Genomic DNA, 115,343 nt, shown 5'->3' on the forward strand with positions numbered 1-115,343 from the left:
TTAAAAACCATTTTCTCGGAAATGGAATCGTTTTTTCATGGTAAATCTTCAGGATTAGATCCTTTAAATAGTTATTTAAGTATTCCAATTTTAATACATTCTAAAGATAATATTGAAGCAACCGGAATTCCTTCGCAAACCAATAATGGTAAAGGAGCTGTTTTTTTATTAGATAGTGGCATTACTGGAGAAACAGCACCAATGGTGAGCATTTTTATGGAAAACATGAAGCAAGAAGGTTTTCGTAGTATGCTAAAAGATCAATTTATAAAACACACAGATGCTTGTGTAGACGACTTTTTAAAAGGAGATATCAAATCGCTTTTTAAAAATACCAAGCAACTATCTAAAGTGGTTTTAAATAATTTTAAACCAATGATACCAAACCAGTTTCACGAACTTTGGAAAAAAGGAATTGAAACCAATGAATACTACTTAAAACTTTGTGGTTCTGGTGGAGGAGGTTATATTTTAGGGTTTACAGAAAACTTTGAAAAAGCAAAACAGTCACTTAAAGAGTATAAACTAGAAGTAGTTTATAATTTCTAATAACGGTACTAGTACTTCAAATTGTTTCGCGCAATTTTTTGTAGTGTCGTATTAAAGATCTTATTCCATAAAACTATATGCTCTCCAGAAAACAAAAACATATTTTACTAAAATTTTTCAGTATGTTTTCTGTAGTGAGAGGGTACAATGTTCTCATTGTAGTAATAGCACAATATCTAACATCTGTTTACATTTTAGCGCATGATAAAACGGTTCGTGAAGTTGTTTTAGACGTAAACTTACTTATGCTAGTTTTAGCATCTGCCGCTACAATAGCAGGGGGTTACATTATTAATAATTTTTACGATTCCGAAAAAGATTTAATCAATAGGCCACAAAAATCCATGCTAGATAAATTGGTGAGTCAAAACACCAAGCTTTCCTTTTATTTTGTGCTTAATTTTCTAGCAGTTATTATGGCAAGTGCTGTTTCGTTTAAAGCCGTTTTGTTTTTTTCTATATATATATTCGCTATTTGGTTTTATTCCCATAAACTAAAAAAAACACCAATTATTGGCAATATTACTTCCGCAATTCTAACTATTACGCCATTTTTCGCCATTTTTATGTATTACAAAAATTTCGAACACGTAATTTTTGTACATGCAGCATTCCTGTTTTTAATCGTTTCTATGCGCGAATTAGTTAAAGATTTAGAAAACATAAAAGGAGATTTAGCCCTCAATTATAAAACCATACCAATAGTTTATGGCGAAAAATCTTCAAAAATAATGCTCACATTTTTAAGTGCATTCACCCTAATTCCTTCCTATTTATTAATAAATAGATACCAAATAGGTAAGATGAATTATTTCTTCTATTTAAGCACGATTCTATTAGCGGTATTTTTAGTATTACTATTTAAATCCAATACAAAAACACAATATCTAATACTACATAATATCTTAAAATTCATTATAGTTTCAGGGGTTTTTAGCATTTTGTTAATAGATGTAAACCTGCTTTTAAACAAATTAGTTTTACTATAAATTTGGGCGTTTGCTACTTCGTGAAAACTACGTAGCAACACGCTTTCGCAAGTCGCTTTTTTATATAAGTTTCTTTAAAAACATTAGTAATAAATAAATGTTTTATACGTGTTTTAAAAAATAGTAATAAAAAAAAAGAGCTCCAACAAATTGCTCAATCGTTAACGCAAGAAATTACTACCATCAAAAATAGTAACTCAACAATCGTAAATCATAATATATACTATATCTTTGCAGCATAATAAATTAAAAGATTCCCATTTCTAAGGGGGAAAATTATGAGTAAGCCAAGAGAAAATAAAAGCAAAGGAAAACCTTCAGGACGTGGTAATAATAACACACGTAACCAAAGCAATGCAAGAGGAAATGCTCCAATAAAAAATCAAGCAGCATCACAAAAGAAAAAGCAAACACCAGCACAAAAATCAGCTAATCCAGATCAAATACGTTTAAATAAATACGTAGCAAATTCTGGTATTTGTTCGCGTAGAGATGCAGATATGCACATCGCAACAGGATTAGTTTCTGTAAACGGAAAGGTCGTAACAGAAATGGGTTACAAAGTAAAACTAGAAGATGAGGTTCGTTTCGATGGAGCAAGAATAAATCCAGAAAAGAAAGCCTATGTTTTACTAAATAAACCAAAAGGTTTTGCGACAACAACAAGTGAGGGAAAAGGTCGTACAGTTATGGATTTAGTAGCAAATGCAACTAATTCTCGTATTAAGCCAATAGGTAGATTAGGTAGAAACAGTAAGGGGTTATTGTTATTTACCAATGATGATTTAGTAGCAGGTAAGTTTACCAATTCTAAAAATGGCGTACCTCGTTTATTTCAAATAGAATTAGACAAAAACTTGAGAGCAGAAGATCTTAAAAAAATTAGAGATGGCTTTAAAGTAGAAGGAAAACTAATTGAGGTAGAAGAAGTAAGTTATATCGATGGTGTGTCTAAAAAAGAAATAGGCCTTAAAATTAAAAACACAGGAAATACTATTATTCGTACCATTTTCGATTATTTAAAGTACGATGTAATAAGTGTAGATTGTGTTGCAATTGGGCATCTTACTAAAAAAGATATTCCTCGTGGTCACTGGAAACACCTAACCGAGCAGGAGTTAAATACCTTGAAAATGTTATAATATTCCACTAACTATATATTACATAAAAGTGCGTACTTACCAAGTACGCACTTTTTTTATTACTAGTTTTAAAACAAATAATAATCGGTATAGAAAAAAAATAAAAAAAAATAAAAAAAAAGTTTGTAATTCAATTTTTTGTATTTCATTTGTACTATAATTAGCTGAACAAATTGAACTCTGTTTCTATGTTCGGGCTTTTGGAAATTAGGAAGTCATATTCAAAAGCAGCTTACAGATTAAGCGACCGAATTTTAAAGCTAACTTCCGAGTATTCTTCTATAGGTGCTAGCCAGCATCAATACGCTTTTGTGCCTACTACAGAGCTAAAAATACAAGTTTGATTGAAGCATTATTATTTGTTTTAAGCAGCATTTTTGCGCTGTTTCCTATTTAAATTTTAACATTTTTAAAAATAATAATGAACACAAAATATATTGATCTAATCGATCAAACTTTCGATTTTCCACAAGAAGAATTTAAACTTGAGGATAATACATTACGCTTTCATGATATTAACCTAATGCAATTGGTTGAGCAATACGGAGCGCCTTTAAAATTTACCTATTTACCACAAATTTCTAATAATATTCAGCGTGCAAAAAAATGGTTTGCCGAAGCTATTGAAAAACATGATTATAAAGGGAATTATAACTATTGCTATTGTACTAAAAGCTCGCACTTTAAACATGTTTTAAATGAAGCTTTACAAAATGATATCCATATTGAAACCTCTTCTGCTTTTGATATTGATATTGTAGAAAGCCTTAAAAAAGAAGGGAAAATAACGAACGATACTTTTGTTATTAGTAACGGTTTTAAAAGAGCTCAATATGTTACAAATATTGCAAGATTGATAAATGACGGACATAAAAATGCCATTCCTATAATAGATAATTACGAAGAAATTGATTTGCTTTCTGAAGAAATAGAAGGTAATTTTAATGTTGGAATTCGTATTGCTTCCGAAGAAGAACCAAAATTCGAGTTCTATACTTCTCGATTAGGAATTGGATATAAAAACATTGTGCCATTTTACAAAAATCAAATTGCAGAGAACAAAAAAGTAGACCTTAAAATGTTACACTTTTTTATCAATACTGGGATTAGAGATAATGCATACTATTGGAATGAATTACAAAAATGTTTAAAAGTATATACAAGCTTAAAAAAGATTTGTCCAACGCTTGATAGCTTAAATATTGGAGGCGGATTTCCTATAAAAAACTCCCTAGCATTCGATTTTGATTATGCCTATATGGTAGATGAAATAATTAATCAAATTAAAACTACTTGCGAAGAAGAAGGAGTTGCTGTGCCTAATATTTTTACAGAATTTGGAAGCTTTACTGTTGGTGAAAGTGGCGGTGCTGTTTATGAAGTTTTATATCAAAAACAACAAAATGACCGTGAAAAATGGAACATGATTAATTCCTCTTTTATTACAACTTTACCAGACACTTGGGCAATTAATAAACGTTTTATCATGTTGCCACTAAACCGTTGGGAATCTAGTTATGAACGCGTTTTACTTGGTGGTTTAACATGTGATAGCGATGATTATTACAATAGTGAACAACATATGAATGCTATTTATTTACCAAGATATAATAAGGATAAACCATTATACATAGGCTTTTTTAACACAGGAGCTTACCAAGAAACCATTGGTGGATTTGGTGGTTTACAACACTGTTTAATTCCGTCACCAAAACATATATTAATAGATAGAGATGCAGACGGAAATATCTCTACAAAACTATTTAGTGAACAACAAAAAAGTGAAGACTTACTTAAAATTTTAGGGTATGCAAACTAAAACTTATGCAGGTATTTCGGAAGAATTTTCGAAACTTGAAACATCAAAAATCGTGTTAATACCTGTGCCTTATGATGGTACAAGTACATGGCAAAAAGGAGCAGATAAAGGTCCAGAAGCATTTTTACATGCTTCAGAAAATATGGAGCTATATGATATTGAAACAGAAACCGAAGTGTACCAACAAGGTGTATACTTAGCAGATGCTGTTACAGAAAACAGTTCGCCTGAAACAATGGTTGATGCTGTGCACCAAGCAACAAAAAAGTATATTAAAAAGAACAAGTTTGTTACCATTTTTGGAGGGGAACATTCGGTGTCTATCGGAACAGTACGTGCTTTCCATGAGATGTATCCTAATTTAACCGTTTTACAATTAGATGCGCATGCAGATTTGCGTAAAGAATATGATGGCTCTACATGTAATCACGCCTGTGCTATGTATGAAGCTAGTCAAAATACAAACTTAATCCAAGTTGGAATACGTTCAATGGATATCATGGAGAAATCTGTTATGGATGTGGATAAAACCTATTTTGCACATGAAATGGCTGTAGATGATACTTGGATGGATACAGCAGTAGATCAAATGACAGAAAATGTATTTATAACCATAGATTTAGACGCTTTCGATCCTTCCATAATGCCAAGTACTGGTACACCAGAACCTGGAGGTTTATTATGGTATGAAACACTAGAGTTTTTAAAACAAATTTTTGAAGAGAAAAACGTAGTAGGCTTCGATATTGTAGAACTTTGCCCAAATAAATTAGATAAATCATCCGATTTTCTTGCAGCAAAATTATACTATAAAATGCTAAGCTATAAGTTTCAAAATGAAGCATCAGAAGATGATTATGATAACACTTTTGACAGTTCCAACGTAAATAAAAATAACAACACTAAATTTCAAGACGAAGATGAGTACTAAAGGACCAATTTCGCAGTTTATAGAAAAACACTATTTACATTTTAATGCAGCAGCTTTAGTAGATGCAGCAAAAGGGTATGAAGCACAACTAGAAAGTGGTGCAAAAATGTTAGTTTCTCTTGCAGGTGCAATGAGTACTGCAGAACTTGGTAAGAGTTTTGCAGAAATGATTCGTCAAGATAAAGTACAAATCATTTCGTGTACTGGTGCAAACTTAGAAGAAGATATCATGAACTTAGTAGCACATTCACACTATAAACGTGTGCCTAATTATCGTGATTTAACACCGCAAGACGAATGGGATTTATTAGAAAAAGGGCTTAATAGAGTAACAGATACGTGTATTCCAGAAGAAGAAGCGTTTAGACGTTTACAAGCACATATTGTAAAGATATGGAAAGATGCTGAAGCTAAAGGGGAACGCTATTTACCTCATGAATACATGTATAAAATGCTGTTGTCAGGAGTATTAGAGCAATATTACGAGATTGATATTAAAGATTCATGGATGTATGCTGCTGCAGAAAAAAACCTACCTATTGTTTGCCCTGGTTGGGAAGACAGTACTATGGGGAATATTTTTGCAAGTTATGTGCTTAAAGGAGAATTAAAAGCAAGTACTATGAAATCTGGTATTGAATACATGACTTTTTTAGCAGATTGGTACACAGATAATTCACAAAAAGGTATTGGTTTCTTCCAAATTGGAGGAGGTATTGCTGGCGATTTTCCAATTTGTGTTGTACCAATGTTATATCAAGATATGGAAAGACCAGAAACACCATTTTGGAGTTATTTTTGTCAAATTAGTGATTCTACAACAAGTTATGGTTCGTATTCTGGAGCAGTTCCTAACGAAAAAATCACTTGGGGAAAACTAGATATCGACACCCCTAAGTTTATTATTGAAAGTGATGCAACTATTGTTGCTCCATTAATTTTTGCTTATCTGTTAGGACAATAATGGAACCAAAAAATATTGATAATATTGAGCTTAAATATCTAACTGTTGGCGATTTTGAAGAATTAAAAGAAGCAACGTTAGAATCCTATGGAGGAGTGCTTAATTCGTATTGGAAAAAACACCATATAGAAGAATTAACTTCTATGTTCCCAGAAGGACAAGTAGTTATTAAAATAGATGGCGATATTGCAGGTTGTGCATTATCGCTTATCGTAGATTATGATGCTATTGATGATGAACATACCTACGAAGACATTATTGGAGGGAAATCTTTTAAAAATCACGATCCAGAAGGCGATGTACTCTATGGTATTGATGTGTTTATTAAACCACAATATCGAGGTTTGCGTTTGGGTAGAAGATTGTATGATTATAGAAAAGAAGTTTGTGAAAACTTAAATTTAAAAGGAATTGTTTTTGGCGGAAGAATGCCAAATTTTCATAAGCACAATCATTTAACTCCGAAACAATATATTGAAAAAGTAAAGCGTAAAGAAATTCATGATCCTGTTTTAAACTTTCAAATTTCTAACGACTTTCATCCTGTTCGTGTATTAAAAGGATATCTAGAAGGAGATACGGCTTCTAATGAATATGCGGTTTTAATGGAATGGGATAATATCTATTATACCAAACCAAATAAAAAAGCTAGTACAGTAAAAACAGTAGTTAGACTAGGCCTAATACAATGGCAAATGCGCCCATATAAAGGTTTAGAAGATTTAATGGAACAAGTAGAGTATTTTATAGATAGTGTAGCTGCTTATCGATCTGATTTTGCTGTTTTTCCAGAGTTTTTTAATGCACCATTAATGGCAGAGTTTAACCATATGCATGAGCCAGATGCTATTAGAGAATTAGCAAAGTTTACAGAAGTTATTGTGCAAAAAATGCAACAGCTTTCCATATCGTATAATATCAATATTATTACTGGTAGTATGCCTGAAGTGGTAGGAGATAAACTGTATAATGTTGGTTATTTATGTAGAAGAGATGGAAGTGCAGAGCGTTACGAGAAAATTCATGTAACACCAGACGAAGCAAAGGTTTGGGGAATGCAACGTGGTCACAAATTACAAACTTTTGAAACCGATTGTGGTAAAATAGGCATTCTAATTTGTTATGATTCTGAGTTTCCAGAACTATCTCGTTTGTTAGCAGATGAAGGCATGGATATATTATTTATCCCTTTTTTAACAGACACACAGAATGGCTATTCTCGTGTACGTTTATGTGCGCAAGCAAGAGCTGTAGAGAATGAGTGTTATGTAGCTATATCAGGTAGTGTAGGTAATTTGCCTAATGTAAATAACATGGATATTCAATATGCACAATCTGCGGTATTTACACCTTGTGACTTTTCATTTCCAAGTAATGGAATTAAAGCAGAAGCAACAACAAATACCGAAATGATTTTAGTAGCAGATGTCGATTTAAGTTTGTTAAAAGAATTGCATTCTTTTGGCGCAGTAAAAAATTTAAAGGATAGACGAAAAGATTTTTACGATGTTATTAGAATTAATAACAATAAATAATATATTTAAACTTTAAAATAGTAATTATAGGATTAGATTTTCGCTCCTGTCTATATCTAGATAGGTTCACGGAAAGGAAAAAAATTTTTAAATGGCAAATAAAAAAGACAACCTAAAGCGAGTAATTGTAGATTTTAAAAAGCTAACTCCAGAGATTTTAGCATTATTGGTAGAAAAATATCCGGATGGATATGATGAAGACCAAATTATTTCATTTAGAAATATTAAAAATGAAATTGTAGAAGCCGTAGAGGTTACAACAGAAGATACTAAGTATCTTGTTAAAGTAAGCACTAAACTAGCTGTAACTATGGAGAATTATGATGAAGATGACTATGAAGATTTTGATGATAATGATCCAGAAGCAGTGCAAGAACCAGAGATTTCTGATGAGGATTTAGATTAAAATCACAAGATGATTTTTAATAAATCATAATACTCTTTAGTAATATGTAAACCATTATGCCCTGCATCTGTAATAGGATGCAGCATAATGTTTTCAGGATTTAATACCTTTAGTTTTTTGGTGTTTGTTTCTGGGTTTATTAAAAAATCTCGGGTACCATAACAAATATGGATTGGGCATTTTACTTCCTGAACAAATTGGTAAGAAGGTATGTCATATCGCATTAAAAATTTTGGGACTGGAGGAGCAATTTCTTCTGCAATTAAAGTTTTCCAAGAATAATATGGCGCATTTAGTATGAGCATTTTTGGATTGTTTTTTGACGCAACATAACTTGCCATACCGGTACCTAATGAGAATCCTAAAACAGTAATTTTATCTTCGCTATAAAGCATTTTAGTGTAGTCGTATACTTTTTGCGCATCATTAAATAGCTCATCACTATTGCTATAATTTCCATCACTTTTTCCGTAATTTCTATAATCAACAAAAAGTACATCGTAATTGTTTTCTAAAAATAAATGTGCTCGTTTCCCCCAATCATGTATCGCGCCTGCATTACCATGAAAATATAAAATAACCCCTTTAGATGCTTCGGCTTTAAAAAGAACTGCGTTTAAAAAAATGTCTTTTTCTACTTCAATATTAACTTCTTCAAAAGGTTCTGTAAATTGAAAAACATAATCTTTATCTAAATGTTTCGGATTAAAAAAGAAACGTTCCTGTTTAAAGTATAGAAAAATTAAGGAGAGCAGATATAATACTATTAAAGCAACAACGGTTCTTTTTAAACGTCTAACTATTTTTCTGAAATTAATTTTCAAGAGATTTCTTTTTTAATGTTTCATACAAAAATACAGTAAAAACTATAATATATTCTAAAGCAATAATATAAAGGTTTTCAGACTTGTCTGCTTTGTCAATATTAATGTAAGCCAAATAACTAAGTATAATAACAAAACTCCAAACTAATGGAAATTTATAATTGGTGAAAATCGATAGTATTAATAATGTCGAAATATACCAAGGATGAATAGTGGTGCTTAAAAACAAATAAAAAACAAAAGCAAATAACATCGATTGTATTAGTTGTTTGGTTGTTTTGTTTTTTTTGAAAAATGCTAGATATAACACAAAAAGCAGTATCAAAGCAGGAAGTATTTTGCCAATAATAGCAATTTCATTATAGCCTCTAAACCAATAGCCTATTTCTCGAGCGATATAATAAACACTTGCATTAAACTCGAAATTTTGAAACCATAACCCAACGGTTTGAGCATAATTATTTACAAATTCGGAAGAGTAAAAAGGTAGAAATAAGAGAAGTGTTGTAAAACCAACAATACTATAAAACCAAATTAATTTGGATATTCCTGAGTAAAGAGAAGTTCTTGTCTTGTTTTGAGTTTTTTCTACCATACTCGAAGGAATAGCTGTTTTTTGAAACCACTTAAAAAACAATGGTAAAAATAACAACGGTATTAACTTTATCGAAACGGAGCAAGCAAAAACCACTGCAGCTTGTTTCCATTTGTTAATATGTAGTAGGTATAAACTCCAAATTAAAAAGAAGAGCATCACGCCTTCAAAATGAAGGTTTCCTGTTAATTCTATAATAATAAAAGGGTTTAAAATGTACCAAAAGATATGGTGTACAGGAAGCTTTAGCTTTTCTAAAAGTTTTTTTCCAAAATATAGGGTTCCAAAATCTGCAGCAATAATTATAAGCCTTAAAACGATTGCAGAACCTAAAATGCTTTTTCCTGTAAAAATACCTGCAATTATAAAACAGAGTTGATTTAAAGGAGGATAGTTTGTAAAATGACTTCCGTTTAACATTCCCATTCCTGCATACAGTTCTTCTGCTTGTTCTATAGGTAATTCACTGTTTATTAAAAAGGATTCTGGTGTGTATAAATATGGATTAAAACCTTCTAAAATCATCCTTCCATCCCAAATAAAACGGTAAAAATCTTGAGATAGATTGGGTATGGCAAGAATAAAAACGACTCGAAATAGAAAAGCGATATAGGTTAATAGCTTGATTTTGTTTTTGTTGTGCTCTACTAATTTATAAAATAGAAAAAAAAGGGCGACGTATAGAGTTAGTAGTTTCATATAGTCGGTTCTTACCAAATTATAGGCAAAAACAAAATAAAATAGCATGCTTGATAATACCAATAATAGGTACGGTTTTTTTAACTTTAAAAAGATGTTCTGGTATCGCATGAATCAAATATAAATATTATTTGTTTGTCCGTTTTAAAGGAGATGTTAAATGCATGCTTTAAAATGAATAACACATAGTTTGTGTGCAAATAAGTCTGTGTTTTTATTTGCTCCTTACGCTATTGAAAATATTTATTTAACAGTACAATTGATAATGCTTTGTTATTTTTGTAATTAAAATTAGTAGCTATGAAAAATATATTTAATTGCGTTGTTTTTTTATTTCTTCTTGTTTCTTGTAAATCTGAAGCAGATAAAAAAACAGATATAGTTTCCGCTGAAAATGAAAAAACAAACAGTTTAGTAAATACAAGTAAACAAGCCTTTTCAGAAAAAGAAAATTTTAAAAAGTATTGGTATGCAGGAAAAGCGGAGCTTAATAGTTATGTGTTGAAACAGTCTAGATATAATGAAATTCGTACAGGGGAAGTAGTCTTGATTTTTGTAACGGAACCATTTTCTTTAAGTAAGCAAGTGAAATTAGATGCACCACAAAATGCAGGAGATGATAAGGTAACAGTGATGAAATTAAACCAAGTACGAAAGTTTAATACTGGTATTTATGACTATTCTATTGTGACTTCTACGTTTACTCCTGTAGATTATATAAATTATCCGTTAACCTTAAAAACAACAACGAGCATTCAAGAATGGTGCGGACATACCTTTACGCAATTAAATCTTGAAGGGATGCAGTATAACTTTAAACAATTCTCTTATTTTGAATCAGATGGAGATGAAGAAAGAAGTTTTAAAACGGCATGGTTAGAAGAAGATTTAATGACGCGAATTCGTATACAGGACGGACAATTGCCAGAAGGAGAAATTATGTTAATTCCATCTACCATATATAGTCGTTTTACTTATACTAAAATGCAAGCTCAAAAAGCAAAAATTAAGAGGGAAGCACTTGAAAACACTACATCTTACACGGTTGCATATTTAGATATTGATAGAACGGTTACTATACTAGTGGAAAAGGAATTTCCATATAAAATATTAGAATGGACCGAAGATAATGGCGATGGATTAGTTACTTCGGCTACTTTAAAAGCAAGCTTAAAAGAACCATATTGGGCCCAAAAAAGTTTAGAAGACGCGTCTAAAAGAGAAGCGCTTAAATTATTGCAATAAAATCGTTTTTATTTAAAATCTCTTTTTAAGAATTAACTTATATAGCAATTTATATTGCGATTCTTGGTTTTATTTATTGGATTATTAATCAGGTGTTTATACGCTAATTTATTTTACGGGTAAGCTGTAATTTAGATGGGTATAACCAATTGTAGTATTTCTACTATAATTAAACTTTTTTAATATGTATAACAAAAGAAAAAAAACCATTAATTATTTGTCTGTATTTCTAATCGTATTTTCTTTATTTTTTACCATACTAAGTTGTAATGAAGTAAAGAAAGATACTAAAGTACAGGTTGAAAAAGAAGCGCCTATTGCAATAGAAATCCCTGAATATTTTTTACTTCGTCCAGAAGTGGAGAAAGCATACGGATATTCGCATGCTGTAAAAATTGGTAATGCAATAAAAATATCAGGAGCTGTGAGTATGGATGATGAAGGAAATCCTACAGCAGTTGGTGATTTAGGACAGCAAATGAAAAACTGTTATGCTGATTTAGATAAGATTTTAAAGCATTATGGTTGCACTTTTGACGATGTAATTGTTGAAAATGTTTTTACTACTAACATGCCTTTATTTTTAGAAAACGCAGCGTATAGAAATTCTATTTATACAAAGCAATTTCCAACAGGTTCTTGGCTTGGTGTTAAAGAATTAGCCGTTCCAGAATTTATGATAGAAATTGAACTGGAAGTGCATAAATCGGAATAGTTTAAGCTAGGATACTGTTCTTATTAACAAGTGAATTTTGAACATGTAAGCTGTAGCTGCGTTAGCGATGGAACGGTTTGTTTGAGCTCCTCAAAGAGAGCGAGTAGTGAGAGCGCGACCTTTAGGTAACGCCCAATAAATTAGGCTTTAGAGGTTAGAGATTTAAAAAATACAAATCCGAAACCAATAAAAAGCATGAGGTGAAAAGGGAAAAGCCCGAAATCTCCTCCTTGGTCGCCAACTACAAAAGCGCTGTACATACCAAAAGCAAAATAGAGCATTAATATACCTTCAATAATTACATGTGCTGAAATGTTTTTCTTTAAGTATTTATTGCCTTTCCAACTATCTTTTATACTATTAATATTGAATTTTGGTGTACGTACAAAATCGCTTCGTTTACCAAAATGACCTTCTATAACAGCAATAGAATTATGCAAAGAAAAACCCATCGCTATAGAGAAAAAAGTAAAAAACAAAGCAATGTACTGTATGAAATTTTTCACGGTATTACCGTAGGTTTTTTTATACATGTACCAATAACATATAAAGAAAATAAGTGTGCTTATTACAAAGAAACTCATTACATAAAAGTAATTTTTTAAATGTGCATATTCATTTTTTATGTAAAGCATTGGTATACTTAAAATAGCAACAATTAGTACATTTAAAAACATGGTGGAGTTTAGTAAATGTAATATGCCGTGTACTTTTGTTTTGGTAGAAATATTTTTGCTTTTAAGAACATTTAATAGCATTTTTCTAAAGTTTTCTGCACCACCTTTGTTCCATCGAAACTGTTGCGATCGTGCTGCACTTATTACCACTGGTAATTCTGCTGGAGTTTCTACATCTTCTAAATATTTGAATTTCCAGTTTTTTAATTGTGCTCGGTAACTTAAATCTAAATCTTCGGTAAGGGTATCCCCTTCCCAGTTTCCAGCATCAATTATGCAGGTTTTTCGCCAAACACCAGCTGTGCCATTAAAATTAATAAAGTGGCCTTTACTGTTTCTACCAACTTGTTCTAAGGTAAAATGTGCATCTAATGCAAAAGCTTGAATTTTTGTTAATGTAGAATAGTTTCTATTTATATGTGCCCAACGGGTTTGTACCACACCAATTTGAGTGTCTTTAAAATGTGGAATGGTTTGTTTTAACCAGTTTTTATTAGGAAGGAAATCGGCATCAAAAATAGCAATAAATTCTCCTTTAGCAATTTCTAAACCTTCCTTTAGCGCTCCAGCTTTAAATCCTTTTCTATTGGTTCTACAGATGTGTTTTATATCTAAGCCACTTGCTTTAAGTTTCTCAATTTGTTGGGCTGTAGTTTCTATAGTTTCGTCGGTAGAATCATCTAAAACCTGAATTTCTAGTTTGTCTTTTGGATAATCCATTTCTGCAATATTATCTAACAAACGTTCCATAACATATAACTCGTTATAAACAGGAAGTTGAATAGTTACAAATGGAGTTTCTTTTGTGCTTTTTAAATTGAATTTTGGGGAATGGTCTTCTTTTTTTTGAGCAGCGATATAATTAAATAATAGGTTTAATTGTGCTAATGCATAAAAGAAAATTAGCAGTAAAGCAGTAGAGTATATTATGATGATGATGGTTTCTAAAATCATTTTTTAAAGCTGTATTTAAAGATCCAACCAAGTATTTTAATTCCTGCAAAAACACTTCCTTTTACGGTTCCTGAAACTTTAGAAACACCAATTCTGTTTCTGTAATGTACAGGTATTTCTACATAGGTTAACTTTTGTTTTAATGCTTTTAATTGCATTTCTACGGTCCAGCCATAGGTCTTGTCTTCCATGTTTAGCGCTAGTAATTTATTATATTTAATAGCTCTAAAAGGACCAAGGTCTGTAAACGTTGCGCCAAAAAAGAGCTTCATTAAAAAAGTAGCTAACCAATTCCCAAAAATTTGTTGCGGTGTCATAGAACCAACTTCCCGTAATTCTTTTACCCTTGCACCTACAACAAAGTCTGTATTGTTTTCTATAATTGGTTGTATGAGCTTGGATAGTTCTTGTGGGAAATCGCTATAATCTCCATCTAAGAAAACAATAATGTCTGGTTTGTGTGCTTGTTTTGCAACGTAATCCATGCCTTTTAAACAAGCATATCCATATCCTTTCTTATTTTCGGTTAAAACAATTGCTCCAGCATTTTTCGCGTTTTCTTCTGTGGCATCGGTAGAGTTGTTACTAATGACAATAATTTCGTCGACTGTTTTAGGAATGTCCTGAACCACATTCGCTATAGAATCTTGCTCATTATAAGCAGGTATTATTACTTTTATTTTGGGCATTTATTTGAGGTCACTTAGTTTATTCTCTTTTTTAAACGTTGCTATATCGGTCCACGTTTTAATTTTTTTTCCTTCGGAATATTTACTTGCTGCTATTATTTCTTCCTTATTATATAGTAAGCAATAGCCGTTTTTTAAGTTGTTTTTTAGTTGGCACTTATGATTTATTTTCTCGTTTTCATCATAAAATAACCACCAGTCTATTTTTTTTCCATTTTTAAAATGCCCTTCTTTTTCTTTAGTTCCATTCTTGGTATAGAACATCCAATATTGGGTTTCCAAGCCTAATTTAAAAGTGCCAGATTTTGATTTTTTTCCATTATTAAAATAATATTTCCAAAACCCATTTTCTTTTCCATTTATAAAAAGGCCTTCGGATTGTAAAGTGCCATTGTCAAAATAATTTTTCCAGTATTGTATTGGTTTTCCGTTTGCAAAGGTACCTTCTTTTTTTAGTTTACCATTATTGTAATAGAATTTCCAGTAATTATTAGGTATGCCTTGATTGTAATTGCCTTCTTGTTGCAGTTTTCCATTAGAGAAAAACGTTTTCCAAAAACCTGTTTCTAAATTATTTTCAAAATAGCCTTGTTTGTTTTTACTTTTGTTTTGAAAAAAATAAGCCCAAAAACCAGATCGTTTTCCGTTTAAGAAATGCCCTTGGGCTTCTAGATTTTTGTTTTTGTAATAGAATTTCCAAAAACCATTTTCTAAATCGGTTTTGAATGCACCTTCTTTTTCAATGCTTCCGTTTTGGTAATAGAATTTCCAGTATTGCGTTTTTTCTTTGTTTTCTATCCAACCTTCTGCTTTTAAATTTCCATTTTTATAATAGGTTTTCGAGTACTTTTTTTCCGCGAAAACGTTACCACTTAAAAGGATTATAAAAAGTAATAGAAGGTTTTTCATTTTAAATTTAAAAAGAAATAAAGCTAACTAGTTTTTATTTAGTAAGTCCATTAGATCTACATCGTTACCTAGTAATATCTCAGTCGGATTAATTCTTCCATCCATACTATCATTTTCTAATTTTAACACACCTCTTGGGCAAACCGCAGAACAAACCCCGCAACCAACACAGCTGGACCTTACAATGTTTTCTCCTTTTTGTGCATAGGCACGAACGTCAATTCCCATTTCACAACTGTTAGAACAGTTACCACAAGAAATACATTGTCCGCCATTGGTAGTAATTCTAAATCTTGAGAATAAACGTTGTTGAATTCCCATAATAGTTGCCATTGGACAACCCATTCTGCACCAAGCTCTATTTCCTAATATTGGGTAAAAACCTGTACCAATTACTCCAGAGAATATGGAACCAATTCCAAATCCGTAAAAAGTACGTAATGCGCTATCGAAGTTATAGGTGTTTTGGTTTATACCGAAAGAAAAATAGCTAGCGTTAATTTTTATCTGACTTAAATCGAAAAAGGAAAAGAAAATTAAAAAAGCGATGGTTAATACATAAAAACCAATAGCACCTCTAAACGCACTTTTGTTTAATTCTTTTCTTTTGAAATATAGAATTCCAGCAAGCAAAACAGTTAAGAAAACTCCAATACTAATTAAGAATACATTTTTTGTGAACCAATATTTTTCGGAATCATAACCTAAATAGGTAGAGATTACGGCAACAGTGGTTACCACAGAGAATACAAGAACAGAATTAATCATCCAACGTTCAAATTTCCATGCTTTAACTCCTTTGTCGCTTAATTGCCTAAAAGAATCTCCAGCAGTTTCTGCTAGTCCTCCACAACCACAAACCCAGGAGCAATACCATCTTTTTCCATATTTATAAGTTAAAAAAGGAGAGATAACAAAAATCATGACTACTCCTAAGATTAAGAAAAATAGTCCAACGGTTTGTGCATTTATAAATTGATCCACTCGCCATTGATCAAAGGCATAGTAGTTTAAAGGCCACATGTTTTTAAGGTCGTTGTAGGGTAAGGAGAAATCATCAGAATTTAAACGCGCCATTAATTCTGGAATTACAAATGCAAAAGCAGTTTGAAAAAACATAACCGATGCAGTACGTAATTGTTGATAGCGATTGTGTCTATATTTTAGCATAAACTTGTAACCAAAAGCTAATATTGCTACTGTGTATAAGGTACCGTAAACAAACCATTGACTAGCATTATTACCACTTAAAAGGTTACTTAAAGGATCGAAAAGTGCAATTAAACCAGTATTTGCTGCACCATCTACACCAAGGCCTAGATATTGCGGATAAAAATACAGAACAATATAAAATACCGTTAATACCACACCTAAAGCCCAACCTAAAACACCACGAGAGGAAATAGACTTAAACCAAACACCATCATTTTTTATTCCTTCTAATTTATGAAGATATGCCTCTCTAGAATATAGAATGGTACCTCCTGTAATTAAACCTAAAGAAATCGCTAAAAATACTGCTCGATTAGGAAAGTTAATATTAAACAAAGCTAACACTAGGATGCATAAACCAACTAGACCAGTGGCTAATGCTAATTTTTGTTTTGTAGTTATGTTTAAGGCGTCTGGTGTTGCCAAAGACATGCTATGATCGATCTTGTTACTCATTATTTTTAGGGATTATGCGGTTTGTAGTTTGTTTGTGTAAGCAAGGAGAATTTCTTTCTCAAAGTGCTTATAAAATTCCGGATCAAAATTAGCTTCTGCTAGATGTTGCATTACAAAATCTATATCCCGTTTTTCGGTTAGCCAACGGTCAAATACTTCATGACGCATTCTAATTCCGAAAGTATTAATACCAAGAAAGGTATTGTCTACCGTGCTATAACAAACCGTAATACATTTGGTGTCGTCTTCGTGTTTCCAATGAAAATGTGCTTCATTTTCTCTAGGTTTAGAAAATACCCAACCATAGGTTTGGTATTCAATATCTAAAAATTTTGCCGAGTTAAACCAATGTCCTGGTTTGTATTCTGTAGGGTTTCCACAAATAGTTTGTGCTAAAGCTTCTCCCATCATTCTACCTGTATACCAAACGGCTTCAATAGGTCTTCGCTCTCCAATACCACCTTCACGTTGCTCTGCGCAATCTCCAATAGCATATACATTAGGAATATTTGTTTCTAGTTTTCTGTTTACTAAAATACCCCTACCAGTTTCGATATTAGAAGTTTTTAAAAATGCTATATTCGGAGAAACTCCTGCCGTTAAGCCAACCACATTACAAGCAATTTCCTCATCGGTTTCTGCAATTACTATAGATTTAACTCTTCCGTTTTCATCCGATTTTATCTCTTTTAAATTGGTAGATAAACGCAAATCAATATGGTGGTTTTTAATGTGTCTATTAATCATAGCGCTTTCACCTTCAGGTAAAACGCCATTCCAAAAACTATTTTCTCTTACTAAAAAAGTAACTGGAATACTTCTAGAATTTAGCATTTCTGCCATTTCAATTCCTATTAAACCACCACCAACTATTACCGCTCGATTGCAAGCTTTGTTATTTGGTGCGTTTTCTTCTAAAGTATCTAAATCTTGTTTGCTATATAAGCCTTGAACACCTTTTAAGTCTTGTCCTGGCCAACCAAATTTATTAGGTTTACTTCCAGTTGCTAGTACTAAAGTGTCATATTGTAAGCTGTCTCCTTCTGTAAATTGTAGGGTTTTAGTGTCTGTATCTATAGTTTCTACAAACCCTTTTTTTAGTTCTATTTTGTTTTTTTTCCAAAATGAATTTTCATAAGGTTGTGTATGCTCAAACTTCATATGTCCCATATATATGTACATTAAAGCGGTACGAGAAAAGAAATAATCAGTTTCTCCAGAGATGATAGTGATTTTTTTATCCGAATTTTTTCGAATGTGTCTAGCTACTGTTACACCAGAAATTCCATTTCCTATAATAACTACATGTTCCATATTTAGGTTGGTTTTAAATTGTACTGAAGGTTAGGTCGAGATACAAGATAAAAACTTAATTGGTATTCCATATTTAGAATTAATATAAATTGGATTGAGATGTAAGGTTTTTCAATGCATGTAGACGTTGGTTTTTTTTATTTTTTTTGAAAGTTTTAAGAAACATTTAAGACTGAAGCAAAAGTTATTACGATTTTGAATACTGTTTTTGACTGGATTTTTTCAGCAAGACGTCTACGAATTAAATAAAATAATACTATGAAAAATACCATACTAATTGTGTTTGTTTTGCTAGGAAGTCTTTCCGCAAAAGCACAAAACTTAGAAACTTTTTTTAAACAAGCAGATAAGTTTTTGCAAGCAAATGTTGTAAATGGAAAAGTAGACTACGAATCTATTAAAAAGGATACAAAATCACTTAACGAAGTATTAGAGCTAGCAGCAAATATTACTATAAATAAAGAAGACGCTAAAAACTATCAGGCATTCTGGATAAATGCTTATAATTTATCAGTTATTAAAGGGTTAGTAACTAATTATCCTACTAAATCCCCATTAGAGGATAGCGGTTTTTTTGATAAAACAAAATACACTTTAGCAGGAGAGAAAGTAACCCTAAACACCATTGAAAACACGCTGCTAAGAGCTCCGTTTAAAGATCCTCGTTTTCATTTTGTTTTGGTGTGTGGCGCAGTTGGTTGCCCTCCATTAATTAGTAAAGCATACCTGCCAAGTACCTTAGAAAAACAATTGCAAAAGCAAACAGTGTTAGCTTTAAATGGAACTTATTTTATAAAAATAAACCCTAAAAAGAAACAAGTAGAGGGTTCTAAGATTTTAGAATGGTATAAAGAAGATTTTACTAAAAACGGAACAACTGAAATAGAATATATAAACACGATAAGAACAGAAAAAATTCCAACAGACTATACGTTAACCTACTTTGAATATGATTGGAGAATTAATAAACAGTAATGAAGTAATAAAAGAACAATAATGAAAAATATAAAAATGAAAAAAACACTAGTCTTAGCAATCGCATTAGTAATTAATTTTGCTGGTTTTTCTCAAGAAGAAGACCAAAATGAAGGAAGCAATATTCAAACTTATACACCTTCTAAATTATTAAAAAAAGGACAATGGGATATCAAGTTTTTTAATAGCCTGTATACACAAACAAAAACTACAGGTGATGGTACAGGAAAATCTTTTGATATTGATAGACAAAATTTTTTCACAAATACCACAGAGGTTTATACAGGAATAAGTAAAAATTCTAGAATAAATGTAGGTTTAATTATTCAGGTTAGAGCAAATAATTATGGAGGACAGGACGCCTTTAGTGTTTTTGATTTTGAAAACAATGGAATAGACTCTAGAAGTGGTTTAACAACTATTGCTCCTTCTATACGTGTACAACCTTTTGCTAGTGTGCCTAATTTCTCTTTTACAAGTTCTGTATACTTTGCCGTTTTTGAAGATAAAGATGTACCAGCATATTTAGATAAGAGAAGTACTTTTTGGGAAACGAAATTTTTCTATGATAAGACTTTTGGTGGTGGAGACTGGCAGATATTTACAGAAGCCGATTTTGGTTTTAATTTTGGAGAAACTACTACAGATGCCTTAGAAAGTGGCGATGCTGTTAATGTGGGGGAGCGTTTTGCTAATAATAGTTTGTTTTTGCCTGTAAGTGCATTTCTAAGTTATTTTCCATCTTCTAAATCTACATTATTTGTAAATGCCCAACAAGCCTTTTTAATGGATTTAGGAAATGAATTTGAACAAAATTATACCCAATTAGGTTTTGGTGGGAAATACCAATTAACGCAAGCATTAAACATAGAAGCCTCTTATGGTAAAATTGTAAGAGGAAATAATTTTCAAGGTTTAGGAAGCACTTTTAGTTTAGGACTTAGAGCGTTATTGTAAAATACGTTTAATAATGAATACATGCATTCTCCCGCTGTATTAGCGGGATCTTTTTCTTATATTTCATGAATAATTTGAAAGAATGAAATACTGTAAATTTTTTTTAGTTTTTCTATGCTGTGCGTTGCAATCCTGCACATCGCAAACAAAAATTAATGGCGTAAGTTTTGTTGCTTCTAGAACTGCTGTTACAGAAGAACATGTAAACCCTGTAGCCGAAATTCATGCCAATTATGCAGCAGTAATGCCTTTTGGGTTTATTAGGGATCTAAATAATCCCGAAGTTGTCTACAACACTAAAAGGCAATGGTATGGAGAAAGTAGAGTTGGTGTAGAGCAGTATGCTAAAAGCTTAGAGGCTAAAGGCATAAAAATAATGATTAAGCCTCAAATTTGGGTTTCAAGAGGACAATTTACAGGTTACATTAAAATGGAAAGCGAAGCCGATTGGCAAAAACTTGAAACATCGTATTCTAGTTTTATATTGGAATATGCCAAATTAGCGGAAGAAATCCATGCAGATATTTTTTGCATTGGCACAGAATTAGAACAATTTGTAAATCATAGACCTGAGTATTGGAATACTTTAATTATTGCTATTAAAAAGATATATAAAGGAAAACTCACTTATGCAGCCAATTGGGACGAATTTAAAAGAACCCCTTTCTGGAATGCATTAGACTATATTGGAGTAGACGCTTATTTCCCTGTTAGTGAAAGTAAAACACCAACTATAGAAGAATGCTTAGAAGGTTGGAAAACACATAAGCCAATAATTAAAGAGATTGCTGATGCTTATAATAAACCAATATTATTTACCGAATATGGATACCGAAGTGTCGATTTTGCAGGGAAAGAACCTTGGAATTCCGATAGAAGTATGGATACTGTAAATTTTGAAGCACAGAATAATACTACTAAAGCGCTGTTTGACACTTTTTGGAAAGAAGATTGGTTTGCTGGAGGTTTTTTATGGAAATGGTTTCACGATCATGAAAATGTAGGTGGCGAAAATAATAGTCAATTTACCCCTCAAAATAAACCAGTAGAAGGTATCATTAAAGCACATTTTGAATCCAATAAATGAAAATAACTTATATAGCATTTATACTTTTTTTTTCTTTGTTCTCGGCTTTTTCTTTAGCACAAGAGCAAACAGTTTTAGATGTGAAAGTACAAGGAAACAAAAAACTGAAGTCTTCATTAATAAAAAAAATATCTAAAGCACAAGCAGGTAAAGTTTTAGACTCTATGATTTTAGAGGAAGATATAAAACGCTTAAAACGTTTACCTGCAGTATCGCATGCCTATTATCAAGTTTTTCATTCTCACGATAATAGTTATAATGTGTTTTATACTATAGAAGAGAATTTTACTATTATTCCATCATTAAGTATCTACACAACTAATGATGATGAATTTGCATATCGTATTGGTTTGTATGAATTTAATACTCTAGGCCAAAACATTATTTTTGGAGGTTTTTATCAAAAAGATATATTTAGTTCTTATGGTATAAACCTTAGAGCTCCTTTTTTATTTAGTCGAGCCTTTGGTTTGGCAGTTAACCATCAAGATTTAAATACAGAAGAACCTGTTTTTTTTAATAATACTTCAGCAAATTACAAGTATAAAAATAAATCCTATGAGGTTTTAACACTTTATCAACCTAATTTTAATAATCGTTTTGAAGTAGGTCTTAACTATTTTCTTGAAGAATATAAGTATTTAAATGGAGCAACAAGCCCTTCGGTTCCACAGGGGTTTTCCGTAAAAAAGCTATTGTATAAAGGGATTTATGAATATAATAATTTAGACTATTATTACCAATATGTGTCTGGATTTAAAAGTTTGTTTAATTTTCAATATGTAACTTCTACAAGTAAAGATGTATCCAACTTTTTAATTGGATGGAATGATTTTCATTTTTATAAAAGAATAGGTAACAAAGGAAATTGGGCAAATAGATTGCGTCTTGGTTTATCTAGTAATGATAAAACACCATTTGCACCTTTTTCTGTAGATAATAATGTGAATTTAAGAGGCGTTGGTAATACGATTGATAGAGGTACAGGTGCTATTGTTGTTAATACCGAATATAGACAAACACTATTAGACAAAAATTGGTTTGCAATTCAAGGAAATGCTTTCGTCGATGCCGGTACTTGGCGAAATCCTGGTGGTGATTTAAGTGATTTTAGTAAGTCAAAAAATATTAGAGTTTTTTCTGGTATTGGTTTTAGACTAATACATAAGCGTATTTTTAATGCTATTTTTAGAATAGATTATGGTTTCGGAATTACAAAAGGAGAAACACAAGGTCTGGTTTTTGGTATCGGACAGTATTTTTAGTAATCAAAGATCCTAAAATTAAAGATTTATTAAAGTAATATTACCTGCATTTTAAAAAAGGAATACCAATATTTACTGTTCGTTATCAATTTTACAATAGAATTATTAAATGAAACATTATAGAACACTGGCAATTGGAGATATTCATGGCGGGCTAAAAGCATTAGAACAACTATTGAGTCGTATTGAAATAACGACAGATGATGCTTTTATTTTTTTAGGAGACTATGTAGATGGTTGGAGTGAGGCAGCACAAGTGATTCAGTTTCTAATAGAGTTTTCAAAACAAAATCATTGTACGTTTATAAAAGGAAACCATGATCTTTGGTGTGAACAATGGTTAGAAACAGGCAGTATTAATCAAACCTGGTTGATTCATGGAGGAAAAGAAACCATAGAGAGTTATAAAACCTTCTCTGAGACCGATAAAAAAATACATCTCCAGTTTTTTAAAAACATGCGACTTTGTATGTTGGATGATAAACAACGGCTGTTTTTACACGCAGGATTTACCTCACCACATGGTATTGGAAGAGAGATGAATAAAGCAACTTTTTATACCGATAGAACACTTTGGGAAATGGTACTAGCTATGGATAAAAGTATTACAAAGAATTCTTTATTGTATCCAAATAGGTTAAAGCATTATTTCGAAATTTATATTGGACATACTCCAACTACAAATTTTAATTTAGATGTTCCCACCAATGCTGTAAATGTTTGGAATGTAGATACTGGTGTGGCCTTTAAAGGCAAGCTTTCTGCATTAAATATTGATACTAAGGCTTATTTTCAAAGTGATCCTGTGTATACCTTATATCCTAATGAAAAAGGAAGGAATAAATAGAATGTTTTAAGCAATATGTTTTTTGTAATAGGCATATAAATCTTCTGCTGAAGCACCAAACCCTTTTTTGATATAAATCATTAAAAAGTGATATTGTAATTTCCAAACCCCATGTTTTTTATACAATCTTGCTGAGGTTCTTATTTTTTTATTTAGCACAATAAATTCCTTTTTAGCATACAGTTTGTTTATTAAAATAATGTCTTCATAAATAACATAGTTTTCACTAAAACCTCCAATACTATTAAATAAATCCTTAGTAATAAACAGACTTTGATCTCCTCCTCTACAGGCTTTCCAGTTAAACTTTGTAAACCAACTCGCCAAACGTAACCACCAATGATTGCTGTTAAATTGCATCCTGAAACAACCTGCTAGGTTGTTGTTTTTTACAGCATTAATAATGTATTGGTCAAAGTTTTTTGGCGGAAAAGAGTCTGCATGTAAAAAGTAAAGAATGTTTCCGGAAGCATGTTTTGCACCAAGATTCATTTGTTTCGCTCTTCCTTTTTCTGAAGGAATTATTTGAATGCCCGGTTGCATGTAGTCGTTACCTATTAAAGACTTCTCAACTACTTTCGAGATGCTAGTTTTAAAATTACGAACTATTTCTTGAGACCCATCTGTGCTTCCTCCATCCACAACAAGTATTTCAATATTATTTTTTCGAGAAATATTTTCATATAAATGGGATAGCAGATTTTTAATAGTATCTGATTCGTTTAATATTGGAATGAGGATAGAAATTTTATTCATTCAAATCCCAATTGTAATCTTTATAACTCTTTTTTGCGTTGGAAGAAATATTTATTTCTGTATAAGTGTTTAAGAAATCAATAAGATTCCCGTTTTGTTTAAAATCTTTAGAAAACCATTGAAAAATTTTTGAAATCTTAATAGTATTTGAAGAAATCTCGTTTCGATTATTATCTGCTAAAAAACCTTTGGTAGCCGCTGTTAATTGTGCTTCTAATTTACTTGCAGTAAAAGCTTCGTTTTGTAATTTCGGACAAGAATATGATGCGCAAACAATTGCAAAATGTATTCTTGGTTCTTCCATTTTTCGTAAAATTTGATGCTCAATTTCATCAAGATTATACCATTTATTGCCAAGTTTCCATAAGCGTTGCTCCCACGGGTCTTTAATATCTTTAATGCTCTTTACGGGATAATTTCTAATAATTAAATCTACGGTCATAGCATTGTAGGCATTTATCCAATATGCTAGTTTATCTTCTTTTGTCCATGCTTCATTTGGCATGTTGTCAGCTAAAGAATCTATGTAAATACGTAATTCGGTTGAGTTTTTTTTAAAGGATACGTAGTTTACATTACCAGTTTCGGTTACATTTTTATGTAATAATGTATTCCATGTTTCGTGGTTAAAAGTTTCTTTAATATTATGTTCTATACTGTTTGCTACTTCTAATTTAGCTGGTTGAGGTGATTCGGGTATTTCGTTTTTAATAAGTTCTTCAACTTCAACTTCAACTTCAGGTGTACCCTCTTGGGCTTTTATAGTAGTAGTTTCTTCTTTTACATTCTCGTTGTTGTTTACTACTTGTTTTGTAGAGGAACAAGAACTGATTAGAATAGCAAAAAAAATCAGACTAAAATATTTCATAGTATTTGTTTCTCTATTCGTCAAAACTTATTGAGTTACCTTACACAAGAGGTGCGTTATTTAGAAGTGTTTTTATTTATAGGATATATTTCTTGACTAATAAAATTTTTTGGAAAATTTTCGTCACCTTCAAAACCAAGTTCGATATCTCTACCATCATAAGGAATGTGGTTTGTTTTAAAAATGTAATCCCAAATACTTAATGTAATTCCGTAATTAATTCCATATGTAACCCCTTCTGGTAATTCTTTTACATGGTGCCAGATATGCATTTTAGGATTGTTAAAAACATATTTTAATACACCGTAATCCCAACCTAAATTTGCATGATTTAAATGTCCAATAGTAATCGCAAAAAAGTGAACGATTGCAACATCTTGTGCGTCAAAACCACCAATAATTGCTAGCGGAATGTATAGCATAGATTTATAGAGTACTGGCTCCATCCAATGGTAGCGTAAGTGTGCAGCAAAGCCCATTTCTTTTACAGAATGGTGTACTTTATGAAAGTTCCAAAACATGGGTATGCGATGTAGTAATCGATGCGTATTCCACTGCATAAAATCACTAACCAAAAAGAAAATAAATAAGCCTAATGCTCTTGGTAAGTTATCTACATCAAATAATTGGAAGCTAAAAATAGATAGATTAAAAGCACCTAAAATATCATCAAAAAAAGCAGCTGCTGTATTCGATAAGGCAATAAGAACAATTAGATTTAGCAAAAAGAAATTGAAAAACATGTAAAAGGTGTCTAACCAAAAATCTTTTCTAAAAACAGATTGATTTTTTCGCCATGGAAATGCAATTTCTAACCCCCAAACCACTAAAGAAATAATTATTAATCCGTAAAAATAATTGTCCCAATGGTTAATAGAAATTAGTTCATTTTTTAGGTAGTTAAAATACCCAGAATAGGAATTTTTTATGATGTCTATATATTTTTCCATGTGATGCTTCAGTCGAAAATGTAAGGTAAAAATAACATTTTTTTATTTTCGTTTTCTTTTACGTCATTTCTTAAATCAATAGAGCCATTAGAGAAATAAATAGTTTGTTCCTCTAATGGCTATTAGATAGTATTAAGATTTAATCTAAGACTATTTCTTTTATAGATTTTTTATTAATTCTTTAAATAATGTAATCATGTTTGGTTCTGCTTTTGCAGCCATGGCAATAATTTCATCAATGTTTACTGGTTTTAGGTTTTCTGGATCACATTCATCTGTTAAGACAGAGACTGCGGCAGCTTTTAAATTTAAATGATTTGCAACAATAATTTCTGGAACGGTACTCATACCAACAGCATCTGCACCAATAATTTTAAGCATTCTATATTCTGCTCTAGTTTCTAATTGCGGACCTACAACACTAACGTAAACACCTTCGTGTAGTTTTATATTATTTGCTGTTGCAATAGCTTTAAAACTTTCATTAATGTTTGCATCATAAGGAGCGCTCATGTCTGTAAAACGTTCTCCAAGTTCTGAAACTCCTTTAAACGCTAGAGGAGAGCTACCTTGAAGATTTATATGGTCTTCAATGAGCATCAACTCCCCTTTTTTAAAGTTGGTGTTTATTGCACCAGAAGCATTAGAAACTAATAAGGTTGTTATACCTAATTTTTCCATAATACGAACAGGGTAGGTGACATCTTGTAGTGAGTAACCTTCATATATATGAAAACGGCCTTGCATTACTATTACTTTTTTACCTTCTAATTCTCCATAGATAAGTTTTCCTTTGTGAAACTCTACTGTAGCTGTTGGAAAATTTGGAATATGATTATAGCTTACTTCTTTTAAAATGTTTATTTCCTTTAAAAGTTGCCCAAGTCCTGTACCAAGAATAATTCCTATTTCTGGTTTTTCAAAACCTTTTTCTTGAAGATATTCTACGGTTTCGTTTATATATTTAATCATGTGTAATTAATAGTTTTTTTAATGTGGAATTATGCTCCATATCTTCAAAAGTATCAATATCATTTAACTTTTCCAGATGGTAGGTCTTAAAATTTTGTAAATCTTTTATGGTGTTATTAAAAACCGTATCTGTTCCCCATTCTTTTGTTTCAAAAACGGAAGGTAATATTGTTTTCATTCCTAAAAGATAATATCCTCCATCTTCAGCAGGACCAATAACTGCATCGTTTTTATCTAAGGCTTTAAAAGCTTCGTTTAGGTGTTTGGGTTGTAAGTCGAATAAATCACTACCAACAATGACAATTTTTTTATATCCAGCAGCAAAACCTGCCTTAAAAGCATTTTGCATTCTAACACCTAAATCGTTTCCTTGTTGTTGGTGTTTTTGGTAGATTTTGTTATCCCAAATATCTTTTTCTCTAATGCTAACCGAGTAATACACCGCTTTGTCGCTGTCTATGTTTCTAATGGTTTTTTCGGTGTGTTCTAATAAAAAGGTGTAGATGTTTAAAGCAGATTGGTCTCCAATCGTTTTTGCTAATCGTGTTTTTACCTTACCTAATTCTGGGTTTCTAGTAAATGTAATGATTAAATTTTTGTGCATTTAGTTGCTTTACGTTTGGTTTAATTGGATTTGTTTTTTTTCTTCTTTTTTTTAGGAGTTTCTTCATAAATTTTTTCTCCTTTTTCTAGCCATTTACTCCATTCTTTATTGAAGGTGTGAATCTTTTCTGTTTCTTTTTCTTCGGAATCGATCACGCTAAAATCTTTGTTTTTCCATTCAAAAATACCTCCATATAAATTGTAGACATTAGTATATCCTGCTTCTTTTAGTTTTTCACCAACGGTTTCACTTCTAATACCTAAAGAACAATAGACCACAATTTTTTCGTCTTTATTAGGATATTGTTTTTCTACGGAAGCAATATCAAAATGATCATAACCAACAGAAACAGCATCTTTTAAATGACTTACCTCATATTCTTTTGGCTCTCTAGTATCTAATAATATAGCGTTAGTTTTTGGCATGGCGAGTTCTTCTACACTAATGTATGGAATGCCTTTGTCATTATATTGTTTTAATAAATCTTCAAGATTTTTTTGTGCTAGCATTGCTGTAGATAAAAAAGTGAAAAGAATAATTAATGTATATTTCATGTGTGTTGTTTTTTGCATTATAATGTTATCCCAAAACCTTGTAATCCACTTTCGATTGCAGGTAAAATTTCTGTGTTATCCCAAATTCCAGTAACAATAGTTCTGGCATATTCTTCTGGTAGAAAACCGTTACTCATTAATGTGTTGGTTAACTTGTAATTATAGTCGAGATTGTGATGTGTAAATTTCATTTCGCCATGTACTTCTTCTAAAATTGCATACCATACTTGTGGTGTTCCATCGTTTGCTGGCATACCAATTACACCAGGATTTAACCATAATTTATTGTTTTTTTGCTGATAAAAAGGTAAACCACAATGTCCAGCAACAATAACATCACTATTGGTTGCTTCTATTGTTCTTTGTTTGATAGACCAATCTGTAGATTTGAAGATAAATTCAGATACATTAAAATAGTCACCATGTACAACCGTTACTTTTTTATTTGCATAGTTAAAAGTGATGTGATCTGGAAAAGTAGCTAAATAATCTATAGCATTTTTACTAAGCTTACTTTGGGCAAATGGATACCATAATTTTGAAAAGCCATCACAACGTGAACCTGCAGTGAAATCACATCCACAATCTGCTTCACCTTCTGTTAATTGAATTTCTACATTTCCTAAAATGCTTTTTGCTTTCCATAGTTTTAAAAGTTGAACCGTTTCTTCAGGTTGCGCACAATAGCCAACAATGTCTCCTGTACAAATACAGTTTTCTGGTGCAATTCCTTTTTGTTCAGCAATAGCTTTAAGGGCTTCTAAAGCTTGAAGATTGCTATAAATACCACCAAAAAGTAATACTTTACCGTTTAATGTACCAATATGTTTTATTTTTTTATCCATCTAGGAACGAAATATATAAGGTTACAACTGAAAATTCCCCAAACATTAATCCAAAGTAGGTCTGCATAGCGGCCTTGAGTAAAAATTAAAGCATTAGGAAAAGCTTTAAATATTAATAATAAACCAAAAAGTATACCACAACCAATACTTAGGTAAAAGCTAATTTTTGGTACTTCATATTTCCAGAATAAGAAAATGGGTGTAAGTCCGATAACCATCGTTCCAGAAATAGTAGTTGCGGATAGTATTTCAGCATTAAAAAAGATTGGAATGGTACCCAATACCGCAATACCAACCATTGCAAATCTTCCAAAAGTTAGATTTTTGCCTAAGCCTAAATCAACCGCTAATAATTTAGAAAAAGAAGAAAAGGTAGAGTCTAATGTAGATGCAGCTGAGGTAATCATAATAAAGTTTATTACTAGTAATATTACTAAACCAAATGCTTTACCTACTTGAACAGCTGCCTGTCCTTTTATGCCTTGTGTTTTTGCATATACACCAATCAAACTAAAAAGAACAATGCATAATGCACCAAAAAAGCTAGCCCATAAAAAACTTTTCCTAGTCACTTTTGGGGAGCTAATAAAAGCTCTATCTGTTAAAACAGGATCATGAAATGGATAGCTAAAGGACTGAATAATTGCCGCAAAAAATAAATTTAAACCCAATTCAAAACTCCAAGTTCCAGAAGTTGTTATGTTTTTTGCGGTAAAGGTTTCCACCGAAAAAATAGTGTAAAGAATTATAATTAGTAATACCGAAAATAAAACCATCTGTATGACATCTGAAAAAATAGAACTGCTTAAACCACCTTTTATAGCGTAGCTAAGGGTTAGTACAGTAAATACAATTATTGCAGTATAATAACTGGTACTTCCTGTTTCCCCAAAATAAGAACCTATAACCATGGTGTTACTCCATACCTCATTAAACAATCTAATAATGATTAGAAAGGTGAATATAGCAACTGCTTTCTTGCCAAATTTACTAGTTAAAAAATCATGTATACTTGTGTAACCTCCTTTGGTTCGTAATTGGTAGATCAGTACACCTGCAACGGCAAAACTCAAGTAGTATCCTGCATACGCAACACCACCAACAAGTCCGAAATCTAAACCTAAATTAGCAGCAACGGTAATACTTTTTGCAAAAATCCAAGAGATTATTAAGCTACCTGTTAACACTAAAACGTTTGGTGACTTTTTGTTATGCGTTGCTTTAAAAAAAGCATCTGTTGTTTTTGCATACGGAGATAGTAAAAACAAGATTAAACTTGATCCTACAACTAAAAGCCATTGCCAATTTTCTGTACTCATAAATTATTTTTCCTTTTAATTTTCATTCCACCAAACCGGAAAATTAATATCATTACCATTAGTTGCTGTTGCCGCTTGGTTATAATTTTCTGCATTTAAGGCTTCTTCTTCTGCGGGATATGGCATTCTAACTGGAATTAATCCATTATTCAAACTTGCTGAAATAGCATTAAATTCAGGGAAACCTGTACGGTTATATTCTATCCATCCTTCATACCCATTAATTAGATTTGCAATCCACTTCTGTGTAATTATTTGTTGTAATGGTGTTGTCCCTACTGCATTAAAAGCTGCATTCCCTGTTAAATAGCTAGCAGGTAATTCGGTTTGCCAGTATTCAAAAGCTTGTATAATTCCAGTTTCGTATAACTCTTGTGCGTTAGCAGAAATATATCCTTTAGTTGCGGCTTCTGCTAAAATAAAATAGACTTCCCAGGACGTCATGAAATTAGCATCTAAAACCGAAGTGTCTTCTCTAAAAGCGCTTCCTCCTAAAGAATAATCTGCTAAAACAATAGAAGTAGAAGCAGCATCAATACCATTAATTAGTCCGTTAAATTGGTTAGAAGTTGCGTTTTCAAAAGGTTTGAAAAAGGTGTTTATTCTATCGTCATTTAAGTGGGATAAAATTTCTTCCATCGTTTCTGATAGTACAAAGTTATTAAAATCTCCAACGCGTAATTGTGCTAATCTAAAGCTATTAGGATCTGTATTTGTAAAATTGAAAATAGCATTTTCCGCTGTGGTTGAAATAAAAAGACCTTCGTTATACAGGTTTTGTATGTCTTCAGAAACCTCTATTTTGCTTGAAATTCTTAGTAAATATTTTAGTTTTAAACTATTTGCAAATATGATCCATGCGTTTAAATCGCCATTAAATAAAATATCTCCTTCTAACGGAATAGATAAATTATAGTTTTCAATGGCAGCAATACCTTTATCTAGATTATCTAAAATCCCTCCTTCTTCTAAGTAAATAGTTTCTTGTGTGTCATAGGTTGGAGTTACTGTTAAATCTATACCGTTAAAAGCTTCAAAATAAGGAACGTCACCAAATAAATCGGTTAAACCAGCAGCCATATATGCTTTTAAAATTAAAGCAGGGCCTTCATAAACTTGAAAGGTTGCAGTAGATCTAGATTGGTTTAAAATAATTTCATTATCTCGTAAATTGGTGTAGAAAATTGGCCAAGGATTCCCACCTAATTGTGGTGATTTTAAAGCATGTCTATCAAATAAATTAAAATCTAAAGCGGTTCTATGTTGCGATAATAAATCGCCAGCAACAAAACCTTCGTAGCTCATATTTTCTCCAAAATCGTATATTACTTGACGTAGTAATAAACTAGGTTGTACGGTGTTTGGCGCATTAGGGTTGGTGTTAGTCTCTTCAAAATCTTTGGTGCAACTTGTAGCTAAAACAAGAGTAAAAAAGCTAAATATATATAGTATGTTTTTCATGGTGTCTCTATTAAAAATTTAAACTTGCTTTTAATCCAAAACTACGGGATGTTGCATAACTCATGTCTTCTACACCACTAATAAAACCGTTTCCTTGAACTGCTAGTTGTTCTGGGTCAAAATGCGGATTTTCGGTAATAGCAAAGAGGTTTTTTCCAATTAAAGAAATACCAATGTCTCCTCCATTTTTTAATCCTAAAAAACCATCTTTTACATTAAAAGTATAGCCAATAGAAAATTGCCTTAGTTTTAAGTAGGAAGCATCATAGACATTGTTTTCTTCGTGGTTTCTGTCGTAGTACTGTCTGTAATAACTTTCTGCAGAAATAGCTACTGTGTTAGGTTGTCCAGATTGTGTAACACCTTCGGCAATAATACCTTCTTCTGGTCTATATTCGGTTTCCGCTAGTTGTCCGCCAACATTTCCTAAAGCACTAGTTCTTGATACTATTTCTCCACCTTGTCTCCAATCCAATAAAAAGCCTGCAGTCCAGTTTTTATAGCTAAAATTGTTATTCCATCCTAAAGTAAAATCGGGGTTGTAGTTTCCTAATTTTTGAAGGTTATTATCTGCAATAAAGTTTCCATTATCATCGATAATAAATTGTCCGTTGTCATTTTTCAAATACCCAGTTCCGTATATATCTCCAATTTGTCCACCTTCCTCTACTTGAAACCAAACGGTTTGATCTGCGCTATCATAAATTCGGCTGTATGCCAAAGTTAGACGACCATTTTCTTGTGGTAACTCTTCAATAGTAGCTTCGTTTTTTGCAAAATTAAAGGTGCTGTTCCATTTAAAATTAGTATTTCTAATAGGAGTAAATCCTGCAATGATTTCTATTCCCGAAGCTTTTACTTTTCCTCCATTAACCACTTGTTGTTCATAGCCTGAGGAAATAGGAATTGGTAGTGAAATAATTTGGTCTTTAGTGGTTGCATGGTAGTATGTGAAATCAAAATGAATTCTATCTTTTAAGAAGCGTAGATCTGCTCCAAATTCATAACTAGTGGTACTTTCTGGTTTTAGATTAGCATTAGGAATAAAATCTTGATTACTAAATGTAGGTTCACTATTAAAAGTGGTTTGCGAAATGAATGCGCCTGAAGTTTGATACGGATCGGTATCATTACCAACTTGAGCAATACTAGCTCTTAGCTTTGCAAAAGATACTGCTTTAGGAAGTTCGATAACATTAGATAGAATAAAACTTGCGGAAGCAGAAGGATAGAAAAAAGAAGTGCCATCTACCGAAAAAGGTGTAGCTAAAGCACTAGACCAATCGTTACGACCAGTAATATCTAAAAAAAGAAAATCTTTGTAGCCTAATTTGGCAATACCATAAAAAGAATTAATACGTTTTTCAGATGTAAACTGAAAGACTTCAATAGGAGAAGCTGCATTGTTTAAATTGAAAATTCCAGGTTGTGCTAAGCTAACCGTTTGTGATTGTTTTGTTGATTCTTTCTGGTTTAATCGGTTTCCACCAATAGATGCATCTACTTTAAAATCACCAAAGGTATTGTTGTAGTTTAGTAAAAAATCAGTATTAACTTCTCTGTAAAAGACATCATGTTCTGCGTAAGCTCCATTTTGAAAACGATTACTAGAATAGGCACGTTTTAGTATTCTTTTTTCAGAAGAATAATCCATTCCTGTTCTAACTTGTAGATTGAAATGCTCTGTGAATTCCTGCTTAATAGCAAGGTTTCCAAACACACGATCTCTATCAAAACTATTGGTGTTTTCATATAAAATAAAATACGGATTATCAAAAAACGTATAGTTAAAACTATATTGTTGTACGCCTTCTAAACCAGGTTGCCAGTAGTTTTTTAAACTGTTAATGTTTAAGCTTCGTGGTCCCCAAGCAACCAAACTATAATTTACGTTTTCACTTCCGTAACCATTAGAGGGTCTATTATCACTAGTAGCATTTGTATACGATATAGAAGTAGAAAAAGTAGTTTTTTGTGTAGGCTCAAAGTTCAGTTTTACAGCAACCGTTTGTCTGTCTAAATTCACACCGGGAATAATAGATTCGCTTCGTAAATCTGTAAAAGATAAACGATAATCACCAGTGTCAAATCCGTTAGCAATTGCAATATTATTTATGGTTGTAATTCCAGTTTGGTAAAAATCTTTTAAGTTATCTGGATTCGATTGAAACAAAGTAGGTGTAATCGCATCGCCAGAGTATAAGGCAGTATCTCCACCACGAACAATAGTTCCGTTTGCAAGTGTTACAGGGCTATTAAATTGCGGAACAAAAATACCTGCATCTAATTGTGGTCCCCAAGAATAGGTGATGTTGTCATTAATACCTCCTCCAAGACCATCTACATATTCAAACTGTCCAGAATTACCTTGTCCGTAACTATTTTGAAAGTCAGGCAATCTAAAAGCATTTTCAATAAATAGAGAAGAATTAATGCTAATACCTAGTCCTTTAGTTTTTTTACCATCTTTGGTTTTAATTACAATAACTCCGTTAGAAGCTCGTGTACCATATAAAGCAGCAGCACTTGGTCCTTTCAATACAGAAACCTCTTCAATGTCATCTGCATTTACTTCCATGGCGCCATTTCCGAAATCTATTTCTTGAAAACCAGCAGCAGCTTCGTTCGTAAAGTTAAAAACGGTATTATTATTAATAGGTATACCATCCACCACAAAAAGCGGATTGTTATTAGAAAAGGAAGATTCTCCTCTAATGGTTATTTTTGAGGATGACCCAACACCTGTTGCACCTTGAGAAACAGTTACGCCTGCTAATTTCCCTGCTAAATTATCTATAAAATTTACAGATTTCACCTCGTTAATGGCTTTGCTTTTTATAGATTGTACTACGTAACCCAATTCTTTAGTGTCTCTTTCTAACCCTAAAGCAGTAATAACTACCTCGTCTAAACTAGATGTGTCTTCTATTAAAGTCACATTAATTACCATTTGTTTATCTATTAAAATTTGTTGTGTTTTAAAACCTATAAAAGAAAAAGTTAGACTTTGTGTTTGATCTAAAATGCTAATGGAATACTGTCCGTTTTCATCCGATATAGTACCATTATTTTGGCTAGCTAAGATGTTTACGTAAGGTAATGTTTGTCCGTCTTGTGCACGAATTGTTCCAGTAATTGTAGTTTGTGCAAAGCTAAATGTACATACAAAAAGCAAAGCACATAAGTAAATGTGTTTCATTAAAAAAAGATTAGTTTCCGTGATATATTGGCTAAAAGCCTTTAGTTTTTAATAGAAACTAATAGAGGAGATCCTTTGTTAAAATAGCAATTGTTGCCTTGTAATCTATAAAAAGTGGATAGGTATATAGGTATCGCTTTCGCGGAAATACAGAGTCGTAATAATAGTGTTTTTAGTTCTTTAGAAACCGTTTTGAAGCTGTTTAAAATAATTTTCACATCGTGAAAAGAATCGATGTCTTTTAAGGTTTCTAAAATTTGGAATTCATTTTGACTAGAAACGAATAACCTTAAGGTTGCTGTTTTTAATGTAGGAGTTTGCCACGGTAGTTTTTTAAATGCTTCCGCTTTAAAGGAAGCTTTTGTTAAACCCATTAAATAAAAGCCGCCATCTTGCGAAGGACCAAATACACATTGGTTGTGAATTAGTTTTCGGTTGGCTTGCTTTAAATGTTTCGCTTTTAAATGTGGGGTATCGTTTCCTATAGAAATAATGTTAGTAAAACCTTTATCAAAAATCGCTTGAATGGCATTGCTAAATCGAGAGCCAAAGTTGGTGCCTTGTTGTTCTATTTCGGTAAAATGAAAAAAGGGTAAACCTGTTTTTTTAACTTTCTTAATCGTATCGTTTGTAAGTGTTTCAAACAATTTGCTATCTGAAAAAGATTTGCGTTTGGCATCTTCTTTTGCAGAATTAGAAAAAATTAAAATTGCAGTTTTATTAGTCATTTATACATTCCGCGAAAGCGAAAAACTTTTAGTTCTTATCTTAAGCAACAACCCCTTGACAGCTACTTCCTGCTCCAGCAGTGCAGCCATAACAATGTTGAGAAATTACAATATTTCTACCTTCCAGTAGCTCTGTTTTATATTCTGATATATGTTTAGATTTACTGTTGACAGGTAATTCTAGCATTTGGTTAAAATCACAATCAAATAAATAGCCATCCCAACTTACAGACAATGTGTTAGTACACATGACATTTGCAACAGCAGCAGGATTATAAGCTTCCACTAGAGAATACATATAATCTTCATAGTTTTCTGAAGCTATTAAAAAGTCTAAGAATCTTGCGATAGGTAAATTAGTAATCGCAAATAAGTTGTGAAACTGTATACTAAAATCTTCCATCAATGCTTTTTTGAAATCCTTTTCCATAGCAGATTGATCTCCTGGTAAAAAGGCTCCAGAAGGGTTGTATACTAGGTCTAATTTTAAATCGCTTCCTGGCATACCGTAACCAACAGCATTTAGTTCTTGTAATGCTTTTATAGACATGTCGAAAACCCCTTCACCACGTTGTTTATCGGTTTTTCCACGTGTCCAATGTGGCATAGAACTTATCACATGAATGTTATGTTTTTTGAAAAACTGAGGTAAATCGTAATATTTTTTATTTGCACGAATAATAGTTAAATTAGAACGAACAATAAAATCTTTGACACCAATCTTTGAAGCTTCTTCGACAAACCATCTAAAATTAGGGTTCATTTCTGGAGCGCCACCTGTTAAATCTAAAGTATGCGCACCAGTAGTTTTAATAACATCTAAGATTTGTTGCATGGTTTCCTGCGTCATGATTTCTTTTCGGTCTGGACCTGCATCTACATGACAATGCTCACAAACTTGGTTACACATGTAACCGACGTTAATTTGTAAAATTTCTAAAGGTTTCGCTTTTAGCGGAAACTGACTCGTTTCCGAAATTTTGTTTTTAAATGTTGGAAGTTCACCATTTGCAAAAATACCATTAGATAAAATTTCTAATTGTTTATTACTTTTCGCTAAATCACTTCCTAGCTTTTTTAGGGACTTTGTTGCCATTAATCGGGTTCTCGTGTTTGTAATTCTTACGTAAGTAAATCCGTTTGGGTTTTATTTTAACCGTCTAGTTTATTTACTTTATTCATCATTTGTACACCATGCACTAAGGTTGCTCCACTTTTTATCGCAGCACCGACATGAATGGCTTCCATCATTTCTTCTTTAGTAACACCACGTTGTAAACTGTCCTTGGTATATGCGTCAATACAATATGGACATTGTTCGGTGTGTGCTACCGCTAAGGCTATTAATGATTTTTCTCTAGCAGTTAAGGCTCCTTCTTCAAATACTTTACCATAATAGTCAAAAAACTTGTTTCCAAGTTCTTCGTTCCATTCTGTTATTTTTCCAAACTTTCTTAAATCTGCTGGATCATAGTACGTTTTTGCCATATTTATTTTTTTAAAATGTTATAAAAAATGAATATACAGTTTCTGTCGATAAGACACAGAGAACTTAACAAAAAAATAGAATTAATTAAAGTTGGTTTTTAAAAAGGCTTCTGCATTTAAAAATAATACACGATCTATTATTTCTTGTGCAGTGATTTGATTTAAAGAAATTAAATCTTGGGAATGTTCTTTTAGGTAATTGTTCGCTCTTTCTACTAAATATGGCTCTATGTCTTTTACGTTTTCGCTAGTCCATAGTCCTTTAATTGGGTTTACAATACCATCAAAATCGGATCCTATTGCAACGGTTTCCCAGCAAAATAGATTGTTTTTGTTTAATATTTCTGCGCAGTGTTGTATTTGATTCCAGATAAGTATGGACTTGTTTTCAAGACGTCTTTTTTTCTTTGGCATATAAATTCTGGAGCTTTTAATGGCTTTTTTACTTGCTATTCTTCTTTCGTCTAGTTGTAAGCCAAAAATACCTTTAGATTTTGCAATACGTAGTATTTCCGAGTCATAAAAATTAATATCAATATCACTAAATTGGTTACTTAAACCGAAATCTTTTTTGTTCCATTCTTCAATAGATCGTTTCCCGTTTACTGCGCCATGACTTACTACGATTGGGATATTTTGGTTTGCGTATTTTGTTTCTAGTAGCTTATAGTATGTTTTTCTAGCAGCTGTACTCATGTGTTTAACATCTATGAGAATGCGTTTGTTGTTAGTGTTGTCTAAAAGTTTATCTATTACTTTATAACCAAGTTCGGTTATGTCTGTGTTTAGCCCTCTGTTTTGGTTGTCTTTGATTGCTCCAATATTTATGCTTCTAGCATGACCACAAATTTCGTTATAAAAATGATGTGCTAAAGTTACAAAAAGCGGTTTGTGTGCCCATCTTTTTACTGTGTCAATATTGTTTAAAACTGTTTGCTCATCTGCTGAGTTTTCTTTTAGAAGTAATCCGGTTTCAAATGCATGTGCGCCTTCAATACTTGGTATAAGGCTAATTATTTTTCTAGTTTCTGAAGATTTTTCTATGTTTTTTTCTACTTCAGAAAAACTACTAGTCATTTTATAAGTGTAGGTGACATTATCTATTTCTTGTGCAAAATTATGAAGCTGTAGGTAGTATTCGTATTCAAAATTTAAATCTTGAAAATAACTTTTATGGCTTCTAATATTATCAATTCTAGAATGGCTAACTCCAGCTGCAAGATTTGTTAGTATATCCGAAATAAACTTAAAGCCTAGCATCCTGTCTTTTAAGAAATGTTTTTCAAAAGGATATAAAGAAATCACAACAATTAGACAATTTGCTTTTGCTAAGGCTGTTAGATCGGTTTGTGTAAATTTAGTTAAGGTTAGTATTTTATTTACTTGACGTTCTAAGAAGTTTGGAGGACTATAGTGCCAAATAGAGTTTTTTCTACCAGCGTTTAAATGGTTTTGTTTGGTAGGATTGTATTTGTAACTCTTGCCATAAGGCTTTAAAGCTGGGTGACAATGTAAATCTATATATGCCCTTTTCATGTGTTTGTGTTTATGCTGTTAACGATTTAATATTCTTAGTAGGATAGGTTTTTAGCATGCTTGTTTCATAATATGGGAATAATGATAATTAAAAGATATAAATTTTTAATTTAGCAATAAATATATTTTTCTATGGATTATTTTGTAATCGCTTCAGTATTAGTGCTTATATCTGCTATTTTTGGCTATATAAATGTACGATTTTTAAAAATGCCAAACACTATTGGTTTAATGTTAATTACTATTGTGTTTACACTTGCGGTATTTGCATTAAGTTATTTTGACGACACTTTGCTAAATGCCGAGCGATTTATAATAAAACAAATAGATTTTAAAGCAGTTTTATTAGATGTAATGTTAAGTTTCTTACTTTTTGCAGGAGCTTTGCATACTAATTTTGAACAGCTTAAAGTACAACGATGGCCGGTTTTAGCATTTGCTACATTTGGTGTTTTAATTTCTACATTTTTAGTTGGTTTAATAATGTTTTATGCATTACCTATTGTAGGATTGCATGTAGATTTTATTTACTGTTTGTTATTTGGTTCTTTAATTTCACCAACAGATCCTATTGCTGTTTTAGGTATTTTAAAAAAAGCTGGTGCACCCAAGAAACTAGAAACGAAAATTGTTGGAGAGTCTTTATTTAATGATGGTGTAGGTGTAGTAATATTTTTAACCATTTTTAAGATAGCAGACTTAGGTATAGATAATGTTAGTGCTTTAGAAGTGGTAGAGTTGTTTGGTTTAGAAGTTATTGGAGGTATTGTTTTAGGATTAATTTTAGGGTGGATTACGTATCGATTAATGAAGTCAATTGACGATTATGATATTGAAGTAATTATAACTCTTGCGGCAGTTATGGCTGGAACTGTGTTAGCACAAAAATTGCATATTTCTGCGCCTTTAGCAATGGTTACCGCTGGTTTAGTTGTTGGTAATGATACGGTTAGAGATTCGGCAATGTCTGAAACTACGGAGACCTATGTAGATAAATTTTGGGAGTTAATAGATATACTGCTAAATACTGTTTTGTTTGTTTTAATAGGTATGGAAATGCTTGTTTTAACTTTTGAAATGGAGTATTTATTAGCCGGTTTAATAGCGATTCCTTTAGTGTTATTATGCAGATATATTTCGTTATTACTACCAATAAAATTCTTTGAAAAAAAATTAGACTTCGTGCCAAAAACCAATTTAATTATGACTTGGGGAGGTCTGCGTGGAGGAATATCTATTGCTTTAGCTCTAGGGCTTACACAAGCTATGGAGCGTGATTTGTTTTTGGTAATTACGTATGTGGTAGTTGTTTTTTCAATTCTTGTACAAGGAATGACTGTAGGAAAGCTGGTTAAAAAAGTAGAAGTAAAATAAATGTATGCAAAACTGGATTACTCTTTTAGCCGAATTTAAACAAAAGCAAATTCCCGTTGCACTAGTAACTATAACCAAATGCTTAGGGTCTACGCCTTGTATAGTTGGTTCCAGGATGCTAGTTACCAATAACAAAAAAATTCATGGTACTATTGGTGGTGGAAAGTTAGAATTTAAAGCTATAGACGAAGCAATAGTTGCTTTAAAAGAAAATAGAATCATTGCATCCACCTACACTTTAGGGCCCGAATTTGAACAATGTTGTGGCGGAAAAGTAGAATTTATTATAGAACCTATGCATCAATCTCCAGAATTATTTTTATTTGGCGCAGGACATATTGGAATGGAAATTTGCAAGCTTTTAATAGATACACCTTTTAAAGTACATCTTATAGATTCTCGTGACAATTGGTTTGCTAATTTAGATTTAGAGGAAAGTATAACTACACATCAAACCACGGAAACCGATTTTAAAACTTTTAAAGAAGCTGTAAAGTGGGGAAAAAACAGCTATGTTTTGGTGCTTACACACAATCATGCGATTGATTTTGATATTATTGCAATGGCATTGCAAAATGAAACCAAATTTTTAGGTTTAATAGGTAGTAAAACCAAAAAAGTACGCTTTAATAATATGCTTATTAAAGAAATGGATATACCAGAAGGAATGAAAAATGTAGTGTGTCCAATAGGTTTAGATATAGGTGGAGATACACCAAAAGAAATTGCAATAAGCGTTGTTGCGCAACTATTACAAGTACATTATAAATAATTGTTTGCGTTATTCTGTTTTTAGCTAAGTTTCTCATTTATATGAAAAATAACAAATCCATTCTAGATAAATTAACAGCACTTTGGGCTTTAAACGAGTCTGGATTAGGTGGGTTTTTGCATGTTTTTAATTCGCCATTTACGGGTTTAATTGTAGGAGGAATAGCTATTTTATTGATAAGTTTACTAGCGTTTTATGCCGAAAATAAATGGCAAGCCATTTTAAAAGCTCTAGTAATTGTTTTAATTATAAAAATGGCAGTGAGTCCGTATTCGCCATTTACAGCATACATTTCTGTAAGTTTTCAAGCTGTTTTTGGAGCCTTTTTATTTTCTAATTTTTCCTGGAAAGGGGTAACTTTAGTTGTTTTAGGAATGGTAACCTTCTTGCAATCTGCACTTCAAAAATTATTAAAACTCACCATTATTTATGGTACAGATTTTTGGGAAGCCATTAATATCTATGGTATTTGGATTCAGGAAAAAATCAATTTTATAACAGAAACAACAACAACCTCATTGCTAATTAGTATCTATCTTTTGGTGTATGGTGTTGGCGGATTGTTAGCTGGATTGTTTATTAAAAGTATGATTGGTATTATTTCCGCTAAAAAAGAAATGCCATTTTATTTAGCATCTACAGGTTTTACTTCCGAAGAAAAAAAATCGAAAAGAAGGATAAAGGCGAAAGTTATTTGGATTTGGAGCATCACTATTGTTATTATTGTATTTGCATTTACATCATTTGGAGGTGCTTTATTTGGATGGCAAAAAGCAATATATATTATTGCTAGAAGTTTCTTGTTTTTAATGCTTTGGTATTTGGTTTTAGGGCCTTTTGTTTTAAAATTAATTCGGAAATATCTTACCAAAAAAGAATCTAAATATCAAGAAGATATTACTAATGCAATGGATTTGTTTCCGTATTTCCGACAAATAATTTCCATAACATGGAAAGAGACAAGTCATCTTAAAGGTTATACGCGATTCCAGTATTTTATTGCCAATAGTATTTCTAATTGTATTCATTTTAAAATTGCTTCGGAATGATATTTATTCTAACAGGTGAAATTAGAACCGGAAAAACAACAGCGTTGCTAGATTGGATAAGTAATAGAAGCGATGTGGATGGATTGTTGTGTCCAGATGGTGAAGATGGAAAGCGCTATTTTTTTAAAATTAAAGCTAACGAAACGTTTAAATTGGAAGCGGAAGCAGAAGTGGAAACGGAAAATGTAATTAAAATTGGTAGTTATATTTTTTTAAAAAGTGCTTTTGTAAAAGCAAATGATTATTTGATTTCTGTTGCTTCAAAAACAAAATGTAAATATGTAATTATAGATGAATTAGGAAAACTAGAATTAAAAAACGAAGGCTTGCATCGTTCTTCGGAAGCCTTAATTTCTTCATTCAAAAACAATACAACACAACATCTAATTCTTGTAATTCGTGATTATTTATTAGAGGATATTTTGAGACATTATAATATTTCTGAATATTCGCTTTGGAAAACGGAGGACTTAAAATAATGGTAAGATTTTGTCATCCCTCAGTTAATGCATCATGCATTTCTTAACTAAAAAGCGTCTCACTCAACGCATAATAAATTGCCATAATTGCAGAGAAAATAGCACTTCCTAAGAATCGCCATTTTAGTTTAAATCGGTTTTGAATAATATAATTTGCAATAAATGAAATAGGAATATTCACTAAAAATGACCAAAAGGCAATTACAACTAAGTTAAAGCCAATCGCTTCAAATTGTCCTGAAAATAATTTGATAAATAACAAATGTCTAGCAATCCATAAGGGATTAAAATAGGCTATAGCTAAAACCGTTTTGGTTAACGTGGCTTTAATTCCTTTTAAAAATTGCGTCTTTTTTACAATCCAATCAAAATAATTCGGGATTTCAAAAGCGTAAAATGTGGCGCCAATAAACATCATTCCCAATAGTCGAAACCAAGAAAATTCACCTAATAAAAGTGCAGCAATAGAATCGCCAGCACTATAAATTAGAGCGCCTTTAAGGATGTTTTGTTTTTTGTAGTGCAGTGCGATAAGGCTTTGTTATTTTTGGTATAGACCAGTTAAAACCTTTTCGGGTGTCATTGGTGCATGAAACTTTACATCATAATTAGGGTTAAACGCTTTAATGGCATTTTGAAGTGCAAAATAAGCGCCAATACCATACATTAAAGGAGGCTCGCCAACAGCTTTCGATTTTAAAATAGCCATATCATTTCCTTCCGTTTCTACAGGGATTACTTCCACTGTTTTAGGTACAGAAAAAATATCTGGAACTTTATAGGTGGATAATGCATTAGATAGTAATCTCCCTTCTTTATTATAGGCAATTTCTTCTAGTGTCATCCATCCAATACCTTGAATTAAAGCGCCTTCTACTTGCCCTAGGTCAATGCCTTCACTCATACTTTTCCCGTAATCGTGTACAATCTTTACACTATCAAATTCATAAGTGCCACGCGTACAATCTATGGTTGTTGTGGTGATTGCTGTTCCGTAAACATGATAAGCAAAAGGATGTCCTTTTTCTTTGGTTTTATCAAAGTGAATTTCTGGTGTTGCATAGTGCGCATTTTCGGTTAAAGCAACACGTTGTAACATGGCTTTACTGATGAGTTGTGTCCAAGTTAAATTAGACTTTTCACCATCAACATAAACTGTTTCCTCTTTTAAAGTGATGCTTTTATCTGAAGTATGTAATGCTTCTGAAGCTACCGTTTTTAAACGTTCTAAAAGGGAATTACAAGCCATTAACGTTGCTTTTCCGTTTAAATCTGCTGTTGAACTTGCAGCAGAAGGAGAAGTGTTTGCAACTCTGGTTGTATTGGTTGTTTCTATCTTTATTTTATCAATAGGAATGGAAAAAATAGCAGCAGCAATTTGCATCATTTTGGTGTTTACACCTTGACCCATTTCTACAGCAGCTGTGCTAATACCAATACTTCCATCTAAATAAATATGCACCAATGCACGTGCATGATTCATAGGTGTATTGGTAAACGAAATACCAAAGGTAATTGGCATAAAGGAAATCCCTTTTTTGAAAGCCGTATTGTTTTTATTGAAATCTGCAACCTCTTGTTCTAAAACATCAATATTGAATATGTTTTTAGCAGTATGCCATGTGTTTTTAGCTTCTACTTTTTTAGCAATTTGTCCATAGGAAAAAGTGTCGTTTTCATTAAGCAAATTGGCTTCCTGAATTTCTCTTGGCTTCACACCAATTTCATTTGCTGCTTTTGCAATAGCAGACTCAATAACAAACATACCTTGTGGTCCTCCAAAACCACGAAACGCTGTATTTGGTGGTAAATTGGTTTTACAACTTAATACTTTAGTGGTTACGTTTGGCACGTAATAACTATTGGTTGCGTGAAATAAGGTGCGCTCAGCAATGGCAGGAGATAAATCTGCAGCAGCTCCAGAATTTTGTAAAAACTCGGTTTGGTACGCTAGGATTTTTAAGTCTTTTGAAAGTCCGATTTTATAGGTGCTTTCATATGGATGACGTTTTCCAGTCATACGTAAATCGTCATGGCGATTAAGGATTAATTTTACCGACTGATTTAAATGATACGTTGCCAAAGCAGCCATAACTGCCCAAGGTGTTGCTTGGTCTTCTTTACCACCAAAACCACCACCAAGGCGCGTAACATCGACTTCTATTTTATGCATTGCTACACCTAAAACTTGTGCTACTGTTTTTTGTACAGCTGTTGGTCCTTGTGTAGAGGAAGTGATTTTAATATTTCCATTTTCTAAAGGCTCTGCATAAGCACCTTGCGCTTCAATATATAAATGTTCTTGTCCGTTGGAAAAGGTTTCGCCTTCAAAAATATAATCACAATTTTTAAATGCTTTTTCGGTATCTCCTAAACTAAAAGATCGTGGTGCGTTTATAAAACTACCTTTCGCTTTTGCTTCTTTTGCAGTTGTGATTACTGGTAAATCTTCAATATTTATTTCGATTAAATCTCTTGCTTTTCGTGCAATAAACTCAGATTCAGCAACAATTAATGCGATTGGCATACCCCAAAAATGCACTTCATCTTCAGCAAACAAAGGTTCGTCTGCAATAATACCACCAATTTCATTTTTTCCAGGAACATCTTTGTAGGTGAAAATACGTTCTACACCTTGTAAAGCTTCCGCTTTTGTATAATCGATACTTTTTATTTTTCCGTGTGCTTTTGGTGCATCAAAAACCACAGCGTGAAATGTGCCTTGTCTAATATTTACATCGTCAACATACAGGGATTCTCCGCGTACATGTGTATAAGAATCTAAGTTTTTAATACTTTTTTTTAGCGCAATAGAAACCGCATCTAGTTTGGTGTCTAGTTCAATATTTGTTTTGTTTTTATGCATGCTGAAGAAAGTCTTTTAAAGTGAATTGCTTCGGGAATAAGGTTGTAAAATGTGCGAAAAATAATTGTCTAGCTAGCAAGCGTTTATAATCGTTTGTGCCACGAACATCGCTAATTGGGCTAATTTCCTTTTGAAGGATGTTGTTCGCTTCAATTATAGCTTCTGTAGTTAATGGTTTCCCTATTAAAAAGGCGGAGGTTTCGTGCAAATATTTTGGAATTGCAGCAACACCACCAATAGAAATATGCGCTTCAGAAATGGTTTTATTTTCTATTGAAAGGTGTATAGCAGTATTTACACTAGCAATATCTAAATGGGTTCTTTTACACACTTTTTCGAAGTTGAAAAAGGAATGTTTTGATGGCAATTTGAAGCGGATATTTTTTAATAATTCTCCTTCTTTTAAATCGAATGTTTTATACCCTTGATAAAAGTTTTTAAGTGCAATTGTTCTTTCTTTTTCTTCTGAATTTAATATCGTAATATCACTATTAAGCGCCAAAAAGAATATAGTCATGTCTCCAATTGGAGAAGCGTTTACTAAGTTTCCGCCTAAGGAAGCCATATTTCTAATTTGTTCAGAAGAAACAAGTTTTAGATGCTTTTTTAAGTTTGGGAAAAAGCTGTTAATTTCTGGGTGATTCCATAGGTCTGAAACGGTTGCATTAGTTCCAATGGTGCAAACACCATTTACAATAGTAATTCCTTTTAAATAATCTTTTTCCGCTATTAAATGCACTTCATTATCTGCTAAATGATCGGCTTGTTGCACGTATAAATCGGTTCCGCCAGAAATATATTTTCCTTTAGGTTGGTTTAAATCTTTAGCTTCCATGTCTTTTAAACGATTTGGAATAGTTTCAAAATAGGCAGGAATAAAATCATTTTTAATTAACCAATCAAAAGAATTGTTTTCTTGAGTTTTTAGTTTGTCAACGACTTGCTGTGTTGCTTTTTCAATAGACTTATATCCTGTGCATCTACAAATATTTCCGCTTACAGCGTCTATCGCATTTTTATAATTTTTTTCAGAATTTGACAATGCAAAACCAGTAAGTGAAACTACAAAGCCAGGAGTGCAAAAGCCGCATTGTGTCGCGTAATTAGCTTTCATAGCTTCTTGAGCTGTGGTTAATTTGTCTTGTAGATTAGTACCTTCAACGGTAACTATGTGTTTGCCATGTGCATTTCCTAAAGGAGAAATGCAGGAGGTTATACTTTGGTATTCTATCGTGTTATTCGTTCGTGTGCCAACTAAAAGGGTACATGCACCACAATCGCCTTCGCGACAGCCAATTTTGGTTCCAGTAAGGCGTTTTTCATAGCGAACAAAATCCAATAAAGTCATTCCAGAATGTTCTGAAGTACTTATGGTTTTGTTGTTTAGGATGAAGGTAATCATGTTTGTTAATTTCTAAAGTTGTTCGTTATAGGTAAATTAAAAACCTATAAATAATATCACTTCGAGTGAAATTCCTTTTTTTGGAGTTTAGAATCGAGAGGCTTTTTTGTACATGAAAAGTTCGCGATCCATTACACGCATACTCGAAATACTCGAAATGACAATTTTATTAAATTAGTATTCCGTTTTATCTACTTTCTTTGTCCATTCTTGAAAAGGCTCTAAAGCAATCTTGCGCGCTAATTGCTCAAAAGGAATGCTTCTTTCCGCATACGGTAATGGTATTTCTTTGTAAATAAATTCGTCATCAAAACCAATATTTGCAGCGTCTACTTGATTGCTTCCGTAGTAAACCTTATCAGGTCTTGCCCAATAAATGGCGCCTAAACACATTGGGCACGGTTCGCAAGAGGTGTAAATTTCGCAACCATCTAATTGAAAAGAATCTAAGTTTTTACAAGCATCTCTAATGGCTGTAACTTCTGCATGTGCAGTGGGGTCATTAGTAGAGGTTACTTTATTATTTCCTCTACCTATAATTTTTCCGTCTTTTACTATCACGCAACCAAATGGGCCACCTTCGTTGTTGTTCATTCCTTTTAAGGCAGCGTTTACAGCTTCCTTCATGAATTTATCTTTATTCATTTTGTATCTCAATATTTTTATATAATTCTAATAAGCTAATATACAATTTTAAATAGTGAGTTTAATAGGGTAGTTTATTTACTAGATACTATTCCTTTCGTCTAAATAATAAGATATTATTAGTTTTTTTAAACTAAAAAAAATACCTTAATGGCATTGTTTTATATGCTGTTTTAATGTCGTTTAGTAAATAAAAAGAAGTGTAAAAGAGTATAAAGTGAGATACATTTAATTTATGAATAATTCTAGTTCCAATTTATTTGAAGAATTAAGTACTAAATATGGGTTTTCTAATACTTATGTAGAGTCTATTAATGAAGGATTGATTATTTTCAATACTAGCGGGGAAATACTAATTGCTAATAAGGCAATTTGTACTATTACAGGTTATAAAAAGGAATCGCTTATTGGATTAAAATCTTCCTTTCCATTTTGGCCATCAAAGGAGTTAGAGAAGTATAAAACATGCATTAAAAAAAATAAAACAGGAGATTTTAAGTCTGTCTATATGCGTAAAAATGGAGAGCATTTTCCTGTTACAATTTTTTTTGCAAGTATAAAAGATGATAGGGGTCAAGAGATAGCTCAAATAGTAATTATTCAAGATCATTCTGAACTTGAAAATGATATTTCTCCTGAAAAATATAATGAGGAGATTTTTACTGTATTAAATTATAGAAGTAAATACTTAAAACTTCTATCTGAACAGCGTATTGTTTCTACATTTGAAAATTCTATAAATAATATATCTGACGGCTTTATTTCTTTAGATAAAAACTTATGCTATACGTTTGTAAACAAAAAAGCTGGAGAGATTTTAGGAAGAATACCTAGTGATTTAATTGGAAAATATATTTGGGAGGAGTTTCCAGAAAGCGAAAATCTTCCATTTTACCTAGCTTATAATAAGGCGATGAAAACCCAAGAAACTCAGGTTTTTCAGGATTATTATGAGCCTTTAGATATGTGGTTTGAAAGTAGAATTTATCCTTCTTCAAATGGTTTAACTATTTATTTTACCGATATAACGGAAAAGAAAAAGGTGGATGCTAAAAACCAACTACTGCTTTCATTAACAGAAACTAGTGATGATTTTATTGGTTTGGCTACTTTAGGTGGAAAACCAATTTATTTAAATGCTAAAGGTAGAAATTTGGTTGGTTTAGGTATAGATGAAAATATGCCAGATTCCATTTCTGATTTTTTCCCAAAATACTATCATAAAACAATAGAGAAAGAACATTTAACAAGTATTTTTAAAACAAGTAAATGGAAAGGGGAAACAGAGTTTAAAAATTTTTCGACAGGAGCATTAATTCCTATAGAAATGTCTGGTTTTTTAATTCGAGATAAGGAAACAACAGAGCCAATTGCACTTGGTATTGTAGCTAAAGATAAAACAGATAAAAAAAAGACAGAACAAAAATTAATAAATAGCGAATTGTTGTTTAGAGGTTTAACTTCTAATGCCCCAGTGGGGATTTTTAAAACCGAAAAAGATGGCTCTTGTAATTTTGTTAACGAACAATGGATAGAGTATTCTGGAATCCCTTTTAAAGAAGCTATGGGTTTTGGTTGGTCTAATGCAATACATCCTAAAGATAAAAATAGAGTGCTTAAAGCATGGGAAGCATTTGTTTTTACAGAAAAAAAATACGATATAGATTTAAGGTTTTTTAATAAAAAGAAAAATAAAACAACTTGGCTTCGAGTAAAGTCTGAAAAATTATACGATGCTAATCATGTTTTGTATGGTTATATAGGTATATGTATAGATATTACAGATCGAAAAAAAGCAGAAAAACAATTAATAGAAAGCGAACAACTATTTAAAAAGTTAAGCTCTGAGGCACCAGCAGGAATTTTTCAAACAGATATTAATGGTTCTTGTAACTATGTAAACGATAGATGGTCTAAGTATGCAGGACTATCTTTTGATGAAGCTATGGGTTTTGGTTGGGCAGCAACCATTCATCCAGAGGATAAAGATCGAATAATGAAAGAGTGGCAAGCATATGTTTTGTCTAAAAATATAGAGTTAGAAACCCAATTTAGATTTCTTCATAAAAATAAAAAAAATACCTGGGTGGCAGTGAAAACGGTAGGAACTTTCGATGCTAACAATAATTTAAATGGCTATATAGGTATGGCTATTGATGTCACCGATAAAAAAAATACCGAAGAAAAATTAATAAATAGCGAATTACTTTTTAGGCGCTTATCTTCTAATGCTCCAGTTGCAATTTTTCAAACAGATAAAGAAGGTGTTTGTAATTTTGTAAATGAGGAATGGGTGAAGTATTCTGGGCTCACTTTTGAGGAATCCTTAGGTTTTCGCTGGTCAAGTGCTATTCATATAGAAGATAGAGATAGAGTGTTAAATGAATGGAAGCAAGCAGTTGCTAGTCAGACTGAATTAATTTCAGACTTTAGGCTTTTAGATAAAAAAGGAAAAACAAAATGGGTTACAGCGAAATCTGTTGGATTATTTGATGTTAATAATGAATTGTATGGTTATATAGGCACGCTTATCGATGTTACAGAAAGAAAAGAAGCTGAGGAAAAATTAATTAGAAGCGAAATGATGTTTAGAGGTTTAACTTCTAATGCGCCAGTTGCTATTGTTAGAACAACAAAAGATGGAGAATGCAGTTTTGTTAATGAAGAATTCATGAAATATACTGGGTTGTCTTTTGAAGAGTCTATGGGGCTTGACTGGATTAAAGCTCTGCATTCTAAAGATAAAGATAGAGTATTAAAAGAATGGGTAGAGGCTGTTAATGATAATAAAGATTTTATTTCAGAATTCCGATTTGTAAACAAAAAAGGCAAGGTTACCTGGGTTTCTGTTAAGGTTATCGGGTTGTTTGATGAAAAGAATAAACTGAACGGTTACGCAGGGACATGTATAGATGTCACAGAGCGTAAGAGTTCAGAAGAAAAAATTAAAGAAAGTCAACAATATTTTGAAAATATCATTAATAATATTGGGGATCCAGTTTTTGTAAAAGATGACCAAAGTAAAATAATATTGGTTAATGACGCACTGTGTGCTATGTTTAATAAAACAAGAGCAGATATTATAGGTCAAATATCTGCTATTAATGTATCTATAGATAAAAAGGAGAAATTTTTAAGTAAAGATAAAGAAGTGCTTTTAACGGGTGTAGAAAATGTTACAGAGGAGACCCTTAACTTAAATAAAAATGATTTACGGACAATTTCTACTAAAAAAACTAGATTTATTGATAGCAATAAGAATAAGTTTATAATTGGTGTGATAAGAGATCTCACTAAAGAAAAGAAAGCAGAAGAAGAAAAAAGAAAAGCACATCAACGACTTGCTACTCATTTAAATAATTCACCATTAGCAATAATTGAATGGGATAAAGATTTTATCGTTACCAATTGGTCTATACAAGCACAAAACATTTTTGGTTGGAAAGAACATGAAGCCCTTGGTAAGCATTTTAAAGATTTGGACTTGGTGTATCATGAAGATCTTGAGCCAATTACAAGTATTGCAAATTCATTGATGAATGCAGAAGTGAAAACGAATAGAAGTATTAATCGTAATAATACCAAAGCAAAAGAAATGATTTATTGCGAATGGTATAGTTCGGTTTTATTATCTGAAGATGGACAAGTAGAAACTGTTTTTTCATTAGTGCAAGATGTAACAGAGCGTATTCAGTACGATGAAAAAATAAAAGAAAGTGAAGAGAAGTTTTCTAAAGTATTTCAAGCAAATGTTATTGGTTTCTCTATTGTAAATAATAAAGATGTTAGGATTGAGGTTAATGAAACCATGGCTAAAATATTTGAAACGACAAGAGAAAACTTAATAGGTAAAACATTCGAAGAAGCTAAAGTAACTGTTTTAGATTCGGCGTATTATGAGCAAAAACAAAAAATAAAAGACAAATTTAAAAAAGACGGTTATTTAAATAACGAAAACATTAGTAGAACTTTAGTAAGTGGAAATAAAATAAATCTTTTAGTTTCTGTAGAGGCTATTGAAATAGCAGGAGAACCTCATGCTCTAATTGCAGTAGTAGATGTTACCGAAAAGAAAAAAGTGGAGTTAGAGTTAGAAAAACACAGAAATAACCTCGAGGCGTTAGTGAAAGTAAGAACCTCGGAACTGGAGAATGAAAAAATAAAAGCTCAGTCTGCAGATTTAATGAAATCCGCTTTCTTAGCGACCATGTCACATGAGTTAAGAACACCTATGAATTCCATTATAGGTTTTACAGGTATATTATTAAAAGAACTAGCAGGACCTTTAAATGAGGAGCAAAAAAAGCAACTATCTATGGTTAAAAATAGTGGTTCGCATTTATTAGGATTAATTAATGATGTGCTAGATATTTCTAAAATAGAAGCAGGTAAATTAAAAGTGTCTTTTTATGCCTTTAATTATTTAACAACCTTAGAAAAAACAATAGATTTTTTAATGCCACAAGCAACCAATAAAGGGCTTGAAATTAGAACGCAAATTTCTAATCTAGATATTATAATAGAAAGTGACGAAAGGCGGGTGGAACAAATATTACTAAACCTATTGTCTAATGCGATTAAATTCTCTTCACAAGGAATAATTAATATTAAAGTAAATATTAAGGATAAAATATTAATTACTCAAGTAATAGACCAAGGAATAGGAGTTGGTGAAAAAGACATAGGTAAATTATTTGAACCCTTTATTCAGCTAGAAAGTGGGCTTAGTAGAAAACATGAAGGTACGGGTTTAGGGCTTGCTATTTGTAAAAGTTTAATAGAAAAACTAGGCGGTACCATTCAAGTAATAAGTGAATTAGGTAAAGGGAGTAATTTTACATTTAAACTACCGTTAGAGTATCCCAACAAAATATAATACTAAATAAAAATATGTTAGAATTTATTGATGCTAATTTAATATATTTATTAATTAACTTAGAAAAACTAAATTGTATATACTTAAAAGATGAAACCTGTTATTCTAATAATTGAAGATAACCCACAAAACATGTATATGTTGTCGTACTTGTTAGAGAATAGTAATTATAAGGTGCTTAAGGCTTATAACGGTATAGATGGCTTAGACTTGGCTCATGAAAATCACCCTGAAATTATACTAATTGATATACAACTTCCAGACATGGATGGTTATGAGATTTGTAGCAAATTAAGAAATAACGGTCTGCCAAAAAATACCGTTATTATTGCGGTAACCTCCTACGCTATGGGAGGAGATAAAGAAAAAGCAATAGAAGCTGGTGCTAATGGTTATATAGAAAAACCTGTAAACCCCGACACTTTTGTAAAACAAATGGAAACTATATATAAAGCATAATAAAGCCATGAAAACAATATTAATAGTAGATGATACTTATGAAAATCTTTATCTATTAAGAGTTATACTTGAAGAAGCTAATTATATCGTTATAGAAGCAAAAGACGGTAAAGAAGGATTAGTGAAATTAGAAGAAAATAACATAGATTTAATTGTTTCAGATATTTTGATGCCTATCATGGATGGTTATATGTTTTGCCAAGCCTGTAAACAAGATAAAAAATTTAAAAACATTCCTTTTGTTTTCTATACATCCACATATACCGAAAAATTAGATGAAGATTTAGCACTCAAACTTGGAGCAGTTCATTTTTTAAGAAAACCAACAGATCAAAACAAAATAGTTTCTGTAATTGAAGAGGTTTTTTCTCAAGACACACCTGTTCAAAAAGAAAATAAAAAAATAAAATTTACAGAAGAAGAAGTTTTAAAGCTATATAGTAAGCGCTTAATTAGTAAGTTAGAACATAAAAATTTAGATCTTGAGAAAGAAGTTGTAGTAAGAGAGAGAGCAGAACAATTATTAGTGCATAAAAATGAAATACTAGATTTAATTGTAATTAATACGCCATTAAATAAAGTTTTTGAACGCTTGCTTTTAAATTACGAATCTATCCATCCAGACTATTATGGATCCATTAGTTTATTGCAAGAAGACGGCATACATCTTACCTTAGAGTGTGCGCCATCTCTCCCTAAAGAATATAATTTAGCAATTCAGAAAGTTACTATAGGGAATAATGTAGGGTCTTGCGGTACATCAGCATTTTTAAAAAAAGCAGTAATAGTTTCCGATATAACAACTAGTAAGTTATGGAAAGACTATAGGGGTATTGCCACTAAATTTAATTTAAAATCCTGTTGGTCCATCCCTATTTTATCTGAAGATAATGTGGTTTTAGGTACTTTTGCAATTTATAGTAAATCGGTAAATACACCCTCTTTAGAAGAAATAAGAGAGCTTAGTTTTTCTGCAAACTTGGTTAAGGTTGCTATAGAAAAGTTTATTAGAGTTAAAGAAATAAAAGAGAAAGACGAATCATACAAAGCATTAGTAGATCAAGCTAGTGATGCAATTATTAGTTATACTTTTGATGGTACTATATATGCATTTAATAAAGCAACCTATTCGATATTAGGGTATACTTTAAAAGAATTTTCAAAATTTAAACTCCAAGATTTCCTTATCGGTAGTATTGTGCAAAAGCCCGAGATTCAAAAAAGAATTATTGAAGGTGAATCTGTAGTTTTTGAAAGACAATTAATTTGCAAAAATGGAAACATTCTAGATGTTGAAATCTCAGCAAAAAAACAAAAAGACGATAAAATATTATCTATTGCTCGTAACATCACAGAACGAAAAAAAGCCGAACAAAAACTTTTAGAAAGCGAATATAGTTTGAGGCAATCTCAAATAGTAGCAAATATTGGATCTTATATAGTAGATTTAAATGAAATGACTTGGGAAGGTTCTACTGTTTTAGATAGCATTTTTGGTATCGATAAATCCTTTCTAAAAACAATTAAAAACTGGGTTAGCCTTATTCATCCAGACGAAAGAGAAGATATGCTTCACTATTTCGAAAACGGCATTGTTAATAGAATAAAATATGATAGGGAGTATAGAATTATAAATCAAAAGACAAAAAAAGTACTTTGGATTCATGGCATTGGAGAACTCCTTTTTGATGAAGACTCAAAGCCAATAAAATTAATTGGTACCATGCAAGACGTAACCAGTCGTAAGCATGCAGAAATTAAAATTCGAGAAAGTGAAAAATCCTTATTAGTAGCTCAAAAAATAGCAAAGATAGGGAGTTTTGATTTAGACTTAGTCAATAAAATAGCAAGTTCATCTTCTGTTTTTAACGAAATAATAGGTGTAGAAGTTAATAAAAAAATAAGTTTTTCTCGTTGGCAATCTATAGTACATCCAGAAGATCGATTACTTGTAAAGCAAAACATGCTAGAAAGCCAAAAAAATACTCAAAAATTTGATTTAGAGTATAGAATTATAACCTTTGATGAAAAAGAATTAAAATGGGTTCATGCTTTAGGTGTAATAATCTATAAAGATAAAGTGCCAACTAATTTTGTGGGTACTATTCAGGATATTACAGATCGGAAAAAAGCAGAAATAGATTTAAAAATAGCAAATGACTTTTCATCAAACCTTCTGCAGTCCATGCATGAAGGTTTAGTTGCTATAAATTTAAACTCTGAAATTATTAGTGTAAATCCAGCATTTTGTGAAATGACTGGTTTTTCAGAGTCTGAATTACTTGGTGTTAAACGCCCTTTTCCATATTCTCCACCAGAGCTAAAAAAGAAAAATGATGCAAATTATAAACTCTTATTAGCCGGTAAAAATAAAAGTAATTACGAAAATACGTACATGCGTAAAAATGGAGAGCGTTTTCTAGTAGACGTCCAAATTTCAAGCGTATACGGAGAAGATGGAGAGAAAATTGCAAATTTTTCTACAGTACAAGATATTACAGAACGAAGAAAAGCAGAGATCGATTTAAAGCTAGCAAAAGAGTTTAATGATAAGCTAATTACCTCTATGCAAGAAGGCTTGCTCATGCTAGATATGTTGGGTAAAATTGTTAAAGTAAACGAATCTTTTTGTTCGATTTTAGGTTATTCAGAAGAAGAACTTATAGGTCTGGAATTACCATATCCATTTGCAAAACCAGAAGACTTTGAAATAATGCAAGAAATTAAAGCATTGGTAACTAAAGACCAAGCGCCTTCTTTTCAATTAGAGTTTATTAGAAAAAATGGAGAAAAATTTCATGCCTCTTTTTTGGCAGGTACTATTAAAAACGATAGTAATGAGGTTATCGCAATATTTGCAACGGTTAAAGATGTGTCTGAAGAAGAAAAACTTAAAGATACATTAAAAGAAAGAGCGAAAAAATCCATTGAAAGGAAAAATGTAATTTTAGAATTAGCAAATTTTGTAGGATCCGATTATAAAGTTGCTTTAAAAGAACTTACAAAACTATCTGCTAAAACATTAAATGTTGGAAGAGTTAGTGTTTGGAAATTTAATAATAAGAAAAATGAAATACTATGTGATGGATTATTTGATTTAAAAAGTCAAACCTATGAAAGTGGAGTAGTACTTAAAAAAGAAGAGAACCCTGTTTATTTTGAATCAATAATTAAAAATAAAACAATAAGTATTAATGACACTTTTACTAATAATATTACAAAAGCCTTTAAAGAAAACTACCTGTTGCCGTTAGGAATTACTTCTATGTTAGATGTTGCTATTCAAGTTTCTAATGATTTGTATGGTGTTTTATGTTTTGAGCATATTGAATCTAAACGAGTATGGACTGGAGATGAAGAGGAGTTTGCAACTTCTCTGGCTAATTTAGTTTCCTTAATGGTAGAAAGCGCAGAACGAAAAGCAGCAGAAAATGAATTAAAATCGGAAAAAGAATTTTCAGATAAACTGGTTACCTCTTTGCGAGAAGGGTTGTCGGTAGTAGATTTAAACGGTGTGCATATAAAAGTGAACCCTGCTTTATGTGAAATGACGGGATTTTCAGAAGAAGAACTTTTAGGAATAAAGGCGCCTTTTCCTTATTGGCCACCAGAAGAGTTAGATTATATTTATAACAAATTTAACTCTCCCCTTAAAGGATTGGGTGTTGCTGCCAATTTTGTCTTCATGCGTAAAAATGGTGAAAGATTTCCATGTATTTTAAAACCTTCAGTTATTACTAATAATGATGGGGAAGTAATAGCATATTTTTCAACAATTACAGATATAACCTTAAGAGTAGAAGCTGAAAATGTTTTAAAACAAAATATTATACGTTCCGATCAAAGAAAAAATACCATAATTGAGCTAGCAAACCTTATTGGTGAAGATTTTAATGATTCCTTAAAAAAGATTGCAACAACAGCAGCAAAAACATTAGATGCAGCTTTAGTTACTATTTGGAAATATAAAAATAATAATACAGAATTATTAAGTAAAGTTTTTTATAATTATGTAGATGATATTTTAGAGCGGGAACAGTTGGAAATTAATAATAAAGAGTATCCAAACTATTTTAAAGCATTAGAAGAAAACACAAGTATAAATATTACAGATGTTCTTAATGATCCAATTACTAAAGAATTCGCTAAAGAGTTCTTAATTCCTAATAAAATTACTTCTAGAATCGATGTCATAATTTATGGAAGGAGTAATAATTATGGAGTAATAAGTTTTGAGTGTACTAGGCCAAAAAGAGTCTTTTCAGTAGAAGAAGAGAGTTTTGCAAATTCAATTGCTAGTATTGTGTCTTTAATGGTGGAAAGTAGTGAAAGGACTTTGGCAGAAAATAAAATAACATTAACCAACCAAAAACTTACAGAAGCAAACAAAGAGTTAAATACGTTAAGAGACCAATTAGAACAAGAAAATGTTTACTTAAGAAATGAGTTAGATTTAGTGTTTAACTATGAGGAAATGGTTTATGGAAGTGAGGTGTTTAGTAACGTACTAACCGAAGTTGAAAAAGTAGCACCAACCATAGCCACAGTATTATTGTTAGGCGAATCTGGAACAGGAAAAGAACTTTTAGCTAGAGCAATACACAATACTAGTTTGCGAAATAATAAACCATTAATAAAAGTAAATTGTTCTGCGATACCTAGAGAGTTAATTGAAAGTGAATTGTTTGGTCATAAAAAAGGCTCCTTTACTGGAGCAGTGAATGATAAAATAGGGAAATTTGAATTAGCAGATAAAGGGACTTTATTTTTAGATGAAATAGGCGAGCTGCCATTAGATATGCAACCAAAAATATTAAGATTCCTTCAAGAAGGAGAGATTGAAGTAGTTGGAAGTGTTTCAGGTTCAAAAAAGCTTGATGTTAGAGTTATAGCTGCTACAAATCGAGATCTTAAAAAAGAAATTGAGAAAAAGCAATTTAGAGAAGATTTGTATTTTAGACTTAATGTGTTTCCTGTACAAGTTCCTTCCTTAAGAAATAGAAAAGAAGATATCCCCTTATTGGTAGAGCATTTTGTAGATAAATTTAATAAAGCATATGGAAAAAGCATTAAATATATTACAGACGATGCTATGAGTCAATTAAAAGCTTATGATTGGCCAGGTAATATTAGAGAATTAGAAAACTTAATTGAAAGATCTTTAATCCTTTCAACAAAAGATACTTTAGTGATTCCTGGTTTTGAGTCTTCTACTCAAAAGGTAAAGTCAATTCATGATAAAGATTTAACTTTAAATTCTGTACAGCGCAATCATATCTTACAAGTGCTAGAGCAATGTAATTGGAAAATTAGTGGTAAAAACGGAGCGTCAGAAATCTTAGGTTTAAAAGCTAGTACATTACGAGATAGAATGACTAAATTAAATATATCCAAGAGTATAAGGAAGTAACGGTATACCGTCAATTGTTTCTTTTTGTAATACGAATTCGCTATACAGCTGTCTTTTGTAAATATAAAAATTTAAAACCTCTCATAAACTACGGTGATCAATAATAAATAATATACGAATTTTATTAATTACTTCAAACCCTTATTTTTAGATCGTGGAGCTACTCCCAAAGTATTAACTACTGTGTTTTTTTATTAGAAAATAGGTCCACCACATTAAGTGCAACAAATGCATTAACGTGTGCTAAATTTTTGGCAGATATTACTAGTAATACTATTTCTGAGGCAGGCGAATTAGAACCAAATGACTATATAGCAATTTGGAGATAAAACTAGTTGGTGTTTATTAGGTTCGTCTTTAACCTTTTTCCTTAAATATTAATATAAAGCATATAGCGAATTGTTTATGGATTGGTGTTTTAAATTGACGGAATACCGTCAATTCATGTATTTTGTTACTGCAAGTCACGGTATTTCGATTTTTTATTTTTTGGATAAAACTACTTGATGAAATGTAGTTGTTTGATTTTGAGGTTTTTGGAATTTGTTTTATATAAAAAGCATCTTTTGGCACTCCTATTGAAAACAAATATTCAAAGGGATTATTATGAAAAATGAAATATTTATTAATAACATTAAATTTTGGGTCGACCAAAACATCATCTATTGTAAATTATTTGAGGATTCCAATTTAAACTATTCAAGAGAAAACATTGAAAGTATGTTTTGTGAAGCTATCTCAATACTTTCAAATGGAACTTTTTTACCAGTGATATTTGATTTCGAAGAATTGAATAGTTCACATTCTTTAAGATTCTTTAAAATTATATCAAACAATTACAAGATTAAAAGTGCGGTGTTATCTAAAGTGTTTTTAATAAAAAACTATAGGCAAAAACTATTGCTTTCCTTTTATGTGTTGTTTAGTGATAGTAATGTGCCAAATTTAATTTTTAGGGATCTAGATTTAGCAATAGCGTATTGTAATGAAAATTATGCCACCTTTAATTCTTTAAGTTATGACCATTAAAATGGGAAATATAATTAGTATTGGGTTCTCAAAATTCTGGACTTTCAATGATGTTCTTCATATCCAATTTAGAAACAAAAAAAAGAATAATAAATTTCAAATAAATGAAGCAAAATTATTTGTAAAATCAATTGATGCATTATGTAATAATAAACCAATGCCATTTTTAATTGATGTAAGAGATTCTAATGGCACTTTTACTGCAGAAGCAGCAAATTTAATAGCCAATTCTCCAACCTTACTTAAGCTAAGAATTTCAGAAGCCTTTGTAATTAATACTATTAGTGCAAAAATTGGATTAGCTTCTTATAAAAGAACTCAAAAACCAATCAATCCTTATAGTGTATTTGGTGACATACAATCTGCTAAGGATTATTGTCTAGAAACAAAAAATAATTTTTATGGAAGCAATTAAATATAACATGCCGGATTCTATGGATGATAGCGTATGGGCAAACGTGATAGGGAGTTCTATGGTATCTATTACAGATGCTTTAGGTAGAATTGAATTTGCAAGCGATGCGTTTAGTGAAATTTTAGAATGCCAAAAATATAGACTTGTTGGGGAAACACATGAATTATTAAAATCGCCGCTTCATACAGGGGAATTTTATAAAAATTTATGGCGAACTATTAAAATGGGAAATAAATGGTCTGGGGTTTTAACAGATGTAAATAGCTCAGGGAGAGTATTCTGGTTAGATACAGAAATAATACCATTTAGAAAAAAAGGAGAAAAAAACTATAAATATTTATGCCTTTACAAAAATGTAACTAATTATTATAAAGAAAGAGAGGTGCTTAAAAAACAGGAGCTTGTTAACGAAAGTTTTTTGCAAGGAATCCCTTTAAATGTTTTTGTTGTTAGTAGGTATGGTAAAATTTTAAACACAAATAAAAGTTTTTGTAAAAAGGAGGCGCAGGAGTTAATAGGCACTTATGTGTACGACTATTTTAGTCCATCCAGTTTTCAGTCTTTTAAAAATAATATTGATAAAGTTTTTGTAGATAAAAAGAAGCATCAATTTGAATTACATGATTTGAATACGGATGGTGAAAAAATATTTTTTTCAGTAATAAGTTCTCCAAATTTTAATTCGGTGGGAGAAATTGTTTCTACAACGATCGCTTTAAACGAAGTTACAGAATTTAAAAATGTTAGCGATCAGCTTAAAAATAGTGAAGAAAAATTCAGAAAAATTTATCAATCGATCAATATAGGTGTAGTTGTCGTTGCTGATGAGAAAGGAAGTATTACCGAATGGAATAAAGGAGCAGAAGCAACTTTTGGTTATTCTGAAAAGGAAATAATAGGTAGTTCGTTAACGATGTTAATGTCTGAAAAGTATCGAAACAAAAACATTGCAGGATTGCTAAGAGGAGTGGATAAGATTAAAAATCAAAAAGAGGAGGCTACTGTGAAAATGTGTTGTTTGCGTAAAAATGGTGAGCAATTCCCAGTAGAGTTCACTTTAAGTTATTGTAAAGTAGGAGAGGTTGGTTTTTATTCGGCTATGATGCTAGATATATCACAACGTAAAGAATTAGAAAACAAACTAATAAAAAAAACAGAAGATCTTGAATTGTTATTGAAAACAACAGAGGAGGAATTAATAAAAAAAACATAACTAAGATATTTCATTTAGACTACTTTATATAATAAAAAAATGGAATTGATTTTATATTCGTAATTGTTTGGTGAATTGGTGTTTGGTTTTCTTTACACAATGCTAAAACTAAAGTCTTCTCTTGGTTTTTAACAATAATTTTTTTTACTTATAGTTTAACTTTTATGTGTTAAAATATCCTGTGTATTTGTTTAATATAATCTCAAAATAAAAATACAGACCGTTTTAGAGTCGATTTGCAATAATCTTTCTCTCTTATGCGCTTATTAACTTAAACGCAGCACTTATATCTTGAACTCTTTCAAAAAAAGATTATCTATGTTTTAGTATAATTTATTAAGCTACTTTTGCTTTATTTGACATTTATTAAAAAGAGTTAAAACTACCATATATTAATGGTAGTATTCTTACTCTAAGAACAGGAAGTTATTAAAAAAATGTTATTCAGTTTTATGAAAATCAACAATTTATCTATTTTAACTTTTATCTCTTTCTTGTTTTTTTCAACAGCTATTTTTGCACAAGAATCAAAAATAGATAGTCTAAAAATTGAATTGCAAAATCATAAAGAGCGTGATACTACAAGGGTAGATGTTTTATACGATTTGGCATTTTTATGTTTTCGAAAAGACCTGAGTTTAACCAATTCCTATTTGAAAAAAGCAGAAATCATAAGTGATAGTCTAGACTATAAAAAAGGAAAAGCCAACGTTTTAAGTTTAAAGGGAATCCTAGCAAATCGAAAATCAAATTATGATAATGGTTTAGATTATTTTCAACAATCACTTCAAATATTTAAGTTTATTAATGATAAGAAAGGAATAGCTTCTTCTTATAACTCTATAGGAGTCACGCATTTGCAGCAATCTCAAAATAAAGAGGCCTTAAGTTATTTAAAAAAATCATTGGCTATATATGAAGAGATACATGACAAAAAAAAACTAGTAGCAGGTTATATGAATTTAGGAAGTGTTAATTCAAGCCTAGGAAACTATCTAGAAGCGATTTCATACTATAAAAAAGCATTAGCAGTTAGCAAAGAAATAAATCATGAATATGGTGTGCCTTATGCATTAAGTAATTTAGGGAAGGTTTATAAAAAACAAGGAAATATAGCTATTGCTTTAGATTATTATAGTGAAGGGTTGTACTATAAAGAAAAATTAGGAGATACTCTTGGTATGTCAATTTCAATGAATGATTTAGGTAGTATGTATAGATCTATTGGAAACTTTGATAAAGCACTAGAATACCATAATAAGTCTTTAAATTTTGCATTAAAACTGGAAAACAAAGGCATTATAGCAATAAATAAAGAAAACATTGGACTTATATACAAGCGTAAAAAAGAGTATGAAAAAGCATTAAAATATATGTACGAATCTTTGAAAATAAGCCAAGAAATCAAAGATGTAGGGCAAGAATCTGTTTGTTTAACCAACATTGGAGAAGTTAATTTATTACTTAAAAAACCCTTAATAGCGCGTGAGAATTTTGAGAAATCGAATGTTATAAGTTTAGAAAATGGAGAGCAGTACGTTACAATTAGTAATTATTTAGGTCTTTCAGAAAGTTATTTAGATGAAAAGCAATATAAAAAGGCATTGTCTTTTGCATGGAAAGGCAAGAAAATTGCAGACGAATTAAACCTTTATGATTCGCAGCATAAAGCTTTAGAACTACTTTCTAATATCTATAAAAATACAGGTGACTATAAAAAAGCATTATCGAGTTATCAGCAATTTAAAATATTAAGTGATAGTCTTTTAAGTAAAAAAAGTGTTGAGAAAATCACGCAATTAGAGTACGAGTATAAATACAAGCAAGAATTAGAGTTAGCTAGTTTTAGAGAATTAAAACTGACTAAAACAGTAACAGCTACTACTAAAGATTTAGAAAAGTCAAAACAAAATTATCTTTGGGCAATTATTGGTGCTCTCTTGGTTTCAATATTATTAGGTTCTATTATATTCTATCAAAAATTTAGAAACGAAAAATCAAAAACACAAAATATAGTAATTGAGCAAAAATTATTACGCTCACAAATGACACCACATTTTATCTTTAATTCACTTTCTGTTTTACAAGGTATGATTTTAAATAAAGAAGAAAAGAAGTCTATTTTATATCTCTCTAAATTTTCAAAATTACTTCGCATTACGTTAGAAAATTCAAGAGACAAAACGGTGCCGTTATATGAAGAACTAACAGCGATAAACAACTATTTAGAACTTCAAAATTTAGAAGCTAGTCAATCGTATCAATATACAATATTAGTAGACGAAAGTATCGATGAGTCTTTATTAGAAATACCACCAATGCTTGTACAGCCCTTTATTGAAAATGCTATAGAACACGGTTTTAAAGATAAAAAAGATAATAGGAAAATTGATCTTCAACTTAAATATTTAAATAAACAACTAATTTGTACTATTACAGATAATGGGATTGGGGTTGATTCCTTTGTAGAAAATAAAAAGCAGCACAAAAAATCATTATCCACTACTATTACTTCAGAACGAATAAAAATGTTATCTAAAGATTTTAAAATGAAGGGTTCTGTTACTATTGAAGATAGACAAAAATATAAGGAGCAAGGTACTATCGTTACTTTAATAATTCCTTACAAAATAATTGTAGCATAATGAAAGCACTAATAGTAGAAGATAAAGCATATATTAGAAAAGGATTACTTAATTTATTACAATTAACAGACACTAAAGTCGAAGTAATAGGTGAATGTGAATCTGTAAAAGATGCTGTTGTAGTTGCAAATTCTTGTAAGCCAGAGTTGATTTTTTTAGATATTAACCTTACAGATGGTACTGGATTTGATTTTTTAGCCCAAACAGAAAACCTAGCCTTTAAAGTTATTTTTATTACTGCTTATGAAGAATTCGCTATTCAAGCCTTAAAAATAGGCGCTGTAGATTATCTATTGAAACCTGTAGATGTAGAAGAACTTCAAATAGCCTTACAAAAAGTTTCTACATTACCTATTGTAGAACAAAAGCAACAAATAAAAATGGTGAAAGAGGTTTGGAATAATGAAGATTCTAAATTAATATTGTCTCTGCACGATAGTTTTCAAGTTATAGATTTAAATGAATTACTATATTGTGAAACCGACAAAGGATATACTACTTTCTATTGTGGCAATAATAAAAAATATTTAGTTTCAAAAACGTTAAAGGAATTTGAAGAACGACTTTCTGCTGCTAATTTTACACGTCCACATCAATCGTTTATGGTCAACTTAAAATTCATAGATAAATATGATAAATCTGGTGTTATTCATTTGAAAAATGGAAAAAAAATACCTGTGTCTTCTCGAAAAAAAGAAGGTTTTTTAGCTACCTTTTTAAACTGGAATAACAACTAAATTCTTGCCCTTTTACAGATATTTCTTCAAGTATCGCACTTATTTATTCTAAAGCTTAGAAAATAGATTCCCTATTTTCTACCTCTTTTTTGCTACGTACTTTTATTGTTGTTAAAAATAAAGTCATTATAGAAACTATGATGGCTAATAAACTAAAAACACTAAAATGAAAGTATTAAAACTTACAGTAATAGTAGCATTTTCAATAATAATACTCCAGTCTTGTGGAGGAAATTCGGCAAAACAACCAGCAACAGCAAATGGTTTTTTAGAAATACAAAAAAACATTAAAAATGAATTTGGGGATGATGCCTATTACACAGATTTAACAATTACCTACAATAAATCCTTAGGGAATATTATAGGTGTTACGGTAACTAAAGATCCTGTTTCTTTAAAAATGGGACAGTGGAATCAAACAAAAGGCATTTGGAAACAAAACCAAGAGATCTCTCTAGAAGTGCCACAAGGTACACAAGCTTCAGATTTTATGTTTCAGTTAGATGAAAATATTAATCTCTCAATATTAGGCGAATTAGCAGAAAAAGCTACTGGACAATTAAAAACCGATAAGAATATTGAAAACCCAACATTATCTATGGCTTTTATAAAATTCCCAAAAAACGGAGACGTATCGAAAACGGAATATACAGTAATGTTAAAGCCGGAAAACGGAGGGACTACATTTACTTTTAAACAAGGAATAAATGATAATTCTATAAAAATAGATTACTAACATTAAAAACCAAAACTCACTTTAAACTTTAATTTAAAACTAAAAAATTATGAAAAAAATACTTCTTGTTTTAACTGCTTTATTTATATCTATAATAGGGCATTCGCAAACATTTACAGCTCTTGATAATAACAGCAATACTTTAGAGTTTGATATAACAACTGCAACAACTGTTGACGTAATAGATTATGTTTCTGGCGGAACAGATATAGATATACCTTCAACAATTGACAACCCTAATGATGGTATAACATACAGTGTTACTGGTATTGGAAACTTTGCACTTCAAAATAATAATTTAACAAGTGTTACCATTCCGGATAGTGTTACCTTTATTGGTGAAAATGCTTTTGTTGCAAATCTTCAATTAACTTGTGTTATTTCTGAAGCAACAATACCACCTGTAATTTTTACAGGAGGTGGTACTGATTCTTTTGGTGCTTCATATCGTAGTAATATAAATTTATCTATACCATCTGGCACAGCAAGTGCATATGCAGCTGCAACATGGGCAGGTTTCAATAGTGTTGCAGAAGGACTTAATGCAACTTTTACAGTAGATTATATTACCTATCAAATTAATGGGAATAACGAAGTCACTGTTACAGGATACAATACAGCAGGTGTTACTTCAGTAAATATACCAGATATTGTTGCTCGTGGTTGTATAAGTTATAATGTTACTAATATTGGTAATAATGCTTTTAATGGTAGTGGTTTAACGAATGTTGTTATTCCAGATGGTATTATTAATATTGGTACTGCAGCTTTCGCTTTTAATAATTTACAGAGTCTTGTAATCCCTGATAGTGTTCTTGTTATCGGTGATGGTGCTTTTGCTCAAAATAACAATCTAAATAATGTTGTAATAGGTAATAGTGTTACAAGTATTGGTGATGCTGCTTTTCGTCAGGCTAATTTTACTAGTATTACAATACCAGATAGTGTTTTAAATATTGGTTTATTAGCTTTTATGGACGTTGGCTTAACCGATGTAACTTCTCTAGCGACTACACCTCCAACAATAATTACAGGTACAAATGATACTTTTGGAAGCATTATTGCTCGTGGTGATATTAATCTACACATACCACCAAATACTACTGGAGCATACGTAACAGATGCTGGAGCCTTGTGGACAGATTTTTTGGTTGTTACTGAAGATGCAGGCTTAAGTGTTTCCGATTTTGAGTTGATGAATGATATAAAAATAATTACTAGGGCTAATGACCTAAAAGTAATTTCACCTGATAGTGTAAGATTAGAAAACTATACCATTTATAATATTTCTGGAGCAAAGGTAAAAACAGGTAAAGAGCTTATTATATCAACAAACACATTATCTAATGGTATCTATATTTTGAAATTAGATTTTAATGAAGGTATAATTACTAAAAAAGTCATTATTAACTAGTCTCAATATTATATTCAAACAAGAAAGGGTATAAAACCATTTTTTATTTTTTAATAGAAGCGGTTTTATATCAGTAATCTTTAAACCAAAACCAATGAAAAACGGAATAGGAATTAAAAACGAGTATAATTCAGTAGATAAGCTTAGAGGTTTCTTAGAAAAAATCAATTTACAAATGTTCTGAAACTTATGACGAATGTGTTTGAGAACAGATGCCAGCGGTCAGAGGATAGCATACGTTATTTTAAAAAAAAATAAGCAATGGATGCTATTAAGGCTTTTTTTATAAATGAAAAACTATAAAAATAAATCACATTATATCAAGCAAAATAATGAATGTTTACTTAGGAAAAAATATAAAATGCACTAAAATATAATAGATATTGCTACTGGTGTTATAAAGCAAACGTTGCTAGTTGGTTCTCAAAAAAAAAGTATTTAGAGGATTGGAACAACTTGTTTTAAGAGCGGCTTCATAAAAATCTTTAAAAAAAGTGTTTAAATTTTAAATAACCTGTATTGTTTATGAAAACCCTTCAAATGAATTTTTCTCTTATAACGCTTTTATTGAGTGTTATGTCCTATGCACAAGTAGGTATAGGAACTACTAATCCTAATGCTACTTTAGATATACAATCTTCAAATCAAGTAACACCAGCAAATAATGATGGTGTTTTAATACCAAAAATAGATAATTTTCCAAGTGTTAATCCAACTATAAACCAAAATGGAATGCTTGTTTTTGTTACAGGTAATGGCGTGCCATATAAAGGGTTTTACTATTGGGACAATGTAGCAACTTCTTGGGTTATAATCACTGGAACTTCTAATAGTGGCGGTAACACCTTAAATGAAGCCTATGATCAAGGAGGGTTAGGCTTAGGTAAAAGTATAGAAGCTACAGATGGTGCTGTGCTTATTAATGGAGAAGATGGTTTTTTGGTAACAGGATCTTTTGGCACAGGAAACACTATAGATGCCGAAGTAACTGGTAGTGGTACACGCATGTTCTTTAATCCTAATAAAGCGGCATTTAGAGCAGGTAGAGTCTTAGGTAATTCATGGAATGATATTAATATTGGGGAAAACTCTACAGCTTTCGGTGTAAATACTGTAGCTTCTGGTCAAAACTCAACAGCTTTTGGTTTTGGTACTATGGCTTCTGGAGATAACTCACTAGCTTTTGGTAATAACACAATAGCTTCTGGAGTTAGTTCAACAGCTTTTGGATTAGGTACAACAGCTTCTCAAAATGGATCAACAGCTTTTGGTGATTATGCTAATGCTTCGGGTAATTATGCTACCGCTTTTGGAGCTGTTACTACTGCCTCTGGTGACTATTCAACAGCTTTCGGTTATTTTACTACTGCTTCCGGTGACTATTCGACAGTTTTTGGCGATTTTAATACTGCTTCTAATATTTATTCAACAGCTTTTGGGTTTTTTAATGAGGCTTCTGGATATAGTTCAACTGCCTTTGGTCAAGGAAATTTGGCTTCAGGTTCTAACACAATTGCTTTTGGCTTAAATACAGCGGCTTCTGGTGCTGTATCGATTGCTTTTGGTACAAGTTCCCATGCGATTGGAGATTTCTCATTCGCCATAGGTGGTGGAGCTCAATCCATAGGGTCTAATTCATATTCAATTGGTCAAGGAACACAATCTACTGGAGCAGGTTCAATGGCATTTGGAGCAGGAACTCAATCTAATGGGTTATTTTCGATGGCTTTTGGTTTAGGAACAACAACACATTCTTATGGAGAAACTACTTTTGGCACATACAACACGACTTATACACCTGTTAATAATACGAACCTTTTTATTTATAGTCCTACAGACAGACTTTTTACTATTGGTAATGGCTTAGGTCCAGCTACTAGTAGTAATGCACTTACTATATATAAAAGTGGTTTAATGAATATTAATGATGAATATGATATGCCACTTACAGATGGGACAGCTAACCAAGTCATGACAACAAATGGTGCTGGCGTGGTAAGTTTTCAAGATGCTAGTAGCTTAAGCGGAAACACCTTAGGACAAGCTTATAACGAAGGAGGTTTTGGCTTTGGTAGAATAATAAATGCGAATAATGGACCTGTTGAGATTCATGATAGTGGTGGGTTTATTGTGCAAAGTGCCAATCAAACGCATATGTTGTTTGTAGATGGTGTTAATGATGCTATTGGTATAAACACAGCTGTTACTACAGCAGATTTATCTGTAAATGGTACAGCAAACAAATCTGGCGGTGGAACATGGGCAGTGTTTTCAGATTTACGTTTAAAAGAAAATGTTAGCAATTATAAAGAAGGATTAGAGTTGATTACAAAAATTAGACCTGTTAATTTTTCTTATAATACTAAAATGCGAAAGATTTTTGGAAATAATCAGGTAATTAAAAACAAAATATATCAAGGTGTTATAGCGCAAGAATTAAAGATAATTGCACCAGATATGGTAAGGGAGATTTCTTTTGAATCTGAAAAGTTTTTAGAAGTAGATCCTAATAAGTTTACTTATGCGCTTATTAATGCTGTGCAAGAACAACAAGATGAAATTGAACAACAAAGCGCTAAAATTAAAAAGTTAGAAGATCAGCTTAAAAAGCTACAAAACGAAATTGAAGCTATTAGAGTGTTTTTAAAAAAAAACTCATGAATTACGATTTGCTAAATAAGCGCTATACCAAAATTTACCATCATCTACCAAATAGTTCTCCAGTAATAAATAATCTTCAAACTTGAAAAATAGTTTTATCTTTTTTTAATTTATTACTGTGCGTAAATTTAGCTCTCTTAACTTGTCGTAAATTGGTGTAATATTGAGTTTATTGGATTTAATTAATTCAAAGAAGGATTTTAAGAAATTGGTAAAATCATTTTTTTTTTTTTCAACTTAAGTCTTCGGTTTTAGCATGATTTAGCCCTGAAACATTTAATTCGGTATTAGCTAATGTGAATATATTTTGCTTTTAATTAAATCGCTGTTCAAAGTTAATAGCGGATGTTTATGAGTGTCTAAATATCTAATTGTAATTAAGAAGTACAGTTCCTTAAAATTACTCAATTCCTCATTGAATCAATATTCAAAATTTAATGTTTCAATCGGTTTTCTAGTGATTTCTATGTCATCAAAATTACCAATGCCCTGTTCTTTGTTTTTTGTAGAATATAGGCTAATTAGAGATTCCTATTCTTCATCTTTTGGAAATTTTGAATTGTATTCTTCCATATAGTTTTTTGTAGGTTAAGGAAAAAGTTTAAAAAAGCAATTGTATATGTAGAAGTCATCACAACAGAGGAGGGTTAAGTGAGGTTTTTTTGAACATTTCCCAGACTTCATATATTGGTTTTCCGATTTTGAAAACAGATGATTAATTTCCTTAAAAGACATATTAACACATTCTTAAGCGTCTATTAAAACCAAAAAACCCGAACGTATAGTTCGGGTTTTTTTATGGTGGTGCCTCCAGGAATCGAACCAGGGACACATGGATTTTCAGTCCATTGCTCTACCAACTGAGCTAAGGCACCAGTAGCATAAAAATGCGAGTGCAAATATAGATACCTTTTTGTTATTCGCAAAGGAAAATTTGTAAAATTTTTTATTGAATGCTTATTATTTTATAAACCAGACTTCTAGAAAGAAGATAAATTCATATTTAAAAGAAAAATAGAATATTCTTTATCATGTATTTTGTAAATTTGATGCTTTTATAAAAAGTATGAACTTAGTCATTGATGTTGGAAACTCTTTTGTGAAAATCGCTGTTTTTCAAGGAGATAAGTTGATTGGTCTTCTTAAAGTTAAAAACATAGAGGTTTTAAAAAGTTTAAGAGCTGTTAGAAAAAAATATAAAAACATGGAGAAAGCTATTTTTTCTTCGGTTGGAAAATTAAGAAAAACAGATATTAATTATCTTGAAAAATATTACGATACATTATTATTAAATCACGAAACAAGAGTTCCTTTTACAAATTTATATAGTACACCTAAAACTTTAGGAATAGATAGAATTGCTTTAGTAAGTGCTTCTGTACAGCAATTTCCAGATAAAAATGTGCTAATTATAGATGCTGGAACATGTATCACATTTGATTTTATTACCAATAACAACGAATATTTAGGAGGTGCAATTTCTCCAGGAATACGTATGCGTTATAAAGCACTGCATCATTTTACCGCAAATCTACCGTTATTAGTAACAAAGGAGCCAAAAAATATTGTTGGAGATACTACAGCAGCTTCAATGCACTCTGGAGTAGTGGAAGGAGTTTTGCTCGAAATTGATGGAGCAATTCAGGAATATAAGTTGAAATATCCTGATTTAACAATTATTTTAACAGGAGGAGACGCTAATTTTTTGTCTAAACAATTAAAAAGTAGCATATTTGCCAACTCTAATTTCCTTTTAGAGGGATTAAATTTTATTTTACAATATAATACACACTAATGATAAAAAAACTGGTTATAGTTTTTATTGCTTTTTTTGCAATTCAAAGTTTCGCTCAAGAAGGTACTTCTTCTCCATATTCATTTTATGGAATAGGTAGTCTAAAGTTTAAAGGTACAGTAGAAAACAGAAGTATGGGTGGGCTAAGTATTTATACAGATAGTACACATGTCAATTTAAGAAATCCAGCCTCTTATGGTGGAGACGATTTAAGTATATATAATAACGAAGGTAGACCAATGACTTTTTCTGTTGGTGGTGGGCACACATCAACCAAACTGAAAAATGCTTCAGATAGTGATCGAACTTCCACTTCCACTTTCGATTATATTGCAATTTCGTTGCCTTTAGGTAAGTTAGGTGTTGGTTTTGGGTTAATGCCTTATACTTCCGTTGGTTATAAATTAGAAAATTATGGAGATGATGGTATATCCACAAAGTACAAAGGGGAAGGTGGTGTAAATAAAACCTATTTTTCTGCCGGATATCAAATAACAAAGGACTTAAGTTTTGGTGTGGATCTACAGTATAACTTTGGAAACATTGAAGGAAGTACTGTGGAGTATGTTTATAATGATGGAGATCTTGTGCAATACCAAACAAGAGAAGATAATAGATCAGATCTAAGTGGTTTAAGTTACAATTTAGGTGTTTCCTATAAAACCAAGCTAAATAAGAACTTGGAATTGGTTTCGGGAGTAACTTTTTCACCTAAAAGTGATTTGAAATCTAAAAACCAAAGAGCAATAAATACAATTACTATAGATGCTAGTACAGAACAAGAATTTGTAATAAATACGCTGGAAGTTAATTTACAAGAAGCAGATCTAAAAGAAACCGATTTAGTAATACCAGCTAAGTTTTCTTTTGGTGTTGGTTTAGGACAACCAAGAAAATGGTTTGTAGGTGTAGAAAGTGTTTTTCAAGAAACAAGTAAATTTAGTAATGCACTTTATGCTTCGTCAAGTGCGGAAACTACTTATGAAAATGCGAATACTTTTTCATTTGGTGGTTTTTATATTCCAGATTACAATGCCTATAGATCGTATTTAAAACGTGTGGTTTATCGTGCTGGATTTCGAACAGAAAAGACTGGTTTAGTAATAAATGGAGAGTCTATAAATGAGTTTGGCATATCTTTTGGAGTAGGGTTACCAGTTGGAAACATATTATCTAATGCAAACTTAGGTTTTGAGATTGGTAAACGAGGAACAACCGATAAAAATTTAATTCAAGAGAATTTTATTAATTTCCAATTAAGTTTATCTTTGAACGATAGATGGTTTCAAAAAAGCAAATACGATTAACAGCATTAAAAAATTAAAGATGATGAAAACGAAAATTACACTATTAGCACTCTTATTTTTAGGACTTGGCTTTGGCTTTGCACAAAACGAAGAAGCAATGACAAAACTTTCTATCTTTCACGAATATGTGAAAGCTAAAAACTATGATGCAGCTTATGGTCCTTGGATGGAAGTACGTACTAAATATCCAAAGTTTAACAACGCAATCCCTGTGGATGGACAAAAAATATTAGAACATAAAATTGAAAACTCTACAGGAGCAGAAAAAGTAGCATTTATTAACGACCTTTTAAAACTTTGGGATGAGAAGTTAGAAAACTTTCCAAGTAAAACTAAAGTGGGGGATTTATTATCAGATAAAGCACAGTTAATGTACGACTACAAAACCGAATTAGGTTTAAGTGATGAAGAAATATATAATGCTTTCGATAAAGCATATACAACAGATTTAAAAACGTTTAAAAATGCTAAATCTTTATATACTTACTTTTCTTTAATGGTAGATTTATATGATGGCGGAAAGAAAACAGCACAAGAACTATTTAATAAATACGATGATGTTGTAGATAAAATAGATACCGAAGTTAAAAACAATTCTGAAGGTTTAAATAAATTAATGGCCAAAGAAGAAGCTGGAACTCCATTAACTAAAAAAGATGGTCAGTACAAAAGATACTATGAAAGTTCATTAAAAGCTTTCGATCAAATATCAGGAAGTGTAGATTCTAAATTAGGGGATAGAGCAAACTGTGAAAACCTTATTCCTTTATACCAAAAAGATTATGAGCAAAACAAAAACGACGGTGTTTGGCTACAAAGAGCAATGAACAAGTTGTACGAAAAAGGATGTAAAGAAGATCCAATGTTTGTTAAAGTTGTAAAACAAAAAAATAGTATTGAGCCTAACGCAAAAACATCGTACTATTTATACTTAATAACAGGTGAACAACAATACTTTGACCAAACGTTACAGTTAGAAACAGATCCTTTTAGAAAAGCAAAACTATATAATACTATTGCTAGAGATTTTAAACAAAAAGGAAGCTATGGTAAAGCAAGAGAGTTCTTTATGAAGTCTTTACAAGCTAACCCATCAGATAAAAAACCTTACGAACAAATTGCTAGAATGTATGCAGCAAGTGCAAACAGTTGTGGAGATACAAACTTTAATAAAAGAGCTGTATTTTGGTTGGCTGCTGCCGAAGCAAGAAAAGCAGGAAGTAGTAGCTTAGCTGCTAATTATGAAGCAAAAGCACCAAGTAAATCAGAGATTTTTTCTGCAGGTAAAGCTGGACAATCTATTAGTATTGGATGTTGGATTGGTAGAACTGTAAAGGTGCCAAGCATATAATGCGAAACAAAAATTTATATATAAAAACATTAGTCACAGTATTTACTGTGACTTTGTTTTTTTCATGTAAAAGCAATTTTAATGAAGTGCAAAAAATTGGTGTTTCAGAAGATCAACCAATTGGTATTGCAGAAGATATAAATTTAAAATATACCGATTCTGGTAGAGTAACAGCAAATCTTATTAGCCCGAAAATGCTAGACTTTACGAATCGAAATTTTGGTTTTAATGAATTCCCAGATGGTGTTATTTTGCACCTGTATGACGATCTAAATCAAAAAAGTACCGTTATAGCAGATTATGCTATTTCTTATAAAGAAACCAATCTTATAGACTTACAAGGTAATGTGGTAGTGACTTCGCACAAAAAGGACACGTTATTTGCAGAGCAATTGTATTACGATCAAACCAAAGAATGGCTCTTTACAAACAAACCAGTAACCTTTAGACAAGGTAGAGATCTTATCAATGGAAATGGTTTTGATTCCGATTCCGAATTTAAACAAGCACAAGTGTTAGAAATAGATGGTGTCATCACACTTGAGGAATAATACCTATCTTTGCAATAAATAACTTTCAACCAAAATAACATAAATGAAAACCGCTAAGTTTTTTCAATACATATACTTGTTTTTTGCAGCATTGTTTTTGTATGATGCAGTAACTAATTGGAGTATAGATAGAAATAGAACCTATATATCTTTAGCTTTTACAGCTTTAGCTATTTTTATGTTTTTCTTTCGTAAAAAATTTAATAAAAAATTCGAAGACAATAATAACGCTAAATAATGAGTGTTTACATTGTTATTATAATTGTTTGTTTATTGCTTTCCGCCTTCTTTTCTGGAATGGAAATCGCCTATGTATCTTCTAATAAAATACATATAGAAATTGAAAAAAAACAAGACGGATTTTTAGCAAAAATACTTTCAAAGCTTACCGTTAAACCTTCCAAGTTTATAGCAACCATGCTTATTGGTAATAATATTGCATTGGTAGTTTATGGTTTTTTTATGGGGGATTTGTTAGTCAATTGGTTTCAATCTATGTTGCCATCTAATAACAGTATAATAAATTATTTGTTTGTAGATTTTAATTTGTTTACCCAAACAATAATTTCAACCATTGTAATTCTTATAACTGCTGAATTTTTACCTAAAGTATTCTTTCAAATATATGCCAATTCTCTCCTTAAAATATTGGCTTTCCCTGCCTATATTTTTTATGTGTTGTTTACTTTTATTTCCGATTTTGTACTTTGGATTTCCGATTTTGTTCTTAAGAAATTCTTTAAAACCGAAGGAGATCAAGTGCAACTAGCCTTTACTAAAATAGAACTAGGTAATTATATTAGCGAGCAAATGGAATCTGTAGAAGAGCATGATGAGATAGATACCGAAATACAAATTTTTCAAAATGCTTTAGAGTTTTCTGAAGTGAAATCTAGAGAAGTAATGGTTCCAAGAACCGAAATTATAGCTGTAGAAATTCAGGAATCTATTAAAAATCTCAATACCATTTTTACAGAAACAGGATGCTCTAAAATCTTAGTATATAAAGAAAATATTGATGATATTTTAGGCTACGTACACTCTTTTGAGTTGTTTAAAAAACCTAAAAACTTAAAATCGATACTGCTTCCAGTAGAGTTTGTGCCAGAAACCATGCTAATAAATGATGTGCTTAATGTGTTGATTAAAAAACGTAAAAGTATAGCGGTTGTATTAGATGAATATGGAGGAACTTCTGGAATTATGACTGTTGAAGATATTGTTGAAGAACTCTTTGGTGAAATTGAAGACGAACATGATACTGTTGTTTTAATAGAAGAGAAATTAGATGAAAATAATTTTAAATTTTCAGCAAGAATAGAAGTAGACTACATTAATGAGACCTTTAAAATTAATTTGCCCGATGAAGAAAACTATGAAACTTTAGGAGGATTAATAGTAGCGCATACTGAAGAAATTCCGCAAAAAAATGAAATAGTAATTATTGAGAATTTCCAGTTTACTATCTTAGAAGTTTCAAACACAAAAATAGATTTGGTAGCGCTTAAAATACTTGACGAAGACTAGCCTTTAATTACTGTTTGCAATAAACAGTTCTCTTTTTTTAGCTTCAATTTCATCTTCATCTTCAACTTCACTTCATTTTATTGAAATAACCTTTTATTATTAAATAGAAAATGGTATTTTCGCGCACTATATTGAATAAAATTTATACCAAAAATGGCAATTTTAAATAACATTAGAAAACAATCCTTAGTACTAATTGCAGTAATCGCATTAGCATTATTCTCATTTGTATTAGCAGATTTGTTTAGAAACAGTGATGCACTTACAGCAAAATCGCAAAATGTTGTCGCTACAATTAACGGCAAAGACATTACACGAGAAGATTTTATGCAAAAAGTAGAAGCGATGCAACGCCAAATGGGTGGAAACGGAACTAGTACACAGGCGATGAACAACGTTTGGAACCAAGAAGTTCGTCAAGCGGTAATGCAAACACAATTTGATGCATTAGGTTTTACAGTAGAAAAAGACCAAATGCGAGATTTGTTAAAAACAAGTTTAGCTAATAATGCAGATTTTCAAAATGAAGCTGGCCTTTTTGATGAAAATAAAATGAATGAATATATTGCGAACTTAAAGGAAACGTCTTCAATAGCATACCAACAATGGATTGATTATGAAGAAGGAGTTGCTGCTAATGCACTTAACCAGAACTATGTTAATATGGTTAAAGCAGGAATGGTAGGTACACTTGCAGAAGGAGAATTACAACATAAATTAGAAGGAGACCAAGTAGATATTAAATTTATTCAAGTACCTTTCTCTTCTATAGTAGATAGTACAATTACTGTTTCTAATAGTGATATCACAGCTTACATGAACAGTCATGTAAAACAATACACTGTAGAAGCTTCTAGAAATATAAACTATGTACAGTTTAATGAAGTGGCATCTCTTGAAGATGAAAACGCTATTCAACAAAACCTAAAAAATCTTTTAAAAGATCAGGTTGTATATAATGAAGTAACTAAAAGAAATGATACCGTTTTAAGTTTTGTAAAAGCAAAAGATAATGAAGCTTTTGTAAATGCAAATTCAGACATTAAATTCGATAATCGTTTTATTAAAAAAACAGATTTACCTGCAGCTGTTGCTGATAGTATTTTTAATTTAAATGCAGGTGAAGTATTTGGTCCTTATAAAGATGCAAATAACTTTAAATTATCTAAAGTTGTTGCAGTAAAACAAATGCCAGATTCAGTAAAAGCAAGACATATATTATTACCATTTATTGGTTCTCGTTCTGCAACCGCAGAAACAGTGCAAACAAAAGAACAAGCAAAAGTTACTGCCGATAGTATAATGAACGTTGTTAAGTCTTCGCCATCTAAGTTTGTTAGCTTGTTAGATTTTTCAGCAGATACAGTAAGTAATGAAAAAGAAGGAGTTCTGGATTGGTTTACGTATAACGCTATGGTTCCAGAATTTAGAGATTTTACTTTTGAAAATAGTAAAGGAGACTTTGGTGTGGTAGAAACAGTATTCGGATATCATATTATTGAAATATTAGGACAGAAAAATATGCAACGTACTATTAAGGTTGCTACAATTGCAAGAAAAATTGAGCCTAGTGAAGCTACAATTTCTAAAGTGTTTAGAGATGCTGCTAGTTTTGAAAACGCAGTTGCAAATGGTGTATTTCAAGATGTAGCTAAAGAAAATAATTATACTGTACGTCCAGTAGATGGTATTAAGGTTTTAGATGAGAATATCCCTGGTTTAAATAGCCAAAGAGCAATAGTTCGTTGGGCTTTTGAAGAAGATGCAGAAATTGGAGATATTAAAAAATTCCCAATATCTAATGGTTTTGCTGTAGTACAATTAACTGCTAAAAACAAAGCAGGATTAATGAATACACAAAACGCATCTGTAACTGCTTTGCCAGCAATTCGTAAAGCTAAAAAAGCAGATATGATTAAAAGTAGAATTTCTGCAACAACATTAGAAGATCTTGCTAGCGCAGAAGGACAAACCATTAGAACTGCTTTAGCAGTAAACATGAAAACTCCTACAGTTACAGGAGTGGGTAGAGAACCTAAAGTTGTTGGTGCTGCTTTTGGATTAAAGGAAGGTGAAACTTCTAAATTAATTGTTGGTGAAAATGGTGTGTACATGGTACAGGTAACTAAAGCTACTCCAGCAGTTGAGCTAGCAAACTACCAAGCTTTTGCAAACCAAGTAGGACAACAAAAACAAACGGAAGTAGATTCTAGGTTATATACCGCTTTAAAAGATGCTTCAAATATTGAAGATAACAGAGCAAATACAGTTCAGTAGTAAAAGCTAGAACATTAAAAATATAAAGCCCTTTTAGAGAAATCTAAAAGGGCTTTTTTTATTACTAATCTCGGGTTTAAATCGTATTTCTTGGAGTAATGATTGCTAATGGTATTAAATTCGGTTTTAGAGAACTAATTCAATTTCCTTTTCCAATATAGTATGTAAATGGTTCCAAGAATAGAAGGCAAGATCCAAGAAAGGATACTTCCAAGACCTAAACCGGCAACTATAAAAGCGGTTATAGATGCTATAAACGCTCCAATCATCTTTCCTATATGATTGCGTAGCCAACCATTTTTGAGTGCTTTAAAGTTTTTGTAGAACATAAAATCCTTTATCGTTAATAGTAGTCCGAAACCTCCAAAAAACATAAACAGTATAAAAGCAGTCTTTCCTAATAGTAGACCATAAGCACCAAATGAAATCATTGCAATAGAAAGGAGTAGCATACTTCCAGAAATTGTTTTATCTAAACCATTTGCTGATAGCTTGCTTTTGGATTTAAAAGTCAGTATTTGGTTTCCTGAAATCACTAAGTAGATGGTGAATAAGCCGATAAGACAAAGAAAAGTGTTTTCGTGATTTGGTATAAAAGTAATAGGGATAGAAATTAAGGAGCTAGTTATCATTCCAATGGAAAATAGTTTTCCCATTCTTTTGTGCGGAATACTTCCTTTCTTGACTATAATACTTCCTATTCCGGAAATTAATCCTAATCCGCCAAAAAAGGCATGTATATAAATAAATATTTTAATTGTTTCTTCCATGATACCTTATTTGTTTTAACAATGTAAAATTAGGAATATAACAAAGAGTCCTCAAAAGCAAATTTCTGAAGTGTCGTTTTTTTGGGATAAGTCGTAAGCAAACGGGTTTATATTAAAATATACTCTTTTGTCATGCGGAAGGAGATTCAGCATCTAATACTAACATTTAATAAATATTAGAAACCATTTCATCAAACCTTAAAATAGTATCAAAACCTTTATTCTTAAAGTAATCTGTTGGATTGGTTTTAGAACTCACTAAAACAAAATCCCCTCCCCATGCACCAAGACTTTTTATGCTTCCGTTAAAGTCTTTAAAAAGTATTTCTTTAACTGGTTTTAAACGTATTATTTTAGAAATGATTTGCTCATGCCGATCTATAAGTGCGTTAAACTTTTTAAGCGTTTTGCAGGTGATAATACTTTGGGTGATTTTATTTATTTCGCTAATAGCTTCTTTTAGATTTGAATTGTTTTTTTTGTAATGGGCAATGCCGTCTCTACTGTTTTGCTTTTGGTTTAAATGCACAAAATATAAATGCTCTTTAAATAGCGGATTAAAAATTATAGGGGTTATTATACGACTGTGCTTTTGATTTTTTATACTATCTAGAGTCTCTTTTGTGTTATGTAGTTGGTAGGTAATTGTAGATTCATTTTGTGCACAAGCAATATCATAACCGCTACCTCCAAAAGTTTTTTCTAATAGTTGGTATGCATCCACATTTGCCCAATTCGAAATGTTATTTATTAAAGTAGAAGAAGTGCCAAGTCCCCAGTTTTTTGGAAACTCCAAATGTGTTGCGATTTGATACCCTTTTTTATCTTTTAAAAATTCAGTATTTAGTGTTTTTGCAGCTTGTAGTATTTGTATGAGTCGCTTAGAAACTGCACTGTCTTTTGTTGTGTGTTGAGAAATTATATTGTTTTCTAATATAAATGTTGCTTCAAACCAAATGTTCCCTTTTTGGTCTATACTTTTCCATATGATTTTCTGTTCCTCTAGGGCTTCAATAGTTAAGCTTTGGCCAAAAGCTGTTGGTACAGCAAGAGCTAAAGCGCCATCAAGCACTACATATTCACCTGTAAGTAATAATTTTCCGCTGCTGTAATAATTTTTCACCTTTAATTTTTTTCTCTTAACGCATTAAACGCTTCAACAACAGCGCTATGAGTGACGCTATTTGTTTTAAAATGGTTTACAAGTGTTTCTTTTTCAAAATCGGTAGCTTCCATTTGGTTCAATATATTCATTAAGTGCATTTTCATATGCCCTTCTTGTATTCCTGTAGTGGTTAAAGAGCGCAATGCGGCAAAGTTTTGTGCTAATCCAGCAACTGCAACAATCTGCATTAATTCTTTAGCACTTGGTTTGTGTAAAAGCTCTAACGCTAATTTTACTAAAGGATGTAAATTGGTTAAACCACCAACAGTTCCTAAAGCTAGAGGTATTTCCATCCAAAAAGTAAATACATCATTTTCAATGGTAGCATGTGTTAAGCTACTATATTTTCCATTTCTAGCTGCATATGCATGAACACCAGCTTCCACTGCTCTAAAATCATTACCAGTGGCAAGTACAACAGCATCGATCCCATTCATAATGCCCTTGTTGTGTGTAACTGCTCGATAAGGTTCAACTTCCGCAATAGCTACTGCTTGTACAAATTTTTCGGCATTAAAATCATCTTTTGGTAAATCTGCGACTTTACAGCTTACTTCTGCGCGAACCAAACAGTCTGGAACGTAATTAGACAGAATACTCATTACAATCTCGATGTTGTCTTGTAAATGATTTTCTGCTGCAGCTTTAAACGTTTTTGAGAACTGTTCTAAACACGAATTAATAAAATTTGCTCCCATTGCATCTTGTGTTTCAAAAGTTGCATGTAGTTGATAATAACCAGAAATAGCTTCGGTTTTATCTTTCAAAATAATATCTAAAATACCACCACCACGTTTTTCCATATTCTTTGTGATTGGTTTGGCATCTGCAATAAGTTGGCTTTTTACAGTATTAAAAAAAGTTTCTAAAATATTGTAGTCACCAGAATACATAAAATGTACTTGTCCAATTTTAGTTGTAGAAAGCACCTTAGTTTTAAAGCCTCCACGTGCTAACCAAAACTTGGCCGATTTACTAGCAGCAGCAACTACAGAGCTTTCTTCAATAGCCATTGGTATTGTGTGCATTTTATCATTTATTAAAAAATTAGGCGCGACACCAAATGGTAAATAATAGTTGGTTATCGTGTTTTCAATAAATTCATCATGTAAGTTTTGTAGCGATATATTGGTGTTCCAATATTGCTTAATAATTTTTTTAGCTTCTTCTTTATTCGAAAAATAGGTTTCTACAATCCAATCTATTTTTTTAGATTTAGATAATTTAGAAAAACCAGAAATAGGTGCACTCATGTACTGTGTTTTAAAAAGACAAAGATAGTATTCCCTTTTTTAATGGTTTTCATTTAAGTAACTTAAGTTTTTATGGTATAAAATTTAACCGTTTTTAAGTGTTTTTTACTTTAATTTACTGTTAATATTTAGGGTTTTTTGCTTAATTTTTAGTAAACTTGACATTCATTTGATAAAATCATTATTTTCAATGCGAACTTTTAAATTCTTCCTATTAAGTTGTTTTTTATTTACAGCAATTTCTTCTACAGCACAAACCAAAAATATTTCTTTAGAAGATATCTGGAATGGTACTTTTAGAGCCGAAAGAATGGATGCTTTACACTCTATGAAAAACGGACAACAATATTCTGTTTTAAATTTTGATAGAGTTTCTAGAACTACAACTATCGATGTTTACGATTATAAAACACTTAGTAAAGTAAATACTTTGGTAAACTCTGCGAATTTAGATAAGATACCTTATTTTTCAGACTATACCTTTAGTCAAGATGAAAGTAAAATTATTTTAGCTACTGAAGTAGAATCTATTTTTAGACGATCGACTTTAGGTTTGTTCTATGTTTATGATACAAAAGATACTTCGGTTACATTAATTGCGGAAGAAAAAATACAAGAACCAACATTTTCTCCAGATGCAACTAAAGTGGCTTATGGTTTAAATAATAATTTATTTGTGAAGAATTTAGTTACAGGTGAAACTACCCAAATCACTTTTGATGGCGAAAAAAATAAAATTATTAATGGTATTACCGATTGGGTTTACGAAGAAGAATTTGGTTTTGTTCGTGCTTTCGAATGGAATGCATCTAGTGATAGATTAGCATTTATAAGATTTGATGAAACAGAGGTTCCAGAGTTTTCTATGGATGTCTATGGATCTGCTTTATACCAAACACAACAAGTTTTTAAATACCCGAAAGCAGGAGAGGAGAATGCTATGGTTTCCTTACATTTATATGATTTAAAATCCAAGACAGCTTCTCCTGTAAAATTAGATAAAACATACAATGATTTCTATATTCCAAGAATAAAATGGACAAATGATGCCGATGTGCTTAGTGCGCAATATATGAATAGACATCAAAGTGAATTAGATCTTTGGATGATTAATGCTAAAAAAGGTACAGCAAATTTAGTGCTATCCGAAAAAGACAAAGCATATGTTGATGTAACTGATAATCTAACTTTTTTAAAGGATGATAGTTTTATTTGGACTAGCGAAAAAGATGGATATAATCACATTTATCATTACGATAAAAATGGAAAACTAATCAATCAAATAACAAAAGGGAATTGGGAAGTAACCAATTATTATGGTTTTGATGAAAAAACAAATACTATTTATTATCAATCTGTTGAAAATGGTTCTATAAATCGAGATGTGTATAAAATTGATTTAAAAGGAACTAATAAAACACGATTAACCAAAAGCACAGGCACAAATAATGCTTCGTTTAGTGCAGATTTCACCTATTTTATTAATACATTCTCTAACGCAACAACACCTCCGGAATATACATTAAACAATGCTACAACAGGAAACTTGGTGAAAAGCATAAAAGATAATGATGCACTCTCTAAAAAAGTATTGGAGTATACAACCTCTAAAAAAGAGTTTTCTACTTTAAGTGTAAATGGAAATGATTTAAACATGTGGATGATTAAACCAGCAGATTTCGATGAGAATAAACAATATCCATTATTTATGTATCAATATTCTGGACCAGGTTCACAACAAGTTGCAAATCGTTGGAATGGTGCAAACGATTATTGGTACCAACATCTTGCACAACAAGGGTATATTGTAGTTTGTGTGGACGGAAGAGGAACTGGTTTTAAAGGAGCAGATTTTAAAAAAGTAACACAAAACGAACTTGGTAAGTATGAAGTAGAAGACCAAATTGAGGCTGCAAAATTATTAGGGACTAGATCATATATTGATGCAAGTCGAATAGGTATTTGGGGATGGAGTTATGGTGGTTTTATGAGTAGTAATGCACTTTTTAAAGGGAATGATGTATTTAAAATGGCAATTGCAGTTGCACCTGTAACAAGTTGGCGCTTTTACGATTCTATTTATACAGAGCGTTATATGACTACACCACAGGAAAATGCAAGTGGTTACGATGAAAATTCACCAATCAATCATGTAGATAAACTAAAAGGCGATTTTCTTTTAATTCATGGTTCTGGTGATGATAACGTGCATTTACAAAATACCATGCGAATGGTAGAAGCTTTAATACAAGCAGATAAACAATTTGAATGGATGGTATATCCAGACAAAAATCATGGTATTTATGGAGGAAATACTAGACTACACTTGTATAAAAAAATGACGAACTTTATTAATGACAAACTTGGAGATAAATTGCCAATTCAGGAAAGTAAAGAACAGCAAAAAGTAAAGATTAAAGGGTAAACTTATTAACTAACTAACTAATATAACATGGAATTTAAATTTGGAGGCTCTGCAGAGAATCAAAAAACAGTTTTAGGACATCCTTCAGGGTTGTTTGTACTATTTTTCACAGAAATGTGGGAACGTTTCTCTTATTACGGAATGAGAGCTTTACTCGTATTATTTTTAGTGTCAACCATAATTGATGGTGGCTGGGAATGGAGTAGAGCAGACGCACTTGTGCTTTATGGCTGGTATACCGGATTGGTTTACCTAACACCAATAATTGGAGGTTTTATAGCCGATAAATTTATGGGGTATAGAAAAGCAGTTGTTCTTGGAGCGTTTATTATGACAGTAGGACATGCATCGATGGCCTTAGAAGGAATTACTTCTATGTTTTTCTACGCTGGATTATCTTGTTTAATTATTGGGAACGGTTTTTTTAAACCAAATATCTCTTCCATGGTAGGACAATTATATAAAACACAAGGAAAAGAGAAAGATGGTGGTTATACCATTTTCTATATGGGAATCAACGCAGGAGCATTTTTAGGTATCCTTTTATGTGGTTACATTGGAGAGAATATAGGATGGCATTATGGTTTTGGATTAGCTGGAATATTTATGTTTTTAGGAATGTTGCAGTTTTATTTTACGCAAAAGATTTTTGGAAAAATAGGATTGTCACCTAAAATGGCAGAGGGTTTTGAAGATACCTTAGAACATAGTGTTGAAAAATTAGAAGAAAATATTGAAGAAGTTCTTGATGAAGCAGAAAACTCTAAAGTAGTTCGAGATAGAATGTTTGTTATAGGAGTCTTTTCTTTATTTGTAGTTTTTTTCTGGTGGGCTTTTGAACAAGCAGGAGGTTCAATGACCGTTTTTGCTGCAGATTATACTGATAGAGCACTAATAGGTAGTGCCGCGATGACTTTTAAAATTGTCAATACGATAATAACCATTGTGCCAATGTTAGTAATAACTTGGGTTTTAGCAATGTTATTTAAACAAACTTTCGCTAAATATTCATTAGCTAATATCTTATTAGGACTTAGTTTTGTAATTATTTGGGCAATTGTAATTTGGATGCTAAATAGAGAATTCCAATCGGATGCAACAGAAGTTCCAGCTTCATGGTTCTCTGTATTGAACTCCCTATTCATTATTTTATTTGCACCTTTGTTTTCTAAACTTTGGGAAAGTAAATTAAACCCTTCTGGCCCTGTTAAGTTTGCTATTGGTTTACTTTTAGTAGGTTTAGGATTTGGTGTTTTGGCTTATGGAGCTTCTGCAATTCCAGATGGAGCAAAAACAGCTTCAGTAAGTTTAATGTTTTTAGTTATAGCTTATTTTTTACATACCATGGGAGAGCTATGTGTGTCTCCAGTAGGTCTGTCTTATGTAAGTAAATTAGCGCCAGTTAAATTAGTTAGTTTAATGTTTGGTATTTGGTTTACAGCTAATTTTTTCGCTAATCTTTTGGGTGGATTAACAGGTAGTTTCATTGATCCAATTTCTGAAGAATATGGGTTGTCAACTTTCTTTTTAATATTTACAATCATTCCAATTGCTGCCGCATTAATAATGTTATTATTAAATCCGATGCTTAAAAGAAAAATGCATGGAATTGAGTAGTAATAGAATATTTTTATAAGCGAACTAACTAAACTATAATAAATGAATACAGATATTGAAAATCTTTTTAAAGATAAAGTAATTGGACATCCAGCTGGATTGTTTGTACTGTTTTTTACCGAAATGTGGGAACGCTTTTCGTTTTACGGAATGAAAATATTATTAGTTCTTTTTCTTACAGCTCCTTTTTTAAGCGATAACCCTGGTTGGGAATGGTCTAGAGAAAATGCTTTAGCATTAATTGGAACATACTCTTCATTACTTTATTTAACACCAATAGTTGGTGGATGGGTTGCAGATAAAATTACAGGATATAAATGGGCAGTTATTATAGGTTGTTTTATTATGATGCTAGGTCATGCTGCAATGGTTTTTGAAACTACGATATCTTTATACATTGGATTAGCATTATTAGTTATTGGTACAGGTTTCTTTAAGCCTAATGTGACTTCTATGATTTCTGAAATGTATAAAGGAAAAGAATCTAAAAAAGATGGTGCTTACACTATTTTTTATATGGGAGTTAATGCTGGTGCCTTCTTCGGGATGATGCTTTGTGGTTACCTTGCAGAAAATATTGGTTGGAGTTATGGTTTCGGATTGGCAGGAATATTTATGCTTGGTGGTTTAATTCAATTTTGGTTAGCTAAAGATCTATTTGGGCAAATTGGCGAAAAACCCTCTAGAATTCATGAAGTAGAATTACCTCAAAATATAAATGAAGAAAGTCCTAAGGAACATGATGTTCAAGCTGCAGTTAAACGGAACCCTTTTACATCTGTAGATAAAATATTAATAGTGCTTTCTGCTATAGGAGGTGTTTTGTATTTATTTAATGATCCAATGTCTAAAATTGGAAATGTTAACTTATTAAACTTTAGTGTTGGTGATATGGATGGTTCTAATGTAACCATACTAACTGCTTTGGTTTTATTTTTATATTTAATAATAACTAGAATTTCTAGATATACAAAAGTAATAAGAGATAAGATTATTGCTGTTTCTATATTCGGAATATTTACCGTGTTTTTCTTTGCAGCTTTTGAGCAGTCTTTAGGTTCTATGACTTTATTTGCTCGAGATTATACCGACAGAGTCCTTACGGGTTCCTCTGCAAGTGTGTTTAAAATAATCGATACCATACTAACTATAGTTCCTTTGGCAATTATTACTTGGGTTTTAGTTTTGTTATTCAAAAAAACAGCTTCTAAAATTTTAATGTCTAATGTGGTTTTAGGATTAACTTTTGTATTTCTTTGGGCTGTTGTTTTTTATAAAATTAATAATGAGTTTAGCAAAGAAGCAACCGAGGTTGGAGCATCTTGGTTTGGTATTTTAAACTCTTTCTTTATTATTACACTTGCTCCTTTGTTTTCTAAATGGTGGGAAAGTAAATACAATCCAAGTGTTGCTATGAAATACGGAATAGGCTTAATACTATTAGGTTTGGGATTCGGTGTTTTAGTATTTGGTACCTTAGGAATTGCACCAGGAGCAAAAACAGCTTCTGTAAGCATGATGTTTTTAATATTTGCATACCTACTACATACTATGGGCGAACTTTGTATATCACCAGTTGGTCTATCTTATTTGAGCAAATTAGTGCCAGGAAGAATGATTGGTTTTATGTTTGGTATTTGGTATTTAGCTATTGCCATTGGTAATAAAGCAGCTGGTTCTATGGGAGGAATGATTGATAAAATTACAGAACAGTACTCTTTAAGTACTTTCTTTTTAATATTTACACTTGTCCCTGCTGCTGTAGGAGTTGTTTCTATGCTATTAAATCCACTATTAAAGAAACTAATGCATGGCGTAAAATAATTATATTAATACCTCATTAAAAAGAGGTGTTTTTTTATTTTTTGTAATTTTGGAATAGTAATTGAGACTATTCTTCTAGAAAAAAATCTCATACAATTATTTATATAAAAATGAAAAATTTAGCACTTACACTTTTAATAGCAGTTTTTACCATTGGTTCGGTTGCTGCTCAAGAAATTAATTGGGTCACTTTTGAGCAAGCTTTAGAGCTTCAAAAGAAAAAACCTAAAAAAATTATGATAGACATGTACACCGAATGGTGTGGGCCATGTAAAATGTTAGATAAAAATACGTTTCAAAACAAAGAAGTTGCCGCCTATGTAAATGAAAATTTCTACGCAGTAAAGTTTAATGCAGAAGGAAATGCGGTTGCTAACTATAAAGGAAAAGAATACACCAATCCTAATTATGATCCAGCAAAAGCTAAACGCCGTAACAGTGCGCATCAATTAGCTAGATTTTTTCAAGTGAATGCATATCCTACAATTGTTTATTTAGATGAAAAAGCAGAAGTAATTGCTCCTATTAAAGGGTACCAAAAACCAGATCAAATAGAATTGTATTTAAAAATGTTTGCTAATGATGATTATAAAGAGTTAACAACACAAGATGCATTTAACGAATACTATTTAGCGTTTAAGCCAACATTTAAAGGATAAACTTCTATTCGGAATTTGATTCTGTATTTAATACTATAAAAGCTCCTTTTTTACCTGTTTGGTGAAAAGGGAGTTTTCTTTTTACACAAGTTTTTTCCCATCGGGAAACATAGGTTTTATAATTACTTCCATCTGCAATAATTACTTTTGGTTTTAAAGAATCTATTAATCTTTCCATATTTATTTTTGGAGAATTTCGTAATACAACATAATCTGGTTTTATGCTTTTTATATTATAAAGACCAAGACTATCTATTATTAAAATCCTTTTGTTTTTATAAAAGAAAATATCCTGTAAAGTATCTTCATGAATCGTTTTTATATAATTTGCTACTGCAAAAGTACTTATGGTTTTGTTGTTTTTTATATTGTCTAAATTATGAAAAACCTTTAGTGTTTTGTTGCTTTTTAAGCCTATAACTGTATGCTTGCTTTTATGAAAAACTATAAATGCATCCTTACTATTTTTAAAAGATGTATATATAGATGCTATTTGGAAACTAATAACTGTAACACATAAAAACACTAAAGTTTTGTAGTTCTTTTTTAAATGCAAGCGTACTAACGCTATTATAATTAAATAAGAAGTAATCACATATATAAGATGAAATGAAATTCCTTGAAAGAGAAATTCTTCTTTATTAGCAATCCATTCAAAAAAAGTATTCATTAAACGAATAATATGCGCAAAAGCATCTGCTAAAAATAATGGTAACACATTTAATAAAGCTAAAATAATTATGATAATTCCACTTATTAAAATAATACCAATTAACGGAATAATTACAATATTAGATAACCAAAACAATCCAGGTAACTGGTGAAAATAAAACAAACTAATGGGTAAAACGCCAAACTGTGCAGCAATAGTTACAGTTGTAATTTGCCAAAGTTTATCTGTCAGCCATAATCTAGGTTTCCAAATTTTATAAATTATTGGCTGTATGGAAACAATGGCAAGTACTGCTAAATAACTTAATTGAAAACCAACATCAAACAAAAATAAAGGCTTAAAAAGCAGAATAAAAAACACCGATATTGCCAATGTATTATAAATATTACTTGGTCTTTTTAAATGCATACCAATCGCAACAATACTAAACATCGTTGTTGCTCTTACAATAGAGGCTGAGGCTCCAGCAATAATTGCATAACACCACAGCAAAAAGATTATACTAATTAGTTTTGCAACTTTACCATGTTTTATATGTTCCAAAGGTTTAAATATTGTGTTTAAAAGAAGTAGTAAAATGCCAACATGTAAACCAGAAACAGCAAGAATGTGTATTGCTCCAGCATTCACATAATTTGTGTACACTTCTTTACTTATATTTTGTCTTTGCCCTAAAATCAATGCGTTAATTATCGCTAATTCGTCAGCCTTAAAACCGTGCTTTTTAAGTTTTGTGTTTATGGTTTTTCGTAGTAAACTGGCATAACCAATAAGTGTGTGTTTTTTATCGCTTACGCGGAATAGATTTTCACTGCGACTATATATTTGCTTATAGATATATTGCCTTTCTAAGTATTTTTTGTAGTCAAACTGATTGGGATTTAAAGTTTTATTAATCTCCTGAAAACCTTCCGAAGCAATTAATATTTCGTCTACTTCTAGCTTCTTTTGAAGACTGTCTTTTTTTATATTTAACAATGCTTTTCCTGAAGAAGCTAAGGTGTCTGTTTTTAATATTTCAACAATATATTTGTCATTATAATTACTAGGTTTTAATACTTCTTCAATACGAATAGTAATCGATTTAGGTATTGTTTTATAATGAATGTAGTGGTTGTCTAGACGTTTTTCATTGTGCATGTTTGTATTTACAACTCCTATTAAAATAGTAGTCGTAAATGCTAATAGTCCAAACCAAAGCGTTTTAATAAATTGTTTTCTAGAAATACATAAGGAAATACCCAATAGGAGGAATTCGATACACAAAACAAACAACGACCATGTTGTTGAAATAGTAAAGTAAACGCTTATTAATATTCCTATAGAAAGACAAACGCCAAGTTTAATTACTGTAAAATTTAGAATTTTCACATATAAATATAGTAAATAATCTATATTTATAGTAAATATTCGACACTAAATAGTTTGATTATAATATTCGTCTTGCTTGTACATAAGCTAAATACCAATATCGTTCGGCAAGATTAGAAATCATTACTCCTCTGCTGGTAGATGCATGAATAAACTCCACGTAGCCAGTTCTTGCAGTAGTAACTATACCAACATGATTCACCTTTCTGCTGTTTTTTTGGGTTGCAAAAAAGAGCAAGTCTCCTTCTTGTACTTTTTTTAAATCGATCCAATCTCCAGTTGTAGATAAGCCATGAGTAGTTCTAGGTAAACTGATTTCTTCTTTTTTAAATGAAGTGTATATTAAGCCAGAACAGTCCATCCCTTTTTTGGTGGTACCTCCGTATTTATATTTGACTCCTTTAAAAGTTTTTGCGTATTCTAGGATGCTTTCTATATTTGCATTACTTTTTGTAGCAGATGTTTTTGGTGTTGTTTTTTTAGTGCTTGTTTTTGTCGAAACTGTTTTTGTGGTACGTGTTTTTTTGGTAACCACTCGCTTTTTTTTAGAAGATCCGCAAGCTAATATGGTTGTTAGTAAAAGGAGTAAGGCAATTTTTTTCATATAAAAATCTAATGATCTGTTGTTATAGCTTTATAAATAATTTTTGCTGTTTTTTCACTAGCACCTCTGCCACCAAGCTTTTTTTCTAACTCATAATAGTTCATAAAGAACTTCGTTCTTTGGTATTCGTCTAAAATAACATCTAACTCTTTTTTTAATCTTTTTGTGTTGAATTCCTTTTGAATTAATTCGGTAACTACTTCTTTATTCATTATTAAATTTACTAAAGAAATAAACTGTAGTGTTATAATACGTTTTCCTATTTGGTAAGATAACCAACTGCCTTTGTAACAGACTACTTGTGGTACTTTAAAAAGCGCAGTTTCTAATGTTGCTGTACCAGAAGTAACTAGTGCAGCTGTTGAGACGCTAAGTAAGTCGTAAGTTTTATTAGAAATAAAAGAGACATTTTTTGTGTTTATAAACTGTTGGTAAAAACTATATTCTTGACTTGGAGCACCAGCAATTACAAATTGATAATCCGGATATTCTTTTACAACACTAAGCATAACAGAAAGCATTTTTTTAATCTCTTGTTTCCTACTTCCAGGAAGTAATGCAATAATTGGTTTTTCGTTGAGTTGGTTTTCTTTTCTAAATGTGTATTCGTCTACTTGCGTTCTGTTGGCAATAGCATCAATTAAAGGGTGCCCAACAAAATGTACCTTGTAGTTGTATTTTTTATAGAAGTCTTCCACAAACGGAAGAATAACATACATCTCATCTACATATTTTTTAATTTTCTCTACTCTACTTGCTCTAGATGCCCAAACTTGTGGAGAAATATAATAATGCGTTTTAAAGGTGTTTTCTTTTGCCCATTTTGCGATTCGTAAATTAAAACCAGAATTATCAATTAAAATAACGACATCAGGTTTGTAGTTAGCTATGTCTTTTTTACATAAGGATATTGCTTTAAAAATAGAGTTTATGTTAAGTAGTACTTCTGCAAAACCCATAAAAGCTCTTTCTTTATAATGTTTTACTAATGTGCCACCAACATTTTGCATAAGATCTCCACCCCAAAATCTAAATTCGGCTAGCACATCTTCTTTTTGTAATGCCTTCATTAAATTAGAGCCATGTAAATCGCCCGAAGCTTCTCCTGCAATAATGTAATATTTCATGCGTACGTATCTATTTTCTTTAATTGGTTACATGCATTATCCATTATATCTTTATCCATAATTATTGCGTTTTAGATATGGATATTACATTTATATAAATTTAAAAAGAAGCGTTAAAATAGCAATAAATATTGTTGCAATTAATACGCCTTTAGCCCGATTATCTTGTCGTTTGCTTAAAAAGAAAAAGAAAGCAATAAGGTTTAATATTGCACCTAAGCTAATTAGTTTGCTTATAAAACCTTGCGCATTTGCAATTTCTATAGCGTCTAAAATACCATCTCCTTTTCCTAAAACTTTAGTGGCAATAAATAAGCCAATAAGATTTGCTATGAAACCAACTACTAAACCAATTGTAATATCTTTTTTCATCTTCAGTTTCCGCGAAAGCGTTTTTCTCTCTTTTGTTTTCCGTAAAAGCGGAATTAATAATCTATTTGTTAAAATCCCAAGTGTTTAATTTCTGTATGCAATGATGAGCAGTTAAATCAAATTGAACTGGTACCACAGAAACATAACCGTTTTGTAAAGCCCATTCATCGGTATCTTCTCCTTTATCTAAATTAACAAATTTTCCGGTAAGCCAATAGTATTCTTTTCCTTGTGGGCTAATTCTTTTATCAAATTCTTCTTTCCAATTTGCTTTTGCTTGTCGGCAAATTCGAACACCTTTAATTTCTTCTTGCTTCAATTTAGGGAAATTTACATTTAAAACAACACCTTCTTGTAGTCCGTTTTCTAAAACGTTTAATGCAATATTTTTAGCATATTCTTTAACAGCTTCAAAGTTTGCATTCCAATTAAAATCTAACAAAGAAAACCCGATAGATGGTATTCCTTCAATTCCTGCTTCAAGTGCTGCACTCATAGTGCCAGAATAAATGACATTAATAGAAGAATTAGAACCATGATTAATACCAGAAACGCATAAATCTGGTCTTCGATCTAGTATTTCGCTAATTCCCAATTTTACACAATCCGCAGGTGTGCCAGAGCAACTATATTCTGTTTGATTGCCGTTATCAATATGTACTTGTTCTAAATGTAATGTAGAATCTAATGTAATAGCATGACCCATTCCGCTTTGCGGGCTATCAGGTGCTACAACCACCACATCACCTATCGTATTCATAATCTCTATCAATGCGCGTATTCCAGGGGCAGTTATGCCATCATCGTTAGTAACTAAAATTAGTGGTTTTGTTGTCATATATTATCTGTTTTTAGCTATGCTAAAATACATATTTTATGTAGCATATTATTAATATTTTCGGTTTAACAAAAAATTAGTATCCATAACCTTTCATTGGCACAGTTTTTTCTTTAATTTAGTAAATTGAGACAAAACCCTAACTTAAGCACTTTGGCTTAAATTAATTAATGCATTTAAGAAATGAAAAAGAAATATAATGTGTTTATCCTCTTGCTTTTATTAGCATTTGCATCTTGTAGTTTTACTAGTAAAACTTTTGATGATCCAGATAAAGATAAGCTACTAATACAAGTAATTACTTATGTGTTAGAACGTGGGCATTTTGACCCTAAAGATTTAAATGACGATTTTTCTGCAGCAGTTTATACCGATTATCTAGAACAACTAGATCCTCTAAAACGTTATTTTTATAAGTCCGATATAGACGAATTCGAAAAATATAAAACAGAATTAGATGACCAGTTAAAAGCGTATGATATTGCTTTTTTCAATTTAACACACGAACGTTTATTAGAGCGTATCGAAGAAACGAAAGCAATCTATAAAGATATATTAGAAAAGCCTTTTAATTATTCTGTAAATGAAAGTTATAGTTCCGATTACGAAAAATTAGAATACGTAAAGAATAAAAAGCAAATGAAGGAACGTTGGAGACAACAACTTAAATTTACTACTATTGCTAACTATGATGATTTGGTTTCTGAGAACGAAAAAGAAAGTGTAGATAATTCTTTTGAAGACGAATCTAATGTAAATAAAAAATCATCCGATAAAAAAACACTAGCGCAACTAGAAACAGAAGCTAGAAATGAAACTTTAAAATCTATAAATAATTATTACAACGATTATATAGACGATCAAGAGCGTAAAGACTGGTTCTCTATTTATGTTAATGCTATTGTAGAAGAGTTCGATCCACATACTTTTTATTTTGCACCAGAAGATAAAGATCGTTTTGATCAACAAATGTCTGGTAAATTAGAAGGAATAGGAGCAAGATTATCTAAAAAAATGGATAACACTAAAATAGTAGAACTAATTTCTGGAGGACCTGCCTGGAGAGGTAAAGAATTAGAAGTTGGTGATATTATTCAAAAAGTACGTCAAGAAGACGAAGAACAAGCGGTTAATATTGTAGGTATGCGTCTAGACGATGCTATAAAACTTATTAAAGGTCCAAAAGGAACAACAGTAAATCTTACCATTAAAAAAGTAGATGGTACTATTGAAGAAATTGCAATAATTAGAGATATTGTCGAGCTAGAAGAAACCTATGCTAAATCCTCTATTGTAAAAAATAAGGATAAAAAATATGGTGTAATCAATCTACCTAAGTTTTATGTAGATTTTGAAGATTATAGAAAACGAAATGCTGCAAGTGATATAAAACAAGAGATTGAGCGTTTAAAAGAAGAAGGAATGGAAGGTTTGGTTTTAGATCTTCGTAATAATGGTGGTGGTTCTTTACAAACAGTTGTAGACATGGCTGGTTTGTTCATTAAAGAAGGTCCAATTGTGCAGGTGCGATCTACAGGTGAACCTAAAGAAGTTTTAAAAGATAAGGATAAGTCTATTGTTTGGGATGGACCATTAGTGATTTTAGTAAATGAACTTTCTGCATCTGCATCCGAAATATTAGCTGCAGCAATGCAAGACTATAAAAGGGCAATCATTATTGGAAGTAAGCAAACCTATGGAAAAGGTACTGTTCAAAATGTTTTAGATTTAAATCGAATGGTACGTAATAACTCGCAAGGAGATTTAGGAGCTTTAAAACTTACTACGCAGAAGTTTTACAGAATTAATGGAGGTTCTACTCAATTAGAAGGAGTTAAAAGTGATGTAGTCGTTCCAGATAGATATAGCTTTATTAATGTTGGTGAAAAAGACCAAGAAAACCCATTGCCTTGGGATAAAATTGAAGCTGTAGATTATGAATACTGGGATAATTATTTTGATTATGATTCTACTATTAAAAAGAGTCAAGAGCGTATGAGTAATAATGAACAGTTAAAGCTAATTGAAGAAAATGCCAAATGGGTTAAAACCAGAATGGATGAGAATATGCACGCTCTAAATTATGAGCAATACAAACAGGAATTAGAATTAACTGAGGAAGAAGCAAAACGTTTTGATAAATTGTCAGAATACCAAACAAACCTAACGTTTGAGTCTTTGCCTTATGAAAACAAATTGTTTGCAACAGACTCAATTCTAAAAGAAAAAAGAGATAGATGGCATGAAAGCCTAAGTCAAGACGTGTATATGGAAGAAGCTTTGCATGTACTTGAAGATTTAAAAATGTCTTATAGCATTAAAAAAGTAGCTACTACAGTAAAAGATTAAATAGTTTTATGAGTAGTAAAACAAACTCATTAAGTGCCTTAGCGCTCCAAAAATTTAAAAACGATTTTTGGGGCGTTTTTAGTTTCTGGTTTATCGTATGTATTGGTTTAATTTCTGTTTTTGCCTATGCAATAGCTCCAGATAATTCCCAATATGCAAATCAGATGCATTTGGCTATACACTCTAAAAAGCCTGGGTTTAAAGTGCAAATGTTGACTATTTCTTCTGCGATTAAAAACGAGCAGAATTATTTCGATAAACTTTTCTTCGGAAGAAAAAATACAGAAACCGAAATCCCAATTTCTAGTTATAAAATAGAAGGTAATAGTTTGGTTTATACCGAATATGCTTCTGATGGATTGGTAGGAGTAGAGAAGACTTTGAGTTTTAACCCTTCACAGGAAACAAAATTAATTACTACTAAAACGTTCCTTTTTGGAACAGATAAATACGGAAGGGATTTGCTAAGCCGAATTTTAGTTGGAGCAAGAATTTCATTTTTTATTGGCTTTGTCGCCGTTTTTATATCCTTAATTATTGGAGTTTTTATGGGGAGTATTGCAGGCTATTTTGGAGGTAAAATGGATGCTTTTATTATGTGGATAATTAATGTTACTTGGTCTATACCAACATTGTTATTAGTGATAGCAATAACATTAGCTTTAGGAAAAGGTTTTTGGCAAGTGTTTATTGCAGTAGGTTTAACCATGTGGGTAGAAGTTGCTAGAGTAGTAAGAGGTCAGATAATTAGTGCAAAAGAAATGCAGTACGTTACAGCAGCAAAAGCTTTAGGTTTTAATAATTTTAGAATTATTACCAAACACATTCTTCCAAATATAATGGCTCCAGTAATTGTGATATCTGCAGCAAATTTCGCGGCAGCTATTTTAATTGAAAGTGGATTGAGTTTTTTAGGAATTGGCGCACAACCTCCAATGGCTAGTTGGGGGGCAATGATAAAAGATCATTATAATTATATTATTTTAGGAAAACCTTACTTGGCATTAATTCCTGGATTGTGTATTATGACTTTAGTAATGGCTTTTATGTTAATTGGAAATGCACTTCGGGATGCGCTAGATGTAAAGAGTTGATTTTTATTAACTAAAAAGGAATTTATTTATTCCAATTTTGAAGCCTGTCTAGATACAAATAACTTTCTACAAATTTTCGATGCTCTAGGCTAGTTATTTTTTCTAATAAATGTAGCGCTGGTATATAGCTGGCTAAGTTTCCGTTTGAAGAACTAAATTTTCCGTCTTCAACAAAAGTGACTAAACTATCATTTTGAACTTTTAAATTAGGATAATCTTTTTGTAATTGTTCTCCACCTCCAATCCAAGTTACAATTTTGTGTCCATCTGCAATTTTAGATTTACCTATTAATTGCGCTCCAGCACAATTACTTACAATGTATTTCGTTTTGTTGTTTTTCTCTTTGATAAAATCTATTATCTTTTTGTTGTTTACTTGCGCAAACATATCATATGCGCTTGGTACAAATAAAGCAATTAGATTCGGGCATTTTTTAAATGTGAAATCTGGTACAATTCGTATTCCTTCTTCTGTTGTAATTGGGTTTTCCGTTTCCGCTATTGTTATCACATTAAAAAGGGGTTTGCCATCTTGGCTTGGTTTCGAAAAAACATCCGAGGTTGCTATAACTTCACTTTGTAAAACACCATTGTACATTAATAGACCTATTGTAGGTAATGCTTCGTTAAATGGTTTTAAATGTTTTGTTAGTGTGTCTGTTTTTGTGTCTTTCTGAATTTGCACTTCGTTAGCAGAGCTGTTTTGAGATTTTTTAGAATGGCAGCTTAATAAAAAAGTTGCAAAAGCCATTATCATTAATAGTGCAAGTTTTTTCATGTGTCTCGGTTTTAATTTTGATGTATTCGCTTATTTCAAATCCATATTCGCATTCAAAGAATCTATATATTTTAATACTTCTTCTTTTCCAATATCTTTAGATGACGAAGTAATAAAATAGTTTGGTACTTCTTCCCAAGTTTCTAAAAGGACTTTTTTGTAATCTTCTACATGATTTTCTATAGCTTTAGGTTTCAACTTGTCTGCTTTAGTGAAAATAATAGAAAAAGGAATGCCATTTTCTCCTAGCCATTGCATAAATTCTAAGTCTATAGGTTGTGGTTTGTGTCTTATGTCTACTAATACAAAGCCTGTTACTAATTGCTCGCGTAGTGCAAAATATTGTGTTATAAATTTTTGAAATGTCTTTTTTGCAGATTTAGAAACCCGAGCATATCCATAACCAGGTAAATCTACTAAATACCATTCTTCGTTAATTAAAAAGTGGTTAATTAGCTGTGTTTTTCCTGGTCTTCCAGATGTTTTGGCTAGACTTTTACGGCTAGTAAGCATATTTATAAGCGAAGATTTACCTACGTTACTTCTTCCAATAAAAGCGTATTCTGGAATACTGTCTTTTGGGCATTTTGCAACATCAGAGTTGCTCATTACAAATTTTGCAGATTTTATTTTCATCACGATTGTGTTTCCGTGAAAACGGAAGCCTCATTAAATTAATACTAAAATTCAAAGGTAAAGACATAAGAGTTAGTTACCAAAATAGTAGCACTAAAAGCGTTGTAACTCGTGTTTTAGAAATTTCGTTTCTTTAGCCAGTCATTTAAGATCAGATTAAAAGTTTCTGGGTGTTCCATCATTGCTGCATGACCACACTTGTCAATCCAAAATAAATCAGAATCTGGTAATAAGCTTTTAAATTCATCTGCCACTTCAGGTGGGGTAACTGTGTCATTCTTACCCCAAATAATGCAAGTAGGTACTTGCATGTGAGGTAAGTCATTAGCCATATTGTGTCTAATCGCGCTTTTAGCAATAGCCAGTGTTTTAATAAGTTTGTTTCTGTCGTTTACTGTTTCGTAAACTTCATCTACAATTTCTTTAGTCGCAACTGCAGGGTCGTAAAAAACATCTTGAGCTTTCTTTTTTATTACCTCGTAGTCGCTACGTTTGGTGTAGCCACCTCCCATTGCGCTTTCGTATAGTCCAGAGCTACCAGTTATTACAAGTGCTTTAACTTTCTCAGGATATAATTTAGTATGGTATAAACCAATATGTCCTCCTAACGAATTTCCTAATAAAATAACATCGTTTAAGCCTTTATATTCAATAAAATCATGTAAATAATTTGCAAATGTCTTCACGTTGGTTTTTAGTAAAGACATGTTGTATATAGGTAGTTCCGGTATAAGAACTTTGTATCCTTTCTCACTAAAATGTTTAGTAACAGCATCAAAATTACTTAATCCTCCCATAAGTCCGTGAAGTACAATTATAGGATTGCCTTCTCCAACCTCAATATAGCTGTAATCTTTCTCCTTTTTTAAGCGATGCGTCATAGATTTAGTTAGTCATTTCTATTAAAAACAAATATAGTTAATTCATTCAAATTATAACAAATTAAATAAAAACACTGGTAGAGTTTCTTGTAGGAGATGTTAATAAACCTTTTTGGTTATCCTAGTGTCGATTTAAGTTACTGGTATTCAGTGTTTTTGTGCTTGTTTTGTTTTTTAATAAACGAAATAAAGTATCCTTTAGTCGAAAATTTATTAACAATGTGGTAAATAGTGGTAAATAGTGGTAGAATTTTCAATATATTTGAATCTTAATCGTTTTAATAGATAAAAGTCACATTGAACTCATTAATAGGGACATACGAATGCAAGGTGGATGCAAAAGGAAGGTTGATGCTTCCTGTTGCGTTAAAAAAGCAGTTGTCTCCTGTTTTGCAAAATGGTTTTGTACTTAAACGAGCAGTTTTTCAGCCTTGTTTAGAGCTTTATCCTATGAGTGAATGGCAGGCTTTAATGAGTAAGATGAACAAGTTAAACCGATTTAAAAAGAAGAACAATGATTTTATTCGACGTTTTACGGCTGGAGTAAAAATGATTGAAGTAGATGCTACTGGTAGGCTTTTAATTCCAAAAGATTTGGTGGTTTTTGCAGATATTTCAAAAAATATAGTGGTCTCTTCGGCAATTAATATTGTTGAAATTTGGGATAAAGATAAATACGAACAAGCCATTGATGATGCGGCTCTAGATTTTGCAGATTTAGCTGAAGAAGTAATGGGACAAGACGATGAAGACGATGGAATATCATAATCCTGTTTTATTAAAAGAAACCGTTGATGGTTTAAACATTGTGGAAGATGGTGTTTATGTCGATGTCACTTTTGGAGGAGGAGGTCATAGTAGGGAAATATTAAAGCGACTTGGTTCAAATGGGAGGTTGTTTGCTTTCGATCAGGATCCAGATGCGCTTGAAAATACAATAGATGATCCGCGTTTTACTTTGATTCATGAAAATTTTAGACACATGAAAAGGTTTTTAAGGTTTTATGGGGCAAAGCAGGTGGATGGTGTTTTGGCGGACTTTGGAGTTTCTTCGCATCAATTTGATGTTGCAGAGCGAGGTTTTTCGACCAGATTTGCAGCAGATTTGGATATGCGAATGAATCAGAAAAGCGAAGTTTCAGCTTACCATGTAATTAATGATTATGAAGAGGAGGATATTAAAAGAGTGTTGTTACAATATGGAGAGTTAAGGCAAGCTCCAGCAATGGCGAGAGAAATTGTAGAGCAAAGAAAAGATGCGCCAATTAAGACTAGTGACCAATTAAAAGAAGTGTTAAAACGTTTTTTGCAACATAAGAAGGAGAATAAAGTTTTGGCGCAGATTTATCAGGCTATTCGAATTGAGGTAAATCAAGAAATTGAAGCCTTAAAAGAGTTTTTGTTGCAAACACCTGAGGTTTTAAAATCTAATGGGCGTTTGAGTTTTATTTCCTATCACTCTTTAGAGGATAGGCTGGTAAAACGTTTTATAAGAAACGGTTTGTTTGAAGGAGAACCAGAGCGTGATATGTTTGGCAATTTTGAAGTGCCTCTTAAAAAAGTTGGAGGTTTAATTGTGCCAACACAAGAGGAAATAAAAATAAATAATAGAGCAAGAAGTGCTAAGCTTCGTATTGCTGAAAAGCTCGAAGTTAAAGGTTAATTGCTAAAAGCTTAAGAGGGTGAAAAAAAATATCTATAGTATATTAAAAGGAAGGTTTCTGGTGAGTGATGATGCCTTTAAAAACTGGAAAATGATTCTGTTTATTTCTGGTTTAGCTATAGTAATGATTGCGAGTTCGCATAGTGCAGATAAAAAAGTGCACGAAATTGCAAAATTAAATAATCATGTTAAAGAGCTTCGGTCTGCTATGATAGATGGTAGGGGTAGATTGATGAAGTTGAAAAAAGAGTCGTTTTTAGAAGGTGAAATGGCAGATAAAGGAATCGCTATTTCAGAGGTTCCACCAAAAAAAATAAAAGTTAAATCACAAAAAGATTAGTTCCATTTTGGCAGCAAGCGAAAAGAACATATTAAACCGATTGTATTTCATAGCAGGATGTATGTTCATCTTTGCTCTGGCTGTTGTGTTTAAACTTTTAAGCATTCAGTTTGTGCAAGGAGATAAATACAAAAAGTTAGCGCATAGTAGAACTATTAAGCCGGTTCCAATTCTTGCAAATAGAGGGAATGTGTATTCTGTAAATGGGAATTTATTAGCAACGTCTATTCCTAAATATGATATTAGAATTGATGCTATTACACCTTCAGCAAAAATCTTTGAAGAAAATTTAAAACCTTTAAGTGAAGCGCTGTCAAAATATTCAGGAAAACCTTCTTCGTATTATCAAAAAGAATTGCGAAAAGCTAGAGCAAATAGAAATAGATACTATTTGTTGGCTAGAGATTTAGGGTATTCCGATTACATTCAGTTTCGCAATTTCCCAATGCTAAAACTTGGTGCTTTTAAAGGTGGGCTTATTGTGGAGCAAACTACTAAACGTGAGCATCCCATGGGAGGGATTGCTGAGCGTACTATAGGGTATGAACGTACAGATGAAGATGGTAATGTAACAAGACCAGGAATAGATGGTGCCTTTGGTGTTAAGTATTTACGAGGTACAGATGGTTTGCGATTAAAACAAAAAATAGGAAAAGGACAATGGAAGCCAATTGTAGATTATGACCAGGTAGAAGCAAAAGATGGTTATGATGTATATACTACAATAGATGTTAATATTCAGGATATTGCACATCATGCACTTTTAAAACAATTAGAATATTACGAAGCAGAACATGGTTGTGTGGTTGTGATGGAAGTAGAGACTGGGGAAATTAGGGCAATCTCTAATCTTGGTAGAACGAGTAAAGGGAATTATTACGAAAAACTAAATTATGCTGTTGGAGAATCTCATGAACCTGGTTCTACATTTAAAGTAATGGCTTTAATGGCAGCTTTAGAAGATAAGGTTGTAGATACATCTACCGTTGTAGATGCTGGAAATGGAAAGAAGCGCTTTTATGGTAGAACTATTAGTGATTCACATCATGGTGGTTATGGGAAAATTTCTGCAGCTAGAGCATTAGAGGTTTCTTCAAATATTGGATTGGCAACTATTGTGGATGATCATTATTCAAAAAAACCAGAAAAATTTCTTAAAACATTAAGAAAATGGAAATTAGATCAACCATTAGGTGTTTCTATTATTGGGGAAGGAAAACCAGTAATTCCACAGCCTGGAGATGCAATTTGGAGTAGAAATGCACTGCCTTCTATGGCATATGGTTATAATATGCAATTAACACCATTGCAAACTTTAGCGTTTTATAATGCCATTGCAAATAATGGAGAATTGATAAAACCACGTTTTTTAAGAGCTGTAAAAGAATTTGATAGAGAAATTGAAGTTTTTGAAAAAGAAGTGTTAGTGGGTAAGATTTGTTCTGATGAAACACTTTCTCAAATCAAAGATATTCTTAAAAATATTGTAGTAAGGGGAACAGGTAAAAAATTGTATTCCGAAACTTTTTCTATGGCTGGAAAAACAGGAACGGCTAGAACCGATTATGCAAACAATGAAGAGTGGAATAAAAATCCAAAGTATATATCTTCTTTTTCAGGGTACTTCCCGGCAGAAAATCCAAAATATTCTTGCATTGTAGTTATACATAAACCAAGTACTAAAGTTGGCTATTATGGTGCAGATGTAACTGGTCCAGTGTTTAAACGTATTGCGCAAAAAATATTTACAGATACACCAATTGTCGATGAGGTAGAGTCTCTTGAGGTTCAAAATGCTTCTGTAGAAAATGAATTTGAAAGCTATTACAAAACAGCGCAAACCTATAAAACAATTATGCCAAGTGTAATTGGTATTCCGGCAATGGATGCTATTTCCTTGTTAGAAAATATGGATGTGGATGTACAAGTAAAAGTCTCTGGGTCTGGTATTGTTAAAAAACAATCCGTAGATAAAAATACGAAACTCAAAAATAAACAAACAATAGTTTTAGAAGCATCGTGATAGATTTTAAAGACATATTATATAAGGTAAATATCAATGCAGTGGTTGGTAGTACAAACGTGTATATTAGAAATATAGATTTCGATTCGCGTAAAATTGCTATTAACGATGTTTTTGTTGCTATTAAAGGTGCTGTTGTAGATGGTCATGACTATATTGATATTGCGATAAAGCAAGGTGCAATGGTTGTTGTTTGCGAGAAGATGCCTCATAATTTTAATGCTAAAGTGACTTATGTGCAAGTAGAAAATGCAACAAAAGCACTAGCAATTATGGCTAATAATTATTATGGTTCTCCGTCTAAAAATTTAAAACTTGTAGGTGTTACAGGTACAAACGGAAAAACAACAATAGCGACACTGTTGTATCAGTTGTTTAAAAATGCTGGTTATAAAGTTGGATTGCTTTCTACTGTGAAAATAATGGTAGATAACAAAGAATACAAGGCAACGCATACTACTCCAGATTCTTTGACAATTAATCGTTATTTAAAAGAAATGAATGAGGAAGGAGTGGCTTTTTGTTTTATGGAAGTAAGTTCACATGGAATCCATCAAAATAGAACAGAGGCGCTTTATTTTGAAGGTGGCATTTTTACCAATCTATCTCATGATCATTTAGATTACCACGAGACCTTTGCAGAATACCGTGATGTGAAAAAAAAGTTCTTTGATAACCTTCCTACAGATGCATTTGCACTCGTAAATGCAGATGATAAGAATGGTTTGGTAATGTTGCAAAACACTAAGGCGAAAAAATGTACATATGCATTAAAAAGCTATGCGGATTATAAAGCACAAATTTTAGAAAATCAATTCAGTGGTTTGCTGCTTAAAGTTAGTGAAGCAGAAGTTTGGACTAAACTTATTGGGGAGTTTAATGCGTATAACGTGTTAGCAATTTACGCTACTGCAGAATTGTTAGGTCTTGAAAAAGTAGAAATTCTTAGGTTGATAAGTGCTTTAGAAAGTGTAAGTGGACGCTTTCAGTATTTAATTTCAGATGAAAAAATCACTGCAATTGTAGATTATGCACATACTCCAGATGCTTTAAAAAATGTGCTAGAAACCATTAATAGTATTCGTACAAAAAATGAAGAATTAATAACGGTAGTAGGTTGTGGAGGAGATAGAGATAAAACCAAAAGACCTAAAATGGGCAATATTGCTTCGGCTTTAAGTACTAAAGTTGTTTTTACAAGTGATAATCCTAGAAGTGAAGTTCCAGAAACCATTATTGAAGAAATAGAAGCAGGAGTTGAGCCTGTAAATTATAAAAAAACAATATCTATTGTAGATAGAAAACAGGCTATTAAAACAGCTTGCCAGTTAGCAAATGCTAACGATATTATATTAATTGCAGGGAAAGGACATGAAACTTACCAAGAGGTTAATGGCAAACGTCAAGATTTTGATGATTATAAAATAGTACAAGAATTTTTAAAACAATTACAAAAATAAGTTTTGTTATTCTGCAGTTGATGTAGAATCAAATAGAAAAAGATATAAACAATGCTGTATTACTTATTTGAATATTTAGAAAAACAATACCAATTTCCAGGGGCATCACTTTTTGGTTTTATAACCTTTAGAGCAGCTGTTGCTATTCTAATTTCATTATTGTTTTCAACAATATTTGGTAAACGCATTATTCGTTTTTTACAAAAACAGCAAGTTGGTGAAACTATTAGAGATTTAGGTTTAGAAGGGCAAGCCGAAAAAGCAGGAACACCAACCATGGGAGGAATTATCATAATCCTTGCTACGTTAATTCCTGTGTTATTACTTGCAAAACTAGAAAACACATACATTATTCTTTTGATAGTTACTACGTTATGGATGGGAACTATTGGGTTTATAGATGATTATATCAAAAAATTTAAAAACGATAAAGAAGGATTAAAAGGAAGATTTAAAATATTAGGTCAAGTAGGTTTAGGTATTATAGTTGGTGCAACATTATACTTTAATCCTAATGTTACCATTAAAGAAAAACTTCCAGTAGCGCAACAACAAGAGATTTTAGCTGAAAATCCAAACGCATTTCCTTCTAAGCTTTTTGCGGCAGAAGAACAATCTACCAAAACAACGATCCCTTTTGTAAAAGGAAACGAGTTTGATTATGCAGATTTAATTACTTGGATAAATCCTGAATGGGCAAAATATGCTTGGATAATTTTTATTCTTGCTTCTATTTTTATTATTACTGCGGTTTCTAATGGAGCTAATCTTACTGATGGAATTGATGGGCTTGCAGCTGGAACTTCAGCAATAATTGTATTAACGCTTGGGATTTTCGCCTTTGTATCTGGGCATATAGTTTTTTCAGATTACTTAGATATTATGTTTATACCAAGGATAGAAGAAATCACCATTTATATAGCCGCTTTTACGGGAGCGCTCATTGGATTTTTATGGTATAATACCTATCCAGCGCAAGTTTTTATGGGTGATACTGGAAGTTTAACTATTGGAGGGATTATTGCGGTTATAGCGATTGCTGTACGTAAAGAGTGGTTAATACCAGTTTTATGCGGAATCTTTTTAGCGGAAAACCTTTCGGTAGTAATGCAAGTGAGTTGGTTTAAATATACAAGAAAAAAATATGGAGAAGGACGACGCATTTTTAAAATGTCGCCTTTGCATCATCACTATCAAAAATCAGGTTATCACGAAAGTAAAATTGTTACTAGGTTCTGGATTATTGGAATCTTATTAGCAATACTTTCCATAGTAACCTTAAAAATTAGATAGTGCTTGTCATTTTGTACTAGATGCGGAATCCATAATTAATAAAAGTAGAATTTACGTCATTGCGAAGCATGACAAAGCATGAAAAAAAAGAGATTAGTCATATTAGGAGGAGGAGAAAGTGGTGTTGGTACAGCACTTTTAGGGAAAGCAAAAGGCTATGATGTTTTTGTTTCCGATAAGGGGACAATAAAAGAAAAATATAAAGAAGTTCTTATACATAATGAGATTGAATGGGAAGAGCAAATGCATACAGAATCTAAAATTCTAAATGCGAATGTAGTAATGAAAAGCCCTGGGATTCCAGAAAAAATTGCTTTAATCCAGCAGTTAATTCAAAAGGATGTTCCTGTTATTTCAGAAATTGAATTTGCTTCCAAATATACCAATGCTACTATAGTTGGTATTACGGGAAGTAATGGTAAAACTACAACTGCTACGCTAACAAATCATATTTTAAAACAAGAGTTAAACGTTGGTTTAGCAGGTAATATTGGCGTCAGTTTTGCAAAGCAGGTTTTACAAGAAGATTGTAAAAACTACGTATTAGAAATTAGTAGCTTTCAGTTAGACGGAATTGTAGATTTTAAGCCACAAATAGCAGTAATAACAAACATTACTCCAGACCATTTAGACCGATATGATTATCAATTTGAAAATTATATCGCTTCCAAATTTAACATTGCAAAAAATCAAACAAAAGAAGATTATTTGATTTTCGATGCAGACGATGAAGTAATAACTAGTTGGTTAAAAGCACATCCAGTTCAATCCACATTATTGCCTTTTTCATTAGTGAAAACTATAGAAAACGGTGCGTATTTAGATAAAGAAAATATAATAATAACCATAGATAACAATCATATAATTATGCCAACAAGCAAACTAGCATTAGAAGGTAAGCACAATGTTAAAAATGCAATGGCTGCATCCACTGTAGCACATTTGTTAAAAATAAGAAAACAAACGATACGTGAAAGCTTAGAGAATTTTCAAGGGGTGGAGCATCGTTTGGAGCATGTGTTAAAAATTAATAAGGTGCAGTATATAAACGATTCTAAGGCTACTAATGTGAATGCAACTTACTATGCATTAGAAAGTATGGATAGTCCAACAGTTTGGATTGTTGGAGGAGTAGATAAAGGGAATAATTACCAAGAGCTTTTTTCATTTGTAAACGAAAAGGTAAAAGCGATTATTTGCTTAGGTGTCGATAACGAAAAGCTTATGAATACTTTTGGAGGTATGGTAGATGTTATTGTAGAAACACAGTTTATGAGCGAAGCCATAAAAATAGCTTACAAGGTTGCGCAATCTGGTGATACCGTTTTACTTTCTCCTGCTTGTGCTAGTTTCGATTTATTTGAAAACTACGAAGACAGAGGAAGACAGTTTAAAGATGCAGTAAGAAATTTATAAAACAACTAGAAGAGAAATGTTATGCTAACGCATGTTTAAGCATCTCATTGTAAGAAAAAATGCAAGAATTATTTAAAAATATAAAAGGAGATCGATTAATTTGGGCAATAGTTGCACTATTGGCAATTTTTTCATTCCTACCTGTATATAGCGCAGCAAGTAACTTGGCTTATGTTGGGGGTTCTGGTAATACCTTTTCTTTTTTTGTAAAGCACTTTATGCATTTGTTTTTAGGTTTTACAATTATGTATGGGGTACATAAAATTCCATATAGATATTTTAGGGGCTTGTCTATGGTCATGATTCCTGTGGTATTAGTGTTGCTGGTTGTTACTATGTTACAGGGAACTACTATAGAGGGAGCAAATGCTAGTCGATGGATTCAAATTCCAATAGTAAATATGTCTTTTCAAACATCTACTTTGGCAGCAGTTGTACTTATGGTATATGTAGCAAGATATATGTCTAAAATAAGTGAGCAAAAAATCACTTTTGCCGAAACAATCTTGCCGCTTTGGATACCTGTTTTTTTTGTGTTAATACTCATACTTCCAGCAAATTTTTCGACAGCAGCAATTATGTTTGTTATGGTTGTGATGCTGGTGTTTTTAGGTGGCTATCCATTACGATATTTAGCAGTAATCATTGGTTCTGGTATTTTAGCTCTTGTGTTTTTTATTCTGATAGCAAAAGCGTTTCCAGATGCTATGCCAAATAGAATTGATACCTGGATGAGTAGGATTGAAAGTTTTTCAAATGGTGAAGATACAGAGGCAAATTATCAAATAGAGCATGCAAAAACGGCAATTGCTACTGGTGGAGTACAGGGTGTTGGTCCTGGAAAAAGTATTCAGAAAAACTTCTTACCACAGTCTTCTTCTGATTTTATTTTTGCAATAATTATTGAAGAATACGGATTAATAGGAGGTTTTTTTCTAATGATAATGTACATGTGGTTGCTTTTTAGAATCGTGATTGTAGCACAAAAATCAGATACCGTTTTTGGTAAACTATTAGTGCTTGGAGTTGGCTTGCCAATAGTGTTTCAAGCATTAATTAATATGGCAGTTGCTGTAGAATTGTTTCCTGTAACAGGACAAACTTTGCCATTAGTTAGTAGTGGAGGAACATCTATTTGGATGACATGCTTAGCAATTGGTATTGTATTGAGTGTGAGTGCAAAAAGAGAAGAAGATAAAAACAAAGAAAATAAAGAAGATAATCCGTTAGAAATTCTTTCGGAAGCAATTTAATTAAAACAACCTGCGTGATTTTAATAATCGAGCAGGTTTACTAAAAAAAAATATTCGTGCATTAGTAACGAAAAAAATGAAGAAACATAAAATCATATTATCTGGAGGAGGAACAGGAGGACATATTTATCCTGCAATTGCTATTGCAAATGAATTGAAGTCGCGTTTTCCATATGCAGAATTTTTGTTTGTTGGTGCAAAAGACCGAATGGAAATGGAGAAAGTGCCTCAAGCAGGTTATGCTATTAAAGGACTTTGGATTTCTGGAATTCAGCGGAAGCTTACATTAAAAAATCTAATGTTTCCATTTAAATTATTAAGTAGTTTACATAATGCAAAAAAAATTGTAAAACAATTTAAACCAGATGTTGTTATAGGAACTGGAGGATTTGCTAGTGGACCATTATTGCAAATGGCAACCTCAAGTGGCGTTCCTGGTTTAATTCAAGAGCAGAATTCTTTTCCTGGAATTACAAACAAACTGTTGTCTAAAAAGGTGCAAAAAATTTGTGTTGCTTATGATGGTTTAGAGCGTTTCTTTCCAAAAGAAAAAATGATTAAAACTGGTAATCCTGTTCGTCAAGACTTATTAGATATAGATTCTAAAGTAGCAGAAGCTAGAAATTTTTTCAACTTAATTGAAGGCAAGAAAACCCTTTTGGTTATTGGTGGTAGTTTAGGAGCACGACGTATAAATGAATTAATAAGAGAGGAACTCGATTATTTTAACACATTAAACATACAGGTGATTTGGCAATGTGGAAAGCTGTATTATAAAACATATAAAATAGATGGGAACGAAAAGCATGTGCAATTGCATGAGTTTATAAACAACATGGATTTGGCTTATGCAGCAGCAGATGTTATTATTTCTAGAGCGGGAGCAAGTTCGGTTAGTGAGTTGTGTATTGTTGGTAAGCCAGTTGTATTTATTCCGTCACCTAATGTAGCAGAAGACCATCAAACTAAAAATGCCATGGCAATTGTTAATGAAAATGCAGCTTTATTAATTAAAGAAAGTGATTTGGTTGTAGATTTTGAAAACAAGTTTACACAACTTATGGCTTCACCAGAAAAGCAAAAAGAATTAGGAGAAAATATTAAAAAACTTGCATTAGTAAATGCAACAAAACAAATAGCAGACGAGGTTGAAAAGCTTCTAAGTAAATAAAACTAAATAATAAAACGTAACACTTAGCGTAGTCGAAGTGTCTTGAATTAATGAACTTAAATAATATACATAACGTTTACTTTATTGGTATTGGAGGTATTGGCATGAGTGCACTTGCGCGCTATTTTCAAGCAAACAATAAAAATGTAGCAGGTTACGATAAAACCCAAACTGCTATCACAGACAGCTTGGTAGATTTAGGTATTAAAGTTCATTATGAAGATTCTATTGCAAATGTAGCAGATGCTTTTTTAAATTATGATACCACCTTGGTTGTGTATACGCCTGCGGTTTCAAAAGATCATAAGGAATTAGCTTATTTTAAAAATGATAAAAATTTCACGGTTTTAAAGCGTTCTGAAATATTAGGGTTAATTACCGAGAATACTTTTTGTTTGGCTGTTGCAGGAACGCATGGTAAAACTACTACTACAAGTATTTTAGGGCATTTGTTGTACGAATGTAATGTAGCATTGACTGCCTTTTTAGGAGGCATAAGTGAAAATTATAATTCTAATTTAATTTTAAACGGAAGCAAAGTTTCTGTCGTAGAAGCAGATGAGTTTGATAGATCTTTTTTGACACTTTCTCCAGATTTAGCATGTATAACTTCTATGGATGCAGATCATCTAGATATTTATGGTGATGCTTCCGAGTTAATAAAATCATTCCAAGATTTTTCAAAAAAAATAAAACCAAATGGTAAGTTGTTTATTAAGAATGGTTTGCCTTTAAAAGGAATTACTTATGGAGTTGAAGACGATTCCGATTATTCCGCTCAAAATATAAAAATTGAAAATGGTGTTTATGTGTTTGATGTGAAAATGCCAAATACAACGCTAGAAAGAGTCCAATTTAACCTACCTGGTAGACATAATTTGTCGAATGCATTAATAGCCTTGGCGATGGCTGTAGAATATGGTTGCCCTCACCAGCAGCTCGCCAAAGCTTTAGCATCTTATAAAGGTGTGCAACGCAGATTTACTTACCAGATAAAATCCGAAGAATTGGTTTTTATAGATGATTATGCACATCATCCAGAAGAAATTAATGCAGTGTATCAAGCGGTTCGAGAAATGTATCCCGGTAAAAAAGTGTTAGCTGTTTTTCAGCCGCACTTATTTTCTAGAACAAAAGATTTTGTTGATGATTTTGCTTCAAGTTTGTCGCAGTTTGACGAAATAATGTTGCTAGACATTTACCCAGCAAGAGAATTACCAATAGAAGGTGTGAACTCTAATTGGTTATTGCAAAAAATTAAAAATAATAATAAACAGCTTGTTGCTAAAAATGAGTTGATTACACAAATAAAAAAGAGTAAAGCGCAAGTAATTTTAACTATTGGTGCAGGAGATATTGGAGCAGAAGTAAAACATATAAAAAATGCACTACATGTCTCGAATTAATTGGAATTACATAAAAACCTTTGTTCTGCTAGTGTTAGTAGTGTTTTTGTATGCTTTTTCGGCAACTAAAAATAAGGTAAGAAAAGTGTCGCAACCAAAAGTGCATTTTTTAGGGGATAATAATTTGTTTATAACGCAGGCCAATGTTAGTAAGTTGTTAATACAAAATCAAGAAAGGGTTACAAATGCATCTAAAGAAATTTTAGATTTGAATAAATTAGAATCTGCCCTAAATTCTAATCCAATGATAAAGTCTGCTGAAGTGTATCTTTCTGTAAATGGGGAGCTTAAGGCAGAAGTAGAACAAAAAAAACCTATAGCTAGAGTAAGTGCTAATACGTCGTATTATATAGATGACCAAGGAAGTTATATGCCTTTGTCATCTAATCATGCTGCAAGAGTGCCATTAGTAACAGGTTTAGTAAAAAAAGAAGCACTTGCTAATGTGTTTAAAATAGCAGAGAAAATTAATAAAGATGCTTTTTTAAGCAAGTATGTTATTGAGATTCATCAAAACGAAGATAGTAGCATTTATTTAAAATTGAGACAATCCACCTTTATAGTGCATTTAGGTCAATTAAATCAATTAGATAAAAAGATAAATAACCTAAAGGTGTTTTATCAAAAAGCATTAAAAGAAAAAACACTTAATAATTACAGTAAAGTTAATTTACAGTTTGATAACCAAGTAGTGTGCACCAAAACGTAAACTATGGAGAATAATATAGCAGTAGGACTAGACATCGGAACCACAAAAATTGTGGCTATGATTGGTCGTAAAAATGAATATGGTAAGGTCGAGATTTTAGGTATAGGTAAATCTAAAAGCCTTGGTGTACATCGTGGTGTAGTAAATAATATTACGCAAACCATTCAATCTATTCAATTGGCAATTCAAGAAGCAGAAACTGCTGCAGCAACCAAAATTGAAGGAGTAACCGTTGGTATTGCAGGGCAACATATAAGAAGCTTGCAGCATAGCGATTATATTACTAGAGCAAATTCTGATTTGGTTATTGACGAAGAAGATATAGATAGATTAATCAATCAAGTGCACAAGTTAGTAATGCTTCCAGGAGAAGAAATTATCCACGTTTTACCACAAGAATATAAAGTAGATGGTCAAGCCGAAATAAAAGAACCAATTGGTATGTATGGCGGAAGATTGGAAGCTAATTTCCATGTAGTAGTTGGTCAAGTATCTTCTATTAGAAATATTGGTAGATGTGTACAAAGTGCAGGACTAAATCTGGAGGGTGTAACGCTAGAACCCTTAGCATCTTCTAACGCTGTATTAAGTCAAGAAGAAAAAGAAGCTGGAGTTGCACTAATAGATATAGGAGGAGGAACCACAGATTTAGCCATTTTTAGAGATGGTATTATTCGGCATACTGCTGTAATTCCTTTTGGAGGAAATGTAATTACAGAAGACATAAAAGAAGGCTGTTCTATTATAGAAAAACAAGCCGAGCTTTTAAAAATAAAATTTGGTTCTGCATGGCCAGGAGAAAATAAAGACAACGAAATTGTTTCTATTCCTGGGCTAAGAGGTAGAGAGCCAAAAGAGATCACTTTAAAAAACCTCTCTAAAATAATACATGCTCGAGTTGTAGAAATTGTAGAGCAAGTATATGTAGAGATTAAAAATTATGGTCACGAAGAACAAAAAAAGAAACTTATTGCTGGAATTGTTTTAACAGGTGGTGGCGCACAATTAAAACATTTAAAGCAATTGGTTGAATACATAACAGGAATGGATACCAGAGTTGGGTTTCCTAATGAGCACCTTGCAGGTAATAGCGATGATGAGATTACAAGTCCATTGTTTGCTACAGCTGTAGGTTTGGTTATGGATGGCTTAAAACGAAATGAAAGAAAAAAAGCAGAAACTGTTGTAGAAACATCCGATTTTCTAGTAGAAGAAAACGAAGAGGCAAACGAAGAGAAAGAAGTAAAAGCACCAGTAAAAGAAAGACGTTCGTTTTTAGACAAACTAACCGACAGAGTAAAAGATTTTTTAGATAACGCAGAGTAAAGTAATACGTAAGAAAATAAAACCGAAATTCATGAGCAGCAACAAAGAATTCGAAACCAATATAGCATTCGATTTACCAAAAAACCAATCGAACGTAATTAAAGTTATTGGAGTAGGTGGTGGAGGTAGTAACGCTATCAACCACATGTTTCAACAAGGCATAAAAGGAGTAGATTTTGTAATTTGTAATACAGATGCACAAGCACTTCAAAACAGTGGTGTTCCCAATAAAATTCAATTAGGACTTAACCTTACCGAAGGTTTGGGGGCAGGAGCAAATCCAGATGTAGGAGAGCAATCTGCTATAGAGAGTTTTGAAGATCTACAACGTATGTTAGATACCAATACCAAAATGATTTTCATAACCGCAGGAATGGGAGGCGGAACTGGTACAGGTGCAGCACCAATTATAGCAAAAATGGCTAAAGATTTAGACATTTTAACCGTTGGTATTGTAACAATGCCTTTTCAGTTTGAAGGAAAAATGCGTAACGAGCAAGCCCAAGAAGGTATCGAGAAATTACGAAACGTAGTAGATTCATTAATCGTAATAAACAACAACAAACTTCGTGATGTTTATGGTAATCTTGGTTTTAAAGCTGGATTCTCTAAAGCAGACGAAGTGCTATCTACAGCAGCTCGCGGTATAGCAGAAGTTATTACACATCACTACACGCAAAATATTGATTTACGGGATGCTAAAACCGTTTTAAGTAATAGCGGAACAGCAATTATGGGATCTGCTAGTTCATCTGGACAAAATCGTGCACACGAAGCAATTCGTAAAGCATTAGATTCTCCATTACTTAACGATAATAAAATTATTGGTGCCAAAAACGTATTGTTGCTAATCGTTTCTGGGGCTCAAGAAATTACTATTGATGAGATAGGAGAAATCAATGATCATATTCAAAACGAAGCAGGTCATGGAGCTAACATAATTATGGGAGTTGGTGAAGACGATTCGTTAGATGAGTCTATTGCTGTAACCATTATTGCTACAGGATTTGATATCGAACAACAAGATGAAATCTCTAATACCGAAACTAAAAAGGTAATTCATTCTTTAGAAGAAGAGCAAACCTTAGAGCAAGATTTATCTAAAAAAGATAAAAGCCCAGCAATTATAACTCCAAATATTGAGTTAGAAAAAAAGGTAGAGCCACCAATTGTAAAGCATACTTTAGATTTAAATGAATTAGAAGATGAATTTGAAATTTCAAAAAAGGAAGTTCCAAAACCATTCAATTTAATTCCGACTACAGAAATCATTAAAAACATGCATGTCGTTTATGATGAGGTAGTTGCAAAAAAAGAAGAGAAATCGGAAGATAAATGTTTTGCAGACGATGATTTTGAAGAGGTCGAAGATTCTTTACAAGAAGATGATTTTGTAATTACGAATGCCACGCCAACCGTCGAAACTATAAAAGATTTTGAAGAAGAAGAACAGCAAATAACGCTTACTTTCGATATGCCTTTAAGTGAATCTACAAAGCCAAAAACTCCAACGGGGAAGCAAGAAATTCAAGAAGAAAAGGTGATTCATGATTTAAATAAAGAAGAAATTAAGGACTTACCAGTTAATGATTTTATTGAACTTGTAAGCGTTACCGAAACCAATAAAGATGGTGAAATACGTTATGCTTTAGACGATTATTTAGAATTTGAATCAAATGCAGAGCCAAAGAAAAAAGAACCAATTGTAGAAGTTGTAGACAAGGTATTAGACCAAGAGGTTGTTTTCGAAAAGAAAGTTGTAGAAAGCAATGTAACTGAAGAACAAGTAGAAGAAATTGACCCAATGAATAGTCCAATTTCAGACATGCTAAAAGAAAGAGCAGAAGAACGCAGACGTAAGATGAAAGACTTTAACTATAAATTCAATACTGCAAAAATTGATGATATAGAAAAAATTCCAGCCTACAAACGTCAAGGTGTAGATCTTGAAGATGTGCAGCATTCATCGCAAAAAAATAGTATTTCTGGTACTTCTTTAAGTACAGATGATAATGACGATATGCTATTAAGAAGTAATAATTCGTTTTTACACGATAATGTAGATTAAGGAAACTCTATTTTTAAAAAGGCGTAGTTGCATGCCTTCGTTTTCATAACGAAATCTCTTAAAATAAAAAGTTAAGTTTAGTGTTTAACTTCAACTAACCCGAAAAACTCACCCAGAGGTTTTTCGGGTTTTTGTATTACCACGAAAGTGGAAATCTTTTAAATGAAAGTGTTCTTCTGTTGAAATGCTTTAAAACTCTATAGAGTCAACTGCTCGCTTTTTCATATCTTTGCAATTCAAAATAAATACTATTATGAGCTTACAACAAGATATAATGACAGCGATGAAAGCTGCAATGAAATCTAAAGATCAAACAGCATTAGCTGCATTAAGAGCAGTGAAATCTGAAATACTTTTAGCACAAACAGAAACAGGATCTAAAGAAGAAATAACCGAAGATCAAGAAATAAAAATACTTTCTAAATTAGTTAAACAACGTAAAGATAGTGCAGCCATTTTTTCGGAACAAAACAGAGAAGATTTAGCAGAACCAGAACTAGCACAAGCCGAAGTTATTAGTCAGTTTTTACCAGCACAACTTAGCGAAGCAGAAATTGAAAAAGTAGTAGTAGAAACTATTGCAGCAACTGGTGCAGTAGGCATGAAAGATATGGGAAAAGTAATGGGAATGGTAAACCAAAAACTTGCAGGACAGGCAGATGGTAAAACAATTTCTACTATTGTAAAGGCAAAATTGTCTTAAACATATGTTATTTCCGGAGTAAAACACCCAAGCAGTCTGTTTAGTAGAATG

93 protein-coding genes and 1 tRNA gene (1 of these 94 only partly in view) are annotated in these 115,343 nt (G+C 31.7%); 57 read left to right on the plus strand and 37 right to left on the minus strand.

All coding sequences use genetic code 11. The features are described 5' to 3' along the window. The 8 genes from ACVC3Y_RS16325 to ACVC3Y_RS16360 form a co-directional block, all read left to right on the plus strand. A protein-coding gene (locus ACVC3Y_RS16325) for a mevalonate kinase family protein (RefSeq protein WP_452227464.1) crosses the window boundary here: on the plus strand, positions 1 to 549 show its 3' portion. Its footprint begins 381 nt before the window's first position; 549 of the gene's 930 nt are visible here — the last part of the coding sequence; the start codon falls outside the window, past its left edge; its stop codon occupies positions 547 to 549. Positions 550 to 626: 77 nt separating this feature from the next. Continuing rightward, positions 627 to 1,538, plus strand: coding sequence for a geranylgeranylglycerol-phosphate geranylgeranyltransferase (locus tag ACVC3Y_RS16330; RefSeq protein WP_452227465.1), 912 nt, complete (start codon positions 627 to 629; stop codon positions 1,536 to 1,538). Between the two features lie 278 nt (positions 1,539 to 1,816). Beyond that, the gene (locus ACVC3Y_RS16335; protein WP_452227466.1) at positions 1,817 to 2,680 is read left to right on the plus strand and encodes a pseudouridine synthase; all 864 of its coding nucleotides are present in this window, start codon (positions 1,817 to 1,819) and stop codon (positions 2,678 to 2,680) included. 421 nt (positions 2,681 to 3,101) lie between these two features. Then, positions 3,102 to 4,499: an arginine decarboxylase gene (locus ACVC3Y_RS16340; RefSeq protein ID WP_303420556.1), complete on the plus strand. Its 1,398-nt coding sequence runs from the start codon at positions 3,102 to 3,104 to the stop codon at positions 4,497 to 4,499. Next, entirely contained in the window at positions 4,489 to 5,430 is a 942-nt protein-coding gene (speB, locus tag ACVC3Y_RS16345) for an agmatinase (RefSeq protein ID WP_452227467.1), read from the plus strand. Before ACVC3Y_RS16340 ends, speB begins: the two co-directional genes overlap by 11 nt. Further along, a complete protein-coding gene (locus ACVC3Y_RS16350) occupies positions 5,420 to 6,394 on the plus strand; it encodes a deoxyhypusine synthase family protein (protein WP_303420554.1) in 975 nt (324 codons plus the stop codon). The genes speB and ACVC3Y_RS16350 overlap by 11 nt, the downstream gene beginning before the upstream one ends. After that, on the plus strand, positions 6,394 to 7,929 hold the full coding sequence (locus ACVC3Y_RS16355; protein ID WP_452227468.1) for a bifunctional GNAT family N-acetyltransferase/carbon-nitrogen hydrolase family protein: 1,536 nt from the start codon (positions 6,394 to 6,396) through the stop codon (positions 7,927 to 7,929). Before ACVC3Y_RS16350 ends, ACVC3Y_RS16355 begins: the two co-directional genes overlap by 1 nt. Before the next feature lie 91 nt (positions 7,930 to 8,020). Continuing rightward, positions 8,021 to 8,335, plus strand: coding sequence for a hypothetical protein (locus tag ACVC3Y_RS16360; protein ID WP_303420552.1), 315 nt, complete (start codon positions 8,021 to 8,023; stop codon positions 8,333 to 8,335). Between the two features lie 2 nt (positions 8,336 to 8,337). Here ACVC3Y_RS16360 and ACVC3Y_RS16365 read toward each other — a convergent pair whose 3' ends face one another. Both ACVC3Y_RS16365 and ACVC3Y_RS16370 read right to left on the minus strand, forming a co-directional pair. Beyond that, positions 8,338 to 9,159 carry an alpha/beta hydrolase gene (locus tag ACVC3Y_RS16365; RefSeq protein WP_452227469.1) on the minus strand — a complete coding sequence of 274 codons (822 nt, stop codon included), beginning with the start codon at positions 9,157 to 9,159 and terminating at the stop codon, positions 8,338 to 8,340. Next, positions 9,149 to 10,564 carry a mannosyltransferase gene (locus ACVC3Y_RS16370; protein ID WP_452227470.1) on the minus strand — a complete coding sequence of 472 codons (1,416 nt, stop codon included), beginning with the start codon at positions 10,562 to 10,564 and terminating at the stop codon, positions 9,149 to 9,151. Before ACVC3Y_RS16370 ends, ACVC3Y_RS16365 begins: the two co-directional genes overlap by 11 nt. 189 nt (positions 10,565 to 10,753) lie before the next feature. Here ACVC3Y_RS16370 and ACVC3Y_RS16375 point away from each other — a divergent pair, with 189 nt between their 5' ends. Then, positions 10,754 to 11,698 (plus strand): septum formation inhibitor Maf, encoded by a 945-nt coding sequence (locus ACVC3Y_RS16375; protein ID WP_452227471.1) that lies wholly within the window; start codon positions 10,754 to 10,756, stop codon positions 11,696 to 11,698. A gap of 184 nt (positions 11,699 to 11,882) precedes the next feature. Continuing rightward, on the plus strand, positions 11,883 to 12,413 hold the full coding sequence (locus ACVC3Y_RS16380; protein WP_452227472.1) for a RidA family protein: 531 nt from the start codon (positions 11,883 to 11,885) through the stop codon (positions 12,411 to 12,413). Positions 12,414 to 12,553: 140 nt separating this feature from the next. Here the strand turns inward: ACVC3Y_RS16380 and ACVC3Y_RS16385 are convergent, their stop codons facing one another. Genes ACVC3Y_RS16385 through ACVC3Y_RS16405 form a run of 5 tightly spaced genes read right to left on the minus strand, consistent with a single transcriptional unit; the run spans position 12,554 to position 18,624 of the window. Then, a complete protein-coding gene (locus ACVC3Y_RS16385) occupies positions 12,554 to 14,044 on the minus strand; it encodes a cellulose synthase family protein (RefSeq protein ID WP_452227473.1) in 1,491 nt (496 codons plus the stop codon). Further along, entirely contained in the window at positions 14,041 to 14,733 is a 693-nt protein-coding gene (locus ACVC3Y_RS16390) for a glycosyltransferase family 2 protein (protein ID WP_452227474.1), read from the minus strand. The genes ACVC3Y_RS16385 and ACVC3Y_RS16390 overlap by 4 nt, the downstream gene beginning before the upstream one ends. After that, on the minus strand, positions 14,734 to 15,642 hold the full coding sequence (locus tag ACVC3Y_RS16395) for a toxin-antitoxin system YwqK family antitoxin (protein WP_452227475.1): 909 nt from the start codon (positions 15,640 to 15,642) through the stop codon (positions 14,734 to 14,736). Between the two features lie 27 nt (positions 15,643 to 15,669). Then, positions 15,670 to 17,310 carry a 4Fe-4S binding protein gene (locus ACVC3Y_RS16400; RefSeq protein ID WP_452227476.1) on the minus strand — a complete coding sequence of 547 codons (1,641 nt, stop codon included), beginning with the start codon at positions 17,308 to 17,310 and terminating at the stop codon, positions 15,670 to 15,672. Between the two features lie 12 nt (positions 17,311 to 17,322). Further along, positions 17,323 to 18,624 (minus strand): NAD(P)/FAD-dependent oxidoreductase, encoded by a 1,302-nt coding sequence (locus ACVC3Y_RS16405; protein WP_452227477.1) that lies wholly within the window; start codon positions 18,622 to 18,624, stop codon positions 17,323 to 17,325. Positions 18,625 to 18,882: 258 nt separating this feature from the next. Here ACVC3Y_RS16405 and ACVC3Y_RS16410 point away from each other — a divergent pair, with 258 nt between their 5' ends. From ACVC3Y_RS16410 to ACVC3Y_RS16430, 5 genes are all read left to right on the plus strand, one after another. After that, positions 18,883 to 19,599 (plus strand): DUF547 domain-containing protein, encoded by a 717-nt coding sequence (locus tag ACVC3Y_RS16410; RefSeq protein ID WP_452227478.1) that lies wholly within the window; start codon positions 18,883 to 18,885, stop codon positions 19,597 to 19,599. Between the two features lie 36 nt (positions 19,600 to 19,635). Then, entirely contained in the window at positions 19,636 to 20,556 is a 921-nt protein-coding gene (locus ACVC3Y_RS16415) for a hypothetical protein (RefSeq protein WP_303420532.1), read from the plus strand. 82 nt (positions 20,557 to 20,638) lie between these two features. Further along, positions 20,639 to 21,643 carry a glycoside hydrolase family 113 gene (locus ACVC3Y_RS16420; protein ID WP_452227479.1) on the plus strand — a complete coding sequence of 335 codons (1,005 nt, stop codon included), beginning with the start codon at positions 20,639 to 20,641 and terminating at the stop codon, positions 21,641 to 21,643. Continuing rightward, positions 21,640 to 22,908, plus strand: a complete 1,269-nt coding sequence (locus ACVC3Y_RS16425) for a BamA/TamA family outer membrane protein (protein WP_303420528.1) — start codon at positions 21,640 to 21,642, stop codon at positions 22,906 to 22,908. Before ACVC3Y_RS16420 ends, ACVC3Y_RS16425 begins: the two co-directional genes overlap by 4 nt. Before the next feature lie 109 nt (positions 22,909 to 23,017). After that, positions 23,018 to 23,755 (plus strand): metallophosphoesterase family protein, encoded by a 738-nt coding sequence (locus tag ACVC3Y_RS16430; protein ID WP_452227480.1) that lies wholly within the window; start codon positions 23,018 to 23,020, stop codon positions 23,753 to 23,755. Positions 23,756 to 23,761: 6 nt separating this feature from the next. Here ACVC3Y_RS16430 and ACVC3Y_RS16435 read toward each other — a convergent pair whose 3' ends face one another. The 14 genes from ACVC3Y_RS16435 to ACVC3Y_RS16500 form a co-directional block, all read right to left on the minus strand. Continuing rightward, the gene (locus ACVC3Y_RS16435) at positions 23,762 to 24,511 is read right to left on the minus strand and encodes a TIGR04283 family arsenosugar biosynthesis glycosyltransferase (protein ID WP_452227481.1); all 750 of its coding nucleotides are present in this window, start codon (positions 24,509 to 24,511) and stop codon (positions 23,762 to 23,764) included. Next, on the minus strand, positions 24,504 to 25,379 hold the full coding sequence (locus tag ACVC3Y_RS16440; RefSeq protein ID WP_452227482.1) for a DUF547 domain-containing protein: 876 nt from the start codon (positions 25,377 to 25,379) through the stop codon (positions 24,504 to 24,506). Before ACVC3Y_RS16440 ends, ACVC3Y_RS16435 begins: the two co-directional genes overlap by 8 nt. A gap of 56 nt (positions 25,380 to 25,435) precedes the next feature. Next, positions 25,436 to 26,329, minus strand: coding sequence for a sterol desaturase family protein (locus tag ACVC3Y_RS16445; RefSeq protein ID WP_452227483.1), 894 nt, complete (start codon positions 26,327 to 26,329; stop codon positions 25,436 to 25,438). Between the two features lie 159 nt (positions 26,330 to 26,488). Then, the gene (locus ACVC3Y_RS16450) at positions 26,489 to 27,301 is read right to left on the minus strand and encodes a purine-nucleoside phosphorylase (protein ID WP_452227484.1); all 813 of its coding nucleotides are present in this window, start codon (positions 27,299 to 27,301) and stop codon (positions 26,489 to 26,491) included. After that, on the minus strand, positions 27,294 to 27,905 hold the full coding sequence (locus tag ACVC3Y_RS16455) for a TIGR04282 family arsenosugar biosynthesis glycosyltransferase (RefSeq protein ID WP_452227485.1): 612 nt from the start codon (positions 27,903 to 27,905) through the stop codon (positions 27,294 to 27,296). Before ACVC3Y_RS16455 ends, ACVC3Y_RS16450 begins: the two co-directional genes overlap by 8 nt. A gap of 20 nt (positions 27,906 to 27,925) precedes the next feature. Further along, positions 27,926 to 28,459: a rhodanese-like domain-containing protein gene (locus ACVC3Y_RS16460; protein ID WP_452227486.1), complete on the minus strand. Its 534-nt coding sequence runs from the start codon at positions 28,457 to 28,459 to the stop codon at positions 27,926 to 27,928. 17 nt (positions 28,460 to 28,476) lie between these two features. Next, positions 28,477 to 29,304 carry a metallophosphoesterase family protein gene (locus tag ACVC3Y_RS16465; protein WP_452227487.1) on the minus strand — a complete coding sequence of 276 codons (828 nt, stop codon included), beginning with the start codon at positions 29,302 to 29,304 and terminating at the stop codon, positions 28,477 to 28,479. Beyond that, positions 29,289 to 30,623, minus strand: a complete 1,335-nt coding sequence (locus tag ACVC3Y_RS16470; protein ID WP_452227488.1) for a sodium:solute symporter — start codon at positions 30,621 to 30,623, stop codon at positions 29,289 to 29,291. The genes ACVC3Y_RS16465 and ACVC3Y_RS16470 overlap by 16 nt, the downstream gene beginning before the upstream one ends. Before the next feature lie 15 nt (positions 30,624 to 30,638). Continuing rightward, a complete protein-coding gene (locus tag ACVC3Y_RS16475) occupies positions 30,639 to 32,084 on the minus strand; it encodes a SusD/RagB family nutrient-binding outer membrane lipoprotein (protein ID WP_452227489.1) in 1,446 nt (481 codons plus the stop codon). Between the two features lie 10 nt (positions 32,085 to 32,094). Further along, positions 32,095 to 35,283: a SusC/RagA family TonB-linked outer membrane protein gene (locus ACVC3Y_RS16480; protein WP_452227490.1), complete on the minus strand. Its 3,189-nt coding sequence runs from the start codon at positions 35,281 to 35,283 to the stop codon at positions 32,095 to 32,097. Positions 35,284 to 35,324: 41 nt separating this feature from the next. Continuing rightward, on the minus strand, positions 35,325 to 36,011 hold the full coding sequence (locus ACVC3Y_RS16485) for a TIGR04282 family arsenosugar biosynthesis glycosyltransferase (RefSeq protein ID WP_452227491.1): 687 nt from the start codon (positions 36,009 to 36,011) through the stop codon (positions 35,325 to 35,327). A gap of 40 nt (positions 36,012 to 36,051) precedes the next feature. Next, on the minus strand, positions 36,052 to 37,107 hold the full coding sequence (arsS, locus tag ACVC3Y_RS16490) for an arsenosugar biosynthesis radical SAM (seleno)protein ArsS (protein ID WP_452227492.1): 1,056 nt from the start codon (positions 37,105 to 37,107) through the stop codon (positions 36,052 to 36,054). Positions 37,108 to 37,163: 56 nt separating this feature from the next. Beyond that, on the minus strand, positions 37,164 to 37,499 hold the full coding sequence (locus tag ACVC3Y_RS16495; RefSeq protein WP_303420506.1) for an arsenosugar biosynthesis-associated peroxidase-like protein: 336 nt from the start codon (positions 37,497 to 37,499) through the stop codon (positions 37,164 to 37,166). Between the two features lie 81 nt (positions 37,500 to 37,580). Continuing rightward, positions 37,581 to 39,035 carry a membrane dipeptidase gene (locus tag ACVC3Y_RS16500; protein ID WP_452227493.1) on the minus strand — a complete coding sequence of 485 codons (1,455 nt, stop codon included), beginning with the start codon at positions 39,033 to 39,035 and terminating at the stop codon, positions 37,581 to 37,583. Positions 39,036 to 39,167: 132 nt separating this feature from the next. Here ACVC3Y_RS16500 and ACVC3Y_RS16505 point away from each other — a divergent pair, with 132 nt between their 5' ends. The 4 genes from ACVC3Y_RS16505 to ACVC3Y_RS16520 are packed head-to-tail and all read left to right on the plus strand — an operon-like array spanning position 39,168 to position 42,709. Beyond that, on the plus strand, positions 39,168 to 40,409 hold the full coding sequence (locus ACVC3Y_RS16505) for a cation:proton antiporter (protein WP_303420502.1): 1,242 nt from the start codon (positions 39,168 to 39,170) through the stop codon (positions 40,407 to 40,409). Between the two features lie 4 nt (positions 40,410 to 40,413). Continuing rightward, a complete protein-coding gene (xdhC, locus tag ACVC3Y_RS16510; protein ID WP_452227494.1) occupies positions 40,414 to 41,181 on the plus strand; it encodes a xanthine dehydrogenase accessory protein XdhC in 768 nt (255 codons plus the stop codon). A 41-nt stretch (positions 41,182 to 41,222) separates the two neighbouring features. Then, complete coding sequence (locus ACVC3Y_RS16515) at positions 41,223 to 42,230, plus strand: hypothetical protein (RefSeq protein WP_452227495.1); 1,008 nt, start codon at positions 41,223 to 41,225, stop codon at positions 42,228 to 42,230. Beyond that, the gene (locus tag ACVC3Y_RS16520) at positions 42,227 to 42,709 is read left to right on the plus strand and encodes a nucleoside-triphosphatase (RefSeq protein WP_452227496.1); all 483 of its coding nucleotides are present in this window, start codon (positions 42,227 to 42,229) and stop codon (positions 42,707 to 42,709) included. The genes ACVC3Y_RS16515 and ACVC3Y_RS16520 overlap by 4 nt, the downstream gene beginning before the upstream one ends. A gap of 43 nt (positions 42,710 to 42,752) precedes the next feature. Here ACVC3Y_RS16520 and ACVC3Y_RS16525 read toward each other — a convergent pair whose 3' ends face one another. From ACVC3Y_RS16525 to ACVC3Y_RS16540, 4 genes are all read right to left on the minus strand, one after another. Then, positions 42,753 to 43,127: a hypothetical protein gene (locus tag ACVC3Y_RS16525; protein WP_303420495.1), complete on the minus strand. Its 375-nt coding sequence runs from the start codon at positions 43,125 to 43,127 to the stop codon at positions 42,753 to 42,755. 123 nt (positions 43,128 to 43,250) lie between these two features. Beyond that, positions 43,251 to 45,575, minus strand: a complete 2,325-nt coding sequence (locus ACVC3Y_RS16530) for a xanthine dehydrogenase molybdopterin binding subunit (RefSeq protein WP_452227497.1) — start codon at positions 45,573 to 45,575, stop codon at positions 43,251 to 43,253. Continuing rightward, positions 45,568 to 46,977 carry an FAD binding domain-containing protein gene (locus tag ACVC3Y_RS16535; RefSeq protein ID WP_452227498.1) on the minus strand — a complete coding sequence of 470 codons (1,410 nt, stop codon included), beginning with the start codon at positions 46,975 to 46,977 and terminating at the stop codon, positions 45,568 to 45,570. The genes ACVC3Y_RS16530 and ACVC3Y_RS16535 overlap by 8 nt, the downstream gene beginning before the upstream one ends. Before the next feature lie 174 nt (positions 46,978 to 47,151). Continuing rightward, a complete protein-coding gene (locus tag ACVC3Y_RS16540; protein ID WP_452227499.1) occupies positions 47,152 to 47,622 on the minus strand; it encodes a nucleoside deaminase in 471 nt (156 codons plus the stop codon). Between the two features lie 235 nt (positions 47,623 to 47,857). On the opposite strand from ACVC3Y_RS16540, the gene ACVC3Y_RS16545 reads away from it, so the two are divergent. From ACVC3Y_RS16545 to ACVC3Y_RS16595, 11 genes are all read left to right on the plus strand, one after another. Beyond that, a complete protein-coding gene (locus ACVC3Y_RS16545) occupies positions 47,858 to 52,498 on the plus strand; it encodes a PAS domain S-box protein (protein WP_452227500.1) in 4,641 nt (1,546 codons plus the stop codon). Positions 52,499 to 52,588: 90 nt separating this feature from the next. Next, positions 52,589 to 52,957, plus strand: a complete 369-nt coding sequence (locus tag ACVC3Y_RS16550) for a response regulator (RefSeq protein ID WP_303420485.1) — start codon at positions 52,589 to 52,591, stop codon at positions 52,955 to 52,957. Positions 52,958 to 52,964: 7 nt separating this feature from the next. Next, positions 52,965 to 58,367: a PAS domain S-box protein gene (locus ACVC3Y_RS16555; protein WP_452227501.1), complete on the plus strand. Its 5,403-nt coding sequence runs from the start codon at positions 52,965 to 52,967 to the stop codon at positions 58,365 to 58,367. Positions 58,368 to 58,973: 606 nt separating this feature from the next. Next, complete coding sequence (locus ACVC3Y_RS16560) at positions 58,974 to 59,396, plus strand: DUF7793 family protein (RefSeq protein ID WP_303420481.1); 423 nt, start codon at positions 58,974 to 58,976, stop codon at positions 59,394 to 59,396. A gap of 1 nt (position 59,397) precedes the next feature. Continuing rightward, complete coding sequence (locus ACVC3Y_RS16565) at positions 59,398 to 59,811, plus strand: DUF7793 family protein (RefSeq protein WP_303420479.1); 414 nt, start codon at positions 59,398 to 59,400, stop codon at positions 59,809 to 59,811. Next, complete coding sequence (locus ACVC3Y_RS16570) at positions 59,798 to 61,024, plus strand: PAS domain S-box protein (RefSeq protein WP_452227502.1); 1,227 nt, start codon at positions 59,798 to 59,800, stop codon at positions 61,022 to 61,024. Before ACVC3Y_RS16565 ends, ACVC3Y_RS16570 begins: the two co-directional genes overlap by 14 nt. 452 nt (positions 61,025 to 61,476) lie before the next feature. Next, the gene (locus tag ACVC3Y_RS16575) at positions 61,477 to 63,669 is read left to right on the plus strand and encodes a tetratricopeptide repeat-containing sensor histidine kinase (protein WP_452227503.1); all 2,193 of its coding nucleotides are present in this window, start codon (positions 61,477 to 61,479) and stop codon (positions 63,667 to 63,669) included. Beyond that, positions 63,669 to 64,406 (plus strand): LytR/AlgR family response regulator transcription factor, encoded by a 738-nt coding sequence (locus tag ACVC3Y_RS16580; RefSeq protein ID WP_452227504.1) that lies wholly within the window; start codon positions 63,669 to 63,671, stop codon positions 64,404 to 64,406. The genes ACVC3Y_RS16575 and ACVC3Y_RS16580 overlap by 1 nt, the downstream gene beginning before the upstream one ends. A gap of 166 nt (positions 64,407 to 64,572) precedes the next feature. Continuing rightward, on the plus strand, positions 64,573 to 65,142 hold the full coding sequence (locus ACVC3Y_RS16585) for a hypothetical protein (protein ID WP_452227505.1): 570 nt from the start codon (positions 64,573 to 64,575) through the stop codon (positions 65,140 to 65,142). Positions 65,143 to 65,191: 49 nt separating this feature from the next. After that, positions 65,192 to 66,556: a leucine-rich repeat protein gene (locus ACVC3Y_RS16590; RefSeq protein ID WP_452227506.1), complete on the plus strand. Its 1,365-nt coding sequence runs from the start codon at positions 65,192 to 65,194 to the stop codon at positions 66,554 to 66,556. Positions 66,557 to 67,081: 525 nt separating this feature from the next. After that, on the plus strand, positions 67,082 to 69,217 hold the full coding sequence (locus ACVC3Y_RS16595; protein ID WP_452227507.1) for a tail fiber domain-containing protein: 2,136 nt from the start codon (positions 67,082 to 67,084) through the stop codon (positions 69,215 to 69,217). A 799-nt stretch (positions 69,218 to 70,016) separates the two neighbouring features. Here ACVC3Y_RS16595 and ACVC3Y_RS16600 read toward each other — a convergent pair. Then, positions 70,017 to 70,092 (minus strand) — tRNA-Phe (locus ACVC3Y_RS16600). Positions 70,093 to 70,283: 191 nt separating this feature from the next. Between ACVC3Y_RS16600 and ACVC3Y_RS16605 the strand changes: the two genes are divergently transcribed. The 7 genes from ACVC3Y_RS16605 (at position 70,284) to ACVC3Y_RS16635 (ending at position 78,025) form a co-directional block, all read left to right on the plus strand. Then, entirely contained in the window at positions 70,284 to 71,012 is a 729-nt protein-coding gene (locus tag ACVC3Y_RS16605; protein ID WP_452227508.1) for a type III pantothenate kinase, read from the plus strand. Beyond that, a complete protein-coding gene (locus tag ACVC3Y_RS16610; RefSeq protein ID WP_303420456.1) occupies positions 71,012 to 72,319 on the plus strand; it encodes a hypothetical protein in 1,308 nt (435 codons plus the stop codon). The genes ACVC3Y_RS16605 and ACVC3Y_RS16610 overlap by 1 nt, the downstream gene beginning before the upstream one ends. A 19-nt stretch (positions 72,320 to 72,338) precedes the next feature. Continuing rightward, complete coding sequence (locus ACVC3Y_RS16615; protein ID WP_452227509.1) at positions 72,339 to 73,670, plus strand: hypothetical protein; 1,332 nt, start codon at positions 72,339 to 72,341, stop codon at positions 73,668 to 73,670. Further along, on the plus strand, positions 73,670 to 74,221 hold the full coding sequence (gene lptC, locus ACVC3Y_RS16620; protein ID WP_452227510.1) for an LPS export ABC transporter periplasmic protein LptC: 552 nt from the start codon (positions 73,670 to 73,672) through the stop codon (positions 74,219 to 74,221). Before ACVC3Y_RS16615 ends, lptC begins: the two co-directional genes overlap by 1 nt. A gap of 43 nt (positions 74,222 to 74,264) precedes the next feature. Then, the gene (locus tag ACVC3Y_RS16625) at positions 74,265 to 74,459 is read left to right on the plus strand and encodes a hypothetical protein (protein ID WP_303420450.1); all 195 of its coding nucleotides are present in this window, start codon (positions 74,265 to 74,267) and stop codon (positions 74,457 to 74,459) included. Beyond that, complete coding sequence (locus ACVC3Y_RS16630; RefSeq protein WP_452227511.1) at positions 74,459 to 75,748, plus strand: hemolysin family protein; 1,290 nt, start codon at positions 74,459 to 74,461, stop codon at positions 75,746 to 75,748. Before ACVC3Y_RS16625 ends, ACVC3Y_RS16630 begins: the two co-directional genes overlap by 1 nt. Positions 75,749 to 75,901: 153 nt before the next feature. Beyond that, positions 75,902 to 78,025, plus strand: a complete 2,124-nt coding sequence (locus ACVC3Y_RS16635; protein WP_452227512.1) for a peptidylprolyl isomerase — start codon at positions 75,902 to 75,904, stop codon at positions 78,023 to 78,025. Positions 78,026 to 78,159: 134 nt separating this feature from the next. Here the strand turns inward: ACVC3Y_RS16635 and ACVC3Y_RS16640 are convergent, their stop codons facing one another. From ACVC3Y_RS16640 to ACVC3Y_RS16650, 3 genes are all read right to left on the minus strand, one after another. After that, positions 78,160 to 78,795, minus strand: coding sequence for a hypothetical protein (locus tag ACVC3Y_RS16640; protein WP_303420444.1), 636 nt, complete (start codon positions 78,793 to 78,795; stop codon positions 78,160 to 78,162). Between the two features lie 166 nt (positions 78,796 to 78,961). After that, complete coding sequence (locus ACVC3Y_RS16645) at positions 78,962 to 79,918, minus strand: GYDIA family GHMP kinase (protein ID WP_303420442.1); 957 nt, start codon at positions 79,916 to 79,918, stop codon at positions 78,962 to 78,964. A 2-nt stretch (positions 79,919 to 79,920) separates the two neighbouring features. Then, positions 79,921 to 81,213 (minus strand): hydroxymethylglutaryl-CoA reductase, degradative, encoded by a 1,293-nt coding sequence (locus ACVC3Y_RS16650; protein ID WP_303420439.1) that lies wholly within the window; start codon positions 81,211 to 81,213, stop codon positions 79,921 to 79,923. 190 nt (positions 81,214 to 81,403) lie between these two features. Here ACVC3Y_RS16650 and ACVC3Y_RS16655 point away from each other — a divergent pair, with 190 nt between their 5' ends. The 4 genes from ACVC3Y_RS16655 (at position 81,404) to ACVC3Y_RS16670 (ending at position 87,738) form a co-directional block, all read left to right on the plus strand. Beyond that, entirely contained in the window at positions 81,404 to 83,638 is a 2,235-nt protein-coding gene (locus tag ACVC3Y_RS16655) for a S9 family peptidase (RefSeq protein WP_452227513.1), read from the plus strand. Between the two features lie 27 nt (positions 83,639 to 83,665). Next, positions 83,666 to 85,255 carry a peptide MFS transporter gene (locus ACVC3Y_RS16660; RefSeq protein WP_303420435.1) on the plus strand — a complete coding sequence of 530 codons (1,590 nt, stop codon included), beginning with the start codon at positions 83,666 to 83,668 and terminating at the stop codon, positions 85,253 to 85,255. Between the two features lie 42 nt (positions 85,256 to 85,297). Continuing rightward, positions 85,298 to 87,079, plus strand: a complete 1,782-nt coding sequence (locus tag ACVC3Y_RS16665; RefSeq protein ID WP_303420434.1) for a peptide MFS transporter — start codon at positions 85,298 to 85,300, stop codon at positions 87,077 to 87,079. A gap of 110 nt (positions 87,080 to 87,189) precedes the next feature. Beyond that, positions 87,190 to 87,738, plus strand: coding sequence for a thioredoxin family protein (locus tag ACVC3Y_RS16670; protein WP_303420432.1), 549 nt, complete (start codon positions 87,190 to 87,192; stop codon positions 87,736 to 87,738). Between the two features lie 4 nt (positions 87,739 to 87,742). Here ACVC3Y_RS16670 and ACVC3Y_RS16675 read toward each other — a convergent pair whose 3' ends face one another. The 5 genes from ACVC3Y_RS16675 to surE all read right to left on the minus strand — a co-directional run bounded on the left by ACVC3Y_RS16675 (position 87,743) and on the right by surE (position 92,723). Further along, a complete protein-coding gene (locus ACVC3Y_RS16675; protein WP_452227514.1) occupies positions 87,743 to 89,782 on the minus strand; it encodes a ComEC/Rec2 family competence protein in 2,040 nt (679 codons plus the stop codon). A gap of 58 nt (positions 89,783 to 89,840) precedes the next feature. Beyond that, complete coding sequence (locus ACVC3Y_RS16680; protein WP_452227515.1) at positions 89,841 to 90,386, minus strand: C40 family peptidase; 546 nt, start codon at positions 90,384 to 90,386, stop codon at positions 89,841 to 89,843. Between the two features lie 8 nt (positions 90,387 to 90,394). Then, a complete protein-coding gene (lpxB, locus tag ACVC3Y_RS16685) occupies positions 90,395 to 91,513 on the minus strand; it encodes a lipid-A-disaccharide synthase (RefSeq protein WP_452227516.1) in 1,119 nt (372 codons plus the stop codon). 90 nt (positions 91,514 to 91,603) lie between these two features. Continuing rightward, positions 91,604 to 91,885: a hypothetical protein gene (locus ACVC3Y_RS16690; RefSeq protein WP_303420422.1), complete on the minus strand. Its 282-nt coding sequence runs from the start codon at positions 91,883 to 91,885 to the stop codon at positions 91,604 to 91,606. A 61-nt stretch (positions 91,886 to 91,946) separates the two neighbouring features. Continuing rightward, positions 91,947 to 92,723, minus strand: coding sequence for a 5'/3'-nucleotidase SurE (surE, locus tag ACVC3Y_RS16695; RefSeq protein ID WP_452227517.1), 777 nt, complete (start codon positions 92,721 to 92,723; stop codon positions 91,947 to 91,949). Between the two features lie 183 nt (positions 92,724 to 92,906). On the opposite strand from surE, the gene ACVC3Y_RS16700 reads away from it, so the two are divergent. Both ACVC3Y_RS16700 and ACVC3Y_RS16705 read left to right on the plus strand, forming a co-directional pair. Continuing rightward, on the plus strand, positions 92,907 to 95,072 hold the full coding sequence (locus ACVC3Y_RS16700) for a carboxy terminal-processing peptidase (protein ID WP_452227518.1): 2,166 nt from the start codon (positions 92,907 to 92,909) through the stop codon (positions 95,070 to 95,072). 8 nt (positions 95,073 to 95,080) lie between these two features. Further along, positions 95,081 to 96,166 carry an ABC transporter permease gene (locus tag ACVC3Y_RS16705; protein ID WP_452227519.1) on the plus strand — a complete coding sequence of 362 codons (1,086 nt, stop codon included), beginning with the start codon at positions 95,081 to 95,083 and terminating at the stop codon, positions 96,164 to 96,166. A gap of 22 nt (positions 96,167 to 96,188) precedes the next feature. Here ACVC3Y_RS16705 and ACVC3Y_RS16710 read toward each other — a convergent pair whose 3' ends face one another. The 3 genes from ACVC3Y_RS16710 to ACVC3Y_RS16720 all read right to left on the minus strand — a co-directional run bounded on the left by ACVC3Y_RS16710 (position 96,189) and on the right by ACVC3Y_RS16720 (position 98,461). After that, positions 96,189 to 96,944, minus strand: coding sequence for a DJ-1/PfpI family protein (locus ACVC3Y_RS16710; protein WP_452227520.1), 756 nt, complete (start codon positions 96,942 to 96,944; stop codon positions 96,189 to 96,191). Positions 96,945 to 96,974: 30 nt separating this feature from the next. Next, positions 96,975 to 97,580 carry a ribosome biogenesis GTP-binding protein YihA/YsxC gene (gene yihA, locus ACVC3Y_RS16715; protein WP_303420412.1) on the minus strand — a complete coding sequence of 202 codons (606 nt, stop codon included), beginning with the start codon at positions 97,578 to 97,580 and terminating at the stop codon, positions 96,975 to 96,977. A gap of 116 nt (positions 97,581 to 97,696) precedes the next feature. Beyond that, a complete protein-coding gene (locus ACVC3Y_RS16720; protein ID WP_452227521.1) occupies positions 97,697 to 98,461 on the minus strand; it encodes an alpha/beta fold hydrolase in 765 nt (254 codons plus the stop codon). A 297-nt stretch (positions 98,462 to 98,758) separates the two neighbouring features. On the opposite strand from ACVC3Y_RS16720, the gene mraZ reads away from it, so the two are divergent. The 14 genes from mraZ to ACVC3Y_RS16790 all read left to right on the plus strand — a co-directional run bounded on the left by mraZ (position 98,759) and on the right by ACVC3Y_RS16790 (position 115,292). Further along, complete coding sequence (mraZ, locus tag ACVC3Y_RS16725; RefSeq protein WP_452227522.1) at positions 98,759 to 99,229, plus strand: division/cell wall cluster transcriptional repressor MraZ; 471 nt, start codon at positions 98,759 to 98,761, stop codon at positions 99,227 to 99,229. Then, positions 99,216 to 100,124 (plus strand): 16S rRNA (cytosine(1402)-N(4))-methyltransferase RsmH, encoded by a 909-nt coding sequence (gene rsmH, locus ACVC3Y_RS16730; protein ID WP_303421812.1) that lies wholly within the window; start codon positions 99,216 to 99,218, stop codon positions 100,122 to 100,124. The genes mraZ and rsmH overlap by 14 nt, the downstream gene beginning before the upstream one ends. Positions 100,125 to 100,143: 19 nt before the next feature. After that, a complete protein-coding gene (locus ACVC3Y_RS16735) occupies positions 100,144 to 100,464 on the plus strand; it encodes an FtsL-like putative cell division protein (protein WP_303420406.1) in 321 nt (106 codons plus the stop codon). A 61-nt stretch (positions 100,465 to 100,525) separates the two neighbouring features. Next, on the plus strand, positions 100,526 to 102,487 hold the full coding sequence (locus ACVC3Y_RS16740; RefSeq protein WP_452227557.1) for a penicillin-binding protein: 1,962 nt from the start codon (positions 100,526 to 100,528) through the stop codon (positions 102,485 to 102,487). Beyond that, positions 102,484 to 103,947 carry a UDP-N-acetylmuramoyl-L-alanyl-D-glutamate--2,6-diaminopimelate ligase gene (locus ACVC3Y_RS16745; RefSeq protein ID WP_452227523.1) on the plus strand — a complete coding sequence of 488 codons (1,464 nt, stop codon included), beginning with the start codon at positions 102,484 to 102,486 and terminating at the stop codon, positions 103,945 to 103,947. The genes ACVC3Y_RS16740 and ACVC3Y_RS16745 overlap by 4 nt, the downstream gene beginning before the upstream one ends. Positions 103,948 to 103,998: 51 nt before the next feature. Beyond that, a complete protein-coding gene (mraY, locus tag ACVC3Y_RS16750) occupies positions 103,999 to 105,240 on the plus strand; it encodes a phospho-N-acetylmuramoyl-pentapeptide-transferase (protein WP_303420402.1) in 1,242 nt (413 codons plus the stop codon). A 78-nt stretch (positions 105,241 to 105,318) separates the two neighbouring features. Continuing rightward, entirely contained in the window at positions 105,319 to 106,656 is a 1,338-nt protein-coding gene (gene murD / locus ACVC3Y_RS16755; protein ID WP_452227524.1) for a UDP-N-acetylmuramoyl-L-alanine--D-glutamate ligase, read from the plus strand. 59 nt (positions 106,657 to 106,715) lie between these two features. Beyond that, the gene (locus ACVC3Y_RS16760; protein ID WP_452227525.1) at positions 106,716 to 107,909 is read left to right on the plus strand and encodes an FtsW/RodA/SpoVE family cell cycle protein; all 1,194 of its coding nucleotides are present in this window, start codon (positions 106,716 to 106,718) and stop codon (positions 107,907 to 107,909) included. Positions 107,910 to 107,985: 76 nt separating this feature from the next. Beyond that, entirely contained in the window at positions 107,986 to 109,080 is a 1,095-nt protein-coding gene (gene murG, locus ACVC3Y_RS16765; RefSeq protein WP_303420395.1) for an undecaprenyldiphospho-muramoylpentapeptide beta-N-acetylglucosaminyltransferase, read from the plus strand. A 50-nt stretch (positions 109,081 to 109,130) separates the two neighbouring features. Next, positions 109,131 to 110,486 carry a UDP-N-acetylmuramate--L-alanine ligase gene (murC, locus tag ACVC3Y_RS16770; RefSeq protein WP_303420394.1) on the plus strand — a complete coding sequence of 452 codons (1,356 nt, stop codon included), beginning with the start codon at positions 109,131 to 109,133 and terminating at the stop codon, positions 110,484 to 110,486. Further along, the gene (locus ACVC3Y_RS16775; RefSeq protein WP_303420393.1) at positions 110,473 to 111,195 is read left to right on the plus strand and encodes a cell division protein FtsQ/DivIB; all 723 of its coding nucleotides are present in this window, start codon (positions 110,473 to 110,475) and stop codon (positions 111,193 to 111,195) included. The genes murC and ACVC3Y_RS16775 overlap by 14 nt, the downstream gene beginning before the upstream one ends. A gap of 3 nt (positions 111,196 to 111,198) precedes the next feature. Beyond that, on the plus strand, positions 111,199 to 112,521 hold the full coding sequence (gene ftsA, locus ACVC3Y_RS16780; protein WP_303420391.1) for a cell division protein FtsA: 1,323 nt from the start codon (positions 111,199 to 111,201) through the stop codon (positions 112,519 to 112,521). 31 nt (positions 112,522 to 112,552) lie between these two features. Further along, entirely contained in the window at positions 112,553 to 114,589 is a 2,037-nt protein-coding gene (ftsZ, locus tag ACVC3Y_RS16785) for a cell division protein FtsZ (RefSeq protein WP_452227526.1), read from the plus strand. Between the two features lie 253 nt (positions 114,590 to 114,842). After that, complete coding sequence (locus ACVC3Y_RS16790; RefSeq protein ID WP_303420387.1) at positions 114,843 to 115,292, plus strand: GatB/YqeY domain-containing protein; 450 nt, start codon at positions 114,843 to 114,845, stop codon at positions 115,290 to 115,292. The last annotated feature ends 51 nt before the right edge of the window (positions 115,293 to 115,343 follow it).

Source organism: Lacinutrix cladophorae (genome assembly GCF_053604645.1).

What these genes read in the sequence shown, in the direction of transcription:
- ACVC3Y_RS16330 (WP_452227465.1), top strand. Translation starts at nt 627, where the DNA reads ATGCTCTCCAGAAAACAAAAACATATTTTACTAAAATTTTTCAGTATG.
- ACVC3Y_RS16335 (WP_452227466.1), top strand. Translation starts at nt 1,817, where the DNA reads ATGAGTAAGCCAAGAGAAAATAAAAGCAAAGGAAAACCTTCAGGACGT.
- ACVC3Y_RS16340 (WP_303420556.1), top strand. Translation starts at nt 3,102, where the DNA reads ATGAACACAAAATATATTGATCTAATCGATCAAACTTTCGATTTTCCA.
- speB (WP_452227467.1), top strand. Translation starts at nt 4,489, where the DNA reads ATGCAAACTAAAACTTATGCAGGTATTTCGGAAGAATTTTCGAAACTT.
- ACVC3Y_RS16350 (WP_303420554.1), top strand. Translation starts at nt 5,420, where the DNA reads ATGAGTACTAAAGGACCAATTTCGCAGTTTATAGAAAAACACTATTTA.
- ACVC3Y_RS16355 (WP_452227468.1), top strand. Translation starts at nt 6,394, where the DNA reads ATGGAACCAAAAAATATTGATAATATTGAGCTTAAATATCTAACTGTT.
- ACVC3Y_RS16360 (WP_303420552.1), top strand. Translation starts at nt 8,021, where the DNA reads ATGGCAAATAAAAAAGACAACCTAAAGCGAGTAATTGTAGATTTTAAA.
- ACVC3Y_RS16370 (WP_452227470.1), bottom strand. Translation starts at nt 10,564, where the DNA reads ATGCGATACCAGAACATCTTTTTAAAGTTAAAAAAACCGTACCTATTA.
- ACVC3Y_RS16375 (WP_452227471.1), top strand. Translation starts at nt 10,754, where the DNA reads ATGAAAAATATATTTAATTGCGTTGTTTTTTTATTTCTTCTTGTTTCT.
- ACVC3Y_RS16380 (WP_452227472.1), top strand. Translation starts at nt 11,883, where the DNA reads ATGTATAACAAAAGAAAAAAAACCATTAATTATTTGTCTGTATTTCTA.
- ACVC3Y_RS16385 (WP_452227473.1), bottom strand. Translation starts at nt 14,044, where the DNA reads ATGATTTTAGAAACCATCATCATCATAATATACTCTACTGCTTTACTG.
- ACVC3Y_RS16390 (WP_452227474.1), bottom strand. Translation starts at nt 14,733, where the DNA reads ATGCCCAAAATAAAAGTAATAATACCTGCTTATAATGAGCAAGATTCT.
- ACVC3Y_RS16395 (WP_452227475.1), bottom strand. Translation starts at nt 15,642, where the DNA reads ATGAAAAACCTTCTATTACTTTTTATAATCCTTTTAAGTGGTAACGTT.
- ACVC3Y_RS16400 (WP_452227476.1), bottom strand. Translation starts at nt 17,310, where the DNA reads ATGAGTAACAAGATCGATCATAGCATGTCTTTGGCAACACCAGACGCC.
- ACVC3Y_RS16405 (WP_452227477.1), bottom strand. Translation starts at nt 18,624, where the DNA reads ATGGAACATGTAGTTATTATAGGAAATGGAATTTCTGGTGTAACAGTA.
- ACVC3Y_RS16410 (WP_452227478.1), top strand. Translation starts at nt 18,883, where the DNA reads ATGAAAAATACCATACTAATTGTGTTTGTTTTGCTAGGAAGTCTTTCC.
- ACVC3Y_RS16415 (WP_303420532.1), top strand. Translation starts at nt 19,636, where the DNA reads ATGAAAAAAACACTAGTCTTAGCAATCGCATTAGTAATTAATTTTGCT.
- ACVC3Y_RS16420 (WP_452227479.1), top strand. Translation starts at nt 20,639, where the DNA reads ATGAAATACTGTAAATTTTTTTTAGTTTTTCTATGCTGTGCGTTGCAA.
- ACVC3Y_RS16425 (WP_303420528.1), top strand. Translation starts at nt 21,640, where the DNA reads ATGAAAATAACTTATATAGCATTTATACTTTTTTTTTCTTTGTTCTCG.
- ACVC3Y_RS16430 (WP_452227480.1), top strand. Translation starts at nt 23,018, where the DNA reads ATGAAACATTATAGAACACTGGCAATTGGAGATATTCATGGCGGGCTA.
- ACVC3Y_RS16435 (WP_452227481.1), bottom strand. Translation starts at nt 24,511, where the DNA reads ATGAATAAAATTTCTATCCTCATTCCAATATTAAACGAATCAGATACT.
- ACVC3Y_RS16440 (WP_452227482.1), bottom strand. Translation starts at nt 25,379, where the DNA reads ATGAAATATTTTAGTCTGATTTTTTTTGCTATTCTAATCAGTTCTTGT.
- ACVC3Y_RS16445 (WP_452227483.1), bottom strand. Translation starts at nt 26,329, where the DNA reads ATGGAAAAATATATAGACATCATAAAAAATTCCTATTCTGGGTATTTT.
- ACVC3Y_RS16450 (WP_452227484.1), bottom strand. Translation starts at nt 27,301, where the DNA reads ATGATTAAATATATAAACGAAACCGTAGAATATCTTCAAGAAAAAGGT.
- ACVC3Y_RS16455 (WP_452227485.1), bottom strand. Translation starts at nt 27,905, where the DNA reads ATGCACAAAAATTTAATCATTACATTTACTAGAAACCCAGAATTAGGT.
- ACVC3Y_RS16460 (WP_452227486.1), bottom strand. Translation starts at nt 28,459, where the DNA reads ATGAAATATACATTAATTATTCTTTTCACTTTTTTATCTACAGCAATG.
- ACVC3Y_RS16465 (WP_452227487.1), bottom strand. Translation starts at nt 29,304, where the DNA reads ATGGATAAAAAAATAAAACATATTGGTACATTAAACGGTAAAGTATTA.
- ACVC3Y_RS16470 (WP_452227488.1), bottom strand. Translation starts at nt 30,623, where the DNA reads ATGAGTACAGAAAATTGGCAATGGCTTTTAGTTGTAGGATCAAGTTTA.
- ACVC3Y_RS16475 (WP_452227489.1), bottom strand. Translation starts at nt 32,084, where the DNA reads ATGAAAAACATACTATATATATTTAGCTTTTTTACTCTTGTTTTAGCT.
- ACVC3Y_RS16480 (WP_452227490.1), bottom strand. Translation starts at nt 35,283, where the DNA reads ATGAAACACATTTACTTATGTGCTTTGCTTTTTGTATGTACATTTAGC.
- ACVC3Y_RS16485 (WP_452227491.1), bottom strand. Translation starts at nt 36,011, where the DNA reads ATGACTAATAAAACTGCAATTTTAATTTTTTCTAATTCTGCAAAAGAA.
- arsS (WP_452227492.1), bottom strand. Translation starts at nt 37,107, where the DNA reads ATGGCAACAAAGTCCCTAAAAAAGCTAGGAAGTGATTTAGCGAAAAGT.
- ACVC3Y_RS16495 (WP_303420506.1), bottom strand. Translation starts at nt 37,499, where the DNA reads ATGGCAAAAACGTACTATGATCCAGCAGATTTAAGAAAGTTTGGAAAA.
- ACVC3Y_RS16500 (WP_452227493.1), bottom strand. Translation starts at nt 39,035, where the DNA reads ATGAAAAGGGCATATATAGATTTACATTGTCACCCAGCTTTAAAGCCT.
- ACVC3Y_RS16505 (WP_303420502.1), top strand. Translation starts at nt 39,168, where the DNA reads ATGGATTATTTTGTAATCGCTTCAGTATTAGTGCTTATATCTGCTATT.
- xdhC (WP_452227494.1), top strand. Translation starts at nt 40,414, where the DNA reads ATGCAAAACTGGATTACTCTTTTAGCCGAATTTAAACAAAAGCAAATT.
- ACVC3Y_RS16515 (WP_452227495.1), top strand. Translation starts at nt 41,223, where the DNA reads ATGAAAAATAACAAATCCATTCTAGATAAATTAACAGCACTTTGGGCT.
- ACVC3Y_RS16520 (WP_452227496.1), top strand. Translation starts at nt 42,227, where the DNA reads ATGATATTTATTCTAACAGGTGAAATTAGAACCGGAAAAACAACAGCG.
- ACVC3Y_RS16525 (WP_303420495.1), bottom strand. Translation starts at nt 43,127, where the DNA reads ATGATGTTTATTGGCGCCACATTTTACGCTTTTGAAATCCCGAATTAT.
- ACVC3Y_RS16530 (WP_452227497.1), bottom strand. Translation starts at nt 45,575, where the DNA reads ATGCATAAAAACAAAACAAATATTGAACTAGACACCAAACTAGATGCG.
- ACVC3Y_RS16535 (WP_452227498.1), bottom strand. Translation starts at nt 46,977, where the DNA reads ATGATTACCTTCATCCTAAACAACAAAACCATAAGTACTTCAGAACAT.
- ACVC3Y_RS16540 (WP_452227499.1), bottom strand. Translation starts at nt 47,622, where the DNA reads ATGAATAAAGATAAATTCATGAAGGAAGCTGTAAACGCTGCCTTAAAA.
- ACVC3Y_RS16545 (WP_452227500.1), top strand. Translation starts at nt 47,858, where the DNA reads ATGAATAATTCTAGTTCCAATTTATTTGAAGAATTAAGTACTAAATAT.
- ACVC3Y_RS16550 (WP_303420485.1), top strand. Translation starts at nt 52,589, where the DNA reads ATGAAACCTGTTATTCTAATAATTGAAGATAACCCACAAAACATGTAT.
- ACVC3Y_RS16555 (WP_452227501.1), top strand. Translation starts at nt 52,965, where the DNA reads ATGAAAACAATATTAATAGTAGATGATACTTATGAAAATCTTTATCTA.
- ACVC3Y_RS16560 (WP_303420481.1), top strand. Translation starts at nt 58,974, where the DNA reads ATGAAAAATGAAATATTTATTAATAACATTAAATTTTGGGTCGACCAA.
- ACVC3Y_RS16565 (WP_303420479.1), top strand. Translation starts at nt 59,398, where the DNA reads ATGGGAAATATAATTAGTATTGGGTTCTCAAAATTCTGGACTTTCAAT.
- ACVC3Y_RS16570 (WP_452227502.1), top strand. Translation starts at nt 59,798, where the DNA reads ATGGAAGCAATTAAATATAACATGCCGGATTCTATGGATGATAGCGTA.
- ACVC3Y_RS16575 (WP_452227503.1), top strand. Translation starts at nt 61,477, where the DNA reads ATGAAAATCAACAATTTATCTATTTTAACTTTTATCTCTTTCTTGTTT.
- ACVC3Y_RS16580 (WP_452227504.1), top strand. Translation starts at nt 63,669, where the DNA reads ATGAAAGCACTAATAGTAGAAGATAAAGCATATATTAGAAAAGGATTA.
- ACVC3Y_RS16585 (WP_452227505.1), top strand. Translation starts at nt 64,573, where the DNA reads ATGAAAGTATTAAAACTTACAGTAATAGTAGCATTTTCAATAATAATA.
- ACVC3Y_RS16590 (WP_452227506.1), top strand. Translation starts at nt 65,192, where the DNA reads ATGAAAAAAATACTTCTTGTTTTAACTGCTTTATTTATATCTATAATA.
- ACVC3Y_RS16595 (WP_452227507.1), top strand. Translation starts at nt 67,082, where the DNA reads ATGAAAACCCTTCAAATGAATTTTTCTCTTATAACGCTTTTATTGAGT.
- ACVC3Y_RS16605 (WP_452227508.1), top strand. Translation starts at nt 70,284, where the DNA reads ATGAACTTAGTCATTGATGTTGGAAACTCTTTTGTGAAAATCGCTGTT.
- ACVC3Y_RS16610 (WP_303420456.1), top strand. Translation starts at nt 71,012, where the DNA reads ATGATAAAAAAACTGGTTATAGTTTTTATTGCTTTTTTTGCAATTCAA.
- ACVC3Y_RS16615 (WP_452227509.1), top strand. Translation starts at nt 72,339, where the DNA reads ATGATGAAAACGAAAATTACACTATTAGCACTCTTATTTTTAGGACTT.
- lptC (WP_452227510.1), top strand. Translation starts at nt 73,670, where the DNA reads ATGCGAAACAAAAATTTATATATAAAAACATTAGTCACAGTATTTACT.
- ACVC3Y_RS16625 (WP_303420450.1), top strand. Translation starts at nt 74,265, where the DNA reads ATGAAAACCGCTAAGTTTTTTCAATACATATACTTGTTTTTTGCAGCA.
- ACVC3Y_RS16630 (WP_452227511.1), top strand. Translation starts at nt 74,459, where the DNA reads ATGAGTGTTTACATTGTTATTATAATTGTTTGTTTATTGCTTTCCGCC.
- ACVC3Y_RS16635 (WP_452227512.1), top strand. Translation starts at nt 75,902, where the DNA reads ATGGCAATTTTAAATAACATTAGAAAACAATCCTTAGTACTAATTGCA.
- ACVC3Y_RS16640 (WP_303420444.1), bottom strand. Translation starts at nt 78,795, where the DNA reads ATGGAAGAAACAATTAAAATATTTATTTATATACATGCCTTTTTTGGC.
- ACVC3Y_RS16650 (WP_303420439.1), bottom strand. Translation starts at nt 81,213, where the DNA reads ATGAGTGCACCTATTTCTGGTTTTTCTAAATTATCTAAATCTAAAAAA.
- ACVC3Y_RS16655 (WP_452227513.1), top strand. Translation starts at nt 81,404, where the DNA reads ATGCGAACTTTTAAATTCTTCCTATTAAGTTGTTTTTTATTTACAGCA.
- ACVC3Y_RS16660 (WP_303420435.1), top strand. Translation starts at nt 83,666, where the DNA reads ATGGAATTTAAATTTGGAGGCTCTGCAGAGAATCAAAAAACAGTTTTA.
- ACVC3Y_RS16665 (WP_303420434.1), top strand. Translation starts at nt 85,298, where the DNA reads ATGAATACAGATATTGAAAATCTTTTTAAAGATAAAGTAATTGGACAT.
- ACVC3Y_RS16670 (WP_303420432.1), top strand. Translation starts at nt 87,190, where the DNA reads ATGAAAAATTTAGCACTTACACTTTTAATAGCAGTTTTTACCATTGGT.
- ACVC3Y_RS16680 (WP_452227515.1), bottom strand. Translation starts at nt 90,386, where the DNA reads ATGAAAAAAATTGCCTTACTCCTTTTACTAACAACCATATTAGCTTGC.
- lpxB (WP_452227516.1), bottom strand. Translation starts at nt 91,513, where the DNA reads ATGAAATATTACATTATTGCAGGAGAAGCTTCGGGCGATTTACATGGC.
- ACVC3Y_RS16690 (WP_303420422.1), bottom strand. Translation starts at nt 91,885, where the DNA reads ATGAAAAAAGATATTACAATTGGTTTAGTAGTTGGTTTCATAGCAAAT.
- surE (WP_452227517.1), bottom strand. Translation starts at nt 92,723, where the DNA reads ATGACAACAAAACCACTAATTTTAGTTACTAACGATGATGGCATAACT.
- ACVC3Y_RS16700 (WP_452227518.1), top strand. Translation starts at nt 92,907, where the DNA reads ATGAAAAAGAAATATAATGTGTTTATCCTCTTGCTTTTATTAGCATTT.
- ACVC3Y_RS16705 (WP_452227519.1), top strand. Translation starts at nt 95,081, where the DNA reads ATGAGTAGTAAAACAAACTCATTAAGTGCCTTAGCGCTCCAAAAATTT.
- ACVC3Y_RS16710 (WP_452227520.1), bottom strand. Translation starts at nt 96,944, where the DNA reads ATGAAAAAACTTGCACTATTAATGATAATGGCTTTTGCAACTTTTTTA.
- yihA (WP_303420412.1), bottom strand. Translation starts at nt 97,580, where the DNA reads ATGAAAATAAAATCTGCAAAATTTGTAATGAGCAACTCTGATGTTGCA.
- ACVC3Y_RS16720 (WP_452227521.1), bottom strand. Translation starts at nt 98,461, where the DNA reads ATGACGCATCGCTTAAAAAAGGAGAAAGATTACAGCTATATTGAGGTT.
- rsmH (WP_303421812.1), top strand. Translation starts at nt 99,216, where the DNA reads ATGGAATATCATAATCCTGTTTTATTAAAAGAAACCGTTGATGGTTTA.
- ACVC3Y_RS16740 (WP_452227557.1), top strand. Translation starts at nt 100,526, where the DNA reads ATGTTCATCTTTGCTCTGGCTGTTGTGTTTAAACTTTTAAGCATTCAG.
- mraY (WP_303420402.1), top strand. Translation starts at nt 103,999, where the DNA reads ATGCTGTATTACTTATTTGAATATTTAGAAAAACAATACCAATTTCCA.
- murD (WP_452227524.1), top strand. Translation starts at nt 105,319, where the DNA reads ATGAAAAAAAAGAGATTAGTCATATTAGGAGGAGGAGAAAGTGGTGTT.
- ACVC3Y_RS16760 (WP_452227525.1), top strand. Translation starts at nt 106,716, where the DNA reads ATGCAAGAATTATTTAAAAATATAAAAGGAGATCGATTAATTTGGGCA.
- murG (WP_303420395.1), top strand. Translation starts at nt 107,986, where the DNA reads ATGAAGAAACATAAAATCATATTATCTGGAGGAGGAACAGGAGGACAT.
- murC (WP_303420394.1), top strand. Translation starts at nt 109,131, where the DNA reads ATGAACTTAAATAATATACATAACGTTTACTTTATTGGTATTGGAGGT.
- ACVC3Y_RS16775 (WP_303420393.1), top strand. Translation starts at nt 110,473, where the DNA reads ATGTCTCGAATTAATTGGAATTACATAAAAACCTTTGTTCTGCTAGTG.
- ftsA (WP_303420391.1), top strand. Translation starts at nt 111,199, where the DNA reads ATGGAGAATAATATAGCAGTAGGACTAGACATCGGAACCACAAAAATT.
- ftsZ (WP_452227526.1), top strand. Translation starts at nt 112,553, where the DNA reads ATGAGCAGCAACAAAGAATTCGAAACCAATATAGCATTCGATTTACCA.
- ACVC3Y_RS16790 (WP_303420387.1), top strand. Translation starts at nt 114,843, where the DNA reads ATGAGCTTACAACAAGATATAATGACAGCGATGAAAGCTGCAATGAAA.